The organism is Pseudomonas sp. TH41 (genome assembly GCF_016650695.1).
Taxonomy (GTDB): Bacteria; Pseudomonadota; Gammaproteobacteria; order Pseudomonadales; family Pseudomonadaceae; genus Aquipseudomonas.
On record NZ_JAEKFH010000003.1, the window covers coordinates 1,019,540 to 1,133,800 of the forward strand.

Annotated in this window: 105 protein-coding genes, 1 tRNA gene and 4 pseudogenes (1 of these 110 running past the window's edge); 35 read left to right on the top strand and 75 right to left on the bottom strand. The window is 57.7% G+C overall.

What is annotated here, in order from left to right:
• Window positions 1-597 carry the 3' portion of an HlyD family secretion protein gene (locus JFU37_RS07395; protein ID WP_201114620.1) on the top strand. 543 nt of this gene lie to the left of the window's left edge, so 597 of the gene's 1,140 nt are visible here — the last part of the coding sequence; its start codon lies off the left edge, out of view; it ends in the stop codon at window positions 595-597.
• A complete protein-coding gene (locus tag JFU37_RS07400) occupies window positions 587-1,621 on the top strand; it encodes a DUF2955 domain-containing protein (RefSeq protein WP_201114622.1) in 1,035 nt (344 codons plus the stop codon). The genes JFU37_RS07395 and JFU37_RS07400 overlap by 11 nt, the downstream gene beginning before the upstream one ends.
• Here JFU37_RS07400 and JFU37_RS07405 read toward each other — a convergent pair.
• Together JFU37_RS07405 and JFU37_RS30610 are read right to left on the bottom strand one after the other, a co-directional pair.
• Window positions 1,611-2,285: a DUF3313 domain-containing protein gene (locus tag JFU37_RS07405; RefSeq protein WP_201114624.1), complete on the bottom strand. Its 675-nt coding sequence runs from the start codon at window positions 2,283-2,285 to the stop codon at window positions 1,611-1,613. The genes JFU37_RS07400 and JFU37_RS07405 overlap by 11 nt on opposite strands.
• An 893-nt stretch (window positions 2,286-3,178) precedes the next feature.
• A pseudogene (locus JFU37_RS30610) lies at window positions 3,179-3,298 on the bottom strand (LysR family transcriptional regulator); the annotation flags it as partial.
• Between the two features lie 605 nt (window positions 3,299-3,903).
• Here JFU37_RS30610 and JFU37_RS07415 point away from each other — a divergent pair.
• Together JFU37_RS07415 and JFU37_RS07420 are read left to right on the top strand one after the other, a co-directional pair.
• Window positions 3,904-4,248, top strand: a complete 345-nt coding sequence (locus tag JFU37_RS07415; protein WP_201114627.1) for a hypothetical protein — start codon at window positions 3,904-3,906, stop codon at window positions 4,246-4,248.
• A 254-nt stretch (window positions 4,249-4,502) separates the two neighbouring features.
• Window positions 4,503-5,177 (top strand): DUF3313 domain-containing protein, encoded by a 675-nt coding sequence (locus JFU37_RS07420; RefSeq protein ID WP_201114629.1) that lies wholly within the window; start codon window positions 4,503-4,505, stop codon window positions 5,175-5,177.
• A gap of 318 nt (window positions 5,178-5,495) precedes the next feature.
• Here the strand turns inward: JFU37_RS07420 and JFU37_RS07425 are convergent.
• Window positions 5,496-5,824, bottom strand: a pseudogene (locus JFU37_RS07425) (transposase); the annotation flags it as partial.
• A gap of 341 nt (window positions 5,825-6,165) precedes the next feature.
• Between JFU37_RS07425 and JFU37_RS07430 the strand changes: the two are divergent.
• Window positions 6,166-6,423, top strand: a complete 258-nt coding sequence (locus JFU37_RS07430) for a hypothetical protein (protein ID WP_201114631.1) — start codon at window positions 6,166-6,168, stop codon at window positions 6,421-6,423.
• A 214-nt stretch (window positions 6,424-6,637) separates the two neighbouring features.
• A complete protein-coding gene (locus JFU37_RS07435) occupies window positions 6,638-8,014 on the top strand; it encodes a hypothetical protein (RefSeq protein ID WP_201114633.1) in 1,377 nt (458 codons plus the stop codon).
• Between the two features lie 463 nt (window positions 8,015-8,477).
• On the opposite strand, the gene JFU37_RS07440 is transcribed toward JFU37_RS07435, so the two are convergent.
• The 5 genes from JFU37_RS07440 to JFU37_RS07460 form a co-directional block, all read right to left on the bottom strand.
• Entirely contained in the window at window positions 8,478-8,642 is a 165-nt protein-coding gene (locus tag JFU37_RS07440) for an Arm DNA-binding domain-containing protein (protein ID WP_274609928.1), read from the bottom strand.
• Window positions 8,643-8,950: 308 nt separating this feature from the next.
• Window positions 8,951-10,528 (bottom strand): glutamine-hydrolyzing GMP synthase, encoded by a 1,578-nt coding sequence (gene guaA / locus JFU37_RS07445; protein WP_201114635.1) that lies wholly within the window; start codon window positions 10,526-10,528, stop codon window positions 8,951-8,953.
• 97 nt (window positions 10,529-10,625) lie between these two features.
• Window positions 10,626-12,095 (bottom strand): IMP dehydrogenase, encoded by a 1,470-nt coding sequence (gene guaB, locus JFU37_RS07450; RefSeq protein ID WP_201114639.1) that lies wholly within the window; start codon window positions 12,093-12,095, stop codon window positions 10,626-10,628.
• Window positions 12,096-12,339: 244 nt separating this feature from the next.
• Complete coding sequence (locus tag JFU37_RS07455; RefSeq protein ID WP_201114641.1) at window positions 12,340-12,888, bottom strand: sugar ABC transporter ATPase; 549 nt, start codon at window positions 12,886-12,888, stop codon at window positions 12,340-12,342.
• Window positions 12,889-13,128: 240 nt separating this feature from the next.
• The gene (locus JFU37_RS07460) at window positions 13,129-13,893 is read right to left on the bottom strand and encodes a sulfite exporter TauE/SafE family protein (RefSeq protein WP_201114643.1); all 765 of its coding nucleotides are present in this window, start codon (window positions 13,891-13,893) and stop codon (window positions 13,129-13,131) included.
• Between the two features lie 161 nt (window positions 13,894-14,054).
• Between JFU37_RS07460 and xseA the strand changes: the two genes are divergently transcribed.
• Window positions 14,055-15,434, top strand: a complete 1,380-nt coding sequence (gene xseA, locus JFU37_RS07465) for an exodeoxyribonuclease VII large subunit (RefSeq protein WP_201116443.1) — start codon at window positions 14,055-14,057, stop codon at window positions 15,432-15,434.
• Window positions 15,435-15,437: 3 nt separating this feature from the next.
• Complete coding sequence (locus tag JFU37_RS07470; RefSeq protein WP_201114645.1) at window positions 15,438-16,259, top strand: M23 family metallopeptidase; 822 nt, start codon at window positions 15,438-15,440, stop codon at window positions 16,257-16,259.
• 141 nt (window positions 16,260-16,400) lie between these two features.
• Here JFU37_RS07470 and JFU37_RS07475 read toward each other — a convergent pair whose 3' ends face one another.
• Window positions 16,401-16,757, bottom strand: a complete 357-nt coding sequence (locus tag JFU37_RS07475) for a hypothetical protein (RefSeq protein ID WP_201114647.1) — start codon at window positions 16,755-16,757, stop codon at window positions 16,401-16,403.
• 398 nt (window positions 16,758-17,155) lie between these two features.
• Between JFU37_RS07475 and leuA the strand changes: the two genes are divergently transcribed.
• Window positions 17,156-18,835, top strand: coding sequence for a 2-isopropylmalate synthase (leuA, locus tag JFU37_RS07480; protein ID WP_201114649.1), 1,680 nt, complete (start codon window positions 17,156-17,158; stop codon window positions 18,833-18,835).
• 258 nt (window positions 18,836-19,093) lie between these two features.
• Here leuA and JFU37_RS07485 read toward each other — a convergent pair whose 3' ends face one another.
• The 21 genes from JFU37_RS07485 to trmJ form a co-directional block, all read right to left on the bottom strand.
• The gene (locus JFU37_RS07485) at window positions 19,094-19,885 is read right to left on the bottom strand and encodes an amidohydrolase (RefSeq protein WP_201114651.1); all 792 of its coding nucleotides are present in this window, start codon (window positions 19,883-19,885) and stop codon (window positions 19,094-19,096) included.
• Window positions 19,873-21,021 carry a pyridoxal phosphate-dependent aminotransferase gene (locus JFU37_RS07490; protein ID WP_201114653.1) on the bottom strand — a complete coding sequence of 383 codons (1,149 nt, stop codon included), beginning with the start codon at window positions 21,019-21,021 and terminating at the stop codon, window positions 19,873-19,875. Before JFU37_RS07490 ends, JFU37_RS07485 begins: the two co-directional genes overlap by 13 nt.
• A 237-nt stretch (window positions 21,022-21,258) precedes the next feature.
• Window positions 21,259-22,728 carry a ribosome biogenesis GTPase Der gene (gene der / locus JFU37_RS07495; RefSeq protein ID WP_201114655.1) on the bottom strand — a complete coding sequence of 490 codons (1,470 nt, stop codon included), beginning with the start codon at window positions 22,726-22,728 and terminating at the stop codon, window positions 21,259-21,261.
• Between the two features lie 250 nt (window positions 22,729-22,978).
• On the bottom strand, window positions 22,979-24,130 hold the full coding sequence (gene bamB / locus JFU37_RS07500; protein ID WP_201114657.1) for an outer membrane protein assembly factor BamB: 1,152 nt from the start codon (window positions 24,128-24,130) through the stop codon (window positions 22,979-22,981).
• A complete protein-coding gene (locus tag JFU37_RS07505; RefSeq protein ID WP_201114659.1) occupies window positions 24,123-24,764 on the bottom strand; it encodes a tetratricopeptide repeat protein in 642 nt (213 codons plus the stop codon). The genes bamB and JFU37_RS07505 overlap by 8 nt, the downstream gene beginning before the upstream one ends.
• Window positions 24,765-24,805: 41 nt before the next feature.
• Window positions 24,806-26,095 (bottom strand): histidine--tRNA ligase, encoded by a 1,290-nt coding sequence (gene hisS, locus JFU37_RS07510; RefSeq protein ID WP_201114661.1) that lies wholly within the window; start codon window positions 26,093-26,095, stop codon window positions 24,806-24,808.
• A 23-nt stretch (window positions 26,096-26,118) separates the two neighbouring features.
• A complete protein-coding gene (gene ispG / locus JFU37_RS07515) occupies window positions 26,119-27,228 on the bottom strand; it encodes a flavodoxin-dependent (E)-4-hydroxy-3-methylbut-2-enyl-diphosphate synthase (protein ID WP_007944259.1) in 1,110 nt (369 codons plus the stop codon).
• A gap of 3 nt (window positions 27,229-27,231) precedes the next feature.
• On the bottom strand, window positions 27,232-28,257 hold the full coding sequence (locus JFU37_RS07520; RefSeq protein ID WP_201114663.1) for a RodZ domain-containing protein: 1,026 nt from the start codon (window positions 28,255-28,257) through the stop codon (window positions 27,232-27,234).
• Window positions 28,257-29,015 carry a type IV pilus biogenesis/stability protein PilW gene (gene pilW / locus JFU37_RS07525; RefSeq protein WP_201114664.1) on the bottom strand — a complete coding sequence of 253 codons (759 nt, stop codon included), beginning with the start codon at window positions 29,013-29,015 and terminating at the stop codon, window positions 28,257-28,259. Before pilW ends, JFU37_RS07520 begins: the two co-directional genes overlap by 1 nt.
• A gap of 12 nt (window positions 29,016-29,027) precedes the next feature.
• Window positions 29,028-30,176, bottom strand: coding sequence for a 23S rRNA (adenine(2503)-C(2))-methyltransferase RlmN (rlmN, locus tag JFU37_RS07530; RefSeq protein ID WP_033061468.1), 1,149 nt, complete (start codon window positions 30,174-30,176; stop codon window positions 29,028-29,030).
• A 28-nt stretch (window positions 30,177-30,204) separates the two neighbouring features.
• Window positions 30,205-30,630 (bottom strand): nucleoside-diphosphate kinase, encoded by a 426-nt coding sequence (gene ndk / locus JFU37_RS07535; RefSeq protein WP_007903599.1) that lies wholly within the window; start codon window positions 30,628-30,630, stop codon window positions 30,205-30,207.
• A gap of 196 nt (window positions 30,631-30,826) precedes the next feature.
• Complete coding sequence (iscX, locus tag JFU37_RS07540; protein ID WP_201114666.1) at window positions 30,827-31,024, bottom strand: Fe-S cluster assembly protein IscX; 198 nt, start codon at window positions 31,022-31,024, stop codon at window positions 30,827-30,829.
• 16 nt (window positions 31,025-31,040) lie between these two features.
• Complete coding sequence (gene fdx, locus JFU37_RS07545) at window positions 31,041-31,382, bottom strand: ISC system 2Fe-2S type ferredoxin (RefSeq protein WP_201114668.1); 342 nt, start codon at window positions 31,380-31,382, stop codon at window positions 31,041-31,043.
• Window positions 31,382-33,247, bottom strand: coding sequence for a Fe-S protein assembly chaperone HscA (gene hscA / locus JFU37_RS07550; RefSeq protein WP_201114676.1), 1,866 nt, complete (start codon window positions 33,245-33,247; stop codon window positions 31,382-31,384). Before hscA ends, fdx begins: the two co-directional genes overlap by 1 nt.
• 51 nt (window positions 33,248-33,298) lie before the next feature.
• The gene (gene hscB, locus JFU37_RS07555) at window positions 33,299-33,820 is read right to left on the bottom strand and encodes a co-chaperone HscB (RefSeq protein WP_201116444.1); all 522 of its coding nucleotides are present in this window, start codon (window positions 33,818-33,820) and stop codon (window positions 33,299-33,301) included.
• A gap of 8 nt (window positions 33,821-33,828) precedes the next feature.
• The gene (gene iscA / locus JFU37_RS07560; RefSeq protein ID WP_007903589.1) at window positions 33,829-34,152 is read right to left on the bottom strand and encodes an iron-sulfur cluster assembly protein IscA; all 324 of its coding nucleotides are present in this window, start codon (window positions 34,150-34,152) and stop codon (window positions 33,829-33,831) included.
• Window positions 34,153-34,186: 34 nt separating this feature from the next.
• The gene (gene iscU, locus JFU37_RS07565) at window positions 34,187-34,573 is read right to left on the bottom strand and encodes a Fe-S cluster assembly scaffold IscU (protein WP_003443374.1); all 387 of its coding nucleotides are present in this window, start codon (window positions 34,571-34,573) and stop codon (window positions 34,187-34,189) included.
• 85 nt (window positions 34,574-34,658) lie between these two features.
• Entirely contained in the window at window positions 34,659-35,873 is a 1,215-nt protein-coding gene (locus JFU37_RS07570; RefSeq protein WP_201114678.1) for an IscS subfamily cysteine desulfurase, read from the bottom strand.
• Between the two features lie 50 nt (window positions 35,874-35,923).
• A complete protein-coding gene (iscR, locus tag JFU37_RS07575) occupies window positions 35,924-36,415 on the bottom strand; it encodes a Fe-S cluster assembly transcriptional regulator IscR (RefSeq protein ID WP_007903581.1) in 492 nt (163 codons plus the stop codon).
• 297 nt (window positions 36,416-36,712) lie between these two features.
• On the bottom strand, window positions 36,713-37,489 hold the full coding sequence (cysE, locus tag JFU37_RS07580; protein ID WP_201114680.1) for a serine O-acetyltransferase: 777 nt from the start codon (window positions 37,487-37,489) through the stop codon (window positions 36,713-36,715).
• Window positions 37,490-37,491: 2 nt separating this feature from the next.
• Window positions 37,492-38,262: a tRNA (cytosine(32)/uridine(32)-2'-O)-methyltransferase TrmJ gene (gene trmJ / locus JFU37_RS07585; RefSeq protein ID WP_201114682.1), complete on the bottom strand. Its 771-nt coding sequence runs from the start codon at window positions 38,260-38,262 to the stop codon at window positions 37,492-37,494.
• A 146-nt stretch (window positions 38,263-38,408) separates the two neighbouring features.
• Here trmJ and suhB point away from each other — a divergent pair, with 146 nt between their 5' ends.
• Window positions 38,409-39,227, top strand: a complete 819-nt coding sequence (gene suhB / locus JFU37_RS07590) for a type III secretion system regulator SuhB (RefSeq protein WP_007982736.1) — start codon at window positions 38,409-38,411, stop codon at window positions 39,225-39,227.
• 576 nt (window positions 39,228-39,803) lie between these two features.
• Here the strand turns inward: suhB and JFU37_RS07595 are convergent.
• The 6 genes from JFU37_RS07595 to queA form a co-directional block, all read right to left on the bottom strand.
• Window positions 39,804-40,355 (bottom strand): glycine zipper 2TM domain-containing protein, encoded by a 552-nt coding sequence (locus JFU37_RS07595; protein WP_201114684.1) that lies wholly within the window; start codon window positions 40,353-40,355, stop codon window positions 39,804-39,806.
• A gap of 119 nt (window positions 40,356-40,474) precedes the next feature.
• Window positions 40,475-41,389, bottom strand: a complete 915-nt coding sequence (gene secF / locus JFU37_RS07600; protein WP_201114686.1) for a protein translocase subunit SecF — start codon at window positions 41,387-41,389, stop codon at window positions 40,475-40,477.
• A gap of 9 nt (window positions 41,390-41,398) precedes the next feature.
• Window positions 41,399-43,267 carry a protein translocase subunit SecD gene (gene secD / locus JFU37_RS07605; protein ID WP_201114688.1) on the bottom strand — a complete coding sequence of 623 codons (1,869 nt, stop codon included), beginning with the start codon at window positions 43,265-43,267 and terminating at the stop codon, window positions 41,399-41,401.
• A 63-nt stretch (window positions 43,268-43,330) separates the two neighbouring features.
• Window positions 43,331-43,666: a preprotein translocase subunit YajC gene (gene yajC / locus JFU37_RS07610; protein WP_053214538.1), complete on the bottom strand. Its 336-nt coding sequence runs from the start codon at window positions 43,664-43,666 to the stop codon at window positions 43,331-43,333.
• Between the two features lie 43 nt (window positions 43,667-43,709).
• Complete coding sequence (tgt, locus tag JFU37_RS07615) at window positions 43,710-44,825, bottom strand: tRNA guanosine(34) transglycosylase Tgt (protein WP_162130630.1); 1,116 nt, start codon at window positions 44,823-44,825, stop codon at window positions 43,710-43,712.
• 14 nt (window positions 44,826-44,839) lie between these two features.
• Window positions 44,840-45,889, bottom strand: coding sequence for a tRNA preQ1(34) S-adenosylmethionine ribosyltransferase-isomerase QueA (queA, locus tag JFU37_RS07620; protein ID WP_201114690.1), 1,050 nt, complete (start codon window positions 45,887-45,889; stop codon window positions 44,840-44,842).
• A 107-nt stretch (window positions 45,890-45,996) separates the two neighbouring features.
• Here queA and JFU37_RS07625 point away from each other — a divergent pair.
• Window positions 45,997-46,081, top strand: a tRNA-Leu gene (locus tag JFU37_RS07625).
• Window positions 46,082-46,084: 3 nt separating this feature from the next.
• Here the strand turns inward: JFU37_RS07625 and JFU37_RS07630 are convergent.
• On the bottom strand, window positions 46,085-46,240 hold the full coding sequence (locus JFU37_RS07630; protein WP_201114691.1) for a hypothetical protein: 156 nt from the start codon (window positions 46,238-46,240) through the stop codon (window positions 46,085-46,087).
• 13 nt (window positions 46,241-46,253) lie between these two features.
• Here JFU37_RS07630 and JFU37_RS07635 point away from each other — a divergent pair, with 13 nt between their 5' ends.
• Both JFU37_RS07635 and JFU37_RS07640 read left to right on the top strand, forming a co-directional pair.
• A complete protein-coding gene (locus tag JFU37_RS07635; protein ID WP_201114692.1) occupies window positions 46,254-46,583 on the top strand; it encodes a hypothetical protein in 330 nt (109 codons plus the stop codon).
• Window positions 46,584-47,247: 664 nt separating this feature from the next.
• Window positions 47,248-48,072 carry a hypothetical protein gene (locus JFU37_RS07640; RefSeq protein ID WP_207201395.1) on the top strand — a complete coding sequence of 275 codons (825 nt, stop codon included), beginning with the start codon at window positions 47,248-47,250 and terminating at the stop codon, window positions 48,070-48,072.
• 460 nt (window positions 48,073-48,532) lie between these two features.
• Here JFU37_RS07640 and JFU37_RS07645 read toward each other — a convergent pair whose 3' ends face one another.
• The 4 genes from JFU37_RS07645 to JFU37_RS07660 form a co-directional block, all read right to left on the bottom strand.
• Window positions 48,533-49,897, bottom strand: coding sequence for a hypothetical protein (locus JFU37_RS07645; RefSeq protein ID WP_201114693.1), 1,365 nt, complete (start codon window positions 49,895-49,897; stop codon window positions 48,533-48,535).
• 121 nt (window positions 49,898-50,018) lie between these two features.
• Window positions 50,019-52,748: a hypothetical protein gene (locus tag JFU37_RS07650; RefSeq protein WP_201114694.1), complete on the bottom strand. Its 2,730-nt coding sequence runs from the start codon at window positions 52,746-52,748 to the stop codon at window positions 50,019-50,021.
• Window positions 52,745-53,947, bottom strand: coding sequence for an SIR2 family protein (locus tag JFU37_RS07655; protein ID WP_201114695.1), 1,203 nt, complete (start codon window positions 53,945-53,947; stop codon window positions 52,745-52,747). Before JFU37_RS07655 ends, JFU37_RS07650 begins: the two co-directional genes overlap by 4 nt.
• 75 nt (window positions 53,948-54,022) lie before the next feature.
• Complete coding sequence (locus tag JFU37_RS07660; protein WP_201114696.1) at window positions 54,023-54,361, bottom strand: hypothetical protein; 339 nt, start codon at window positions 54,359-54,361, stop codon at window positions 54,023-54,025.
• A gap of 160 nt (window positions 54,362-54,521) precedes the next feature.
• Here JFU37_RS07660 and JFU37_RS07665 point away from each other — a divergent pair, with 160 nt between their 5' ends.
• On the top strand, window positions 54,522-54,833 hold the full coding sequence (locus JFU37_RS07665) for a DUF3077 domain-containing protein (protein ID WP_201114697.1): 312 nt from the start codon (window positions 54,522-54,524) through the stop codon (window positions 54,831-54,833).
• Between the two features lie 158 nt (window positions 54,834-54,991).
• On the opposite strand, the pseudogene JFU37_RS07670 reads toward JFU37_RS07665, so the two are convergent.
• A pseudogene (locus JFU37_RS07670) lies at window positions 54,992-55,285 on the bottom strand (PH domain-containing protein); the annotation flags it as partial.
• A gap of 68 nt (window positions 55,286-55,353) precedes the next feature.
• Here JFU37_RS07670 and JFU37_RS07675 point away from each other — a divergent pair.
• Window positions 55,354-55,539, top strand: a pseudogene (locus JFU37_RS07675) (magnesium chelatase subunit ChlI family protein); the annotation flags it as partial.
• 6 nt (window positions 55,540-55,545) lie between these two features.
• On the opposite strand, the gene JFU37_RS07680 reads toward JFU37_RS07675, so the two are convergent.
• Both JFU37_RS07680 and JFU37_RS31120 read right to left on the bottom strand, forming a co-directional pair.
• Complete coding sequence (locus JFU37_RS07680; protein WP_201114698.1) at window positions 55,546-56,760, bottom strand: aldose 1-epimerase family protein; 1,215 nt, start codon at window positions 56,758-56,760, stop codon at window positions 55,546-55,548.
• A 61-nt stretch (window positions 56,761-56,821) separates the two neighbouring features.
• A complete protein-coding gene (locus JFU37_RS31120; protein ID WP_342214921.1) occupies window positions 56,822-57,241 on the bottom strand; it encodes a PH domain-containing protein in 420 nt (139 codons plus the stop codon).
• A gap of 330 nt (window positions 57,242-57,571) precedes the next feature.
• Here JFU37_RS31120 and JFU37_RS07690 point away from each other — a divergent pair, with 330 nt between their 5' ends.
• The 6 genes from JFU37_RS07690 (at window position 57,572) to JFU37_RS07715 (ending at window position 64,219) form a co-directional block, all read left to right on the top strand.
• Complete coding sequence (locus JFU37_RS07690) at window positions 57,572-58,048, top strand: formate dehydrogenase subunit gamma (RefSeq protein WP_201114699.1); 477 nt, start codon at window positions 57,572-57,574, stop codon at window positions 58,046-58,048.
• Window positions 58,045-59,601: a formate dehydrogenase beta subunit gene (locus JFU37_RS07695; protein ID WP_201114701.1), complete on the top strand. Its 1,557-nt coding sequence runs from the start codon at window positions 58,045-58,047 to the stop codon at window positions 59,599-59,601. Before JFU37_RS07690 ends, JFU37_RS07695 begins: the two co-directional genes overlap by 4 nt.
• Complete coding sequence (gene fdhF / locus JFU37_RS07700) at window positions 59,598-62,480, top strand: formate dehydrogenase subunit alpha (RefSeq protein ID WP_201114703.1); 2,883 nt, start codon at window positions 59,598-59,600, stop codon at window positions 62,478-62,480. The genes JFU37_RS07695 and fdhF overlap by 4 nt, the downstream gene beginning before the upstream one ends.
• The gene (locus JFU37_RS07705; RefSeq protein WP_201114705.1) at window positions 62,477-62,695 is read left to right on the top strand and encodes a formate dehydrogenase subunit delta; all 219 of its coding nucleotides are present in this window, start codon (window positions 62,477-62,479) and stop codon (window positions 62,693-62,695) included. The genes fdhF and JFU37_RS07705 overlap by 4 nt, the downstream gene beginning before the upstream one ends.
• A 420-nt stretch (window positions 62,696-63,115) precedes the next feature.
• Window positions 63,116-63,616 carry a shikimate kinase gene (locus JFU37_RS07710; protein ID WP_201116447.1) on the top strand — a complete coding sequence of 167 codons (501 nt, stop codon included), beginning with the start codon at window positions 63,116-63,118 and terminating at the stop codon, window positions 63,614-63,616.
• 21 nt (window positions 63,617-63,637) lie between these two features.
• The gene (locus JFU37_RS07715; RefSeq protein WP_201114707.1) at window positions 63,638-64,219 is read left to right on the top strand and encodes a DedA family protein; all 582 of its coding nucleotides are present in this window, start codon (window positions 63,638-63,640) and stop codon (window positions 64,217-64,219) included.
• Window positions 64,220-64,414: 195 nt separating this feature from the next.
• Here the strand turns inward: JFU37_RS07715 and JFU37_RS07720 are convergent, their stop codons facing one another.
• Window positions 64,415-65,590, bottom strand: a complete 1,176-nt coding sequence (locus tag JFU37_RS07720) for an aspartate aminotransferase family protein (RefSeq protein ID WP_201114709.1) — start codon at window positions 65,588-65,590, stop codon at window positions 64,415-64,417.
• Window positions 65,591-65,692: 102 nt separating this feature from the next.
• Between JFU37_RS07720 and JFU37_RS07725 the strand changes: the two genes are divergently transcribed.
• A complete protein-coding gene (locus tag JFU37_RS07725; RefSeq protein WP_201114711.1) occupies window positions 65,693-66,598 on the top strand; it encodes a LysR family transcriptional regulator in 906 nt (301 codons plus the stop codon).
• 74 nt (window positions 66,599-66,672) lie between these two features.
• Window positions 66,673-67,686 carry a sensor domain-containing diguanylate cyclase gene (locus JFU37_RS07730; RefSeq protein ID WP_201114719.1) on the top strand — a complete coding sequence of 338 codons (1,014 nt, stop codon included), beginning with the start codon at window positions 66,673-66,675 and terminating at the stop codon, window positions 67,684-67,686.
• A 23-nt stretch (window positions 67,687-67,709) separates the two neighbouring features.
• Here JFU37_RS07730 and msrA read toward each other — a convergent pair whose 3' ends face one another.
• From msrA to msrB, 3 genes are read right to left on the bottom strand one after another with little or no spacing between them, the layout of a single operon-like run.
• Window positions 67,710-68,414, bottom strand: coding sequence for a peptide-methionine (S)-S-oxide reductase MsrA (gene msrA / locus JFU37_RS07735; RefSeq protein WP_201114720.1), 705 nt, complete (start codon window positions 68,412-68,414; stop codon window positions 67,710-67,712).
• Window positions 68,415-68,445: 31 nt separating this feature from the next.
• Window positions 68,446-70,221 carry a cytochrome c biogenesis protein DipZ gene (locus JFU37_RS07740; protein WP_201114721.1) on the bottom strand — a complete coding sequence of 592 codons (1,776 nt, stop codon included), beginning with the start codon at window positions 70,219-70,221 and terminating at the stop codon, window positions 68,446-68,448.
• 31 nt (window positions 70,222-70,252) lie between these two features.
• On the bottom strand, window positions 70,253-70,771 hold the full coding sequence (msrB, locus tag JFU37_RS07745) for a peptide-methionine (R)-S-oxide reductase MsrB (protein ID WP_201114722.1): 519 nt from the start codon (window positions 70,769-70,771) through the stop codon (window positions 70,253-70,255).
• Between the two features lie 151 nt (window positions 70,772-70,922).
• On the opposite strand from msrB, the gene JFU37_RS07750 reads away from it, so the two are divergent.
• Together JFU37_RS07750 and JFU37_RS07755 are read left to right on the top strand one after the other, a co-directional pair.
• Window positions 70,923-71,639 carry a response regulator transcription factor gene (locus tag JFU37_RS07750; protein WP_201114723.1) on the top strand — a complete coding sequence of 239 codons (717 nt, stop codon included), beginning with the start codon at window positions 70,923-70,925 and terminating at the stop codon, window positions 71,637-71,639.
• On the top strand, window positions 71,636-73,156 hold the full coding sequence (locus JFU37_RS07755) for a sensor histidine kinase (protein WP_201114724.1): 1,521 nt from the start codon (window positions 71,636-71,638) through the stop codon (window positions 73,154-73,156). Before JFU37_RS07750 ends, JFU37_RS07755 begins: the two co-directional genes overlap by 4 nt.
• 123 nt (window positions 73,157-73,279) lie before the next feature.
• Here the strand turns inward: JFU37_RS07755 and JFU37_RS07760 are convergent, their stop codons facing one another.
• The 4 genes from JFU37_RS07760 to JFU37_RS07775 all read right to left on the bottom strand — a co-directional run bounded on the left by JFU37_RS07760 (window position 73,280) and on the right by JFU37_RS07775 (window position 78,432).
• The gene (locus JFU37_RS07760; RefSeq protein ID WP_201114725.1) at window positions 73,280-74,035 is read right to left on the bottom strand and encodes a class II aldolase/adducin family protein; all 756 of its coding nucleotides are present in this window, start codon (window positions 74,033-74,035) and stop codon (window positions 73,280-73,282) included.
• Window positions 74,032-74,982, bottom strand: a complete 951-nt coding sequence (locus JFU37_RS07765) for a CobW family GTP-binding protein (protein WP_201114726.1) — start codon at window positions 74,980-74,982, stop codon at window positions 74,032-74,034. Before JFU37_RS07765 ends, JFU37_RS07760 begins: the two co-directional genes overlap by 4 nt.
• The gene (locus JFU37_RS07770) at window positions 74,979-76,727 is read right to left on the bottom strand and encodes an amidohydrolase (RefSeq protein ID WP_201114728.1); all 1,749 of its coding nucleotides are present in this window, start codon (window positions 76,725-76,727) and stop codon (window positions 74,979-74,981) included. Before JFU37_RS07770 ends, JFU37_RS07765 begins: the two co-directional genes overlap by 4 nt.
• Before the next feature lie 100 nt (window positions 76,728-76,827).
• On the bottom strand, window positions 76,828-78,432 hold the full coding sequence (locus tag JFU37_RS07775; protein ID WP_201114730.1) for a 5-guanidino-2-oxopentanoate decarboxylase: 1,605 nt from the start codon (window positions 78,430-78,432) through the stop codon (window positions 76,828-76,830).
• A 340-nt stretch (window positions 78,433-78,772) separates the two neighbouring features.
• On the opposite strand from JFU37_RS07775, the gene JFU37_RS07780 reads away from it, so the two are divergent.
• The 7 genes from JFU37_RS07780 (at window position 78,773) to JFU37_RS07810 (ending at window position 85,484) form a co-directional block, all read left to right on the top strand.
• The gene (locus tag JFU37_RS07780) at window positions 78,773-79,678 is read left to right on the top strand and encodes a LysR substrate-binding domain-containing protein (protein ID WP_201114732.1); all 906 of its coding nucleotides are present in this window, start codon (window positions 78,773-78,775) and stop codon (window positions 79,676-79,678) included.
• 261 nt (window positions 79,679-79,939) lie between these two features.
• The gene (locus tag JFU37_RS07785) at window positions 79,940-81,031 is read left to right on the top strand and encodes an ATP-binding cassette domain-containing protein (RefSeq protein ID WP_201114734.1); all 1,092 of its coding nucleotides are present in this window, start codon (window positions 79,940-79,942) and stop codon (window positions 81,029-81,031) included.
• 90 nt (window positions 81,032-81,121) lie between these two features.
• Window positions 81,122-82,234 carry an ABC transporter substrate-binding protein gene (locus tag JFU37_RS07790; protein WP_201114735.1) on the top strand — a complete coding sequence of 371 codons (1,113 nt, stop codon included), beginning with the start codon at window positions 81,122-81,124 and terminating at the stop codon, window positions 82,232-82,234.
• A 10-nt stretch (window positions 82,235-82,244) separates the two neighbouring features.
• Window positions 82,245-83,117 (top strand): ABC transporter permease, encoded by an 873-nt coding sequence (locus tag JFU37_RS07795; RefSeq protein ID WP_201114736.1) that lies wholly within the window; start codon window positions 82,245-82,247, stop codon window positions 83,115-83,117.
• Window positions 83,118-83,125: 8 nt separating this feature from the next.
• Complete coding sequence (locus tag JFU37_RS07800) at window positions 83,126-83,953, top strand: ABC transporter permease (protein ID WP_201114737.1); 828 nt, start codon at window positions 83,126-83,128, stop codon at window positions 83,951-83,953.
• Between the two features lie 80 nt (window positions 83,954-84,033).
• A complete protein-coding gene (locus JFU37_RS07805) occupies window positions 84,034-84,534 on the top strand; it encodes a hypothetical protein (RefSeq protein ID WP_201114738.1) in 501 nt (166 codons plus the stop codon).
• 245 nt (window positions 84,535-84,779) lie between these two features.
• A complete protein-coding gene (locus tag JFU37_RS07810; RefSeq protein WP_201114739.1) occupies window positions 84,780-85,484 on the top strand; it encodes a hypothetical protein in 705 nt (234 codons plus the stop codon).
• Between the two features lie 788 nt (window positions 85,485-86,272).
• On the opposite strand, the gene JFU37_RS07815 is transcribed toward JFU37_RS07810, so the two are convergent.
• Window positions 86,273-87,703, bottom strand: a complete 1,431-nt coding sequence (locus JFU37_RS07815) for an IS1182 family transposase (RefSeq protein WP_201111875.1) — start codon at window positions 87,701-87,703, stop codon at window positions 86,273-86,275.
• Between the two features lie 570 nt (window positions 87,704-88,273).
• Between JFU37_RS07815 and JFU37_RS07820 the strand changes: the two genes are divergently transcribed.
• Window positions 88,274-89,704 carry an aminotransferase-like domain-containing protein gene (locus JFU37_RS07820; RefSeq protein ID WP_201114740.1) on the top strand — a complete coding sequence of 477 codons (1,431 nt, stop codon included), beginning with the start codon at window positions 88,274-88,276 and terminating at the stop codon, window positions 89,702-89,704.
• 123 nt (window positions 89,705-89,827) lie between these two features.
• Here JFU37_RS07820 and JFU37_RS07825 read toward each other — a convergent pair whose 3' ends face one another.
• The 10 genes from JFU37_RS07825 to JFU37_RS07870 all read right to left on the bottom strand — a co-directional run bounded on the left by JFU37_RS07825 (window position 89,828) and on the right by JFU37_RS07870 (window position 99,104).
• Window positions 89,828-90,628: an N-acyl homoserine lactonase family protein gene (locus tag JFU37_RS07825; protein WP_201114741.1), complete on the bottom strand. Its 801-nt coding sequence runs from the start codon at window positions 90,626-90,628 to the stop codon at window positions 89,828-89,830.
• 13 nt (window positions 90,629-90,641) lie between these two features.
• Window positions 90,642-91,601, bottom strand: a complete 960-nt coding sequence (locus tag JFU37_RS07830; RefSeq protein ID WP_201114743.1) for a diiron oxygenase — start codon at window positions 91,599-91,601, stop codon at window positions 90,642-90,644.
• Between the two features lie 67 nt (window positions 91,602-91,668).
• Window positions 91,669-92,427 carry a TauD/TfdA family dioxygenase gene (locus JFU37_RS07835; RefSeq protein WP_201114747.1) on the bottom strand — a complete coding sequence of 253 codons (759 nt, stop codon included), beginning with the start codon at window positions 92,425-92,427 and terminating at the stop codon, window positions 91,669-91,671.
• Between the two features lie 21 nt (window positions 92,428-92,448).
• On the bottom strand, window positions 92,449-93,321 hold the full coding sequence (locus JFU37_RS07840) for a branched-chain amino acid aminotransferase (RefSeq protein ID WP_201114748.1): 873 nt from the start codon (window positions 93,319-93,321) through the stop codon (window positions 92,449-92,451).
• Window positions 93,322-93,345: 24 nt separating this feature from the next.
• Complete coding sequence (locus JFU37_RS07845) at window positions 93,346-94,686, bottom strand: KamA family radical SAM protein (RefSeq protein WP_201114750.1); 1,341 nt, start codon at window positions 94,684-94,686, stop codon at window positions 93,346-93,348.
• Window positions 94,687-94,716: 30 nt separating this feature from the next.
• A complete protein-coding gene (gene yfcF / locus JFU37_RS07850; RefSeq protein WP_201114752.1) occupies window positions 94,717-95,361 on the bottom strand; it encodes a glutathione transferase in 645 nt (214 codons plus the stop codon).
• 210 nt (window positions 95,362-95,571) lie between these two features.
• The gene (locus tag JFU37_RS07855) at window positions 95,572-96,054 is read right to left on the bottom strand and encodes a cupin domain-containing protein (protein WP_201114754.1); all 483 of its coding nucleotides are present in this window, start codon (window positions 96,052-96,054) and stop codon (window positions 95,572-95,574) included.
• 82 nt (window positions 96,055-96,136) lie between these two features.
• Window positions 96,137-96,631 carry a RidA family protein gene (locus JFU37_RS07860; RefSeq protein ID WP_201114756.1) on the bottom strand — a complete coding sequence of 165 codons (495 nt, stop codon included), beginning with the start codon at window positions 96,629-96,631 and terminating at the stop codon, window positions 96,137-96,139.
• A 49-nt stretch (window positions 96,632-96,680) separates the two neighbouring features.
• Window positions 96,681-97,961: a biotin carboxylase gene (locus JFU37_RS07865; RefSeq protein ID WP_201114758.1), complete on the bottom strand. Its 1,281-nt coding sequence runs from the start codon at window positions 97,959-97,961 to the stop codon at window positions 96,681-96,683.
• Between the two features lie 42 nt (window positions 97,962-98,003).
• The gene (locus tag JFU37_RS07870; RefSeq protein WP_201114760.1) at window positions 98,004-99,104 is read right to left on the bottom strand and encodes a hypothetical protein; all 1,101 of its coding nucleotides are present in this window, start codon (window positions 99,102-99,104) and stop codon (window positions 98,004-98,006) included.
• A 149-nt stretch (window positions 99,105-99,253) separates the two neighbouring features.
• Here JFU37_RS07870 and JFU37_RS07875 point away from each other — a divergent pair, with 149 nt between their 5' ends.
• On the top strand, window positions 99,254-100,672 hold the full coding sequence (locus tag JFU37_RS07875; protein WP_201114762.1) for an aminotransferase-like domain-containing protein: 1,419 nt from the start codon (window positions 99,254-99,256) through the stop codon (window positions 100,670-100,672).
• A gap of 287 nt (window positions 100,673-100,959) precedes the next feature.
• On the opposite strand, the gene cyoE is transcribed toward JFU37_RS07875, so the two are convergent.
• The 12 genes from cyoE to JFU37_RS07935 form a co-directional block, all read right to left on the bottom strand.
• Entirely contained in the window at window positions 100,960-101,847 is an 888-nt protein-coding gene (gene cyoE / locus JFU37_RS07880) for a heme o synthase (protein ID WP_201114764.1), read from the bottom strand.
• An 11-nt stretch (window positions 101,848-101,858) separates the two neighbouring features.
• Entirely contained in the window at window positions 101,859-102,206 is a 348-nt protein-coding gene (gene cyoD, locus JFU37_RS07885) for a cytochrome o ubiquinol oxidase subunit IV (protein ID WP_201114769.1), read from the bottom strand.
• On the bottom strand, window positions 102,206-102,832 hold the full coding sequence (locus tag JFU37_RS07890; RefSeq protein ID WP_201114770.1) for a cytochrome o ubiquinol oxidase subunit III: 627 nt from the start codon (window positions 102,830-102,832) through the stop codon (window positions 102,206-102,208). Before JFU37_RS07890 ends, cyoD begins: the two co-directional genes overlap by 1 nt.
• Window positions 102,833-102,835: 3 nt before the next feature.
• Complete coding sequence (gene cyoB / locus JFU37_RS07895; protein WP_201114771.1) at window positions 102,836-104,866, bottom strand: cytochrome o ubiquinol oxidase subunit I; 2,031 nt, start codon at window positions 104,864-104,866, stop codon at window positions 102,836-102,838.
• 3 nt (window positions 104,867-104,869) lie between these two features.
• A complete protein-coding gene (cyoA, locus tag JFU37_RS07900; RefSeq protein WP_201114772.1) occupies window positions 104,870-105,814 on the bottom strand; it encodes a ubiquinol oxidase subunit II in 945 nt (314 codons plus the stop codon).
• A gap of 828 nt (window positions 105,815-106,642) precedes the next feature.
• The gene (locus tag JFU37_RS07905) at window positions 106,643-107,152 is read right to left on the bottom strand and encodes a disulfide bond formation protein B (protein ID WP_201114773.1); all 510 of its coding nucleotides are present in this window, start codon (window positions 107,150-107,152) and stop codon (window positions 106,643-106,645) included.
• 249 nt (window positions 107,153-107,401) lie between these two features.
• On the bottom strand, window positions 107,402-108,178 hold the full coding sequence (locus JFU37_RS07910; RefSeq protein ID WP_201114774.1) for an ABC transporter substrate-binding protein: 777 nt from the start codon (window positions 108,176-108,178) through the stop codon (window positions 107,402-107,404).
• 309 nt (window positions 108,179-108,487) lie between these two features.
• Window positions 108,488-108,940: a molybdopterin synthase catalytic subunit MoaE gene (moaE, locus tag JFU37_RS07915; protein ID WP_201114775.1), complete on the bottom strand. Its 453-nt coding sequence runs from the start codon at window positions 108,938-108,940 to the stop codon at window positions 108,488-108,490.
• A 3-nt stretch (window positions 108,941-108,943) separates the two neighbouring features.
• Complete coding sequence (locus tag JFU37_RS07920) at window positions 108,944-109,186, bottom strand: MoaD/ThiS family protein (RefSeq protein ID WP_201114776.1); 243 nt, start codon at window positions 109,184-109,186, stop codon at window positions 108,944-108,946.
• A complete protein-coding gene (gene moaC / locus JFU37_RS07925) occupies window positions 109,183-109,656 on the bottom strand; it encodes a cyclic pyranopterin monophosphate synthase MoaC (protein ID WP_201114777.1) in 474 nt (157 codons plus the stop codon). Before moaC ends, JFU37_RS07920 begins: the two co-directional genes overlap by 4 nt.
• A 232-nt stretch (window positions 109,657-109,888) precedes the next feature.
• Complete coding sequence (locus tag JFU37_RS07930) at window positions 109,889-111,283, bottom strand: PhoH family protein (RefSeq protein WP_201114778.1); 1,395 nt, start codon at window positions 111,281-111,283, stop codon at window positions 109,889-109,891.
• A gap of 336 nt (window positions 111,284-111,619) precedes the next feature.
• Window positions 111,620-112,744, bottom strand: a complete 1,125-nt coding sequence (locus JFU37_RS07935) for a polysaccharide deacetylase family protein (protein WP_201114779.1) — start codon at window positions 112,742-112,744, stop codon at window positions 111,620-111,622.
• A 265-nt stretch (window positions 112,745-113,009) separates the two neighbouring features.
• On the opposite strand from JFU37_RS07935, the gene yaaA reads away from it, so the two are divergent.
• Window positions 113,010-113,789 (top strand): peroxide stress protein YaaA, encoded by a 780-nt coding sequence (yaaA, locus tag JFU37_RS07940; RefSeq protein WP_201114780.1) that lies wholly within the window; start codon window positions 113,010-113,012, stop codon window positions 113,787-113,789.
• Window positions 113,790-114,261 lie beyond the last annotated feature (472 nt).

Below are 114,261 nucleotides of genomic sequence, written 5' to 3' on the forward strand. Positions count from 1 at the left end.
GAAGTTCAGCGTGCGCGCGAGCAGGAGGGAGGCAGCGACGAAGAGAACGCCAAACTGCGTAGCGCCGCCACCGCACTGTCAAAAGCCGAACTGGACCTGGCCAATACCCAAGTACGCGCGCGCTCGGCCGGACTGATCACCGACCTGCGTACCGATGCCGGACAATTTGCCGCTGCCGGTAGCCCGGTCATGACCCTGATTGCCATTCACGACGTATGGATCAGTGCGGATATGACCGAAAACAACCTCGGTCTGGTCAAGCCCGACACCCCGGTTGCCATCGTACTGGACGCTCTGCCGGGCGAGATCTTCGAGGGACATGTGCGCAGTGTCGGCTACGGTGTTAGCGCCGGCCAGGCGACGGCACCCGGCACCCTGCCCAGTGTAGAGAACAGCCGCGACTGGTTGCGTCCGGCCCAACGCTTTCCTGTGATTATCGAGTTTTCTACTGAGTCAGTGACGAAGCTGCGTGACAGTCGCGCCATCCGCGCCGGCGGGCAGGCCGAAATCATGGCGTTTCCTAGCCAAGGAAATCCGTTGAACCCGCTCGGCCGTTTGTTTGTGGCGCTGATGAGTTGGTTGTCGTATGCCTACTAAGCGCCCTCCGCGTGTTCAGCGAGTACTGCGCTTGGCCATGGGGACGGCGCTGTGCCTGGCCGTTAGTTTCGGCCTGGGATTGCCAATCCCATTCATCGCGCCGGTACTTTCTTTGCTACTCCTCGCGACACTCGATCGTCCATTACCGCTCAAGGCGGGATTGATACTCGCGTTGGTCGCAATGCTGACAACCGGCGTCGGTCTGCTGTTGATCCCCATCCTGCGTTATTACCCGCTCAGTGGTGTCCTGCTGATCGGTGCGGGGCTGTTTCTGGTTTTTCGCGCAGGTTTGCGCGGAGCCAACAACCTAATCGTCACGTTTCTGATCATCGGCCTTACCATGATTTCCTCGGCCGGCGTTGCCGATTTCGGATTGGCGATGATGGTCATCAGTGCGCTGGTCAAGGGTTTGATCCTGGCCGTCATCGTGGTGTCTTTCAGCCACTGGCTATTTCCTGAACCTGCCAATGCGCAGTCGCCACCGGCCGCCCCAGCCTTGCCGGTCGAGGAAGTCGGCAGGGTGGCGCTACGCGCAACCCTGATTGTGTTGCCGACATTCCTCTTGGCCTTAATTGATCCCGCCGGCTATTTGCCGATCATTCTCAAGGCTGTCAGTCTCGGTCAGCAGAGTTCCACAACGACCACCCGCAATGCCGGTCGTGAACTGGTCGGTTCGACCTTGCTTGGTGGTCTGCTGGCAGTCCTGTTCTGGTGCGCCCTCAGTCTGTTTGTCCATCTCTGGATGTTCTTTTTGTGGATGCTGCTTTTTGGCCTGGTGTTGGCGCGCAAGCTGTATGCCCTGAGCCCCACGCAACTAAGCCCTGGGTTCTGGCTCAATAGCATGATTACGATGATTATTCTGCTGGGTCAGTCGGTCCAGGACAGCGCGGCGGGCAAGGACGTGTACACGGCTTTCGCCGTGCGCATGGGACTGTTCATAATGGTCACCCTTTATGCTTGCCTGATGGTTCAATTGCTCGACCAACGCCGCGCGCCGCAGACTTTACTGACTATTAACGAATGAACGCACTCAGATCGGCGCCCAATTCGTTGATTGCTTGCGTAAAATCTTCAGTCCTGATTTGCGTAGAAGCGTTTTCCAGTTTTTTTCCAAACACCTTGCGCACAGCTCTCGCTACCGGCTCATTGGTGGCAGGGTCGAGCAAGACAGCTTCTACATACAATTCGGTATTTTGATCGCGGTGTCCGGTGACGGTACTGACTCCCCCCACCACTGCCGCTACAGGAATGATCTCATACCACTTCATGCCTTCGTTGGAGGCATTCACGCCGGTAATCGCAGCTTTCATGACCAGAGGATGCGCATTGGGAGGCAAGGGCTGTAAGGTATTGGATACCCTGTATTGCTTGGACAGTGCTGCAATGACAGCTTGATTGGCCGTCTGCTGAAGTTGCATGAATGTCTGCATGTTCACGCGATCCGTCGCCTTGGGTGCGGGAAATAGTTCCAACCCGTCGAAGTCAACCGTATCAAATGCCGCAGGACTAAACGTTGGGGAAACCCAGCGAAGTGTCGGCGCGCCTGTGGCAGAAACCGACGGCTGCAATAAGTCATAACGATCCAGGTAACCAGAGTACTGGTCTACTTCAGTGACCTTGGAAACGCAGCCGCTGAGCATCATTGCGCTCAGTACTACCCCAGAAAGCCAATAGCGTGATGTATCCATGGTGAGTCCTGTATTGGTAAGGAGTATCGATCCTTGAAGTCGGGTCAACAAACGCTCGTCCTTGATTTTGTAGTTTGCCGGAACACCAAATTGACCGCTGTACAGCATAGTCGTGTAAGGATGGGTAGCAATCGATCCAAATTGACCATAAGAGAACTGTTCTTCAGGACATTAGGAGCGTCGCCTCTCATGCCGGGCATCCCGCTCATCGATAGAACCGACCAGCGACCAGTCCAACTGTTGAAAGAAGCCGTTCGCCCTGATGTCCTCATGACCTTCTGTTACCAGTCAGATGGTCTCGTGGTCATGGAAAAGAACCTTCTGCGCCGCCGCCATTAATAACCGACCTAGTCCAAAGTCTTTAAAGCTCTGGACGGACGAAGAGAGCGAAACCTCCCCCTCGTCACCGTAAATCAAGGTGAGTCCGGCCGATACCTCTCTACTTTTGCGATCCATGCACAAGGCCCACACTCAATGGGTTCGGTCAGCGTGGCAGCGGTTATGCCCAGCGCAGTCTGCTGCTCGCATGAGAGGTGATTCTGGACTACGTATGTTCGGATGTCGAAGGAACCTTCGATACCTGAGTATCAAGAAATCGATGCATTACGGCCAAAGTGAGCTGTGCAATGCTTTACTCAAGTGCATTAGGACGCAACGATGAAAGGCAACATTTCCTCGGCGATCTTGCCGACGAATCTATAGGGATGGCTGATTCTTGATGGCTCTAGCCGCGACCTGGGGACTCGTTTGAATTGATCAATCACGTGATCATCCCAGCCTGGGCGACGACCTCGTCGATTGCGGGGTGCGATCAACCACGCCGACGTCATTGCGGTTGCCTCGTCGCGATCAATGCACGAAGTCCTGCCGACAGTTGCCGGTGACCTGAGTAGTAGAGGCGTGCTGCGGGTTGTCCGATTGAACAGGCGAACGCCCAGTCGTTGCTCTAGTGTCTTCACCGAATGACTGATAGCCGATTGAGTTATGTCGAGTTCCGTTGCTGCTGCGCGAAAGTGGTGCGGTGTTGCTGCTGGACTATTTCTCCGAGCAACGCGGACACAACTAACTGAAGTGGTTACAGACGCTGTGAGTCAGCTCGAATAGCCTTCAGCCTCACTCTCTTTGATAAGTGCATCAATAAGCGCTAGCTCTAGTGAAGCTTTCGGCAAAACCGGATTGATCATGGAGAGTCTGCACGGGATGCAATGCATGCAACGTCCATAGCTATGAATTTCCGTTTATGGCCCCCTCCTCGTTGCAAGCCCCCTTCGCTTAGGCGCCCATGACGACTACACACATATATATTCAGCCTCTAACTGCGGCATCGACTCGATGCTGGGCTATTCGCGAGTCGGCTCCCAATCTCGTTTACGTGCTTTACGCACCTGGCCATTAAAGGGTTTTGCCAAAGCCGGTTCGACCGGCTTGCCAGTGCTCGGCGTAGCGCCGATCGAGTACCGTGGGTCATCGGTGTTCGCAGATAAACATCGACACTTTTACAGATACTTCCGCTTGGGGCTTGTGTGATGGGCTTGTCGCTCTATAGTCTGCAGGCGTCCTTTGCTGCTCGTGGACTTTTGCGAGGTCTTACTTCCAATACCGCTGGATAAAACGGGTTATGCACAAGATGTGGAAAAGGTACGTGAAATTGTTGAGCAATGACCTCAATGCTCAGATTTTCGACAACATCAAAAACCTACTGGTCTGCGCGTTCCTGTTTGCGGTGGGCACGGCTGCCTTGCATGGCGATCATCACGTATTCATGGGGTTGTTTGCGTCAAACCTAGCAGGTTGGGGATTGATTGCGGTGTCGGTGCTGTTGACGTTGCTTAATGTCAGCGATGGATTGAACAAGCTGGCCGGACTTCGCTATCACGCCACTTTGCAAGTCATAGTGTGTCTGGTTTATGTCATTTTTGCATTGCGTGTTGTTGAGGTTGTCTGGGATTTTCGGCTCGATTGAAATTTCGATGCTCCCCCCGATATTTACAATTTTTCAAGCGAGACTAGGGTGGTGGTATTTTCGGGTATTTGGCTTAGGCAGTGATTTAGATGACTCGCCGTTCGGATGAACAGCGCGTGAGGATGAGAGGTTGAGCCGGATGCCCAAATGGCGCTTGATCGACGAAGGCGAGCCCAAAGAACCTATTGCAGGGCACTACCAACAGTAACTCTGTCATTTATGCAACACTTTCAAACCACAGGAGTAAAAGCGGCATGAGTATTTCGTGTAAGACGTTGATTGGTGTTGCATTGGGTAGCCTGTTACTGGGTGGCTGCGTTTCAAAAGTTACGGAAAAGGAGCAGTTCTCCGGCTTTCTGCCTGATTACCAAGGGTTGCAGGAGACTACTTCTGCGTCGGGCGAGCCAGTGTTGCGTTGGGTGGCGAAAGGCTTCAAGCCTAGTGCGTACTCCACGGTTGTGTTCAAACAGTTAGAGTTGTACCCGACACCCAAACCTACCGAACGGGTCAACCAGAAAACATTGCAAGAGTTACGCTCACTGACCAGTAGCGGTGTCGAGAGCGTGTTGAAGCAGAAGTATCAGGTTGTATCGAGTCGGAGTGCGGTCCCCGCCGATTCTCGTACCTTGATCTTGAGTGCGGCGATCACCGGGGTGTCGGCGTCTACTCAAGGGATGCGTTGGTATGAAGTGCTTCCAGTGACGGCAGCGGTCGGGGCGGTCTCGGCGGCGACGGGTAAGCGTGATCAGGATACGGTGTTGTATATCGAGGCTGATCTGGTAGATGCACAGACTGGATTGCCAGTGGTGAAAGTTGTGCGCAAGGTTTTCGGTGCATCGCTGGATGACGACCAGCAAATGATTACCACCAACGACTTCAAAGCCGCCATCAAAGGACTGACGAACGATATGACCAAGTTCATCCAGTAAGTCCAAAGACGTCTGATAACACCACTGCACCCTGTGAGGCTCGGTCTCACAGGGTGTTTTTGTGTGGACACATAGTTGGGTGCGTGATGTAGAAGGAGTCCCAGTGGTAAATAGGGGGGTCTATGTTTTCCCCGGCTAATGGCTGGCATTTTATGCGGCTGATTGCAGTCTTGAGGAAGGTCTGAAGTGGTCACCGATGTTTTGATGTCCATTCATTGGGCGCTCAAAAAATCGGTGACCTGCCAAAAATCAGGCTTTGGCGCTTTTTAATTCATGTCTTTTCCTTAAATCGCGCCTTTTCTCGGCGCATTTCAAGCATCACAGGCACACCTCTCCTACATTCAACAACGCTTTCGCACCATCCACAGATTCGACAACACGAACAACGTCGTCTTCTGATCGATGTTTTTCGTCAGACCATGGAAGCGCACTTTCGTATAATCGAACGGGCGCTTGATGACCCGAAACGGGTGCTCAACCTTGGCTCTGAGCTGGGCTCTGGTGTATTCAATTTTGCGACGCAGACGACCGATCAAACTCTCCTTATCGTGCTTTTTATGGGTGTTGGGCCGCGCCGTAATCGACCAGATCATCTTATTACGGTTTTGGTGCTCTGGAAGCTTGTCCACGCCCGTGTAACCTGCATCACCAGACTAAGTTCGTCCAAACGTCTGCTATGGGTCCAGGCTGTGTGAAAACGCATGCGTCGTTTTGAAGTCTGCGTAGCTACGTAAAATCTGTCGCTGTTTGGCTAGTCCGCAGACCTGAAGTTTACGTAGGAACGCGATTTTCGCTCCGATTCTGACTGTCAAACTTGCTCTAAAACGTTTTCACACAGCCTGGGTCGTTTTCAGCCGGTCGCGACAGGCAGAAATCGGCCAGAAGCGGACGCTCGCCAAGGGACAGCTTCGGGCCACAAGCAGCCTTGCCTTAAAAATTCCTGATAGGCATATTTACTTGATATCAGTAAAAATTTAGGCGAGATGACATGACACTGTCTAAAGGCAATATCATAAAGCTAATCAGCGCTGACCAAGCAAAGGTAGTACTCTCTGATTGGCTGAACTCTCGAGAGGCGGCACCGGGAGATATCGCTTTGGTGGAAGAAGTCTCTATCGCAGAAGATGGGCGCTTCGTTCGCCTACTATGTGAGAACCCTCCAGGTTTTCTAGAGTGGCGAACGTGTTTTTATGAGGCAGGGCTGACCTATGAGCTGCTTCTTGACCGCACTGACATCGCCTCTTGATTCTTTGCATTAAAACAAAGGAAAACAAAGGGGACTGATTTATTTTCGGACAAACAAAGGGGCTGATTTATTTTCAATAAACAAACAAAGAAAATAAATCAGCCCCCTTTGAATTCACAGCCAAGGCTGATTTCGTGGAGACTGGGCGCCTGCCGCATCGGCAAGCTGAAAGTTAACTATTCGTTGGATCTTATTTCAGGAAGTAGCAGGCTTTATGGAGACATCATTTGCTGATCTTTTGAGCTCTTCGACTCAGGGGGCTTATAGGGTTAACACTTTGCTAACCCGCATTGGTACCGACGGTGACCTTGAGCCTGAGCATGGTGAACCCTTCACAGCTGCGATAGCACTTCACGTCCATGAGTATATTCATTCGTTACACAATATAAGTACCGATGTTGGCTTCGAGTTGCTCTATTCAAGCCTTGTGCTCCTCCCTTCGTTCGTGACCAAGACCGATGAACATGGACATTTTCATGCAGAAGCGGAAGCCCTAGGCATGAAAGAGCAGTTCGACTTTTGGGCCACCATCACCCAAGCCCTCCGTGGTACAAGCGTCAAGGCTGCGTCCTTACCGAAGACCGTAGACTCTTGGTGCTTTTCGCCTATCCGTTCCAAAGTTTTTAACTTGGGATTGGATACTAAGAAAGCATTTGAGACCAAAGGTTTGAGTATAACCTTAACAAGCGCAGGCTGCGTGCATGATGTAGATATAAGTAATATCGGTTTTGATTTTCTTACCGAAGGAGTTGCATACGAGGTAGATCGTGAGGTGAGGCGAAATAGCGGAGTTCCTGATTTTCAGTTGGACTTGAATATGCCTCTGCATCCTTATCTTTCGTACAGGAAGGTTGTTGATCACCTTATCGGTAGAGAAAGTTCTGCAGTAGAGCGTATCAAGGTTGGTGTCTGCGCACTCCTGACGCCTGTGCCATCAAATGGTTTTTTTGAAGCATGCGAGGCAGTAAGCTCAGACGCATTCGAGGCTTTCGAGAAGCTGACTTTGAAGAGATTTAGGGAGTCCGCTGACAGAAAAATCGAAAGGGTCGAACAACTTATGAAGTTTTTCCCCGGCGAAGATGTGATGGCGAAAGGCTTTTCAATAGTGCTGCACTTAATTTGGTCAGGTCTTAACGTGCGAAGGGTAAGACCATACTTAGAATTAGAGTTTCTGAAAGAACCTCTCAGTGGTGACGGGTTTAAATCAATCGTGGCGCGAATGCAGGATCATTGTGTACTTCAGCAAAAGCCGGAGGGCAAAATTGATTTGTACTGGGGAGGGAGGGATGTCGTCGGAGTTGACGACAGTACTCTGCAATGTTTGGGAGCATTTCAAGCGTCGCTTTATTTCACTCAGCTACATCTCGACGCGGAAGCACGACACCACTCCACCAGCTCTTTGCCCGAGTCGAAATGTCCGTTCAAAGGGGCTTGTGCTGCCGAGGAGAATCAGGCCAACCCAGAGCTTTGTGAGATCGCTCCATGGAAACAGTACATGATTGGTGTCAATGCACAGCCCGGTGAGCAGGGTTGCTGGTATGGCGTTGGGGTCAGAGCATTGGCTAGGAAACCTATCCGAGGCCAAGCTTGATGCGAAGGATCGTGTGATCGGGGTTTGCAGGGTTATCGATGAAGGGAGAAGGGCCAACAGTGGCTAAACGGGCTGCGGTGCAATGACAAGACTGCTCTTTGCTAGGCAGCTCAATTGCTGATGGGCTGTCCTTACTGGCGGGGTTGCTTATACCGGCTGTGGTAGGTTACTTCAGACTGCGCCAGACATCAGGCCCGAGGCTTCGCCATTAGTAATACGCACGGACTTGTCTCACTGTGTTTCACCCTCAGCGCCCCCTTTCAGCAGCGTGACCACCAACTGTGCAGCGGCTTGCGGCGGTACAGCCGGAATCCTTCCCCCTTTCGGCGGCGTGTGCGCCAACCGTGCAGCGGCTTGCGGCGGTACAGCCGGAATCCTTCCCCCTTTCGGCGGCGTGAGCGCCAACCGTGCAGCGGCTTGCGGCGGTACAGCCGGAATCCTTCCCCCTATTTCATCACGGAGGCTATTTCAGACTGTGCCGGACATAAGGCCCGGAGGCTTCGCCATAGTTGTAGCGAAACGAGATTGACCCCGCAGTCGTGACGGCCACGTAGAGGCCATCGCGGTCGTTCACTTTGTAGAGTTTTTCTTTAGGTTTCAGATTTCGCAGCTTGGTATCGGTCAGCATGGGGCGTGCAGATTCCGTTCAAAAAATACCATGCTCAGAAAGCAATCCCAAAACCGTATGAAAGCCCAATGAAACCTGGCGGATGATGAGATTTGATACCATGCCGCTGCCTACAGAGGCGACATGGTATCGACCACCGAGCATGGCATTAGGCTCAGTCAGTACCCCATACCATGCCACACAAACACGGTGCTTGGCGATGCGCAAAGCTGCCAGTATTTGCCAGACCCAAAAAGCCAAAAGCCCGCAATTACGCGGGCTTCAGGGAATTTCTTGCTAGGTGGTGCCGGACAATGCCGGACGCCCAATCACTCCCACTCAATCGTCGCTGGCGGCTTGCTCGACACGTCGTAAGTAACGCGGGAGATGCCTTCGATTTCATTGATGATGCGGCCGCTGACGGTTTCCAGCAGCTCGTAAGGTAGGTGTGCCCAACGCGCGGTCATGAAGTCGATGGTTTCCACGGCACGCAGGGCAACCACCCAAGCGTAACGACGGCCATCGCCGACCACGCCAACCGATTTCACCGGCTGGAACACCACGAACGCCTGGCTGACCTTGTGGTACCAGTCGGCCTTGCGCAGTTCTTCGATGAAGATGTGGTCGGCGCGACGCAGCAGGTCGGCGTATTCCTTCTTCACTTCACCGAGGATCCGCACGCCCAGGCCCGGGCCCGGGAACGGGTGACGGTAGACCATGTCGTACGGCAGGCCGAGTTCCAGGCCCAGACGACGGACTTCGTCCTTGAACAGCTCGCGCAGGGGTTCAACCAGCTTGAGGTTCATTTCTTCCGGCAGGCCACCCACGTTGTGGTGCGACTTGATGACGTGAGCCTTGCCGCTTTTGGCGCCAGCCGACTCGATCACGTCCGGGTAGATGGTGCCCTGGGCGAGGTACTTGATGTTGTCGAGCTTGCAGGATTCGGCATCGAATACGTCGATGAAGGTACGGCCGATGATCTTGCGCTTCTTCTCCGGGTCGGACTCGCCGGCCAGATTATCGAGGAACTGGTCGGCAGCATTGGCGCGGATCACCTTGACGCCCATGTTCTCGGCGAACATGGCCATCACTTGCTCGCCTTCGTGCAGACGCAGCAGACCGTTGTCGACGAAGACGCAGGTCAGCTGGTCGCCGATGGCTTTGTGCAGCAGCGCGGCAACGACCGAGGAGTCCACACCGCCGGACAGGCCGAGCAGTACGTTGTCGGTGCCGACCTGGGCGCGAATGTTGGCGATGGCGTCTTCAGCGATTTTCGAAGGCGTCCACAGGGCTTCACAGCCGCAGATGTCGAGGATGAAGCGCGAGAGGATGCGACCGCCCTGCTTGGTGTGGGTCACTTCCGGGTGGAACTGCACGCCGTAGTAGCCGCGAGCGTCGTCGAACATGCCGGCAATCGGGCAGCTCGGGGTGCTGGCCAGGATATGGAATTCCTGCGGCATCTTGGTGACTTTGTCACCGTGGCTCATCCAAACGTCGAGGCCGAACAGGCCATCGGCGTCGATGTGGTCTTCGATACCGTCGAGCAGACGGCTTTTGCCGACCACGTCAACGCGGGCATAGCCGAACTCACGCAGCTCGGAACCTTCAACCTTGCCGCCCAGCTGTTCAGCCATGGTCTGCATGCCGTAGCAGATACCGAAAACCGGTACGCCCAGGTCGAACACAGCTTGCGGTGCGCGCGGGCTGTCGGCGACGTGCACGGACTCGGGGCCGCCGGCGAGGATGATCCCTTTCGGTGCGAATTCGCGAATCGCTTCGTCGTCCATGTCGAACGGATGCAGTTCGCAGTACACGCCGATTTCACGCACACGGCGGGCAATCAGCTGGGTGTACTGGGAACCGAAGTCGAGGATCAGGATGCGGTGAGCGTGAATGTCGAGGGCCATGGGGTCAGTCTCGTCTATGCAATTCGGGTGAAGAGAATCAGAAACAACTCGGGGCTGAATAAAACAGCCCCGGTTACTTAACTTTTTGCTGGAAGGCTCAACCTACGCGGTAGTTTGGCGCTTCTTTGGTGATCTGTACGTCGTGGACGTGGGACTCGGCCATGCCAGCACCGGTGATCCGCACGAACTCAGGCTTGGTGCGCATTTCTTCGATGTCGGCACTGCCGGTGTAACCCATCGAGGAACGCAGGCCGCCCATCAGTTGATGGATGATGGCGCTCAGGGTGCCCTTGTAAGGCACACGCCCTTCGATCCCTTCAGGTACAAGCTTCTCGGCGCCTGCCGAGGAGTCCTGGAAGTAACGGTCGGAGGAACCTTGAGCCTGGGACATGGCGCCCAGCGAACCCATGCCACGGTAAGCCTTGTACGAACGACCCTGGAACAGTTCGATTTCGCCTGGTGCTTCTTCAGTACCGGCGAACATCGAGCCCATCATCACGCAGGAAGCACCGGCCACGATGGCCTTGGACAGGTCACCGGAGAAACGGATGCCGCCGTCGGCGATCAACGGAACACCGGTGCCTTCAAGGGCAGCGGCGACGTTGGCGATGGCACTGATTTGCGGGACGCCGACACCGGCGACGATGCGAGTGGTGCAGATCGAGCCAGGGCCGATACCGACCTTGACGGCGTCAGCGCCCGCTTCGGCCAAAGCCTTGGCGGCAGCGCCGGTGGCGATGTTGCCGCCGATGACCTGCACTTCAGGGAAATTCTGTTTGACCCAGCGAACGCGGTCGATCACACCTTTGGAGTGACCATGAGCGGTATCGACGACCACCACATCAACACCGGCATTGACCAGAGCGGCTACTCGGTCACCGGTGTCTTTACCGGTACCGACAGCAGCGCCCACACGCAGACGACCTTGATCGTCCTTGCTGGCGAGTGGGTAAGCCTTGGCTTTTTCGATGTCGTTGACGGTCATCATGCCTTTGAGGGCAAACTTGTCGTCGACGATCAGCACGCGTTCGATGCGGTGTTTGTGCAACAGTTCGCGAACGTCGTTCTTGTCGGCGCCTTCCTTGACCGTGACCAGACGCTCTTTAGGCGTCATCACTTCACGGACGGAGACGTCCATACGATTCTCGAAACGCACGTCACGGGAAGTGACGATGCCGACGAGGTCGCCATCGTGCAGCACCGGAACGCCGGAAATGTTGTGCATGCGGGTCAGTTCGAACAGTTCACGAACCGTGGCGTCAGCCTCGATGGTGATCGGGTCCTTGACCACGCCGGCTTCGTAACGCTTGACCTTGCGAACTTCGGCAGCTTGCTGCTCGATGGTCATGTTCTTGTGGATAATGCCGATGCCACCTTCCTGAGCCATGGCAATTGCCAGTCGGGCTTCAGTGACGGTGTCCATGGCGGCAGAAACCAGAGGAATATTCAGCTCGATGCCACGGGTTAGGCGGGTCTTGAGACTGACTTCGTTAGGAAGTACCTCGGAATAACCAGGCACTAAGAGAATGTCGTCGAATGTCAGAGCTTCTTGGCTGATACGCAGCATCGCGGGGGCTCCCGAGCGGGAAAATGGAAGCGCGCCATTATAGTCAGACACCCCCTCGGGTTCAATGTAAAACTCTGTCTATTATTGGCATTACTGATATACGGGAATTACAGCTATGGGTGGATTACTGTTTTTTGTAGGAGCGAGCTTGCTCCGGGCGGCGTTCCGACGATGAATTTGAAGGTGGCATTTGTTCGCAGACTGCCCGCGTCATCGTTCACGTCCATCGCGAGCAAGCTCGCTCCTACAATTCAACCTTGACCCAACTCACGGGCTGATCGAGCCAATCGGCAAACTCATCGATAAAGCTCTGCTTGAACCCGGCCTCGGCCCAGTTGTTGAAGATGAATCCCAGGTTGGAAAAGCCGCATTCCTGCAAGAAAAGAAACCCGTTGATGTCATCTTCATGCCCGCATTCCGGGCAGGTGAAGTTGTCGGTGCGCCCCGGCATCCACTCTTCCAGGCTTTCGAACAGCGCTTCGCCGATTTCCTTGCGGCATTCGGCACAACCCGCTTCGCCCAGAAAGCCCTTGGCCGGGGTGTAGATGCAGCGTTTGGTGATGATCTCCAGGCCATTGACCGATTCACCGAACGGCAGCGCCTCTGGGTGCAGGACCACGGCGCGCGCACCGTCGGCGAGTGCGTGGCCCATGCGATTACCTGTGCGGCCGCAGGTGGTCAGTTCTTCCTTGATGATGTTCTTGCGCACCAGCCACCGCACGACCGCCCGGGCCCGGGGTTCGTGCACCGGTAATGTGGAGATTTTCGGGACGATGATGCTTTGGGAATTCATGGGTACAGGCCTACCAATACTGAATAATCCACCCTTGTGGGAGCGAGCCTTTGTGGTGAGGGGATTTAGCGAAACGTCGCACCGCCCCGTTGGGTCGCGAAGCGGCCCCAGCACTTCAAAGTCCAATCGCATTAATGAGCTGACGTCTGCTTCGCAGCCGAACGGGGATAAATCCCCTCGCCACAAAGGCTCGCTCCCACAGGATTTGCGGCCGGCAGCTTAATCCCTGAGACACTCAGGTCAAGTACTCAAATACCGCCCGATCAAGGCAATCCCGCTGGCCAGCACCAACCAGGTCACCAGCCGCACGAATGCCTCCCGGGACAGTTTCAGGGTCAACCGCCGGCCAATCCACAACCCCAGCGCCATGGCGGGCAGCAAACACACCGCCAGTACCAACAAGGGTAGCTCGGCATACACACCTGCGACGGCGAACAAACTCAAACGCACCACGGTGCTGCAACTGATCAGCGCGCTTTGGGTCGCTCGGGCCGCCTCTTTGGGCAATCGGCTGTTCAAATAGATCGCATATAAAAAGCCGCCGCTGCCAAACAACGCCCCGAACATCCCGCCCACCGTGCCCATTGGCACCGCCCAACCGGCCGACAATTGCTTCGGACGCGTTTTGATCCACAAGCTGTAAATCGCGTAGGCACTGATAAACAGCCCCATCAATAGCAGCAACAGATCGGATTTCAGGTTCAGCAGAAAAATCACCCCCAGCGTACAGCCCACCGCCATGCACGGCAGTAGCCGCAGCAACTCAGGTTTAGCCACATCCTTGCGCGAGGGCAACAGATTGCCGAAGGCCGCCACAAAATCCAGCAACACCAGCAGCGGCACGATCTTCGACAGTGGCATGAACAGAATCAGAATCGGCCCGGCCACCAGCGCAGTACCGAACCCGGCGATGCCGAACACGATGTAGGCCAGGGCGATGCCCAACCCGATCACCAGCCAATCCGTCGCGCCGAATGGCCATTGATTCAATAAATCACCCAACATTTCACCCAATCCCTGTAGGAGCTGCCGCAGGCTGCGATCTTTTGATCTTTCGATCTTGATTTTCGGAAGCCGGAACTCCTGAAGATCAAAAGATCGCAGCCTACGGCAGCTCCTACAAGGGATCGTGCATTCATCTGGAGATTGCCTTTATCATGCGCCCCATGATTAAAGATCCCTTTGCAAGACTCGGCCTGGACCGTGAAGTCCTGACTGTCAGCCAGCTCAACGGCCGCGCGCGGGTGTTGCTTGAAGACGTATTCAGCAACATCTGGGTCGAAGGCGAAATCTCCAACCTCGCCCGTCCGGCGTCCGGCCATGTGTATTTCACCCTCAAGGACAGTGGCGCCCAGGTCCGTTGCGCGCTGTTTCGGCAGAACGCCGCACGGGTTCGTCAAGCGCTTAAGGATGGGTTGGCGGTCAAGGTTCGCGGCAAGGTTTCGCTGTTCGAGGGCCGTGGCGACTATCAGCTGATACTCGACACCGTGGAACCGGCCGGTGATGGCGCATTGCGCCTGGCCTTCGATGCGCTGAAGGAAAAACTCAGCGCCGAAGGGCTGTTCAGCGCCGACCGTAAAGTGCCATTGCCGGCGCACCCGCAACGCATCGGCATCATCAGTTCGCCCACCGGCGCAGTAATTCGCGACATCATCAGCGTGTTCCGCCGCCGTGCGCCGCAAGTCCAACTGACGTTGATCCCCACGGCCGTGCAGGGCCGCGAAGCCACCGCGCAGATTGTCCGCGCACTGAAACTGGCGGATGCCCGTGGTTTCGATGCGCTGATCCTGGCCCGTGGCGGTGGCTCGCTGGAAGACCTCTGGTGCTTCAACGAAGAAGCCGTAGCCCGCGCCGTCGATGCCTGCGTAACGCCGATTGTCAGCGCCGTCGGCCATGAAACCGACGTGTCGATCAGTGACTTCGTGGCCGACGTTCGTGCCCCGACACCTTCCGCCGCCGCCGAACTGCTGGCGCCGGACTCCAGCGATCTGGTGCGTCGGGTCGAAAGCCTGCATCGACGACTGGTGATGCGTATCCGCGACCGAATAATGCGTGATCGCCTGCGCCTGGAAGGCGTGTCCCGCCGCCTGCGTCATCCAGGCGAACGTCTGCGTCAGCAAGCGCAACGCCTGGATGATCTGGACATGCGCATGCGCCGCGCGTTCGAACGCAACCTTAATACCCGTCGCGAACGGCTGATTCGCCTGGAAACCCGTCTCGCCGGGCAACACCCGGGACGGCAACTGGCATTGCTCCGTCAGCGCCTCGACAGCCTCGCCGAACGCCTGCCACGCTCAATGCGCGAAGGCCTCAAGGCCCGCCGCCTGCAACTGCAAACCCAGGTGCAGACGCTGCATGTGGTCAGCCCCTTGGCGACCCTCGGCCGTGGCTACAGCATTCTGCTGGACGAGCGCGGCAACGCGATCCGCAGTGCCGAGCAGACCCACACGGGCCAACGCCTCAAAGCCAAACTCGGGGACGGCGAGCTTCAAGTTCGAGTCGAAGACAATCACCTGACGCCTGTCACCCTTTCTTTACTGGATTGATCCATGCCGCGTTTTTTAATTCCGCTGTTATTGCTCTGCCTGACGTTCAACGCCCACGCCGACAGCTACATCACGCGCCTGTTGAACAAACCGGTGCCGGGCGGCGTGGCCGTGGTGGACTTGGGCACCGCCGCCCAGGCGCCGAAAGCCAGCTATCAGGGCAAACCCGTATTGGTGGTCAAGGAACAGAACAATTGGCTGGCCATTGTCGGCGTGCCATTGACGGTTAAGCCGGGCATACAGCAGGTCAGCAGTGGCGGTCGTAATCTGAAATTTACGGTCGGTAACAAGCAGTACCCGGAGCAGCACATCACCCTGAAGAATACCCAGCAGGTCAATCCGAACCCGGAGAATCTCAAGCGCATCGAGGGCGAGCTGGCCGAGCAGATCCAGGCTTACCGCAGCTTCAGCCCGATCACCCCGAGCAACCTCTTGCTAGACAAACCAGTTAACGGGCCACTGTCGAGCAAGTTTGGCGTGCGCCGATTCTTCAACGGTGAAGAGCGCAATCCTCACGCCGGCCTGGACTTCGCCGTGCCTGCCGGAACGCCAATCAAGACCCCGGCGGCGGGCAAAGTGATCCTGATCGGTAACTATTTCTTCAATGGCAACACGGTATTTGTCGACCATGGCCAGGGCTTTATCAGCATGTTTTGCCATATGTCGAAAATCGACGTGCAGGTTGGACAGCAACTGGCTCGTGGTGGTGTGGTTGGGAAAGTCGGCTCGACTGGGCGCGCGACCGGGCCGCATATGCATTGGAACGTCAGCCTGAATGATGCGCGGGTGGATCCGGCGATTTTTATTGGGGCGTTTCAACCTTGAATAAACAGTGAGGCGACTGATCTCTTCGCGAGCAAGCCCGCTCCCACACTGGTTTTGCGGCGTACACACTGTCTGTGTTCACACCAGCCTAATGTGGGAGCGGGCTTGCTCGCGAAGGCGGCATCACTGGCACCGCTAATTCTATTCCGCCTCAAGGTCCTCAATCCCATGGACTTCCCGATCCGCCAGGCAATGTTTGATCCAGGCCTGGGTTTCCTCTGAAAATCCGGTCAACTCGTCAGGCGTAATCAACTCCCGGGCACACAGCCCGAGCAAGTGAGAGCGGGCCTCATGTCGTGAGAACCGGAAAACCCCGAACGCCCAATACAGTTCCTTTTGTCCGGCCTTGAGCAACTCTTCGCTGGCGTCTATCCGCTCATAAGGCGTCAGGCTCTTATCCAGCACCGTGCGCTCGACCTCTTCCATGATCCGCACACACATCCGTTCGTGGGCCAATGGACGCAACGCGCTGTAACGCTTCCAATCCGACTCGTTCATTACCGACTCCTGCCTGTCAGTCGTCTTGCTGAGGCTTTAAGAATAGCCGCGCTGGAACGGCCCAACGCGCAAAGCCTTCAATTGCGCATCGCTCAAACCTTGCGCAAACATCAAGACAATCACTGAGCATCAGAGCAATAAAATCTCGATAAATAAGACTTTTCGGGTATTCCTCTCAATTTTTTTCGACTGCTTGCCATCCTTCCCCCTCGCGGTTAGGGTTGAAGGCATGAAAACCTCTCACACCCTCATTCAGCTTCGCCAGCACCGCAGCCTGTGCCTCGTCAGCGCACGACTGCCGGGCTGAATTGCGATGCCTCGCCCCACGCTTTTCCCCAAGAACATTTGATCCACCGGCAGGCCGCCTCTTTTCGGCCCATACAAATAAGGATTTCCCGATGAGCATGCTCAAAGACCCGTCTTCGAAATACCGCGCCTTCCCGACCATTGATATTCCTGATCGCACCTGGCCGTCGAAGACCATCACCACCGCGCCAATCTGGTGCAGCTCGGACCTTCGTGACGGCAACCAGTCGCTGATCGAGCCAATGGACGCGGTCAAGAAGCTGCGTTTCTGGAAAACCCTGGTGTCGGTGGGCGTGAAAGAAATCGAAGCGTCGTTCCCGGCCGCTTCGCAAACCGACTTCGACTTCGTGCGCAGCTTGATCGAAGGCAACCACATCCCGGACGACACCACGATTCAGGTGCTGACCCAGGGCCGTGAAGACCTGATCGAGCGTACCTTCGAATCCCTGCGTGGGGCGAAGAAAGCCATCGTTCACCTGTACAACGCGACCTCGCCTTCGTTCCGCCGCATCGTCTTCAACCAGGACAAGGACGGGATCAAGGAAATCGCCGTGAGCGCGGCCAAGCTGTTCGTCAAATACGCCGCCCAGCAGCCGGACACCGAGTGGACCTTCGAATACTCGCCGGAAACCTTCAGCGCCACCGAACTGGAATTCGCCAAAGAAGTCTGCGACGCGGTGATCGAAGTCTGGAACCCGACGCCTGAGCACAAGATGATCCTCAACCTGCCAGCGACCGTCGAATGCGCCACACCGAACATCTATGCAGACCAGATCGAATGGTTCGGCCGTCACATCAACCGTCGTGACAGCGTGATCATCAGCCTGCACACCCACAACGACCGTGGCACGGGTGTTGCCGCCACCGAGCTGGGCCTGATGGCCGGCGCCGACCGTGTCGAAGGGTGCCTGTTCGGCAACGGCGAACGCACCGGTAACGTCGATCTGGTGACCGTGGCCTTGAACCTCTACACCCAGGGTGTGAACCCTGAGCTGGACTTCTCCGACATCGACGGCGTGCGCAAAGTCGTCGAAGAGTGCAACCAGCTTCCGGTGCACCCACGTCATCCGTACGTCGGCGACCTGGTTCACACGGCGTTCTCCGGCTCCCACCAGGACGCCATCCGCAAGGGCTTCGCCCAGCAGAAACCGGACGCATTGTGGGAAGTGCCGTACTTGCCGATCGACCCGGCCGACATCGGTCGCAGCTACGAGGCGGTGATCCGCGTCAACAGCCAGTCGGGCAAGGGCGGTATCGCTTACCTGCTGGAACAGGAATACGGCATCAACTTGCCACGTCGCATGCAAATCGAATTCAGCCAGGTCGTGCAGCGTGAAACCGATCGCCTGGGCCTTGAGATGACAGCCCAACAGATCCACGCGCTGCTGCACAGCGAATACTTGCAGGCCAACGCTCCGTACGCGCTGGTCAGCCATCGCCTGCAGGAAGAGAACGGTCACAGCGCCGTGGAAGTGGAAGTCTCCAGCCAGGGTCAGGGCGAAACCAACCTGCACTGGCGCGGCAAGGGCAACGGCGCCCTGGAAGCACTGGTGGCCGGTCTGCCGATCCCGGTGGAAATCATGGACTACAACGAGCACGCCATCGGCGCGGGCACCAATGCCAAGGCCGCGGCCTACATTGAACTGCGAGTGAATGGTGAGCGTGCAGTGCACGGCGTTGGTATCGATGAAAACATCACCACCGCAAGCTTCAAGGCACTGTTCAGCGCGCTGAACCGCTCCCTGAGCCAGCCGGAAGCGAAAGCGGCGTAAGCGTTCGCTGAAATACAAAAGGCCCCGAGGTGAGAACCTTGGGGCCTTTTTGTTTGCCTGCCATTTTTGTGTTGTCAGTGAGGGGCCCTTCGCGAGCAGGCTCGCTCCCACAGTGGATTTTTGGTGTACACAAAATCTGTGTTCACATCGATCAAATGTGGGAGATCAAAAGATCGCAGGCTTCGCCAGCTCCTACATAGGAATGCGATCCCTGTAGGAGCTGCCGAAGGCTGCGATCTTTTGGCGGTCACGCTGATATCAGGTGAACTCGAACGTATCAGCATCCAGATTCGCCGGAAAACGAGTGCGGTAAGCCGCCAGTTCCGCAGCGTCCAGAACCACCTGAAACACCCCATCGGCTTCGCCGGCGCCGAGCAATGTTTCACCCTGAAAATCCAGCACCTGACTGTCGCCGGTGTAGGCAAAACCTTTGCCGTCGGTGCCGATGCGATTCACCGCCGCCACGTAGCAGAGGTTCTCGATCGCCCGCGCAGGCAGCAAACGGTTCCAGTGCTGACGCCGTGCGCCTGGCCAGTTGGCGGTGTACAGCAACAGGTCGGTGTCCTGCGCGTCGCGACTCCACACCGGGAAACGCAGGTCGTAGCAAATCAGCGGCCGTACTCGCCAGCCCTTGAGCTCGAACTGCACCTGGCGCTCGCCCGGTGTGTAGTGGTTATGCTCGCCAGCCATGCGGAACAAATGACGCTTGTCGTAGTGCCAGACCTCCCCGTCCGGTCGCGCCCACAACAGACGATTGCGATGGCTGCCGTCGGCCGCCTGGACGATCACGCTGCCAGTGATCACCGCCTCCAGTTTCGCCGCCTGAACCCGCAACCATTTACTGGTCGGACCGTTTTCCGGCTCGGCAAGGGTCTCGGATTCCATGGAGAAACCGGTGGTGAACATCTCCGGCAGGATAATCAGGTCCGCCCCGCGCGCCTGTTCCAGCAACTGTTCGAAATGCTCAAGGTTGGCCTGTCGATCATGCCAGGCCAGCGTGGTCTGGATCAGCGCAATGGTCAGATTGGGCAATGCACTCAAATCACGCATAGTTTTTCCGCTGCTTCACGCAGGGTCTCCTCGCGCTTGGCGAAGCACAGTCGCACCAGGCGCTGGCCTTCGGGCGGCGTCTGGTAGAACACCGAGATTGGAATACTCGCGACGCCGTGTTCGCGGGTCATCCACAGCGCCATCTCGACGTCATTGAGGTCCGGGCGGATCTGCGAGTAATCGACCAGCTGGAAATAAGTACCGGTGACGCGGGTAAAACTAAAGCGCGACGGCATCAACAAATCGCAGAACAAGTCACGCTTGGCCTGATAGAACGCCGGCAGCTCTTCAACATGTTCCGGATGCTCGGCCATGTAGTCGGCCAGGGCGTATTGCAATGGCGTCACGCCGCAGAAACTGACGTATTGATGAACCTTGCGCAGTTCCGCCGTGAGGGCCGGTGGTGCAACCACGTAGCCGGTTTTCCAGCCGGTGACGTGATAGGTCTTGCCGAAGGAGCTGACCACGAAGGCGCGTTGATACAACTCTTCATGGGCCAATACGCTGACGTGAGGCACGCCATCGAATACCAGGTGTTCGTAGACCTCGTCGCTGATCACATAGATATCGCGATCACGAATCAAAGCCGCCAACTGATCCAGCTCGGCACGACTGATCAGTGCACCACTGGGGTTGTGCGGGCTATTGAGAATGATCATTCGCGTGCGCGGGCTCAGGGCTTCGCCGAGCTTCTGGAAGTCGATACTGAAATCATTCAGGCCCAATGGCACATGCACGCAACGACCACCGGCCAGCTCCACCGAAGGTTCGTAACTGTCATAGGCCGGGTCGAACACAATCACTTCGTCGCCGCTGTGGATAACGGCCTGGATGGCGCAGAAAATCGCCTGGGTTGCGCCGGGGGTGACGGTCACTTCGCTGTCGGCATCCACGGTGACGCCATAGCTGCGAGCAATCTTCGCCGATATTTGCTGACGCAACGCCGGCAAACCGGTCATCGGCGAATACTGGTTATGACCTTTGGCAATGTGGCGACCGACCGCATCGCACAGCGCCTGCGGGGCATCGAAATCGGGAAAACCCTGGGACAGATTCAGCGCGCCGGTTTGCGCCGCGAGCTGCGACATCTGAGTGAAGATGGTGATGCCGACATTCGGCAGCTTACTGGTGATCATCGGTGATTCCCTGCTCTACACCCGGCTCTAACGTCGGCGCGGGAGAGCCCGAGGATAGCCCAAACGGCGCCCATAAAAAAAGGGCGCTCTGGTAAGCACCCTCTTTATGACCGGGCCGTGTAGGAGCTGCCGAAGGCTGCGATCTTTTGATCTTGATCTTGAAAAGCAAGATCAAAAGATCGCAGCCTGCGGCAGCTCCTACAAGGTTGATCAATTACCCACGGTGATCACCTTGAATCAGCGCTTGTCGCGGCGCTTTTTGTCGGCTTTCTTGTGGTGCGACATCATGCGACGCTTCTTGTTGACCTGACGGTCGGTGAGCGAGTTCTTTTTGCTTTCGTACGGGTTCTCGCCGCCCTTGAACTCGATGCGGATCGGCGTACCGACCAGCTTCAAGACACGACGGTAAGTGTTTTCCAGATACCGCACGTAAGACTTCGGCACTTTCTCGATCTGGTTACCGTGAATCACGATAATCGGCGGGTTGGCACCACCCAAGTGGGCATAGCGCAGCTTGATCCGGCGGTTGTTGACCATCGGTGGCGCATGCTCGCCAACCGCATCTTCCAGGATCTGGGTCAGGCGGTTGGTTGGCCAGCGGGTAACCGCGGACTTGAACGAGTTCTGTACGGAAGCGTAGAGGTTGCCCACGCCAGTGCCGTGCAGTGCCGAGATGAAGTGGATGTCGGCGAAGTCAACGAAGAACAGGCGACGTTGCAGCTCGACTTTCACGAAGTCGCGCTCGCTCGGCGTCATGCCGTCCCACTTGTTGATCGCGATTACCAGTGCACGACCCGCTTCCAGGGCAAAGCCCAGCAAGTTGAGGTCGTGATCCACCACGCCTTCGCGGGCGTCCATCACGAAGATCACCACGTTGGCGTCTTTGATCGCTTGCAGGGTTTTGACCACGGAGAATTTTTCAACTTCTTCGTGGATCTTGCCGCGCTTGCGCACACCGGCGGTGTCGATCAGCGTGTACTTCTCGTCGTTACGCTCGAACGGGATGTAGATACTGTCGCGAGTGGTGCCGGGTTCGTCGTACACGATGACCCGGTCTTCACCGAGCATGCGGTTGACCAGGGTCGACTTGCCGACGTTCGGGCGGCCGATGATGGCGATCTTGATCCCGTCTTTTTCGCTTGGGCCAGGAATGCGCTTGGCTTCCTCGCCTTCGGCAACGATCTCTTCATCGCCTTCTTCCGGCTCTTCTTCGTCTTTCGGGAAGGTGCTCAGGGCGATTTCGAGCATTTGGGTGATGCCACGACCATGGGCGCCAGCGATCGGAATCGCGTGGCCCATGCCCAACGGGGCGAACTCGGCGCGGGCCATTTCAGGGTCGATGTTGTCGACCTTGTTGGCAACCACGTAAGAACGCTTGTTACGTTTGCGCAAATGCTCGGCGATCATCTGGTCGGCGGCGGTGAAACCGGCCTTGGCATCTACCAGGAACAGAACGACATCGGCTTCTTCAATGGCCAGCAGCGACTGCTCGGCCATTTTTTCGTCCATACCGTGCTCGTCACCGGAGATACCGCCGGTGTCGACCAGAATGTAGGAACGCCCTTGCCACTTGGCCTCACCGTATTGGCGATCACGGGTCAGACCGGACAAGTCGCCAACGATGGCGTCGCGAGTCCTGGTCAGGCGGTTGAACAAGGTGGATTTGCCGACGTTCGGTCGGCCCACCAGGGCGATTACGGGAACCATGCGGCTCTCCACTTCGTTATTTCAGAAAATACAAAAGCCGCTGCGAGGCAGCGGCTGGTGCTCGGGGCAATCACCGCGTGTATTTTTGTAGGAGCAGCCGGTCGACGCTCGATTGCTCGCGAAAAACGCCAAGACACCGCGTTTATCCAGGTCGCCAACGTAATCGTTGACGTCCATCGCGAGCAAGCTCGCTCCTACAGTCATACAAACGGTGAAGCCGCTTGGGATTAACCCAAGCATAGTCAAACCTTTACTTAATGGTCAGGGCTTCCAGCTTGCCACTGTTGCCATACACATAAATCGTGTCACCCACCACCAGCGGACGGGCACGCAGGCCGTCGCTGTCGATGCGTTCGCGGCCGACGAAACGACCGTCCACTTGACTCAGCAGGTGCAGGTAACCTTCCAGGTCACCGACTGCAACGTAGCTGGAGAACACTTCCGGAGCCGACAGTTGACGACGGGCCAGCGAATCGTTGCTCCACAAGGCTGTGGTGGAACGCTCGTCGACGCCTTCAACGGTGCCCGAAGACAGGCTCACGTAAACGTTACCGAAACCTTGGGCGACGCCGGCATAACTGGAAGCATCACGCTGCCACAGCTGACGACCGCTTTCCAGATCCAGTGCCGCAACGCGTCCCTGATAGCTGGCGACATACAGCGTGCCGCCGGACAGCAGCAAGCCACCGTCGATATCGACAACGCGCTCCAGTTCCGAACGACCTTGTGGAATCGCTACACGTTGTTCCCACACCGGCACGCCGTTGGAAATATCGAGAGCGACCACTTTACCGGTCGACAGGCCAGCCACCGCGAGGCGGTTGGTCACGATCGGCGCGCTGGTGCCGCGCAAGGTCAGGACCGCAGGCGTGCTGTCATACAACCAGCGCTGGCTGCCGGTGGCGGCATCCAGACCGATCAGACGGTCATCCTGAGTCTGGACCACCACAACGTCACCGTTGTTGGCCGGTGGAGCGAGCACTTCGCTCGACACGCGAGCGCGCCATTTCTGTTCACCATTGATCGCGTCCAGAGCAACGACTTCGCCTTTCAGCGTGCCGAACGTGACCAGACCGTAACCCACGCCCACGGCGCCGGAAACAGGCAGGTCAAGCTTCTTCTTCCATTTAACGTCGCCATTGCTGCGATCCATCGCCATCACCACACCGGTGACGTCGGCGGCATAAATGGTATCGCCATCGATCGCCGGGACCAGCATGTTGTAGGTTTCGCCCTGGCCATCACCGATCGAACGACTCCACTGCTTTTTCAGAACCACTTCTTCCTTGAAGTCGGTCAACTCGGCCGGTGGCAATTCTTTTTTTGCGTTGCTGCTGCAACCCGCGGCCAATATGACCAGAGCCAGCAATGCTGCATGTTTCCAACGAATCACGTCACGCATCCCCTTTAGCCAGGTCATCCAGCTTGATTTGTAGGCCACCGACTGCCGCTTCATCCGACAGTGCCGCCTTGGCTTTTTGGTACGCCGCGTTCGCTTCGTCAGTACGCCCCAGTTGCACCAGCAAATCGCCTTTGAGTTCTTCGCGAGTGGCCAGGAACGCCTTGTCTGCATCACCTTCGAGCAGTTTCAGGGCCTCGTCGGCCTTGTTCTGCGCGGCCAATACCTGCGCCAGGCGCTGACGGGCGATTTCACCCAGTGCCGGGTTAGCCGGTTTGGCAACGATCGCTTTCAGCTCGCTGACAGCGTCGTCCAGCTTGCCGCTGTCGACCGCGACTTTCGCCACGAACAGGCTGCCGTATTGCGCGTAAGCGGTGCCGCCGAACTCGCTGTTGAGCTTGGCGGCCAGGTCCGAAACCCGGGCTGCGTCAGGCTTACCGTCGGGCGTCAGCGTGGTTTCGAGCAATTGCTGATAGAGCATCGAAGCGCCTTGCGCCTGATTGTTCTGATACTTGTGAAAGGCCTGCCAGCCGAACACGATGACCAGCGCCAACAGGCCGCCAGTGACCAGGGGCTTGCCGTTGCGTGTCCACCAGTCCTTCAAATCCGCCAGCTGTTCGTCTTCGGTACTCGACACCCCAATACTCCTTAATCGCTAATTCGGCTGTTTTGACAGCTTCAACCCTGCACGACGCAGGTGGCCAGGTGTGCAGCAAGCGCATCCCAGGCAATGCTTTGTTGTTCGCCCTGGCCACGCAGGGGTTTGAAACCTACCACTTGCTGGGCCATTTCGTCGTCACCGAGGATCAGCGCGTACAGCGCACCGCTCTTGTCGGCCTTTTTGAACTGGCTTTTGAAGCTGCCGGCACCGGCATTGACTTGCAGGCGCAGGTTGGGCAATTGATCACGAACACGCTCACTCAAGGCCAGACCGGCAAGCTCTGCAGCTTCACCAAAGGCGCAGAGGTAGACGTCGACCTGACGGGAGATCTCTTCGGGGATTTGCTCCAGGGTTTCAAGCAGCAGCACCAAGCGCTCGATGCCCATGGCGAAACCAACGCCCGGGGTCGGCTTGCCGCCCATCTGCTCGACCAGACCGTCGTAACGACCACCGGCACACACAGTGCCTTGGGCGCCCAACTTGTCGGTGACCCATTCGAAAACGGTCTTGCTGTAGTAATCCAGCCCGCGAACCAGCTTCGGGTTGATCACATAAGGAATACCGGCGGCGTCCAGGCGAGCCTTGAGGCCTTCGAAGTGCACGCGGGACTCTTCGTCGAGGTAGTCGGCCATTTTTGGCGCGTCGACCAGCACGGCTTGAGTTTCAGCGTTCTTGGTGTCCAGAACCCGCAAAGGGTTTGTTTTCAGACGGCGCTGGCTGTCTTCGTCCAGCTTGTCCAGGTGGCCAGACAGGAACTCGACCAGGGCCTCGCGATAGCGACCGCGAGACTCGCTGGTGCCCAGGCTGTTGAGTTCGAGCTTGACCGCATCGCGGATACCCAGCTCGCCCCACAGGCGCCAGGTCAGCACAATCAGCTCGGCATCGATGTCCGGGCCATCCAGGTTGAAGACTTCGCAACCGATCTGGTGGAACTGGCGATAACGACCTTTCTGCGGACGCTCATGGCGGAACATCGGACCGATGTACCAGAGTTTCTGCACCTGCCCACCACCGGTGATCCCATGCTCAAGCACCGCACGCACGCAGGCGGCTGTGCCTTCAGGGCGCAGGGTCAGCGAATCGCCGTTGCGGTCGTCGAAGGTGTACATCTCTTTTTCGACGATGTCGGTCACTTCACCGATGGAACGCTTGAACAGCTCGGTGAATTCAACGATTGGCATGCGGATCTGCTTATAACCGTAGTTATCCAGCAGACGCGAGACGGTGCCCTCGAAATGACGCCACAGGGGGGTCTGCTCGGGCAGGATGTCGTTCATGCCACGAATGGCTTGCAGAGACTTGCTCACTATAAATCCTTAAATATGTTCGATCAGCCGCGAGCGATTACTGCTGCGTCGGCTTCGACCTTTTCGGCCGCTTTCTGGCGGATCAAGCGTTCAAGCTCATCCACCAGATTGTCATTCGTCAGTTTCTGCGACGGCTTGCCGTCGATGTAAATCAGGTTTGGCGTGCCGCCGGTCAAGCCGATATGGGCTTCCTTGGCTTCGCCCGGCCCGTTGACCACGCAACCGATGACCGCGACATCCAGCGGCACCAGCAGGTCTTCGAGGCGCCCTTCCAGCTCGTTCATGGTTTTGACCACATCGAAGTTCTGCCGCGAGCAGCTCGGGCAGGCGATGAAGTTGATACCACGGGAACGCAGGTGCAGGGATTTGAGAATGTCGTAGCCGACTTTCACTTCCTCGACCGGGTCGGCCGCCAACGAGATGCGAATAGTATCGCCAATCCCTTCGGCGAGCAGCATACCGAGGCCCACGGCGGATTTCACCGTGCCTGAACGCAAACCACCGGCTTCGGTGATGCCCAGGTGCAGCGGCTGGACGATTTCCTTGGCCAGCAAACGATAGGCTTCGACGGCCATGAACACGTCGGAAGCTTTCACGCTGACCTTGAAGTCCTGGAAGTTCAGGCGCTCAAGGTGCTCGACGTGACGCAGGGCAGACTCGACCAGCGCGGCCGGGGTCGGCTCGCCGTATTTCTTTTGCAGGTCTTTTTCCAGGGAACCGGCGTTGACGCCGATACGGATGGGGATCCCGCGATCACGGGCAGCATCGACCACCGCACGCACGCGGTCTTCACGACCGATATTGCCCGGGTTGATCCGCAGGCAATCAACACCCAGCTCGGCCACGCGCAAAGCGATCCGGTAGTCGAAGTGAATGTCGGCCACCAAGGGGACTTTGACCAGTTGCTTGATCTTGCCGAAGGCTTCGGCGGCGTCCATGTCCGGCACGGAAATGCGCACGATATCAACGCCAGCCGCTTCCAGGCGATTGATCTGGGCCACGGTGGCCGCCACGTCATTGGTGTCGCTGTTGGTCATGCTCTGCACAGCGATGGGCGCATCGCCGCCAACCGGGACGTTACCGACCCAGATCTTGCGGGATTCGCGACGTTTGATTGGAGATTCGCCGTGCATGACTTATTGACCCAACTTCAGGCGAGCGGTCTCGCCACTGGTGAACGGAGCGACATCGACCACCTGCCCGTTGTAGCGGACTTGCGCGCCACGGGCAAAGCCCAGACGCACGGAAAACGGTGGCTTGCCGCTGACGGAAACGTTTTCGCCTTTACGCTTGAGACCACTCAACAGCACCTTGCCAGCGCCATCGGTCACTTGCGTCCAGCAATCAGCGGTGAATTGCAGTTGAACCTGACCCTGGCCGGCCACTGGAGCCGCCGCTGGGGAAGCAGGAACGTTCGAAGCGGCCGGAGCGGTCACGACCGGGGCCGGTACCGCAGGAGCAGCCGGAGCCGGATTCGCTGGCGCCGGGACTACCGGAACAGCGCTGTGAACCGGCGCTGTGGGTGCAGGCGTAGTCGGTGCGGCAGCAGGCGGAGTTGCTTCAGCAGCGGCCGGTGCTGCGGTTGAAGTCTCGGCTTGCGGCAACGCGAGCGCAGTAGCGCCTTCGGCCTGACCTTCCGCGACGGCCTGGTCTTCCGGCTCGTCCAGCGGATGGATCTGCGTGGTGCCGTCGGCACCTTCAACTTCAACGTGTTCCGGGCTCAGGCTGGTCAAATCCTTGGTGCGCGACGAGGTTTGATCCTGCCACCAGACAAAACCACCGCCAATCACCGCGATCAGTAACAGCAGGCTGACAATTCGTAAAATGGTGTGGGACACCCGAACAGGTTCTTCGATACGACCCAGGCTGTGAACACTGCTGCCCTTGGAATCGGTTCCGGTGGATTGATCGAACTGCTGCACCAGCACGGTTTGATCCATGCCCAGCAACTTGGCGTACGCACGAATATAACCGCGAGCAAAGGTATGCCCAGGCAGCTTGTCGAATGCGCCGTTTTCCAGATTGCTCAGGGAATTGACGGTGAGGTTGAGCTTGAGGGCCACTTCGGCCAGCGACCAGCCATTGCTTTCGCGGGCCTGGCGCAGGGTCTCACCGGGGTTAACGCGATTCGCTGCTACAACTTCGGGATGCGCCGCTTTCATCATTGCTCCGACAGGTATTGCTGATATTCCGGCGTACCGGGATAGAGTCGTTTTAATTGCAGGCCAAAACTGGCGGCCTTGTCGCGATCTTCAAACACTTTTGCCAGCCGAACGCCGAGCAATAGACTACGTGCATTTTGTTCGGTGAGCAGGCTAAAACGGTCGTAATAGTCACGCGCGGGCACATAATGCCTGTCTTCGAAGGACAACTCAGCCATTTCCAGCAAAGCTCGTGGCTGTTGACGATTCAAACGCAGGGCTTTCTCCAGTTGCTGCTGGGCCAGATCACGCTGGCCAAGCTTCGAAGCGGTCATGCCAAGGTTCTCGAACACCCGTGAACGCTCAGGATACAGCGTATCGGCAGCGGCCTGTTCAAAGCGCTCGTAGGCCTCTTTGTAACGTTTTTCTTCGAAAAGAAAACTACCGTAGTTGTTGAGGATTCGCGCATCGGACGGACGGGAAGACAGCGCCTTGCGAAAATGCTGGTCCGCCAGCTCCGGCTCCATCTCGGCCTGGAACACCAGGCCCAGCGCCGCATTGGCGTCCGGATCCGAATCATCCAGATCCAGCGCTTTCTTCAACGGAACCTTGGCGCGCTCGGTCATGCCTTGCTGCAAGTACCCCAAGCCCAACTGCACATAGGCAGTACGCGCTTCATCACGGCCCTTGCTGGTCTTCATCGGGTTGAAATCGCCCGACAGGACACAACCAGCACAGAGGCTGGCCAACAGCAACAGCAGCGCAAAGCGCAGGGACATTGAGATCCTCTCTTAATTATTGTTCGCAGCGTTCTGTGCGATATCGTTTTCGGCGCTTAACTCGCGCACGGCGATATAACGCTCGCTGCGACGGGTGCGATCCAGCACCTGTCCTACCAATTGGCCACACGCGGCATCGATGTCTTCACCGCGAGTGGTGCGGACAGTGACATTGAAGCCTGCATGGTGAAGCTGATCCTGGAAACGGCGAATCGCATTGTTGCTCGGGCGCTCGTAACCGGAATGCGGGAACGGGTTAAACGGAATCAGGTTGATCTTGCACGGAATGTTCTTGAGCAACTCGATCATTTCGACCGCGTGTTCGACCTTGTCGTTAATGTCCTTGAGCAAGGTGTACTCGATGGTCAGCACGCGCTTCTCGCCCAGGGACGACATGTAACGCTGGCACGACTCGAGCAGCATCTTAAGCGGGTATTTCTTGTTGATCGGCACCAATTGGTTACGCAATGCGTCATTAGGTGCGTGCAGCGACAACGCCAGGGAGACGTCGATGTGCTTGGACAGCTCATCGATCATCGGCACCACGCCCGAAGTGGACAGGGTCACGCGGCGCTTGGAAATCCCGTAGCCCAGGTCATCCATCATCAGATGCATGGCGGCCACGACGTTGTCGAAGTTCAGCAGCGGCTCGCCCATGCCCATCATCACCACGTTGGTGATGGCACGGTCGGCGGTCGCCGGGATGCTGCCGAACGATTTATTGGCAATCCACACCTGGCCGATGACTTCGGCGGCGGTGAGGTTGCTGTTGAAACCTTGCTTGCCGGTGGAGCAGAAACTGCAATCCAGGGCACAGCCTGCCTGGGACGAAACGCACAAAGTGCCGCGTTTGCCCTGGGGAATGTAGACGGTCTCGACGCAGCTGCCGGACGCCACGCGCACCACCCACTTACGGGTGCCGTCGGTGGAGATGTCCTCGCTGACAACTTCGGGGCCGCGAACTTCGGCAATAACCTTGAGCTTGTCGCGCAAGGCCTTGCTGACGTTCGTCATGGCGTCGAAATCATCGACACCAAGGTGGTGAATCCATTTCATTACCTGACCGGCACGGAAACGCTTCTCCCCGATTGAGTCGAAGAATTTTTCCATTTCCAGCTGAGTCAGACCCAGCAGGTTGGTTTTTACAGTCGATGTAGTCATGGATTCACCTTCACTCTTAAGCCAATGCTTAGCGAGTGGTTACTTCAGTAGCTGCGAAGAAGTACGAGATTTCGCGAGCAGCAGCGGCTTCGGAGTCCGAACCGTGTACAGCGTTGGCGTCGATCGAGTCAGCGAAGTCAGCGCGGATGGTGCCGGCAGCAGCTTCTTTAGGGTTGGTAGCGCCCATCAGCTCACGGTTCAGAGCGATGGCGTTTTCGCCTTCCAGAACCTGAACAACAACCGGACCGGAGATCATGAAAGCAACCAGGTCGTTGAAGAAACCACGAGCGCTGTGCTCAGCGTAGAAGCCTTCAGCTTCGGCTTTGGACAGCTGCTTCAGTTTCGAAGCTACAACGCGCAGGCCAGCTTTTTCGAAACGAGTGGTGATCTCGCCGATAACGTTTTTTGCAACAGCGTCAGGCTTGATGATGGAGAAAGTACGTTGAACAGCCATGGTGTAACTCCAGAAACGGTAATTTGTGAAAAATTAAACCCGCGAATTATACGCGGGTTCTTGGGTATTGCCTAACGGCGTGAAGGTCGCGACCTCTGCCTTCTGTAGGAGCTGCCGAAGGCTGCGATCTTTTGATCTGCGCTTGGGACTCAAGCGGCATTGGAAAAGATCGCAGCCTCGCTTCGCTTGTCAGCTCCTACGCTTCGTCGATCCAGGCGGCCTGAATGGCTTCAAGCACCTTCTCGCCACCGCGGGTCGGATCATCGCTGAACTCCGGCAATGCCAGCACCCATTGGTGCAGATCGACGAAGTTCACGTAATGCGGATCCACATCCGGCTTGGATTCAGCCAGCTGGATCGCGATTTCCAGCACATCAACCCATTTCAGACTCATGTCAGTTCCCCGGAAATCAGTGCGGCGCTTCGGCTGCGTGGTTGAGCGAGTATTTCGGAATTTCGACGGTCAGGTCTTCAGTCCCGACGATCGCCTGACAGCCTAGACGCGATTGCGCTTCCAGCCCCCAGGCCCGATCAAGAAAATCTTCTTCCAGCTCATCCGCTTCTTCCAGCGAGTCAAAACCTTCACGAATGATGCAGTGACACGTGGTACAGGCGCAGACGCCGCCACAGGCGCTTTCCATCTCGATATGGTGCTCATGGGCCAACTCGAGAATGGATATACCGGGCTCAGCCTCCACAACCATGCCGTCCGGGCAAAACTTATCGTGTGGCAGAAAAATGACCTGCGGCATCAGTTATCCTCGATTTCATTCAGGTTGCGCCCCGCCAGGGCGGCTTTCACCGTCGAGTCCAGGCGGCGGGCAGCAAAGGCATCGGTCACCTGCGACAGACGCTTGGTCTGCTGCTCGATGGCGTAACCATCGGTGCCTTTCATCAATTCAGTCAGTTCCTGCATCTGCAGCTCGATGACCATGCGTTCTTCGGCGTCAAGCAAGCGCTCGCCATCGACATCGAGGGCACCCTGCACCGCTTCGATCAGGCGCTGGGCATCGACCTGCTGCTCACGCAGTACACGGGCGACCTTGTCATCATTGGCGTGCTGGAACGATTCCTTGAGCATCTTGGCGATTTCGCCGTCGGTCAGACCGTAGGACGGCTTGACCTGGATGCTGGCTTCGACGCCCGAACCCAACTCGCGGGCCGAGACACTGAGCAGGCCGTCGGCATCGACCTGGAAGGTCACACGAATCTTCGCCGCACCGGCCACCATCGCTGGAATGCCGCGCAATTCAAAGCGTGCCAGGGAGCGGCAGTCGCTGATCAGCTCGCGCTCACCTTGCAAGACCTGGATCGCCATGGCCGACTGGCCATCTTTGTATGTTGTGAAATCCTGGGCGCGGGCAACAGGGATGGTGGTGTTGCGCGGAATCACCTTCTCCATCAGGCCGCCCATGGTTTCCAGCCCCAGGGACAACGGAATCACGTCGAGCAGCAGCAATTCGCCGCCGTCACGCTTGTTGCCAGCCAATGTATCGGCCTGGATCGCAGCACCAATGGCCACCACTTGATCCGGATCGATTTCGGTCAGCGGTTCGCGACCGAAGGCTTCAGCCACCGCTTCACGAACGCGAGGTACGCGAGTCGAGCCGCCAACCATGACCACCGCGTGCACGTCTTCCAGTTCGACACCGGAATCGCGCACTGCACGGCGACAGGCTTTCAGACTACGGGCGACCATCGGCTCGATCAGCGCATTAAAGGCTTCGCGGGTCAGCTCGGCCTTCCAGTCGCCATGAGCAACCTCGACGACCGCGACATGAGTCAGGGCTTCTTTGGCCGCGCAGGCGATTTGCAACAGATTGCGTTGCGCCCCCGGATCGAGGTCAGCAGAAAGACCGGCGCTCTCGATGATCCAGCCGGCAATCGCATGGTCAAAGTCATCGCCGCCCAGGGCGCTGTCGCCACCGGTTGCCAGAACCTCAAACACACCGCCGGTCAGGCGCAGAATTGAAATATCGAACGTACCACCGCCCAGGTCATAAATGGCGACCAGGCCTTCAGCGTGCTGATCGAGACCGTAAGCCACGGCGGCGGCGGTCGGCTCATTGAGCAAACGCAGCACGTTCAGACCCGCCAGCTTGGCCGCATCCTTGGTTGCTTGGCGCTGAGCATCGTCGAAATACGCCGGGACGGTGATCACTGCACCGACCAGCTCGCCGCCCAACGTCGCTTCGGCGCGCTGACGCAACACCTTGAGGATATCGGCGGAGACTTCGACCGGACTTTTCGGCCCCTGGATCGTGTCGATGAACGGCATGTGCGATTCGCCACCGACAAAGCGGTACGGCAGTTGATCGCCCAATTGCTTGACGTCGGACAGACCACGACCCATCAAGCGCTTGACCGACAGCACAGTGTTCAAAGGATCGGTAGCGGCAGCCAGCTTGGCCGACTCGCCCACTTCGACACGATCGGCGTGATAGCGCACGGCAGACGGCAGGATGACCTGCCCGTCAGCGTCGGCCAGAGGCTCGGAAAGACCACTGCGCAATGCAGCGACCAGCGAATTGGTAGTGCCCAAGTCGATCCCCACAGCCAGACGACGCTGGTGCGGTTGAGGACTTTGGCCGGGTTCGGCGATCTGCAGTAGGGCCATCGTTATCAGGACTTATCTGTATATCAAGCGTGCGACCGGAGCGGCACTGGGTTAATCGTCGAGGCGCTCTTCTAACTGGCGCACTTCGTAGGTGAGCTTGTCGAGGAACTGCATGCGACGCATCAGGCGTTCGGCCTGCTCACGTTGCACTGCATCATCCCAACAGGCTGCGAAGCTTTCGTTCAGCTCATCCTGAGCAGCCTTCAGGCGGCGCTTGAACGTGGCGATACCCGCCATGTCGGCGCTGTCTTGCAGGTCTTCGAGCTCTTCACGCAACTCCATTTGCTGCAGAAGAAACTCCGGATCATGCACCGTGACCTCCAGCGGCAGCTCATGACCGCCCAGGGCGAGCAGGTATCGCGCGCGCTTTGGGGGACTTTTGAGCGTCTGATAGGCCTCGTTGAGGCTCGCGGATTGCTCTAGCGCCAGCCGCTGCTCGCGCTCGGAAGCGTCTGCAAAGCGGTCCGGATGAACACCGCGCGCCAACTCACGGTAGCGCGTGGCCAACTGTTCGAGATCCAGACGGAAACTCGGCTGCAGTTCAAATAAAGCGAAATGACAAGGAGTACCCACGAGCAGCCTCAGATATTGAAGCTTTCGCCGCAGCCACATTCACCGCGCACGTTGGGATTGTTGAACTTGAAGCCTTCGTTCAACCCTTCCTTGACGAAATCGAGTTCAGTGCCGTCCAGGTAGGCCAGGCTTTTCGGGTCGATGATCACTTTCTCGCCGTGACTTTCGAACACCTGATCCTCTGCAACCACCTCGTCGACGAACTCCAGCACGTAGGCAAGGCCGGAACAGCCTGTGGTGCGAACACCCAGGCGAATCCCTTCACCTTTGCCGCGCCCGTTGAGGGAGCGCCGCACGTGTTGAGCAGCCGCTTCTGTCATGCTGATAGCCATCGGTGACTCCTTACTCGTCGCCAAATCTTGAAATTCAGATCAAGCCTTTCTTCTGCTTGTAGTCGCGAACGGCCGCTTTGATAGCGTCTTCAGCGAGTACGGAGCAGTGAATTTTTACTGGCGGCAGGGCCAGTTCTTCGGCCAGCTGAGTGTTTTTGATGGTCTCTGCTTCATCCAGAGTCTTGCCTTTCATCCACTCGGTCGCCAGGGAGCTGGAAGCGATAGCCGAACCGCAACCGTAGGTCTTGAACTTGGCATCTTCGATGATGCCTTGCTCGTTGACCTTGATTTGCAGGCGCATCACGTCGCCGCACGCCGGCGCGCCGACCATGCCGGTGCCGACATCCGGGTCTTCCGCGTCCATCTTGCCGACGTTACGCGGGTTTTCGTAGTGGTCGATGACCTTTTCGCTGTAAGCCATGATTCTTAATCCTCACTCATCAGAGAGTCGCTCTTTGAGCCCTGCAAACCGCAGTTTTACAGGGCCGGTTCGCGGCGACTTGAAATCAGTGTGCCGCCCATTCGATTTTCGAAATGTCGACACCGTCTTTGTACATGTCCCACAGCGGCGACAGAGTGCGCAGCTTGGTAACAGCCTCGCAGACTTTCTGCGCGGCGTAGTCGATTTCTTCTTCGGTGGTGAAACGGCCGAAGGTGAAACGAATAGAGCTATGTGCCAGTTCGTCGTTGCGGCCCAGGGCGCGCAGTACGTACGAAGGCTCAAGCGAAGCCGAGGTGCAGGCCGAACCGGACGAAACCGCCAGATCCTTGAGCGCCATGATCAGCGACTCGCCTTCAACATAGTTGAAGCTCAGGTTCAGGTTGTGCGGTACACGGGCGGTCATGCTGCCGTTGACGTACAGCTCTTCCAGGCCTTCGACCTGCTTGAAGAAACGGTCGCTCAAGGCTTTGATGCGCACGTTCTCGGCAGCCATGTCTTCCTTGGCTACGCGGAAGGCTTCGCCCATGCCGACGATCTGGTGGGTCGCCAGGGTACCGGAACGCATGCCACGTTCGTGACCACCGCCATGCATGGTCGCTTCGATGCGCACACGCGGCTTGCGGCTGACGTACAGTGCGCCGATGCCTTTAGGGCCGTAGGTTTTGTGGGCAGAGAACGACATCATGTCGACTTTCAGCTTCGACAGATCGATGTCGACCTTGCCGGTGGACTGAGCCGCATCGACGTGGAACAGGATGCCCTTGGAACGGGTCAGTTCGCCGATGGCTGCGATGTCGTTGATGGTGCCGATTTCGTTGTTCACGTGCATGACCGACACCAGGATGGTGTCGTCACGCAGGGCTGCTTCGATCATCTCTGGCGTGACCAGACCGTCAGTGCGAGGCTCGAGGTAGGTCACTTCGAAACCTTCGCGCTCCAGTTGGCGCATGGTGTCGAGGACAGCCTTGTGCTCAATCTTGGTGGTGATCAGGTGCTTGCCTTTGGTGGCATAGAAATGCGCCGCACCCTTGATTGCCAGGTTGTCGGATTCGGTGGCGCCGGAGGTCCAGACGATTTCACGCGGATCGGCGTTAACCAGGTCAGCGACCTGACGACGAGCGTTTTCGACGGACTCTTCAGCTTTCCAGCCGAACACGTGGGAACGGGACGCCGGGTTACCGAAGTTTCCGTCAACCAGCAGGCACTCACTCATTTTTTGCGCGACACGCGGATCAACCGGGGTGGTCGCAGAGTAATCAAGGTAAATCGGCAATTTCATGGACTATCTCCTAAATCAGGCTGGCTGGCGTGCCGCTAGCTCTTTGGCTGTCATTCGACGGCGGACGCTTCAATCTTGTCCAGGCGTGGCGCCTTGCTGTTGCAACGGCGCTGATCCTGACGCTGGGCTACTTCTTGCACCTCACGGCGAGTGACAAGGTCAGCCAAGCTGATACCGCTCAGAAATTCGTGAATCTGCAGGCTCAGATCGCACCACAAGTGGTGAGTCAGACAGGTGTCGCCTTGATGGCAATCACCTTGGCCCTGGCATTTGGTTGCATCGACCGATTCGTTCACCGCATCGATCACCTGGGCGACCTGGATGCCCTGCATGTCGCGGGACAGTTGGTAGCCGCCGCCCGGACCACGGACGCTGGACACCAGATTGCTGCGGCGCAATTTGGCGAAAAGCTGCTCGAGGTAGGACAGGGAGATGCCTTGGCGCTCGGAGATATCGGCCAGGGACACCGGCCCGTGCTGCGCGTGCAACGCCAGGTCAAGCATGGCGGTTACGGCGTATCGGCCTTTTGTAGTCAGTCGCATGGACAATTACCACGGAGTTCGGAATGAGGCGAGTATGCAATTCCCGAGTATTTAAGTCAACTATAAGACCTAGTACTTTAGTCAGGATTAGCCGCAAAAGAGCGCGCGCATCATAGCAGGGACTGCGGCTTAATGGCACACCGCTGAGCGCAGTGCCATTGTCTGAATGCGACGCGCTGCTGCCTGCGACGTCCGGATGCGACCTGTGCAGGAGCTGCCGCAGGCTGCGATCTTTTGATCTTGTTTTTTAAAATCAAAGTCAAAAGATCGCAGCCTGCGGCAGCTCCTACATGAGCATCATCCGGCCTTGGTTTCGTCTTTGTCTTTTACGCAGGCGAAGTCTTCTTCGCGCAGTTCAGGCAGATCCTTGGCGCAGTAGTTGCTGCCCAGGTCCTTCAAGGCACCGCACATTCCTTCCAGGCGACCATCCACGGCCTGCAGGTGGTCAAGCAATTGGTTGATGGCGCGAGCCACCGGGTCAGGCATATCTTCGCCGACACCGTAGGCATCAAAACCGATCTTCTCGGCCATCGCCTTGCGCTTGGCATCCACCTCATCATCGGACTTGACGATAATCCGCCCCGGAATCCCGACCACCGTCGCCCCTGCCGGAACAGCCTTGGTCACCACGGCATTGGAACCGACCTTGGCTCCCGCACCCACGGTAAACGGGCCGAGCACCTTGGCGCCCGCCCCCACTACCACGCCATCTTCAAGTGTCGGGTGACGTTTGCCCTTGTTCCAACTGGTCCCGCCCAACGTCACGCCCTGATAAAGGGTGACATCGTTGCCGATCTCCGCCGTTTCACCGATGACGATGCCCATGCCATGGTCAATAAAGAAGCGACGACCGACTTTGGCGCCCGGATGAATCTCGATCCCGGTCAACCAGCGACCGAAGTTCGACACCAGTCGCGCCAGCCATTTCAACTCTGCGCGCCACAAGGCCGACGACAGGCGATGGATCCAGATGGCGTGCATGCCCGGATAGCAAGTCAGGACTTCAAAAGCGTTACGCGCCGCCGGGTCTCGATGGAATACGCTCTGGATATCTTCACGCAAACGCTCAAACATCATTAATCCTTCCGCTTTAGAAGCTCGCCACGGGCCGCTTTTTGGGTTTCCGTGAGGATGCCACGCAATATATTCATTTCCGCCCGGCTGACCGAGCTACGTCCGTACAACCGGCGCAGGCGCGCCATCAAATGCCGTGGCTTTTCCGGATCGAGGAATTCAATGGCCACCAGGGTTTGCTCCAGGTGCTCATAGAATCGCTCCAGCTCATCCATGGTCGCCAGTTCACCACTCTTGGTGGACGCCACTTCATCCTTCTCGACTTTGCTTGGCTGGCCTTGAGCTGCCAGCCAGGACATGCGCACTTCATAACTCAACACCTGCACCGCTGCCCCAAGGTTCAGCGAACTGAACTCAGGGTCTGATGGGATGTGCACGTGATAATGACATCGCTGCAGCTCTTCATTGGTCAGGCCGGAATCTTCACGACCGAACACCAAGGCAATCTCGGCGCCCTGCGCGGCCTCCTCGACGACCTTCACACCGCATTCGCGGGGGTCGAGCAACGGCCACGGAATGCGACGATCACGGGCGCTGGTACCCAGCACCAGATTGCAGCCGACCAAGGCATCTTCCAAGGTGGCGACGACTTGCGCGTTTTCAAGGATGTCACCGGCACCAGAAGCGCGAGCATCGGCCTCGTGATGCGGGAACAACCGCGGTTCGACCAGCACCAGCCGCGACAGGCCCATGTTCTTCATGGCACGCGCAGCCCCGCCGATATTCCCGGGATGGCTGGTATTGACCAGGACGACACGAATGTTATGCAGCAAGGGAGGCGCTCTCGAACACAGTTAAGGGGAGCAGAATCTTACAGCTCAACCTACCGTTAAGCTATGAAAGCGAACACCGACCTTCACCTGTAGAAACTTTCTGATAGAATGCCCGGCTTTCTTTAACAACCTTAGGTGACACATCCATGCAGCCCATGCTGAATATCGCGCTGCGCGCCGCCCGCAGCGCCAGTGAATTGATCTTCCGCTCCATCGAGCGCCTGGATACCATCAAGGTCGACGAAAAAGACGCCAAGGATTACGTATCCGAGGTGGATCGCGCCGCCGAGCAGAAAATCATCGACGCGCTGCGCAAGGCCTACCCGAATCACTCGATCATGGGTGAAGAAACCGGCATGCACGCCGGTACCGGTATCGAAGGCGAAGAATACCTGTGGATCATCGATCCGCTGGACGGCACCACCAACTTCCTGCGTGGCATTCCTCACTTCGCTGTCAGCATCGCCTGCAAATACCGCGGTCGCCTGGAACACGCCGTTGTTCTGGACCCGGTTCGCCAGGAAGAATTCACCGCCAGCCGTGGTCGCGGCGCCCAACTGAACGGTCGTCGCCTGCGCGTCAGCGGTCGCACCAGCCTGGACGGCGCACTGCTGGGTACCGGCTTCCCGTTCCGTGACGACCAAATGGACAACCTCGACAACTACCTGGGCATGTTCCGCGCCCTGGTTGGCCAGACTGCCGGTATCCGCCGTGCTGGCTCGGCGAGCCTGGACCTGGCCTACGTGGCCGCCGGCCGCTTCGACGCCTTCTGGGAGTCGGGCCTGTCCGAGTGGGACATGGCTGCAGGCGCCCTGCTGATCCAGGAAGCTGGCGGTTTGGTTAGCGACTTCACCGGCGGTCACGACTTCCTTGAGAAAGGCCACGTCGTTGCCGGCAACACCAAGTGCTTCAAAGCAGTCCTGACGGCCATCCAGCCGCACCTGCCAGCCTCGCTGAAACGCTAAGCGACCGGCCACAAAAAAGCACCCCGCGGGGTGCTTTTTTTATGCCTGGAATTTGATCCCGAAAACACCACAGATCCCTGTGGGAGCGAGCTTGCTCGCTCCCACAGGGGGTGGTGGTGGCAGGGCATAATTTTCAGGTACAAAAGGTAATACCAGTCAATTAAGCCGCAACGCTATTTGTAGCAGCTGGCGAAGCCTGCGTTCGGCTGCGCAGCAGTCGTGAAATCAGGCGGCGCGATGTTTCAGGAATACCTCGCGCTCAGGTTTTACGACTGCTACGCAGCCGAACGCAGGCTTCGCCAGCTGCTACCAAGAGCGTGTTTCGCCTGAGATCTCTTAACTGACAGGCATTACCCCGCAGGGTGCTTTTTTTATGCGTGCCCCCAAGGACGCCATCGAACAAATGTGGGAGCGAGCCTGCTCGCGAATGCGGTGTATCAGCCACCATCATTGCTGGATGTGATGACGCTTTCGCGAGCAGGCTCGCTCCCACAGGGGATCGCTGGTGGGGCATATATTCTAGGCACTAAAAAAGCACCCCGCGGGGTGCTTTTTTCGAATATTAACCTGAGCCGCTTACTGATTCTGCCCGTTCTGGGACAAGATCAGCTTACCTTCCTTGTCGACCGGAATCTGGTTGCCCGGATCGCGATCCATCCGCACTTTGCCTTCCTTGCCGTCCAGCGAGTAACGGACGTCGTAGCCAACAACCTTGTCGCTGATGTCATTCACGGTGTTACAGCGAGTTTGCATCGTGGTGGTGGTATCACGATTCTGCATGCCTTCCTGGACCTTGTTACCGGCATAACCGCCGCCAACTGCGCCCGCTACGGTGGCAATCTTCTTGCCATTGCCGCCACCGATCATGTTACCCAGCAAACCACCACCAACCGCACCGACGACGGTACCGAGGATCTGGTGCTCATCTTTGACCGGCGCTTGCCGAGTCACTGCTACATCCTTGCAAACTTCACGTGGCGTCTTGATCTGTGTCTTGACCGGTTCAACGGCCAGAACTTGCGCATACTCAGGGCCGCTTTTTTTAACCAGGCTGTAGGTGGCAACAGCACCGCCGGCCGTCACACCAACAGCACCCAATACCGCACCAACCAGCATCGACTTGTTCACATGAACCTCCTTACCATCACATGCGGGACATGCCCGCGCTTCTCCCAGCCTTGGAGCACAAAAAAAGGCGCGAGTTCAACTCGCGCCTTTTTTGGCTGACAACTGGAAAGCGATGGCCGTTATGGACGGTCGTCGACTTCCTTCTCGGTAGCCGCAGGAGGAATCAGATCCTCGCTGTTCAGGTTCAGCCAGATCAACACCACGTTCGCGATGTAGATCGACGAGTAGGTACCCGCCAAAACACCGATAAACAGGGCGATCGAGAAGCCGAACAGGTTGTCGCCACCAAAGAACAGCAGTGCCGAGATCGCCAGCAAGGTGGAGATCGACGTCGCCATGGTCCGCAGCAGGGTTTGCGTGGTCGAGATGTTGATGTTCTCGATCAGGCTCGCCTTGCGCAGAACACGGAAGTTCTCACGAACCCGGTCAAATACCACGATGGTGTCGTTGAGCGAGTAACCGATGATCGCCAGTACCGCCGCCAGCACTGTCAGGTCGAAAGTGATCTGGAAGAACGACAGGATACCGACGGTCACGACCACATCGTGGATCAGCGAAACGATGGCGCCGACCGCAAACTTCCACTGAAAGCGGAAAGCCAGGTAGATCAGGATGCCACCCAGCGCCATCAGCATGCCGAGGCCGCCCTGGTCGCGAAGTTCTTCACCGACCTGCGGGCCGACGAACTCGACACGCTTGACCACCGCCGGGTTATCGCCGCCGACTTTCTTCAACGCATCGGCCACCTGGTGACCCAGTTGCGGATCTGCACCCGGCATACGCACCAGCAGGTCGGTGGTTGCACCGAAGCTCTGCACGATGGCTTCGTGATAGCCCGCTGTAACCAGTTGCTCACGCACCTTGGTGACGTCGGCCGGACGCTCGTAGGTCAGCTCAATGAGCGTACCGCCGGTGAAGTCCAGGCCCCAGTTCATGCCCTTGTGGAAGCAGCTGAACAACGCCAGTGCGGTAAGGAACAATGTGACGCCGAACGCAAAGTTGCGAACGCCCATGAAGTTGATTGTACGTAACATGGCAGCCCCTTAAATCCACAACTTCTTGAAGTCACGACCGCCGAAGATCAGGTTGACCATCGCGCGGGTCACCATGATGGCCGTGAACATCGAGGTAAAGATCCCGAGGGACATGGTCACTGCGAAGCCTTTGACCGGGCCTGTGCCCATCGCAAAGAGAATCCCGCCGACCAACAGTGTTGTCAGGTTGGCGTCGAGAATCGCGGTGAATGCCCGGCCGAAGCCTTCGTTGATTGCCCGCTGTACGGTCATGCCCGCAGCGATCTCTTCACGTATCCGCGAGAAGATCAGTACGTTGGCGTCGACCGCCATACCCATGGTCAATACGATACCGGCGATACCCGGCAGGGTCAGCGTTGCACCCAACAGCGACATCAGGGCCAGCAGCAACACCATGTTCACGGCCAGAGCGACAGTGGCGATGATGCCGAAGAAGCGGTAGATGGCGATGATGAACAGCGAGACAAACAGCATGCCCCACAGCGATGCATCGATACCTTTGGTGATGTTGTCGGCACCCAGGCTCGGGCCAATGGTGCGCTCTTCAGCGAAGTACATCGGTGCGGCCAGACCACCGGCACGCAGCAGCAGCGCCAGTTCGGACGATTCGCCCTGACCGTTCAGGCCAGTGATGCGGAACTGGGCACCCAGTGGCGACTGGATAGTCGCCAGACTGATGATCTTCTTCTCTTCTTTAAACGTTTGAACCGCGACGTCTTTCTCGACACCATCGACCAATTGCTTGGTGTAAGTGGTGATCGGACGCTGTTCGATGAAGATCACCGCCATGCTGCGACCGACGTTGCTGCGAGTCGCACGACTCATCAGCTCGCCACCATGACCATCCAGACGGATGTTCACTTCTGGCGTGCCGTGCTCGCCGAAGCCAGCCTTGGCGTCAGTCACCTGGTCACCGGTGATGATCAGGCCACGCTCGATCTGTGCAGGCGGACGCTTGCCTTCACGGAACTCGAAGGTTTCGGAAGTGGCTTTCGACGCACCCGGCTCAGCGGCCAGACGGAACTCAAGGTTGGCCGTCTTGCCGAGGATACGCTTGGCTTCTGCGGTGTCCTGCACGCCCGGCAGCTCAACCACGATGCGGTTGGCGCCCTGACGCTGAACAATCGGTTCGGCAACACCCAGCTCGTTGACGCGGTTACGGACCGTGGTCAAGTTCTGCTTGATGGAGTATTCACGGATTTCCGCCAGCTTGGCCGGGGTCATCGCCAGACGCAGCACCGGTTGACCATTCAGATCGGCCGGAACAATGTCGAAATCGTTGAAGTTCTTGCGGACCACCGCACGGGCCTGTTCGCGGGCATCTTCATCAGTGAAGCCCAACTGAATGGCGCCATTGAGTTGCGGCAGGCTGCGATAGCGCAGTTTCTCTTTACGCAACAGACTCTTGACGTCGCCTTCGTAGACTTTCAGGCGTGCGTCGAGGGCTTTGTCCATGTCCACTTCCAGCAGGAAGTGCACACCACCGGACAAGTCCAGGCCCAGCTTCATCGGGTGCGCGCCAAGGCTGCGCAGCCATTGCGGGGTGGTTTGTGCCAGGTTCAGTGCAACGACGTAGTCATCACCCAATGCCTTGCGCACGACGTCTTTGGCAGGCAGCTGGTCTTCAGCCTTGGTCAGACGAATCAGACCGCCCTTGCCATTTGCGGCCAGAGTGGCAGCCTTGACGTTGATCCCGGATTCCTTGAGCGCTGTGCTCACACGATCCAGATCAGCCTGATTGACCAACAGCGCAGTACTTGCACCGCTGACCTGAATGGCCGGGTCATCAGGATATAAATTGGGAGCGGAATAAATCAGACCGACCGCCAGCACCGCCAGGATCAGAATGTATTTCCACAGAGGGTATTTGTTCAGCATCACGCCGCCCGCTTATGACGCGGGGCGCCTTGCGCGCCCCGTCGATTGAGTAGAAGTTGGAACTTAGATCGCTTTCAGCGTGCCTTTTGGCAGCGTGGCGGCAATGGCGCCCTTCTGGAACTTCATTTCGACAGTGTCGGAAACTTCCAGAACAACGAAATCGTCAGCCACTTTAGTGATCTTGCCGGCGATACCACCGGTGGTCACAACTTCGTCACCTTTTTGCAGGCTGCCCAGCAGGTTCTTCTGCTCTTTGGCGCGCTTGGCCTGTGGACGCCAGATCATCAGGTAGAAGATGACCAGGAAGCCGACCAGGAAAATCCACTCAAAGCCGCCGCCCATAGGGCCTGCCGCAGGTGCAGCAGCATCAGCCATGGCATTAGAGATAAAAAAGCTCATTTAGCACTCCAGTTGCAAATGTTGAATCTTGGGGTCAGAAAACTCAGTCCAAAGGCGGAACAGGTAACCCGCGTTTGGCGTAGAAGGCATCGACAAAGGCGGCCAATGTACCCTGTTGAATAGCCTCGCGCAAACCAGCCATAAGCACCTGGTAATGGCGCAAATTGTGGATGGTATTCAACATGCTACCCAGCATTTCGCCGCACTTGTCCAGATGGTGCAGATAAGCACGGGAGAAGTTCTGGCAGGTGTAGCAATCGCAGGTCGGATCGAGCGGCGAATCATCATGGCGATGGAACGCGTTTCGGATCTTGAGCACGCCGGTATCGATGAACAGATGCCCATTGCGGGCATTACGGGTTGGCATCACGCAATCGAACATGTCCACACCGCGGCGCACACCCTCAACCAGATCTTCCGGTTTGCCAACGCCCATAAGGTAACGAGGTTTGTCAGCCGGCATCTGACCCGGTAGGTAATCCAGCACCTTGATCATTTCGTGCTTGGGCTCGCCCACCGACAGACCGCCGATGGCCAAGCCGTCGAAGCCAATCTTGTCGAGGCCTTCCAGGGAGCGCATGCGCAAATCCTGGTGCATACCGCCCTGAACGATGCCGAACAGCGCCGCCGTATTGTCGCCATGAGCATTTTTCGAACGCTGCGCCCAACGCAACGACAGCTCCATGGACACCCGCGCGACGTCTTCGTCGGCCGGGTACGGGGTGCACTCATCGAAAATCATCACGATGTCCGAGCCCAGGTCACGCTGGACCTGCATCGATTCTTCCGGCCCCATGAACACTTTGGCACCATCAACCGGAGAGGCGAAAGTCACGCCCTCCTCCTTGATCTTGCGCATCGCGCCCAGGCTGAACACCTGGAAACCGCCTGAGTCTGTAAGAATCGGGCCTTTCCACTGCATGAAATCGTGCAGGTCGCCGTGCTTCTTGATCACTTCGGTGCCAGGACGCAGCCACAAGTGGAAGGTGTTACCCAGAATGATTTCCGCGCCGGTGGCGGTGATGTCCCGCGGCAGCATGCCCTTCACGGTGCCGTACGTGCCCACCGGCATGAAGGCCGGGGTCTCGACGGTACCGCGCGGGAAGGTCAAACGACCGCGACGAGCCTTGCCGTCAGTAGCAAGTAACTCAAACGACATACGACTTTGGCGACTCATTCTGTTTCCTCAGGGCCACGTGGTGCAGGGTTACGGGTGATAAACATCGCATCACCGTAGCTGAAAAATCGGTATTCATGCTCCACGGCGGCTTTATAAGCGGCCATGGCTTCGGGATAACCGGCGAACGCCGAAACCAGCATCAACAGCGTGGATTCGGGCAAATGGAAGTTAGTGACCAGGGCATCGACCACATGAAACGGCCGGCCCGGGTAGATAAAGATGTCAGTGTCGCCACTGAACGGCTTGAGCACGCCATCGCGCGCGGCACTCTCCAGCGAACGCACGCTGGTGGTCCCCACGGCCACCACCCGACCACCGCGAGCGCGACAAGCGGCAACCGCATCCACCACGTCCTGGCCGACTTCCAGCCATTCGCTGTGCATGTGGTGATCTTCAATCTTCTCGACGCGCACCGGCTGGAACGTACCCGCACCCACGTGCAAGGTCACGAACGCGGTCTCGACGCCCTTGGCGGCAATCGCCTCCATCAGCGGCTGATCGAAATGCAGCCCCGCCGTCGGCGCCGCCACTGCGCCCAAGCGCTCGGCGTACACCGTCTGATAACGCTCGCGGTCCGAGCCTTCATCCGGGCGGTCTATATAAGGAGGCAACGGCATGTGCCCGACGCGATCAAGCAGTGGCAACACCTCTTCGGCGAACCCCAGTTCGAACAACGCATCGTGACGCGCCAGCATTTCAGCTTCGCCACCGCCATCGATGAGGATCTTGGAACCCGGTTTCGGCGATTTGCTGGAGCGCACATGGGCCAGCACGCGGTGACTGTCCAGCACCCGCTCCACCAGGATTTCCAGCTTGCCGCCGGAAGCTTTCTGGCCAAACAGCCGCGCCGGAATCACCCGGGTATTGTTGAACACCATCAAATCGCCTGGGCGCAAATGCTCAAGCAAATCAGTGAATTGACGGTGTGCCAGGGCGCCGCTGACCCCATCAAGGGTCAACAGGCGACTATTGCGACGCTCGGCCAAAGGATGGCGGGCGATCAGCGAATCAGGGAGCTCGAAGGTAAAGTCAGCAACGCGCATGATGGGGTTCGTCTAGCAGGGCCGGGAAGTCTAGCGGAAATATCAAAAATTCTCCATGTACCTGATTGACCAACGGTTATCTCATCTCTATACTCCGCGGCCATTGAGCCCTGATGGCGGAATTGGTAGACGCGGCGGATTCAAAATCCGTTTTCGAAAGGAGTGGGAGTTCGAGTCTCCCTCGGGGCACCAAAATTAAGAAAGGTCTTGCTTAGCAAGGCCTTTTTTTTCGCCTGCAATAAAGCCACCACGCCCCGCCGCTATCCCCGCGATCCGGTAGGAGCTGCCGAAGGCTGCGATCTTTTGATCTTGCTGTTCTTCTACGCCGCCCACATCGGCGGAACATTTCACAAGGATTCCCCCCATGGAATTGCTGCTTGAAACCGTCGCCCTCTTCTCCCTCAAGCTCGCTTACGAGACGGAAGATTCAAGTCCGATTCTGCGTGACGATCTGATGATGAGTGATTATGAGCGGGAGGTGTTTGGGTTGCTGGTGCGTAGGGGGAATGTTGAGGCGATCCAGCGAAAAGTGGGTGAATGCCTGAGATTGGCGCTGAACGCCATTGGCGGTGTGGATACAGTCCTGGGTCGCGAGCTACATAGGTTGGCAGCAGATTTCAGCGCTGCGCGGACCATGGAGCAGCTTGATGCCCCGCTCATCGCGCTCAAGGGTTACCTAAAAGACATTCAATGAATGAAGGCGGGCGACATAAAAAAGCGGAAGCGCCCGACAGCTAGACCAACCTTGGTCGCCACGTCTAATTAATCCGATAACAAAACTGTCCCCTTATCCATGGCTCCCTTTTCCACGTCCCCTTTCCCCAGTTTTTTTTTACCGCCTACCATCGTTAGCCAAGTCCGCCTCCAGCCCGGAGTGTGTAAAAACGCTAGATCCCGTTTCGATCTTCAAGGCTGAGTGACTGTCCGGCTTCGTAGTTTGATCAAGGCACGATGTCCCTTCCTGATGAGCTAAACCGCCCCAGCAACGCGCCAGATCATCGGGAGACGTAAAAACAGGCCGTTTTTTAGGCCGTTAGCGCCTTGGCCCCGGCGGATGTTTGGTAAGTACGGGGTCGGAAACCCGCGGGAGCGTGTTAGCGAGAAGATTCACAGTTTAGTGAACTGGTGAACTCGGTGAATTGCGGTTCATCTATGCATTTGCCCTACCGTTGGGATAAAAACTGATCACCGTTGCCGTAGCGGTAACGCACACCCCTTTCTCTTCAAAATCCTTTCAATTTCAACGATGAAATTTCAGTAGGCTGGGTGATCTGCCGCTAACGGAATGCCGCGGGTTTACGACCCCGTACCCGCTTCAATTCGCCAGGGGTCCCAGGCAAATCTGTCACGAAGTCCCATTGGCAACTGCCTCAACGATTGCGTATCGCCCCGTTTCCTTTACTGACATAGGATTTGCCGTGTTCTGGAGTAGAGACAAGACAATCAAGGTGGAATTGACAACGCCAATCAGCCTCACCTCGCCACCGGGGCATGCTTGCCCGCACGCCGCCGAAGCGGTGCCTGCCGATGATGTGAAGATCAATACTGAACTCGCCTTTAAACTACTGGTTTACGGTGCTGTAGCATCACAAGCAGCTCTCCTCATCACGGGATATTCGTTGCTCGTGGGTTACTACGAACAATTTGGGATAGATACCAACGAGCTGACCCTCAGCACGCCTACCCTGCTGCTTTACGGATACATAAACATTATGTCAGGCGCTTTAACCGTCACAGACCGCTTACCCATATTAGGGGCCGGCCTGCTTGCTGCTGGTTACTTTGGCTTAGCTGCGCTATTTCTTTTGGTCATCACAAAACGATTGAAGGAAGGAGTCATCGTCGGCCTATCGAGTTGGATAGGTTTCTCGCTGTTACTAATTTCCTTCGCTCCTGCAATAGGTGTTCAGCACGGCAGTAGGATGGGATTGAAAGACTTCAAAAAATATACCCAGCAGGATGCGCCTTATGGTTTGGATGACATCCATACTGTTTTGACCGACAAAGGTGACAGGCTAACCGGCCATTTGATCCTTGCAGACAGCAAATCCACTTTTCTCCTGGTGGGTAACAAAGTGCTCAAAATAGATGGGATCAAAGGTCGGATCATTCGTGAGACGGAGTTGCGTATCAAAGAACCAACTGCCAACCAAAACCCCGTATCCACAGTGGAATCTCAATGAGTTCAAATGCCCCACCTGCAAACTCACGACCAAAGCGATGACTGGGTTTCCTTAGAAAAAATACTTTGTAGCTGTCGACCATCAACAGAGTTGGAGCGGTTATGAGCGTTGAGGACGGAAGTGATCTTGAGAGTTCTGAAGGCTGCATTTTTCCAGCATTTTCGATATCTGCCGAGGAATTGTCTCGATACAGTGTCGAGAGTGACGTGCACTCCGGCAGGGACATCGCCAGCTATGTAAATGGCCAAGCTCCGGAGGAGGAAGTCCTTCACGTAGAGAAGCTGAAACGAGAAACGGTTGCTGGGGAAAACTTACGATATTTGGGACGTGACGACTGACAAAGACCGCTACTGAATAGAAAAAAGGGACAGATTTATTTGCAAGCGACTTAAACTTGCTTACAATATAAAAGTCCACCCCTTATCCTCACCTCGAGCGTACCACACTCCGAATACTGACTCTATTTCTGATTATTGCGCAAGACGAAATCCTTAATAATTTGCTGCACATCACTATTCCAACTAACTTTAGCTTTTTCAGAGTCCCACCACATAAACAAAACCACTAAACAGTACGCAGAACGCCGAGCCTCGTATGGACCAATAGGAACTCTTGACTTATGTGCAGCAGCATTCCTATATCGAATCAGATCATTTAGTAGATTCTGAATCCTAGCTGGAAATATAGAGTGCTTTTTCTCAGGTCTATTAACCTTATCAATTTTACCAAACAATAATTTATCTGCATTATGAAAATTACCAATCAATGCACGAATAATTTGCAGCGCAATCTCCCCCTTATCTCCACTGCCTTCCAACCCTTCCTTCACTTCTTTGTAAAGATTTGCCACATCGGAAATTTCGGGCTCGGGAGCTTTGAATAGCGTCCCAACCCTCCTTTGAATTTCGTCCAGCAATTGCCCAGTCGTCAACCCTTTATCTAACTGCTCTCGAAAAAGTGTTTCATATATCTGAGTTAGAATATCTTCCCCTGCAATCCCCATTGAGCCGACGCAATCGAGATAGTTGTGCTCATCATATCGCTCCAAGCCTTTTCGAATTATAGGAAGCAAATGTTGTTGCGTAAAAATTTTTGAATAAACAAATGCCAACACATCTGGATATGGTTCAAACAACTCCTCCTCTGGTGAGAACATAGGCAAGAGTGTTGAGTTTTCAAGCTTTCCTACCAACACCAGAAAATCCCTAATAGCCTTTAGTGGCTTTTCCTCCCACGCAAAGATTGTACAATTAGTCTCATCCAGAGGCCCACTAACTATAAAAAAATTTCCAGACTTATTGCGATGAATTTTTCCGCGAGGCAAATCCGTCCTAAACTTAGAATCCCATATATTCTCAAAAAAATAGATATACGCCTCATTATATTCATTCCGAAGAACATCATAATCAAGAAGATCGAGAACCATCTCTGTCACTTCATGATGACCAAATGACTCCCCCCTCTCATCCTCGCTAATATCTTCATCTCGGCGGACCATAAAATCAAAAAGCGATAGTAAAAAAGTAATCTTGTCCTCCACAAACTCAACAACACTTTTATTCCAATCCTCTGTAAGATTAATTTTTCTTTCGCGCTTTCCACTTACCAAAACTATATGATCTTTCCCTGCAACTTCCCTATGAACCATACTCATGACGCTTTTCGAAATTCCACCCTCCGATACCCACTCAAAAGACAATTTATGGAGACCACTGGAAAAAGGATCAGATAGATAGTTTGTTATTTTTTTAAGCGCACCACCGACTAGCACCTCATCAACATTCTGACCTCGCCCTACATCTCTGAAACTACTTGTATACTGCATCACACCCCTCCCATAAAAATCATAACTTCATTACTGTAACGACTGAAAAAGGGGGACAGATTTATTTTTAGTAAAAAATCTGCCTTTTTTTCGCCGCCCCCTTTTCGTCACCAAGACACAACTAGCGCCTAGCCGCAGTAAACAGTCGTCTATACACTGGATCTTTTGCAAGTTCAGCTGAGACCGATCGTATTTGATCTAATGCCTCTGTGAGATCGTAGGGAATAACCGCTGCCTCAGAATTTCCAATCGTCAGATCAAGCAAACGAAGCAAAGCTTTGGCTTTTTCTTCGCTATCAATAATGGCAAGCCTCCTTACCTCGCCAACCTCGCCATATAAGCCGTAATCTAGTAACGACCAGCACTTGAAAGGTACGAGGAACCGTTCAACAGCATCGACAGCCTCGCTAAAAGCTTCTTCTGATGTCGAAGGAAGAACAGCAAACGCAGCACTAACACCTTGTGTGGCCAACGAGCGCTCTTGTGGCCAGACTTGCTCGATAAATGGTGCCGCTGCAGATCTAAACAGTTCGGCGGCGCTGGTTGTGTCCACTTCTTTGGACCGATTAGCTGAAAGTTCTCGAACAAATTGTTGAATCGCACTTGCAGCAGATGCACGGATTTCGTCGTCTAGGGTCCGCAGCATTTGCTGAGTTTTTGGGTTGGGCACCGCTGGGGCATTCCCCTCTCTGAAGGCGTGCAAACTTTCTATAACGAGGCTGAACACTAAACTTTGTCGTGCCTCGCGCCCAAGACGCCGGTCATTAACCCTCTCCACCATTTCGTTACCGATGATTTTAAGGACGTCGCTATGACGAGTGCGGCGAGCAACAGCACGCCAGAGAGGAATAGAAGCTTCATCATCGTTAAGCAATGGCGATATCAGACTTTTTTCAGCCCATGTTGAATCGGCGCGTAAAAAGTACGGCAAGTGCTCGATGAAACGATGTTGCACAATCAAGCCGCTGCGACCGGTTGCGCTAATTGCTGTATCTCGCATCGCGCGGGATGTAGTGCCTTCTGCGAAGACGGACTTTTCGGATCCACAGGTCGCAAGAAACACACTTACAAGCTTCCCTGCAGCAGTGTTCAACGTATCGAGGTCCATGGGCGCGTGGTCATCGTCGGCACTACGGACCGTAACGCCGAGATTGGCATCATCCGCTAGGGCTGTTTCTGCATTGGTAGCATCGACAGCTATTGGCCAAATCTTCTCCCAAACAGAAAACCCCAGATTAGAAGCAATAATTTGGGTCCGCCAGGCGTCCATCCATGCGCTGATTCCTTGGATTGCAATCGAAATAGTACTCTCGGAGGTCAGACTCAGCATCCCGAGAACCCGCTCACATTCAGCTTGTAGGTCACGCGTAAGAATGGCACTACCATCTTTCTTCATCGGTGAGTGCGCCCAACCGAAACGGTTCCACACAAACGGGAAATCGTTCCCACCATCCCCGCTGGTTTCCAGGTCGCATAAAACCAGCTGTATATTTTCGGGCTCTTGGAGCCAGTCATTCGCGCGCTGAGCTGGTTCGTTATGCCTACCGTCACGACTAGTCAAAAAAGCCGCCTCTAATGCGCTCAAACGGGAAACACCCGCCATGGCGTCAAATTTCGAATCCGGATTAGGCTGAACCCAATGCGCCGTCGGACCTATCGGAAGGCCTTCATCCAAGTCCATCCCTATTAGGTCACTGTATTGATTGAGGTTGGCGTTCAGCCACTGGCGCTCATCCGATGGCAACGCTCCTCCCGCGACTTCAATACGCTTGAGCTCGCGGACAGTCTGGTAAGTTCGAGCCGATTTGATTTTTGCAGCCTCTATTTTCTTCGGCCAAAAATTACGCGGAGGGCCTTTACATATCCGCTTGGCTATCGCTATCTGGGCTTGGAGGTCGAGGTTTCCAAACCGTACAGCTCGAAGTTCAGCGATCTCCGGAAAGGCGTGCAAATTCCAAAAGTGGAGATCATCAAGGTCGGCAAGGAATGCTTGAACCTGCGAAGACTTAACAAGTTCGGGATCCCGAGCGGCGGCTGCCCACAGCCGGGTATGTACAGATGAGTGAGCAAACCTCCACCGCTCAACGAATTGCCGCGCATCAAGGGCGCTTAATTCCGCGATACGCCCGACAACGGCGAAAAGAAGCTTTACGGACGGTGCAATACCTGTGTGATAAGCATCAGGATCGCTGCCATGATCGTCATCGGATGTACCGGTGACATAATATGCTCGTCGTAAATCTCCAAGCTTCCAAAACTGGTCTTGCCCATTCCAGCCGAGCTGTCGACCAATTCGAAGGCCTAGGTTTACAGCTGACTCCAGCGCGACACCCAATTCTTTTAGAAAGGCTACTTCAGTAAGGCGCACAAGCTCGAGCACGTCTAAGTCTAAAAGTTTGCCACTGGTCAGCCTTGCAGAAAGTAGATGGTCGAACGTTCTGGGACGACTTGGTCGCTTCGAGAACCGCCAACGCCAGGAGTCGTGCGGCCCAACTTTCAGGCGCGGCATCACGCACCCTACGACCTTCGAAATGACTGCACCCGAGCGATCACCGGCACGTAGCCGATTTTGTATGTCATAAATCGCAATCGATGGTCCATCGTTGATATCTATAGATGACCAGCTTTCTTCGATCAATCGCCACGCAGAGACCCAAGGCTCATCGAGAGTGCGCCCCTGAGGACCACTTAGCAGATGTTCGATGGCGATGCGCTCTATACGTTGCTCTCGCTTTAAACGCAGAGCCCAGTCCATCGTTCCGGCGTCCGCTAATCGATTATTTAGAAACGCAATCGTTGCTTGAAGCGTTGCACGATCCTGTTCATCGAGAAATACCAGATCCGGAATCATAAATGGCGATCCTGCTCTTTTTCTGTGCAGATTTTAATGATCGCTTCGAGCCAACCTATGTCAGCCTTTCCACCAGATGCCATAGCAGACAATCTGATGCGCTCACTTGTGTTGCTCCGTCTGATCAAATGGTCGAACAAGTCGCGATCCGCTTCCTGCGATGATGCTCTGGGGGTTCTGACGATCCGGCGAATTTCGGCGTCAATACGGCGAGGACTTCCGTTATTAGCTGAAAGACTCGCCCAGCGTTCAAGTGTTTCACATAGTGCGGAATGACCGTTGTTGGCATCGTAGTGGATTGGCGTAATGCCGCGCGCCTTCCAGTCCTCAAGCGCCACAGGGTCAGGCGTATGAGATCCAAAAAATGTAAACCGCTCCTTCAAATCCCCAAAGCGAGATCCATCTGCCGCAACTGCATTTAACAGATATCGCATTGGTGGATCGTTAGCGCTGTAACCCACCAAGACCAAGTGGTACAAGCGGGCGGCGTCGTAAATTAGATCAGGAACAACACGACGACGTAGATAAAACTCGCCAAAGTCTTGGTCCGAAATAACTAGTTCGGATACGCGACTTGGCTGTGGGTCAAGCACACCATGGATATGAAGCACTCCTGCGAAATCTAACTGCCGGGTCGGCCTGGGAATAGCCCCAAGTGAATAGGTCTGAATGATAGAGCCGCGGCGCTTCCCTGCTCGCTGAAGAAGCTGATCAAAGTTTGTCGTAACGATGGTGACCGCTCCCCCACGATCCGCAAGGCGCATAAGCGCACGATGAATAGGCGCTGGCTGACTATTCCCTGCTCGCAAGCGTTCAGCTACTGCATGTCGAACTCGACTATCGCCGCGCGTGAGGCCGTCAAGCCGTCTCTCAAGCATGCCAAGGACTACGTCGAAGTCTCCGCTAATGAACCGCTTGACCTCCGCCTTCTGCGGATCAGTGAGGTGTGATATCTCTGCTTCCCATTGATTACATGCTCCACGCGGCAATTTGGAAAGCACCGAATGAACGCTAGGATCTAATTTTTGGTAAACATCGACTACGAGCTGACGGAAGTCTGGCAATTTAGCGGGCATCGAAATGCCAGCACCGCATATAAAAAGAACCTGGCCGCGTGCGTGAGCGAGAAGAAGTCGCTCTGGTATCGCTGCGAGTCCCTTGCCGAGTGTGATTACGCGGTCTTGAGCAGATGTATCCATTTTTTAATTTCAAGTCCGTTTTGTGGGTGGCTAATTTCCGCGAGCTGACCAGCGTAAAAGGGCACAGAATACCTCTCAGGCACTTAAATCGGCATCCTGAAAAACATCTGAATCTCGAGTTAATTCCTCGAATAAAAAAGGGAAGACCACATTTTCCGACTCGAGCGGTTTGGGAGATAAGCCTTCGACGGTTGCAGGAAAGAAATCTGCACGATACCCTCCCACCGTCGCTGCCAATTCAGCGACCGGGTGTGGAAACCCGTGTAATTCAAGGCGCAACAGCGCCCCCATCACGTCTGCCGGCGCTTTTTTTATGCCTGCGGCGTGAGTTATGGCGGCTGTGCGTGGGACGTCTTCGGGCGTACCGGTTTCCTTGATTCCCGGTTTTCCACCCTGCGCACAGCTGTCACCCATTCGTGTGGAAACGAACGTGGCAGCTCCTCATATCAAGGAGTCTGATAATGCGCAGCATGAATCCGTACAAAATTTGGCTTTTCCATCAACGCAATTCCCAATCGCGTAACGCCTCACCATCCACCCTCCCCCACAGCCTCTCCATCCCCGGAGATGCCCAATGACCGATCAACCAGAACTCAAAACCATCGGCCTAACCCCCGCCATCTACTGCTCAGACCAACCCCTGTTCCACGTCACTCGCGACGTCCCTCTCGGCGATGCGTTAGCCATGGCTTCTGATTTTCTGTTTCTGGCTAAGGCGCTTACTGAAGATGCGGCTTACGCCAGAGACACCGACCGCCACGCATGGGCCGCGCATTATTTGACGGCGATGAGTAAGGCGGTGGTTGATGATGCGGTGAAGGTGCTGACGCGTAATCGGGATACCACTGTCACACCTAAGCGGGCGGCGGCGAAGTCTGAAGGGTAGTGGTTGAAACGTGGGGAGCGGGCAGCTTGGGATGGTGGCAGTACATTGAGCATTGATGTGGCTGACCTGGCGCTTTCGCGAGCAGGCTCGCTCCCACATTATTGAATTGTGTTTGGCTGGCTGGAGCCCCGAGTTTTCGGGGCTTTTAATTGTTCAGTTCAGAGCAGGTGTTGGGAAATCAGCTTTGAGATTTCCACCATTGATGTCTTGCCGGTGAATTCAAACTTCACCTTTCCCAGCGACGAAAAGTAGATCTCCAATTCGGAGTCCAGGTCGAACGTGCCGGCCGTTTCCACCGAGTACGCGACGATGTTTTTGTAGGGCAACGAGGTGAAGTCTTTTTTGCTGCCGGTGAGGCCCTGCACGTTGACGGCGATGATGCGTTTGTTGGTGAACACCACACCGTCGCGCATGGATTTGTACGCGTCGATGACCTGCTCTCCTTCCAATAGTGAAGGAAAAAGGGGACGGATTTATTTTCCGAGTCGTCCAATAATAAATCTGTCCCATTTTCCGCAGGCATCACCTTCTATCCACGACCGATGAAAACAGGCTGGAATCCGTCTGCGAGCGTTTAACTCTGTCGTTGCAAGCAGCCCATCGACTGCTCAAGGTCGCGCGCACGCTGGCGGACCTTGAACAAACCGACGGGATCAGACGCGAGCATTTGGCCGAGGCGCTGCAATATCGGCCGACAATGCTCTAGCCGGTGTCACCCCTTGGTCAGATCAACCAACGGCGTCTGCCGCACCTCAGTCTCCCGCCCACCCTGAATCTCGCTCACCTGCTTCAAGGCCTTATCCACAGCCGCCTTATCCGCCAACAAGCTGTAGCTGATGCGGAACTGCTTGTGTTCCTTCGGCCCAATTGTCGGTACCAGGTTCAGTGGCCGCTGATAACGGCGGTTGTAGGAAAAACTTGTCCCCGGCTCCAGCCCCGTGACATAGCCCTGGCCTTGGGTATCGGTGTTTTTCCACAGAGAAAACACGGGCAGTGTCTGAGTATTGAAACCGACCGAAACACCCAGGCTGCCGGCCTTGTTATGCAACACGGTCAACGTATCGCCCTTGGCATCGGCATACGGCACCACGTTGTAAACCGTTTCGTCGTAGTCCTTGGTCGGTGCGCGGTAGGTTTGCCAGTCGGGCAGATCGCCCTTGGCCTTGTCGTTAAACGGCGACACCTGTTTCACCGGCGCGGCGAAACGAGCGCCCTGCTCCAGGAACGGGGTGCTGAAGTTACTGTGATACAGCGCCTGGTATTCCTTCGGATAGTCACCGTTGTTGGTCAGGGTGTCGTTGAGGGCGAATACTACGCTGCCGGGTTCGGTGACCAGTTCGGTCGCGACGGAGAAGTCGACCTTCTTGAACGCCTGCTCTTTCAGTTCGCCGCGCAGGGTGATGGCGTACGGTGGTTTTTCATCGATGTGCAGGGTGACTTTGTTCGCAGGAATGTTGGCGGCCCGACCGTGCAGGGTCAGCAGTTCGCCGTTGTCGACGCCGGGGTGGCCGACCCATTCGTATCCGCAGCGGGTGACCAGCTCATTGAAACCTTCCAGCCAGCCCAGACCACCGCGGCCATTGAGTTCGATGAAGGACGGATTGACCACTTCCTTGACCGGCGAATCCCAGCCCATGCGCACATTGCCGACCGAGGCCTGCAAGACGTTCATTCCGCGAGTCGGCACTACCGAGAGTTTCATCGTGCCGTTATCGATGTCGACAATGCTGACGCCCTCCTGCCGACCGCCGTGCAAGGTGCGCAGGGTGACGCTGAAGGGTTTGTCGGTTTTTACGCCGAGTTGCTGGCTGGTGATCTGCCAATTCTGGGCGGCATTGTCGGTGTCGAGCAGAACGTAATCCCAGGCCATGGCGTGGGAGGCAGCGGACAGTGCGCTGAGGGCAACAAAGAGTTTGAGCGGAGTCATGGCAGCAGCCTTTCTTGGAGTTGTGCCATTTTTATAGACTTGATGAAACGTTTCAGCAAGCTTAAAAAGCGACACACCGCCGGCAAATGCCAAGAAAGATTTGGGACAAATCGGAAAATTGAGTCGATGCCATCGCGAGCAGGCTCGCTCCCACATTAGATCGAAGGTGAACACAGGTTTTGTGAACATTCGAGATCAACTGTGGGAGCGATCCTGCTCGCGATGGCCATCTCGGCAATGACTCTTCCACCGAGTAGGCGATGATGTTTTTGTAGGGCAACGACATGAAGTCTTTTTTGCTGCCGGTAAGGCCCTGCACGTTGACGGCGATGATGCGTTTGTTGGTGAACACCACGCCGTCGCGCATGGATTTGTAGGAGTCGATGACTTGCTCCCCTTCCAACAGCAGTGCGCTGACGCGTTCTGCGTATTCTTCGTTTTGCTTGAGCTTGAAGAAGCCTTTGTTGTTGAAATCAATCATTTGCTATTCCCTGTTTTTTGAATGTGAATCCCGAGTGCCAGCTGCATCGGGCGCCTTCGGCTACGCCTCGTCTAGACTTAACGGGTGGTCGTAGAAAGAACCGAACACGTCGCTTTGGTGCTGATGAATCAAAAGCAGCGTGGCAAGCTGCCTTAATGCCCTTATGAGGTGCGGCCATGACCGCACCGGGACCTACAAGATGCCCATTCAGGGTGCCCTGGCCAACGGCCTGAAAATGCCACGATACCGTGACGTGGTGTGAATGCCGCAGCCGACACTTTCGGACGACCGACAACCGCCTGGTTTGTCCGTGACCGTGAGGATTGCTGAATGCCTGATGAGATGTTGCACCTGCCTATGGTCAACAGCCTGCTGGAGCGCCACAAACGCTCCCCCGGCGCACTGTTGCCCATCCTTCATGAGATTCAGGAGGGCATCGGTTACATCCCCGATGCTGCCATCCCCGAGATTGCCCACGCCCTCAATCAGAGTCAGGCCGAGATTCGCGGGGTGATTAGTTTTTACCATGACTTCCGCACCGCGCCGCCAGCCCGGCATATCCTGCGTCTGTGCCGGGCGGAGTCCTGCAAGAGTCGCGGCGCCGAGCAGCTCGCCGCGCAATTGCGTGAACGCCTGCAACTGGATGATCACGGCAGTAGCGCCGACGGCAGCATCAGTCTGCGTCCGGTGTATTGCCTCGGCGCCTGCGCTTGCTCGCCCGCCCTTGAGCTGGATGGCCAGGTGCATGCGCGGCTGAGTGCCGAGCGGCTGGATGCGCTGCTTGATGCTTGCCAGGAGGACGCATGATGTCGCGTCTCTATCTGTCCTGTGATTCCCTGGCCCGTGCCGTGGGTGCCGATGAGGTGGCAGTGGCCATCGCCAATCAGTCCCAGGAAAGCAATCTGGACCTGCAACGCACCAGCTCTCGCGGCCTGTACTGGCTGGAACCGCTGCTGGAAGTGGACACCCCGCAAGGCCGTATCGGTTTCGGCCCGCTGACTGCTGCCGATGTGCCGTCCGTGCTCGATGCGCTGAAAGGCGAGCCGTCCGCTCATCCGCTGGCCTTGGGTCTGGTGGAAGAGTTGCCCTATCTGAAGACTCAACAACGCCTGCTGTTTGCCCGCGCCGGTATTACCCGGCCGCTGTCGCTGGACGACTACCGAGCCCACGGCGGTTTCGAGGGTTTAAAAAGGGCCGTCGACATTGGCGGCGAGCACACCGCCACCGAGGTGTTCGATTCAGGCCTGCGTGGCCGTGGCGGCGCGGCTTTCCCGGCCGGGATCAAATGGCGCACGGTGCGCGCTACCCAGGCTACGCAGAAATACATTGTGTGCAACGCCGACGAAGGCGACTCCGGCACCTTTGCCGACCGTATGTTGATGGAAGGCGACCCTTTCCTGCTGATCGAAGGCATGGCCATTGCCGGCATCACCGTCGGGGCCAGCTACGGCTACATTTATGTGCGCTCGGAATATCCACAGTCCGTGGCCACCCTGCGCGAGGCGCTGGACATCGCTCGGACCGCCGGTTACCTCGGCGCCAATGTCGGTGGCAGCGGCCTGGCCTTCGATATGGAAGTGCGGGTCGGTGCCGGCGCTTATATCTGCGGTGAGGAAACCGCGCTGCTGGACTCTCTGGAAGGCAAGCGCGGGATCGTTCGCGCCAAGCCACCCATTCCGGCCTTGAAGGGGCTGTTCGGCCTGCCGACGCTGGTGCACAACGTGCTGACTCTGGCTTCGGTGCCGCTGATTCTGGCCAAGGGCGCGCAGTTCTACCGCGATTACGGCATGGGCCGTTCCTTGGGCACCATGCCCTTCCAGCTGGCGGGCAATATTCGTCACGGCGGCCTGGTGGAACGGGCCTTTGGCTTGACCCTGCGGGAACTGGTGGAAGACTACGGCGGCGGTACCGCCAGTGGCCGGCCGCTGAAGGCCGCACAGGTCGGCGGCCCGCTCGGCGCTTGGGTGCCACCTTCGCAATTCGACACGCCGCTGGATTACGAAGCGTTCGCCGGCATCGGCGCCATGCTCGGTCACGGTGGTGTGGTGGTGGCGGACGACAGCCTGGACATGGCCCACATGGCGCGCTTCGCCATGCAGTTCTGCGCCGAGGAATCCTGTGGCAAATGCACCCCATGTCGCATCGGCTCGACCCGGGGCGTGGAGGTGATCGACCGTCTGCTGGCCGCGCCGGACCAGAGTGGTCGCGATGAGCAGGTGATCATCCTCAAGGACCTGTGCGACACCCTGCAATACGGTTCGCTGTGCGCGTTGGGCGGCATGGTCTCGTTTCCTGTAGCCAGCGCCCTCAAGCACTTCCCCGCCGACTTCGGTCTGCAATCTTCGGAGGCCGAGCAATGATCACCCTCTTCGACCCGAACACCGACATCGATCTGGGCACCCCGGCCCGCGACAGCCAGATGCAAGTCACCCTGAACATCGACGGCCGCAGCATCAGCGTGCCCGAAGGCACCTCGGTGATGCGCGCCGCTGCGCTGCTCGGCACCACCATTCCGAAATTGTGCGCCACCGACAGCCTGGAAGCCTTTGGCTCCTGCCGCATGTGCCTGGTGGAGATCGACGGCATGCGCGGTTACCCAGCGTCCTGCACCACACCGGTCAGCGAAGGCATGAGCGTGCACACCCAGACGCCGAAGCTCGCCACCCTGCGCCGCAACGTGATGGAGCTGTACATCTCCGATCACCCGCTGGACTGCCTGACGTGCTCGGCCAACGGCAACTGCGAGCTACAAACCGTGGCCGGCCAGGTCGGCCTGCGGGAAGTGCGTTACGGTTATGAAGGCGACAACCATCTGGCCGACGTGAAGGACACGTCCAACCCCTACTTCGACTACGACCCGAGCAAGTGCATCGTCTGCAACCGCTGCGTGCGCGCCTGCGAAGAAACCCAAGGCACCTTTGCCCTGACCATTACCGGGCGCGGGTTTGAATCGCGGGTTGCGGCTGCCGGTGGCGAGAACTTCCTCGAATCGGAATGCGTATCTTGCGGCGCCTGTGTGCAAGCCTGCCCCACCGCGACCCTGATGGAGAAAAGTGTGGTCGAACTGGGTCAGCCCGAACGCAGCGTGATCACCACCTGCGCCTATTGCGGCGTGGGCTGTTCGTTCCGCGCCGAGATGAAAGGCGACCAGCTGGTGCGCATGGTTCCCGACAAGAACGGCCAGGCCAACCACGGCCACTCCTGCGTCAAAGGGCGCTTTGCCTGGGGCTACGCCACCCACCCGGATCGCATCACCAAACCGATGATCCGCAAGAACATCAACGACCCTTGGCAGGAAGTCAGCTGGGATGAAGCGGTGACCTACGCTGCCAGCGAATTCCGTCGGCTGCAGCAGAAATACGGCCGCGACTCCATTGGTGGCATCACTTCCAGCCGTTGCACCAACGAAGAAACCTACCTGGTGCAAAAACTGGTGCGCGCCGCGTTCGGCAACAACAACGTCGACACCTGTGCGCGGGTCTGCCACTCGCCGACCGGCTATGGCTTGAAACAAACCCTTGGCGAGTCCGCCGGCACCCAGAGTTTCGACTCGGTGATGCAGGCCGACGTGATCCTGGTGATGGGCGCCAACCCCAGCGATGCTCACCCGGTATTCGCCTCCCAGCTCAAACGCCGCCTGCGTGAAGGTGCGCGACTGATCGTCATCGACCCACGACGCATTGATCTGGTGGACTCGGTGCATGCCCGCGCCGAAGTGCACCTGGCCCTACGCCCGGGCACCAACGTCGCCATGCTCAACGCCTTGGCCCATGTCATCGTCACCGAAGGCTTGCTCAACCAGGCCTTTATCGACGCCCGTTGCGAGGACGTTGATTTCGCCCACTGGCGCGAGTTCGTCAGCCGCGCGGAAAACTCGCCGGAAGTCCTTGCCGACATCTGCGGCGTCGACCCTGCCGACATCCGCACCGCCGCCCGCCTGTATGCCACCGGTGGCAACGCGGCGATCTACTACGGCCTGGGCGTCACCGAGCACAGCCAGGGCAGCACCGCGGTCATGGGCATCGCCAACCTGGCCATGGCCACTGGCAACATCGGCCGCGAAGGCGTGGGCGTGAACCCGCTGCGCGGGCAGAACAACGTTCAGGGCTCCTGCGACATGGGCTCCTTCCCCCACGAGCTGCCCGGCTACCGCCACATCTCCAACGAGGTTGTTCGGGCGCAGTTCGAACAGGCGTGGAACGTCACCCTGCAACCCGATCCGGGCCTGCGCATTCCCAACATGTTCGAGGCCGCCCTCAGCGGCAGTTTCAAAGGCCTGTATTGCCAGGGCGAGGACATCGCCCAGAGCGACCCTAATACCCAGCACGTCACCGCGGCCCTGTCGGCCATGGAATGCATCGTGGTGCAGGACATTTTCCTCAACGAAACCGCCAAGTTCGCCCACGTGTTCCTGCCGGGCTGCTCGTTCCTGGAAAAAGACGGCACCTTCACCAACGCCGAGCGACGCATTTCCCGCGTGCGCAAAGTCATGGAGCCCTTGGGCGGCAAGGCCGACTGGGAAGGCACCGTGGCCCTGGCCAACGCCTTGGGTTACACCATGAACTACCGGCACCCGTCTGAAATCATGGATGAAATCGCCAGCCTGACGCCAACCTTCACCAACGTCAGCTACGCCGAACTGGATCGCCACGGCAGCCTGCAATGGCCGTGCAACGCCGCGGCACCGGACGGCACCCCGACCATGCACATCGACGAATTCGTGCGCGGCAAGGGGCGCTTCATGCTCACCGGTTATGTGCCCACCGAGGAAAAGGTCAACAATCGCTACCCGCTTCTGCTGACCACCGGGCGCATCCTCAGCCAGTACAACGTCGGCGCGCAGACCCGGCGTACCGAAAACGTCGCCTGGCACGATGAAGACCGTCTGGAAATCCACCCGACCGATGCCGAGAGCCGTGGCATCAACGAAGGTGACTGGGTCGGCATCGGCAGCCGCGCCGGGCAGACCGTACTGCGTGCGCGGGTCACCGAACGGGTTGCTCCGGGCGTGGTGTACACCACGTTCCACTTCCCTGAATCGGGGGCCAACGTGATCACCACCGACAACTCCGACTGGGCCACCAACTGTCCGGAGTACAAGGTCACCGCCGTGGAAGTCAGCCGTGTCTACCACCCTTCCGAGTGGCAAAAACGCTACCAGGAATTCAGCGACGAACAGCACCGTCTGCTCAACGAACGCCGTCAGGCGCGCGGCGCTAAAGCGGAGGTACGTCGATGAGCACTGCCAACCTGATCAAAATGGCCAACCAGATCGCCCAGTACTTCGCCAGCGAGCCGGACCAGCAACAGGCCGTGCTCGGCGTGCGTAATCACCTGAAGTTGTACTGGACGCCCGGCATGCGCAAGGAGTTGCTGGCCTGGCAGACGGAGCATCCGGCGGACTTGCACCCACTGGCGCAGGCGGCGGTCAGTGGGGCGGGCTGGGAGGCTTAGGTTGCGCGATCCCCCGAGATTGCCTCAGGCCTGTGGGCTGTAAAAAACTGTGGGAGCGAGCTTGCTCGCGATGAGGGCAGTACATTCAGCATAAATACTGACTGAACTGACGCTATCGCGAGCAAGCTCGCTCCCACAGGGGTTGCGTGTCGTGGCTCGCATTCGGGGCTACTCGATCTGAATCGGCCCCTTGGTCCCGGCAGCACTGTCCGTCCAGTAATCCTCCCCCATCAGCCGTCGATCACCTTGAATCGTGAAGGTGATCTTGCCTTGGTGAAATTGAAGCGTGCCATCGGTGCGCTTGGGAATCGCCTGCAAACGGTATGGCAAATTCACTGTAGTCGCCATACTGAACTCAGCGAGTGCAACAGTTTCAACCCAATGACGGACCGCAAGAACGGGACTAAATACGGCGCACCTATGAACCTCACCCGAACGCTGATTATTGGTAATTCCGGTTCTGGTAAAAGTTGGCTGGCCGAACGATTGGCCGAACATCTGCAAGTGCAATGGATCGATCTCGATTCGATCCACTGGCTATCCGACGAACACAGCATCGCCCGCCCTCGAGGAGAGTCCTTGGCAATGGCGCGCATCGCGGCCAGTGAAAAGCGCTGGGTGATCGAGGGTGTTTACGGCTGGATAGTCCGCGAACTTATCCATCGCGCTACCGCGTTGATCTGGCTGTGTGTTGATAACGAAAGCTGCATCGCCAATATTGGCCAGCGAGAAAACAGACCGGTCGATGACGAGTTACTGATAGCGTTGCTGGAATGGGCCGGCAGCTACCGATACCGTGAAGACTCCAGCGGATTTTCCGCGCACCAACAATTGTTCGAAGGCTTCAGCGGATCAAAAATCAAACTCATGGATCAAACCGACATCACGGTATTCGCGAAGAACCTGCTACAGGCCAACTAACTCACCCGCAGGGGAACGCCCTTGTTCGAACACATACACATCAATTATCTGCTCGCCACTTATGGTTATTGGGCGGTGTTCTTTGGCTGCTTGCTGGAAGGTGAAACCATACTGATTCTGGGCGGTATGGCCGCTCACCAGCACCTGTTGCGTTTATGGCCGGTGATTGCCTGGGCCAGTTTGGGAGGGATGCTGGGCGATCAATTGTTGTACTGGAGCGGACGGTATTTCGGCGGACGACTTTTGCCGCGTCTGAGTAAACAAAAAGCCGCCATAGACCGCGTGACGGGGCTGATAGCGCGCTACCCGTCGACCGCGATTTTCGCGGTGCGTTTTCTGTATGGCATGCGCTTGGTAGGACCGGTGGTGATTGGAGCCAGCGGCCTGTCGCCGCTGCGGTTCACGGTGTTGAATGCCTTGGGCGCGGTGGTTTGGGCGACACTGTTTGCTAGCGCCGGCTACTGGGTCGGCCAAGCGCTTGAAAGTTGGTTGGGTAACCTGAAACCTTATCGTTTGCCGATTGCACTCACGGTTTTAGCGTTAGGCGTGACGATTGCGTTAATCCGGCATTTGCGCGCCAAAGCCAAGGCACGTCGAGGGTAAGTAGATACCAGTCACAACCGCCCGGAGAACACGATGCGAGTCGGCAAGCCAAATACACTGACGGAGACACCGCCCCGTGTAGGAGCTGCCGAAGGCTGCGATCTTTTGATCTTCAGCGACTTCAGTTCTGGCAAAAATCAAAATCAAGATCAAAAGATCGCAGCCTTCGGCAGCTCCTACACGGGATAGCGTATGTCAGGCAGCACTCACCGCCCGACAAACCCCTCTCACAATCATCTCCACTTCCCGCTCATCGATGGTCAGCGGTGGCAGCAACCGGATGGTTTTGCCCCGGGTCACGTTGATCAGCAAGCCGTGATCCCTTGCAGCGATCAGGGTCAGGTCGCGAATCGCTTGCTTGAGTTCGATGCCGATCATTAACCCCTGCCCGCGGATCGCCAATACGTTCGGATGCTCCGCCAATTCCATGCGCAATCTGGCGAGCAGGCGTTCGCCCTGGCGCCTGGCGTTGTCCAGCAGGCCTTGTTCTTCGATGATTTCCAGCACGGTGCAACCGACCCGGCATGCCAGTGGATTACCGCCGAAGGTACTGCCGTGACTGCCGGGTGTGAACAGGCCCGCTGCTTTGCCCCGCGCCAGGCAGGCGCCGATGGGGATGCCGTTGCCCAAGCCTTTGGCCAGGGTCATGACGTCCGGGACGATGCCTTCGTGCTGGAACGCAAACCAGTGTCCGGTACGGCCAATGCCGGTCTGGATTTCGTCGAGCATCAGCAACCATGCGCGCCGGTTGCACAGTTCGCGGACGGCTTTGAGATAACCGGGCGGCGCCAGTTGTACGCCGCTTTCGCCCTGAATCGGTTCCATCAGGATCGCCACGACCCTTGGGCCGTGGGCCTGTTGGACCTTGTCCAGGGCCTTGAGGTCGCCGAACGGTACTTTGACGAAATCCCCCGGCAGCTGATTGAAACCCAGGCGTACCGCCGGGCCATCGCTGGCGGATAACGTGCCTAACGTCCGGCCATGGAAGGCGCCCTCCATGACCACCACCAGCGGTTGCTCAATGCCTTTGTGCCAGCCGTAAAGCCGCGCCAGTTTCAGTGCAGTCTCATTGGCCTCGGCGCCGGAGTTGTTGAAAAAGGCCCGTTCCATGCCTGCCAATCGCGTCAGTTTCTGCGCCAGCCTTTGCTGCCAGTCGATGCTGTAGAGGTTGGAGGTGTGCAACAGCAACCCGGCCTGTTCGCTGATGGCCGAGACGATTTTAGGGTGGGAGTGGCCGACGTTGGTCACGGCCACGCCCGCCACCGCATCCAGGTATTCGCGACCGTCCTGATCCCACAGGCGTGTGCCCAGGCCTTTGCTGAAACTCAGGGCCAGTGGTTGGTAAGTGCTCATCAGGCAGGCGGCGGTCATGACATCAAGCTCCATCAATTGTCGGTGTTTTTGCAGTATGGTTAGCCACCTGAGCTGGATAAACACGGCAACACTTCAATCATTTTAAAGCTGAGCTTGATAATGGACTTGTTCCAGGCAATGACTGTGTACGTCAAAGTGGTGGAAGCCGGCAGCATGACCGCGGCTGCTGTTCAATGCGAAATGTCCACCACCATGGTGGGCAATCACCTGAGGGCGCTGGAGCAACGTCTGGGGGTGCGCTTGCTCAACCGTACGACGCGGCGCCAGCGGTTGACGGAGTTCGGCACCGCGTACTATCAACGCTGCCTCGAAGTCCTGGGGTTGGTGGCCGATTCCGAGCGTTTGGCCGAGCAGGCACTCGACGAGCCGAGCGGCACCTTGCGCATCACTGCACCGCTGACGTTCGGCACGGAAAAACTGGCGCCGGCGCTGAGTGAATTTGCCCTGCTGTGTCCTCGAGTCAAACTGGACGTGGTCCTCACCAATCGGCGCCCGGACCTGCTCGAAAGCGGTTTCGACGTGGCGTTTCGCTTGGGCAATACCGAGGAGCCCAACCTGATCGCCCGTCCCCTTGTCGACTACACCCTGACCATGTGTGCATCGCGTGAGTATTTGCTTCGCCGCGGCACCCCGCAGATACCGGCGGATCTGCAACACCACGACTGCCTGTCTTTTGCCTATCCGGCCGGTGATGACTGGCAGTCGGTGGAAAAGGAATGGCGCCTGACCGGGCCCGACGGCGAAGTGGCTGTGGCGGTGAGTGGACCGATGTTGATCAACAGCTCTGCGGCGTTGCATCAAGCGGCACGAACCGGCATGGGCATTGTTTTGTTGCCCGACGCGTTGGTGGAGCAAGACCTCAAGGACGGAAAACTGGTGGCCTTGATGCCGGATTACCTACCGCCGAGCCGGCCGATGAACCTGATGTACGCCCAGGATCGCTACCGCCTGCCAAAATTACGCAGTTTCGTCGACTTCGCCCTGCAGATGTGGGGCAAGCACTAGCCGGCTCAATACGCCATGGACTAATCTGCGCGACAAGCAGGTCACTTTGATTCAGGGCGACAGGGAGTGCGACGATGGGGGAAGCATCGAATATCGAGCCGTTGAAGTTCAATCTGTCGGATTTGAACGAAGACATGCTGCACACCATTCTGGAACTGGTCAGCGACGGTATCTGGGACTGGAACGCCAACACCGGGTTCGTCTACCGCAACCCCGGGTGGTACGAAATGCTTGGCTACGCACCTCATTCCCTGGACAACAGTGTGCTGACTTGGGAAAACGTGATCCACCCAGACGACTACCTGCAGGTCATGGCGCAGTTTGATGACTACCTGAATCACCGTGCTCCCGGCTATAAGGCCGAGTTCCGCTGCCGCATGCAGGATGGCCGTTACACCTGGATCGAAGACCGCGGTTATGTGCTGGCGCGCAACGCCGACGGCTCGGTGGCGCGGATGGTCGGCGCGCACCGCAGTATCGAAGACAAGAAGCGCTTGCTCGAAGCGCTGGAACGGCGCAATCACTCCCTCGAAGCCATAGTCGAGGAGCGCACCCGTGAGCTGTCCCGGGTCAATCAGCAGTTGCACATTCAACTTGAAGAAAACCGCAAACTGGCGGAAACCGACGTACTGACATCGGTCGCCAATCGCTACCGCCTGGAAAAAGCCCTGCCCCTGGCCTGCGAGCGAGCCCAACGCTTTCGTCAGCCGCTCTCGCTGATTGCCATGGACATCGACGACTTCAAGAACATCAACGATCACTATGGCCATGCCTTGGGGGACGCGGCATTGGTGCAGGTGGTCGAGAGCGTGAAGCGCTGGGTGCGCGAAGGTGATGTGCTGGCGCGTTGGGGCGGTGACGAGTTCATCATGATTCTACCCAACACCCCGCTGGGCGACGCCCGAACCCTCGCCGGGAATATCCGCGATGGCCTCGCCAGCTTGCTGCCGGTAGGGGACTTTCAAGTGACCATGAGTTTTGGCGTGGTTCAGCGCTTCGACGAAGAACAGCAGACCGGACTGCTGGCCAGGGCCGACCAAGCGCTGTATCGGTCGAAGATCGCGGGCAAGAATGTGATTTCAGGATAAGGGCTATGCCCTCCCCCGTTGGCTCACATCCCCGCCTTCACCAATACCGGTTTCTCCTGATACCGATCCGGATACAGCTGTTTCAACTGCGCGACTTTCGGTAGATCGTTGATCACGATGTACGGATACGTCGGATGCTCGGTCAGAAAGTCCTGATGTTCCTCCTCCGCCGGGTAGAAGCCGTTGTAGGTTTCCAGCTTGGTTACAATCGGTTTTTTGAACGAATGGGCAGCGTCGAGCTGGGCAATGTAGGCCTGAGCGACGCGTTTCTGTTCGCTGTTTTCCGGGAAAATCGCCGAGCGATACTGGGTGCCGCTGTCAGGGCCCTGGCGATTGAGTTCCGTGGGGTTGTGGGCCACCGAGAAGTAGATTTGCAGCAACGTGCCGTAGCTGACTTGAGTGGGGTCGAACGTGACTTCGACGGACTCGGCATGCCCGGTATCGCCATCGCTGACCCGTTCATATTGAGCGGTGTTGGCCGCGCCACCGGCATAACCGGAAACCGCTTTCTTCACGCCTTTCACATGTTGGAACACCCCTTGGACGCCCCAGAAACAACCACCGGCAAAGACGGCGGTTTCGCTGTGGGCCTGGGTGGTTTCGTCGAGGGCGGGCGGGGCGATCACAACCGAGTCTTCGGCCCCGAAAGAGAACGCCGAACAATGGCCGATGACGCTGGCGGCAGCCAGGCCCAGCAGGGTACGGCGCCAGGTGAATGGGGTTTTCATGGGGCTGACTCCTTGGAAAATGAGATCGCTTTCAACCAAAGGTAAAGGCATACGCCGACACACCCGGATCGAGAAATTCGATGCTGAATGTGCGGTCCGTTACGCCGCCGGACTGGCGCACCAACTGGTACAACCGCTGTTCGGTCACCCGGCCACTGCCATCGGGTGCCACGTCAGTACCGTGGTCATCGCCGGGGGCTTTTCCGTCGATCAGCACTTTGAAACGCACCGGTTTGCCATCAGCCCCCGGTCCCAGGACCAGGTGCAGATCACGAGCGTGGAAGCGGTAGACGATACGACTGGCGGGGGCACTGGCCGTCGCCCGCTCCGAGCCGACCTTCCACTGCCCGCCGAGGCTCCAGTCGTTGAGCGCCAATTGCGCCGGTGAGGTGTACGCCGACTCCTTGTCTGGCACCAGACTCGTTTCAGGGACGAAATGCTCCGCACGCTGGTAGCCAACGTAGGTTTCCGGCGATTGCACCTCGTTCATGTCCGGCGCGAGTTGAACGCCCTCGGCGCTGGCATTGATCAAACCGTCCGCAACCTTCGCGGCACCCGCTTCACGCAACAGTTGCTGAATCACCCGTTCCGATTCGGCGTACTCACCCTCGCCAAAGTGGTGATAGCGAATCCGACCCTGAGCGTCGGCAAAATAGTGAGCCGGCCAGTATTCGTTGTTGAAGGCACGCCAGATCTTGAAGTCGTTATCGATGGCCACCGGGTAATTGATGCCCAGGTCTTTCATGGCTTTGGTGACATTGCCGACGTTTCGTTCGAAGGCAAACTCGGGCGCATGGACGCCGATCACCACCAACCCTTGTTCGCGATACTTCTCGGACCAGGCTTTTACATACGGCAGCGTGCGCAGGCAGTTGATGCAGGAGTAGGTCCAGAAATCCACCAGCACGACTTTGCCTTTCAACGCCTGGGCATCGAGCGGTGGCGAGTTAAGCCATTGCAGGGCGCCGTCCAGCGGTGGAAGGTTGCCCTCGACCGGCAATGTGCCCGGTGTTTTGTCAGCAACTTTCATCGCACTGTTGGAGGCTGGGTTCTGCGCCATCATCGTTGCGCTATCGATCGGTGATTTGCCCGCCAGTCGCCCCACCAGGGCTTGCTCGATCCCGCCGGTAGACGCCGTCGAAAACCGCGCCAGAATCCCGGTGTCCAGCCCCAGGGCAATCGCTGCCACACCGGCCAGCATCGCCGCGCCCAGGCCGCGACGGACCCACTCGCCGGCACCGATGGAACGCTTCATCGCCGCAAAGACTTTTCCGCCCAGCAGCAGCGCCACGGCGAGTGACGTGGCGGCACCCGCCGCGTAGGCCAGCAGCAGCAACGTGGTGGCGATACTCGCCCCTTGCAACGCCGCGCCGGTCAGCAACAGCCCCAAAATCGGCCCGGCGCACGGCGCCCAGAGCAGGCCCGTGGCAACACCGATCAGAAAGGAGGCGCCGGGACGCGGCCGGGCATCGGCACCCGCAGCTTCCGACAACCGACTGCCAGCCGCCACCAGTGGGCGGGTCAGGCGCTCGGCCAATCGCGGCAACAACAGCGTCAGCCCGAACAGTGCGACAAACACCAACGCGAGCCAGCGACCGTACTGATTGAGTTGCACCACCCAACCGCCACCGACGGCCGCCAATGTGGCGACTAGCGCGAAGGTCATCGCCATGCCCACCAGCAGCGGCAAGCCGCTCTTGATGAACGGCTGGCCGGTGCGGGCGAAGACAAAGGGCAGTACCGGCAGAATGCACGGGCTGACAATCGTCAGCACACCACCGAGATAAGCGAGTACCAGAAGCCACATAAGGTCGACCTGCAAAAGTGAGTGAAAGGGATCAGGCCGCCAGAGGCTTGAATGTCATTGCCAGACCATTCATGCAGTAGCGCAGACCGGTGGGTTTGGGACCATCGTCGAAGACATGGCCCAAATGACCACCACAGCGTCGACAATGAACCTCTTCGCGCACCACCCCGAAAGACCGGTCCTGACGTGTGGCCACCGCCTTATCCAGCGGAGCCCAGAAGCTCGGCCAACCGGTACGGCTATCGAACTTGGTGGCGGACGAAAACAACGGCAGGGCGCAACCAGCACAGGCAAACGTGCCCTCGCGGTGCTCGTCGTTCAGCGCGCTGCTGTAGGCCCGTTCGGTGCCCTCTTCACGGAGGATGTCGTACTGCTCGTCGCTGAGCAGGGCATGCCATTCGCTGTCGCTGTGCGTCACCTCGAACACCTCCGCCGCGCTGGCCTCACTGACCAGTGCAGCACTCGTCGAAAATTTTGGCAATACACCGATCACCAGGGCTGCAGCCCCCAGCCCACCGCTTGCGAAAAGAAATTGTCGCCGTGAAAACATGGCCGTCTCCAAAAATCCAGGGTGCCTTTCATGGAACACAGCCTAGGCTTGGGTTGATCGCCAAATCCTCACGGAGAATTAAACAATTCGTGATAACTCGAGCCCCGGAAAACCCGCACAATGCGCTCATTGCACTGAAGGATTGAGCTTGATGGAACAGACCAAACGCGTCCTCGTGGTCGAAGACGACCTGCATATCGCCGACCTTATCTGCCTGCATCTGCGCGACGAGCAGTTCGAGGTGGTGCATTGCGCCGATGGCGATGAAGGCATGCGCCTGCTGCAGCAAGGCACCTGGGACGCGCTGATCCTCGACCTGATGCTGCCGGGCGTCGACGGCCTGGAAATCTGCCGTCGCGCCCGTGCCATGGCTCGCTATACGCCGATCATCATCACCAGTGCGCGCTCCAGCGAAATGCACCGGATTGTCGGGCTCGAACTCGGCGCCGACGATTACCTGGCCAAACCGTTTTCCATGCTCGAGCTCGTGGCCCGGGTCAAAGCGCTGCTGCGCCGGGTCGACGCCATGGCCCGCAACCTGAAAATGGATGCCGGCAGCCTGCTCTCGGACGGTCTCTCCATCGACCCGATCACCCGCGACGTGTCCCTCGACGGTCGCCGCCTGGACCTCACGCCCCGGGAGTTCGACCTGTTGTATTTCTTCGCCCGCCAGCCCGGCAAAGTGTTCTCGCGCATGGACCTGCTCAACGCCGTGTGGGGCTACAGCCACGAAGGCTACGAACACACGGTCAACACCCACATCAACCGTCTGCGGGCGAAGATCGAGACCGACCCGGCACAACCGGTGCGCATCCTCACGGTGTGGGGGCGAGGCTACAAATTCGCGGCCAAGGAGGAGCAGCCATGAGGTTAACCCTGACCCAGCGCCTGTCCCTGGTTTTCGCCGTGCTGCTGCTGGTGTGCTGCGGCACCTCGGCATGGCTGCAGGTGCGCTCCAACCAGATGCATGAACAGGAAGTGGTGCAAGGGTTATCGCGGGATCTGGCGCAACACATCGCCCGCGACACGGTGCTGATGGACAACAAAGGCCTGATGCCCAATGCGGTGCGCGATCTGTTCAGCCAACTGATGCTGGTAAACCCCAGCGTCGAGGTCTACCTGCTCGACATCGAGGGCAAGATTGTCGGCAGCGCTGCGCCTGAGGGGCGGATTCACCGGGAACGGGTCGACCTGGCGCCGATCCAGCGCCTGCTCAAGGGCGATGCGCTGCCGATTCTCGGCGACGACCCACGCAGCCTCGATGCCCGCAAAGTCTTCAGCGCCGCGCCGTTGAAGGTCGACGGCAAACCGGCCGGTTATCTCTATGTGGTCTTGCTCGGTGAAGAGCACGACCGCTTCGCCGAACGCGGGGCCACCAGCGCCGCCCTCAATACCGCCCTGTGGTCCATCGGCCTGGTAGCGCTGCTGTGCCTGATTGCCGGTCTCACGGCGTTTGCCCTGATCACCCGTCCGTTGCGCCGCTTGACCGAAACCGTCAGCCAGTTCGACATTGACGGCGTCCCGGTCACGCCGCCGACACCGGCGCCGGCAGAAACAACCACCAGCCACGATGAAATAGCCATACTCGACGCCACCTTCCGGCAGATGCAGGCGCGCCTCGGTGAACAGTGGCGCACCTTGACCCGCCAGGATCAGGAACGCCGTGAGCTGGTGGCCAACATTTCCCACGACCTGCGCACCCCGCTGGCTTCGCTGCACGGGTATCTGGAAACCCTGTCGCTGAAGGACGCTACGCTGTCCCCCGCCGACCGTCGCCGCTACCTGGGCATCGCGCTGGATCAAAGCCGCAAGGTCGGCGGCCTGGCGCAATCACTGCTGGAACTGGTGCGGCTGGAACACGGCTTCGTGCAACCGGTGCTGGAGCGCTTCTCGCTGACCGATCTGGTGCAGGACATCTTTCAGAAATTCGAACTGACGGCCGAGGCACGGCAAGTGCAACTCCGGGCCAACTTCGCGCCCACCGTATCCGCTGTGTGCGCCGACCTTGGCCTGATCGAGCGCGTGCTGACCAACCTTTTTGACAACGCCCTGCGCCACACACCGCAGGGTGGAGCCATCGATATCAGCCTCGTGCCGCAAGGCCGGTTCGTCGAGATCACCGTCAGTGACAGCGGCCCGGGTATCGCCACCGAACTGCGTGAAGGCTTGTTCCTGCGTCCGTTCAACATTGGCGGCGCACGGCGCGACGGCGGACTGGGGCTGCGCATCGTGCATCGAATCCTGCAGTTGCATGGCCGCGAGATCCGTCTGATGGATGTGCCGGGGCAAGGTGCAACGTTCAGCTTTTCGCTGCCCGTGGATGAGGGTACTGCGACGGCCCTGGCTGAGCGTTCGATGAACCTGAATACACCGGGCCAAGCCTGATAGACCGCGGCGCCTCCTTCGCGAGCAAGCCCGCTCCCACATTGGATCTGCGACTCACCGCAAATCACCTGTGGGAGCTGGCTTGCCTGCGAAGAGGCCAGCCCATTCAACAAAGGGCCTGGATCAATCCCGATAACCCGGAGCAACACGGTCGAGCAATCGCAACAACGCCGCCCACGCCAACTGCAGACCATCCGGGTCGCTCAACTGGCCTTCGTCCAGCGGTCGTCCAGGGTCGTTGAACTGGCGCTCGGTGTGTTCGCACACCTCGACAGGCGGCAAAACCAGCTCACCGGCAGCTTGCGCGGCCAGCTGGATTTCACAGGCCTTCTCCAGGTAATACATGCGCAAAAACGCCTGGCTCACCGATTCACCGACGGTCAGCAAACCGTGGTTGCGCAGCATCAGCACCGACTTGTCGCCCAGGTCCTGCACCAGGCGTTGCTGTTCGCTCATGTCCAGCGCCACGCCTTCATAGTCGTGGTAGGCAACCCGACCATAGAACTCCATGGAAATCTGGTTCACCGGCAACAACCCGCCTTTCAACGCCGCCACCGCACAACCGGCTTTGGTGTGCGTATGCAGCACGCATTGCGCGTCGTCACGAGCCCCGTGAATGGCGCTGTGAATCACAAAACCTGCCGGATTCACCGGGTACGGCGACGGCTCCACCGCGCGACCATCGAGGTCGATCTTCACCAGATTGGAGGCAGTGATTTCTTCGAACATCAGCCCATACGGATTGATCAGGAAGTGATGCTCGGGCCCCGGCAAACGTACCGAGATGTGGGTAAAGATCAAATCGGTCATGCGAAAGTGCGCGATCAATCGATAACAGGCCGCCAGCTCCTCACGTAAACGTTGTTCGGTCGGATTCATGTCCGGGCGTCCTCGCTCACCTTGCAGGCGTCCAGCCCTCGCCCCAATGCTTCCCAGCCGTCGAAGCCACGACCCGCAATAAACACCAGCCGTGTCGCGTTAGCCTCTGCTTCATCCGTGGCGGGCAGAAACTGACTGCGAGTGCCGACGTGTTGCAGCCAGTGCGCCTTGCCGCCCTGCGCCAGCACCACCAAGCCCTTGACCCGGAAGACCTCGCTGGGCAGTGCCTGCAGCCACCCACGCAAACGTTCGACGTCAAGCGCGGCAGTGTCCTGCCACAGCCAACTGCTGAACATTTCGCTGTGATCGTCGGTCGACACCCGAGTCATTGGTTTCAGTGCGCGTGGTTCAAGGTCCAGCTCCGAATCCAGCCAAAGGGCATCCGGCAGCTGCGCCTGCACACTGGCGTGAACGCGAGTCCTGGCGCCCAACGCCTCGCGCAGCGTCTGCAACTGCTGGTCGTCGACCAGATCGGTTTTGTTCAACAGCAGTAAATCAGCCGCGGCCACCTGGGCCCTTGCCAGTCGAGCGTATTCACCCTCGAGTTGCAGATGCCGGGTGGCATCGACCACCGTGATCACCATGTCCAATTGCATCTGGCTGCGCAGTTGCGGGTACGCCAGGGTTTGCACGATACGCTGCGGATCGGACACACCACTGCATTCAATGACGATACGCTCAAGCCTGGGTTGCAGCTGCGCCATGCTGGTCAGTTGCGCCAACAGGTCTTCTTGCACCGTGCAGCAAATACAACCGTTTTGCAGGCTGACCACCGCATCCGTGACTTCGGAAACGATGGCCGCATCGATGTTCAACTCGCCGAAATCGTTGACGATCACTGCCAGCCGCCGGCCTTCCGCACGTCGCACCATGCGGTTGAGCAAGGTGGTTTTACCGGCACCGAGAAACCCCGAAACAACGGTCACTGCAATCCGTGATGTGGTCATTTCGCCTTACCCTCCAGCACCGGTGGTTCACCCTGCCAAACCGCTTTCAATCCAGCCGCCGCCAGCGTTGAATGGCGGTCGTAGACCAACTGCCCTTCGACAAAGGTCAGCAGCACGTTGGTGCGATGGATGTAGTTGCGCGCAGGTTCGGCAAACAGGTCGCGGTCGATGACGATCAAGTCCGCCGACTTGCCGACTTCCAGGCTGCCGGTGCTCTGTTCCAGGCCCATGGCCACGGCACCGTTGCGCGTGACCACGTTCAGCGCCTGTTCGAGGCTGATCGGATCGCCGAAGCAGGCCGGGTCGTCGTTCCATGGATTCTGGCGAGTGACCATGGTTTCCAGTGCCAGCCACGGGTCAATCGATGCCACCGGCCAGTCAGTGCCCATGACCGCGGTGCCACCGGCTTCGAGCACGCCCTTGAAATCGTAGATGCGCTTGAGTCGTTCCTGACCGTAGCCCGAACGTGCACCACTGGCGAACGGCGTCGGGTACCAGGCGGCCGGGGAAAATTCGGCGATGACGTTCAGTTCCTTGAAGCGCGGCAGGTTGCCCGGATGCAGCAACGTGCTGTGGGCGCACTGGTGGCGTACACCACTGAAACCGTTACGACGACGGGCTTCGGCCACAGCATCGAGAAACACGTCGGACGCGCCATCACCGGTGCAATGAGCGATCACCCGGATGCCTTTGCTGTCCATGTCCACCACCATGTCGGTGATGTGCTCGGGCGTCAGGTTGAGCTTGCCGCGCCAGCTCGACTCTTGCGGCCATGGCGTCAGCAAGTACGAAGACTTGGGCTCGACCGTGCCGTCGAAGTGGAACTTCACCGCGTTGGCACTCAGGCGTGCGCTGCGGTAGTAGTGACGTTCACCACTGAGCAATTCCCAGCGGCGACGTACCGGGAAAATATCGTCCTGCCAACTGATGGCGGCTTCGATTCGAACGGTCAGCTCACCGCTGTCGTCGAGTTCTTTCAACGCCTGCAAGCGTTGTTCGCAGACGTGCACGTATTTACTGGCGGTCACGCCACGGGAGCTCTGAAAGTGCACGCCATCGCGGTAGGCGCGACGCAGTACGCTGACCGGGGTGGGTGGCATGGCGGCATGGATCATCGCGTAGGCGCCGTCGATCATCAGGCCGTTGGGCTCGCCCGTCAGTTCGTCACGCTCCAGATAGCCGTTGCGCGGGTCTGCGGTGTGACGATCGATGCCGGCCAGTTCCAATGCCTTGGAGTTGACCATCATCGTGCCCCACATCCGGTCGAGCAGCGCCACGGGGCGGTCCGGCATGACGCTGTCGAGCCACGCCCGACCCGGCGTCAATCCGGCCTCGCGAAAGGTGTAACGCACCCAATACTGCCCATAAATCCAGCCGTCGCCCGGATGGGAGTCGGCATAGGCGAGGATGCTTTCACGCAGTTGCTCGGGCGTCGGGTCTTCGATGCCGACATCCAGGTCATCGCTGTAGCGTGGCGCCAGTGCCAGGTCGGGGTGCGTGTGCATATCGTGCAGGCCCGGCATGCAGAACGCGCCTTGCAGATCATGCAACACGGTGTTCGGGCCCTTGAACGCTTGAAGCTCGCTCAGGCTGGCGACACCGATCAACTTGCCGTCGCGGATCGCCACGGCCTCGGCCCACGGGTTCAAAGGATCCTGGGTGTAGATGCGACCGTTACCGAGGATCAGATCGGCGTATGTTCCATGCGCGGAATGGGTCGAGGAAAAGTTGTCGGACTCAGCCATGTAAGCCACCTTTTGAGTTCAGTGCGATAGGAAGGTCCACCGCGCGTCGTGCGCTTCGGCGACCTGTAGATTTTTATTTTTGTCACCCGCAGTGCGGTGCTTACTCCGCCAGAAAAGCCGCGGCGTCCAGTTCGAGCATCACCGGTGTCTGCGTGCTGCCGAGCTGTCCCAGCCGCTCGCGCAAGTGGTGCAGATTGCTCACCCGGTGATGAGGCACGTGGCAGCTTTGCGCCAACGCGGCGAAGTCCGGTGTGAGGATATCGACGCCCAGCAACGGCACCGCTTTGGCATTCATGTAGTCGCGAATTTCGGCGTAGCTTGAGTTGTTCCAGAGCAGCAGAATCACCCCGGCACCGGCCTCTTTGGCGGCGATCAGTTCGGCGCTGGAAAACTGCAAGCCACCGTCCCCCACCAACGCCACCACGGGTCGCAGCGGCAGCGCGAGTTTGGCGCCGATGGCCGCCGGCAATGCGTAGCCGAGGGTCCCGTATCCGGTGCCGGCGTTGAACCAACTGTTGGGTGCAGGCGCCCGATAACCCAAGGCGCCCTGGTACACCGGTTGGGTCGAATCACCGACGATCAGCGGCTGCGGCAAGGCGTCACGAACCGTATCGAGCACCTCCTGCAAGCGACACTGTTTCGGGTTCCAGCCGGCGTGTTCGAGTGCATTCACCTGCGTCACCCGGACACTCGCCCAGGTTTGATCGGCCTGGCGTTGCGGCAGTTGCGCCAACAGCGCACGCATCCCCTGCTCGGCGTCACCGAGCAAACCGACCGTGGCCGGTTGAGCGCCCAGCACCTGCATTGGATCGATGTCCAGACGAATCAGCGGCGCGGTGAACGCCAAAGGCCCCAAACCGAAAAAGTCGTAATCGGTTTCTCCCAACTCGGTGCCGATGGCCAGCACTACATCGGCCTCGGCAAACAGCTCACGACCGTGCGCCGACGACTGCACGCCATCGAGCAACAGGGGGTGTTCGGGAGGGAGCAAGCCTCGGGCATTGGTAGTCAGTGCGACCGGTGCCTGCAAACGTTCAGCGAGTAAGGTCAGGGCCTCACTGGCTCGACGCGCGCCGCCACCGGCCAGGATCAATGGGCGCTGCGCGTTGTTGATCAAGGTCACAGCGGCTTCTATTGCAACGGCCGCCGGTACAGGTGCCACCGGCAAGGCGCGCGGGCGCACATCGAGATTGGCCGCTGACATCTCCAGCACATCCAGCGGAATCTCGATGTGCACCGGTCGCGGCCGCATACAGCCAAACACGGCAAAGGCTCGCGCCAGCACTTCCGGCAATTGATCCGGGTGCTGCACGGTATGGCTGAACGCACAGACGCCGGCGACCATGGCGCGCTGGTCGGGCAGTTCATGCAGATGACCATGGCCCAGGCGCAGGTGCTCGCGGCGGTTGCAGGTGGAGATCACCAGCATCGGCACCGAGTCCGCATAGGCCTGGCCCATCGCGGTGAGAATATTGGTCATGCCGGGGCCGGAAATGATGAAACAGACGCCGGGCTTGCCGCTGGCGCGGGCATAGCCGTCCGCCATGAACCCGGCCCCCTGCTCATGGCGCGGGCTGATGTGTTTCAGGCGACTGCCATGCAAGCCCCGATAAAGCTCCACGGTGTGCACGCCGGGAATGCCGAAGACGGTTTCAACGCCATAGCCTTCCAGCAACTGAACGAGCGCCTGGGCACAACGGGTCATGCAGCACCTCTTTGATGATGGACCAGCCTGGCCCGATGACGAGTTACGCTAGTATTGTTGAACCAACCGATACAACAATCGATTTTTTTTGGCCTGACTGTTCAATTTACGTCACCATATGCAGCCAGTCATGCACGGAATGTGTGGCGAGGGAGCTTGCTCCCGCCGGGTCGCGTAGCGGCCCCAAAACAATGACCTCGTCACACAAGGTACACCTCGGACACAGCGTGCGACTGCTACGCAGCCGAGCGGGACGGTGCGGCGTTCCGACTAGCTCCCTCGCCACAGGATTAGCGTTCGCGCGCGGTCCTGTTCTTCCAACTTTTCAGCGGGATGATTTATGCGTTTTCCATCGATGACCGCCCTTCGTGCCCTCGACGCCGTCGCCCGCCTTGGCAGCGTGTCGGTCGCCGCCCGTGAACTGAACCTGACCCGCAGCGCCATCAGCCACCAGATCAGCAAACTGGAGGAATGCGTCGGCTTCGCACTCACCGAGCGAATTGGTCGGGGCATCGGCCTGACGTATCAAGGCGAACGCTATGCACGTGAGGTGCGCGGGATTCTGTTGAACCTGCTGGACGCTGGTCAGTTGGTCGACGACCAGGAGATCTCTGGCCGGCTGTGCGTCAGTTGCGCGCCGGGGTTTGCCACGTATTGGTTGTGCCACCACATCGGGGCGTTCTTGCGTCAGTACCCGCAAGTGCAATTGCAGCTGATTTCCCCCAGGACACCGGACGACGTCAATAACCCGAGCGTCGACCTGTCCATCGCCTACGGCATTGGCGACTGGCCGGAGATGGTGGTCGAAGAAATCGTTGCACTGCGCTTTTTCCCGGTGTGCAGCCCGCGCCTGATCAACGCGTTGGGCGGTCTGAAAAGCCCGCAGGAACTTGCTGGCTATCCGTTGCTGCACATGACTGATTACTCGGACTGGCGCGTCTGGCTGACCACCGCCGGTGCGTCGGGCGTCAATGCAACGAGCGGCATTCTGTTCTCCGATGCGCACTGCGCGCAGTCGGCATGCATTGCCGGCCAGGGCATCGCCATCGGCGACAACCTGATCAGCGGCGATGCCTTGTCCAAGGGCTTATTGGTGCGCCCCTTCGACATCACCATCGACCTGCACCGCGGCTATTACCTGGCTTGCGACCCGCAAAAAGCCGAACGCGCAGTGGTCCAGGCCTTCAGCAACTGGGTCAAGACCCAACTCCAGTCGTCCCATCAAACCTGGCAAGACCCCCTCTGACAATCCACTAACTGTAGGAGCGAGCTTGCTCGCGAAAACCAGAGAGCGCCGTTGGGCACCGGAATTTACGCGTCATCGTTCGCGACCATCGCGAGCAAGCTCGCTCCTACAGTGTTGCTTATTGAGTAATAAAACTAACCAATACCGGCAAAATAATTCCATTGATGTAGCGATATTTTTAACAATAATGAGCCCAAAGCCCCTGCCGGATTTGCATCCGTCCTCGCACGCCTTGGGGCAATAAAAAGAGGAATGTCCATCGTGTCCAGTGGTTCAGCGATTCAGCTCAGCGCACAAGGTATCAGCCAGTATTACGGTCGTTTTGCGGCGCTGGATAATGTCGATCTTGACGTTCGCCAAGGCGAATTCCTGACCCTGCTGGGCCCTTCCGGTTCGGGCAAGACCACCTTGCTGATGATCCTGGCCGGCTTCCTCAGCCCGACCTCGGGCAAGTTGATGGAACAAGGCGTCGATATCATCAAGCGCTCTGCCGAGAAGCGAAATTACGGCATGGTGTTCCAGGGCTATGCGCTGTTCCCGCACATGAGCGTCGCCGATAACGTGGCGTATCCGTTGCGCATCCGCAAAGTCGCTGCTGAAGAGTGTCAGCGCCGGGTCAAACACATCCTGGAAGTGGTCGGGCTTGGCGCGCACATGCACAAGAAACCGGCCGAACTGTCGGGTGGCCAGCAACAGCGTGTGGCGATTGCCCGGGCGCTGGTGTTCGAGCCGGAACTGCTGCTGCTCGATGAGCCGCTGTCGGCACTGGATAAAAACCTTCGCGAACAGCTGCAAACCGAACTGCAGCGCATCCATCGCCAGGTCGGCACGAGCTTTGTTTTTGTGACCCACGACCAAAACGAGGCCCTGGCGCTGTCGTCGCGCATCGCGATCTTCAACCATGGCCGACTGACGCAAGTCGATACCCCGGAAAATATCTATAACCGGCCCGAGAGCCGCTTTGTCGCCGAATTCCTCGGCAAGATGAACCTGTTCCCGCTGGTGGACATGACTCGCAACGGCCCGACCGCCAGTGGTCGCTGCGGCACTAGCGTGCTGCACGCCCTCGCCCCCAAAGCATTAAGCGGTCAACCGACGGTGTTGGCCGTGCGCCCCGAACACATGGAACTGCACAGGGACTGCCCGACCCGGGACGGTTACAACGTGGTGCCCGCGCAACTCACCGACAAGGTCTACCAAGGTGCCAGCACCCACCTGGCCCTCAAGGTCGGTGGTGATGCGTTGCCCGTCAACCTGTCGGTACCCGGCAACCACCCAGGCGCGCTGATGCCCGGTGGTGCGCCGGTGTGGCTGAGCTGGCCGGTGCAACACAGCTTCCTGCTACAGGCCTGAAGCCGCAAAAAACATGCTTCACAAAGCTCTCTCCTAATGACAACAAAAAGGCCACTGTCCGTAGGGACACCCGCCGACTGAGGACTTGCAATGAGCCAGGATCATCAACGCGACTGTATTGAAGTGCTGATCGAAAAAGCCCGTGGCGGGCAGATCAACCGTCGTACCTTCATGCAGGCCATGGGGCTGCTGGCGGCGGTGCCGCTGGCCCTTCGCAGTGGCATCAGCTGGTCGGCCGACAAGCCGCTGGTGGTGGTCAACTGGGGTGGCGACGCACTGAACGCGTTCCGCTCGGCGTGGACCGACACCTTCACCAAGAGCACCGGTATTCAGGTGCGTATCGACGGTGCAGGCCCGACCGAAGGCGCTGTACGCTCGCAACTGGCCAGCGGTCAGCCAAGCTGGGATGTGGTCGACGTCGAGAGCTACAGCGCCATCGTGCTGGGCCGCGAAAAGATCCTGCAACCGCTGGATTACAACGTGATTCAGCGCGACCACGTGGCCCCGGCGCTGGCCTCCGACTTCGGCATCGCCAGCTATCAGTTCAGCTATGTCATGGCCTGGGACAGCGCAAAATTCGGCGACAACGGACCGAAGACCTGGGCCGATTTCTGGGACGTCAAGAAATTCCCTGGCAAGCGCACGCTGTACAAATGGATGAACGGGATGCTCGAAGCGGCGTTGCTGGCCGACGGCGTACCGGCTGACCAGCTCTACCCGCTGGATGTTGCCCGGGCGATGGCCAAGATCGACGAGATCAAACCCCATGTGCTGTCGTTCTGGAGTTCGGGTGCCGAAAGCCAGCAACTGATGGTCGACGGCGAAGTGTCGGTCGGTGCCATCTGGCATACCCGCGCCAAGTTGCTGAGCGAGGACACCGACAACCGCGTGCGTTGGAGCTTCGACAATGGACTGATCAACTCCAGCAGTTGGGCCGTGCTTTCGGGCAACCCGGCAGGCACTCAACCGGCCATGCAGTTCATTCAGCAAGCGTTGCAACCCCAAGGCCAGCTCAAGCTCTTCGAACTGCTGGGTAACGGTCCTTCCAACAGTGCCACCGAAAAACTGATGTCGGCACAGCAGCTCGAAGCCAACTGCGGGTCCGAAGCGAACCTGAAAAAACAGATCGCCCTGAACGCCCAGTGGTACGCCGATAACTACTCGAAGGCCTTGGAAACGTACCTGACACGGCTGTCCAAGTGAGCCATCGATCATGACTATCACCCTGACCGCTACCCTGACCAAACCCAAGCCCCGGTTCAGCTCGCCGGGCCTGGAGCGTGGTTTGCTGCTGTTTCCACTGCCGGTGTTGCTGCTGATTTTCTACGTGCTGCCGTTTCTGGGCGTGGTGGGTTGGAGCTTCTCGCTACCGACACCGGGCATCGAGCAATACCAGCGGATCGCCACAGACCCGGCGATCCACGACATGCTCTGGCGCACCTTGCGCCTGTGCATGACCGTCAGTTGCCTGGCGTTGCTCATCGGCTATCTGCTGGCCTATTGCTGGATATTCAGCCCACCGTTCTGGCAACGCGTGGTCGAGATCTGCATTTTCATTCCGTTCTGGATTTCGGTACTGGTGCGGGCGTTCGGCTGGCTGATCGCGCTGCGCAGCAATGGTGTGCTCAATGAAGGTTTGTTGGGCATGGGACTGATTGATCAACCGCTGCAATTGAGCCGCAATGAAATCGGCGTGGTCATCGGCATGCTCCACGTGATGATTCCGTATGCCGTATTCCCGTTGCTGTCGAGCATGCGCCAATTGGATCAACGCATTCTCATGGCATCGCGCGGACTGGGTGCCGGTGCGTTGCGCACCTTTTGGCAAGTGCTGCTGCCACAAACGCTGCCGGGCATGTTGGGCGCGTTCATCATGGTCTTCGTGTTCTGCCTCGGCTTCTTTATCACCCCGGTACTGTTGGGGGGTGGGCAAACAGTGATGATCGCCGAATACGTGTTCCTGCAAATGTTCCAGACCAGTAACTGGGGCTTGGGGGCTGCGCTCAGCGTGGTGTTGCTGGCTCTGGTCAGCGCATTGATCTGGGTGCTGCTGAAAATCACCCGCCTGAATCGACTGGTCGGCTGAGGTTACTTATGAACACCCATCGCACAAGCCTGAGTACCCGGTTGCTGGCCGTGATTGCCATGGCCTTTATGTTGTTCCCGTTGCTGACGGTCATTCCGGTGTCCTTCACCAGCAAACGCTTCCTGTCGATGCCGGAAGGCAACTGGTCGTTGCGTCATTACGAAGCCCTGATCAGCAACCCTGACTGGTTCCATGCCATCAGCCAAAGCCTGACCATCGCGCTCGCCACCAGCGTGATCGCCACCTTGCTGGCCGCCAGTTTCAGCCTCGGCATCTGGTACATGCGCTCGAAACTGGCCACGGCGCTGATCGGCCTGGTGCTGCTGCCGATGGCCATTCCACCGGTTATTTCGGCGCTGGTGCTGTACTTCATGGAAACCAAACTCGGGCGCTACGCACCGGGAATCGGCTACGACACGTTGACCGGCGTGGTGATTGCTCACGTGATCATGGTGGTGCCGTACGGTGTCGTCACCATGTTGGTTGCCCTCAGCCAGATTGACCGGCGTATCGAACTGGCGTCACGCAACCTCGGCGCCAGCCTGATGCAGACCACGTTCATGGTGATCCTGCCGAACCTGAAACTGGGCATCGCTTCCACTGCGCTGCTGGCGTTTGCCCTGTCGTGGGAAGAAGTCGCGGTGACGCTGTTCATCACCAGCGTCAACGTCGATACCCTGCCGAAACGGATCTGGAGCGGTTTACGCGATAACGTCGACCCGAGTGTTGCCGCCATCTCCGTACTGTTGATCTCGCTGACGTTGCTGGTGTTGATCGGTCGCCTGGTGGTCCAGCACCTGGCCGATAAACGCGCACAGAAACTGCTCCACCCGTGAATCGTTCGGGGAAATAGTCGCCTGCTGATAAAGCAGTGCGGCTATTATCCCCGCACCCTTTTCGGCACGGACGCTGCGCGATGCTCAACATTCTGCAAAATACCCCGCTGTGGGTTTACGCGGTCTTTCTGCTGCTCTGCTACTTCGGCGTCAAAGCCCTCTCCCCTACCCGCGAAAGCAAAACCTCATTGCTGGTCACGCCGCCCATTTTGCTGGGCTGGTCGCTGTACTCGCTGAACCTGACGCTCAACCCACCGCTGTCCATCAGTTGCTGGCTGGCCGCCGTGATGTTCGGCGGCGTCGTCGCGCTGATGATTTTTTCGAGCAAGGGTGTGGAACGGGATGAGGCAGGAACCGGGCTGATCGTGCCGGGGACGAACAAGACGTTGGCGCTCTATCTGCTGTTTTTTGCCGTTAGTTACTACTTTGGGTATCAGGCCGAGGTTGCTCCGGAGCACTCGGCGGGGTTGCCGATGGTATTACTCAAAGCGTGTGCCTCAGGCTTTGCCAGTGGATTGTTTTGCGGACGTTCGCTCAGGTTTTATCAAATGTTCCGCTCCCTGAAGACCGCCCCCCTGTAGGAGCGAGCTTGCTCCGGGCGGCGTTCCGACGATGGTCTTGAAAGCAACGCGTTCATTCAGGACGAACGCGTTATCGTTAACGTCCTTCGCGAGCAAGCTCGCTCCTACAAGGGATCGGGGTAGATCTTTTGCCCGTTGGCCTGTTGGGCCGTGACAACGCTGCCTCGGTCCAATAGATTAGGCGGCCTGAAAAAGCCCTGTGCTTTCTCGCCTCAATTCAAGTTAAAAGAAGTAGTGAAATTTCAATGTCCGATTCCAATACCGCTGAATCCGTAGTCACCTTGTCGTCCAAAGCGGAATACGAAAACTCCATCAATCTTTCACAGCACGTGCCACAGGCCAAGACCATCAGCGAGATGGTCCTGGACGCTTTTCAATCCACCCGGGAAAGCGACCAGCTCCGCGAGCTGCGCGCCGCGATTCGCCAGGCTCACGACAGCTTCGATGACGATAAAGCCTACGAACTGATGGGCGAACTCAAGCAACTCAAGGACGCCGAGGCTGCCGACATTGCGGCCCTCGAAGACCTGAGCGGCAAATTCCCGATCAGCCGCATTCTCTCCAGTTTCAAGGACGATCCGGCCTTTCAGGAATTGGTTTACGGGCTGGCGTTGAAGGTGCTGAACCAGACGCATCAGGCCATCAGCAACCCGAGCAGTGGCAAGAGCAAGGCTGCACGCGCCAAGAAAGACGTTGAAGTGTTCACCATTAGCAAAGATGGCATGAGTGTCACGCTGCCTCTGCGTACTCCGCGTTCGCGCCTGAATGTTGACCGTGATGCGCTGGAGTTTCTGGGCTTTACCTTTGTTGGTGAAGGCGAAGAAGCTGAGCTGGACGGTGAGACGTTCCTGGACAATGCCGGGGTTGAGCAGGCGATCAATCGTAAGAACATCATTACTGCGCTTCAGCAGCAGACTGCGTTTGATGGCTATAGCATTGCGGCTCAATAACACGGCCTTACAGCGGGGCTCGCTGGGGCTTTGATTCGGTGCATATCCATTTTTTAGGCTAGGGCCACTTAGGGTTCCGCCCTTACGGCGGGTCACTTTCGAAAAGCGCGAAAGTAACCAAAGCGCTTCTGCCCCTTTCGTTCGGTGCCTCGCCTAGGCTCGGCATGCCCTCGCTCCGGTCCTGCTCCGTGGGCCCGCCGCCATCGGCCATCCATGGCCGGGGGCGGCTAACCCGGCATCCATGCCGGGTTGCCCACTGCGCAGAACCTCCACTCGGCCTCTCGAGGGGGCGGTGCATCCAGATCAAAAGCTGCAGGCGAGCTAACGCTCGGCCTGTTGAGTGGTAAAAATCAAAAGCTCCACGCCGACCTGCTTTCTGTAGGAGCGAGCTTGCTCGCGATGGACTTGAGAGCAACGCGTTTACTCAGGAAGAACGCGTTATCGTTAACGTCCTTCGCGAGCAGGCTCGCTCCTACCCCGCTCCACATATAAGAAGCCGATCTTGCCGTCGCCGTTGCCGTTGCCGTTGCTTTGCTTCGGCTTCAGATCTGCCGCCCCTTTCCCAGAGGCCGAACGCAGGCGTTGCGTAGGGGGCAACCCGGCATGGATGCCGGGTTAGCCGCCCCCGGCCCAGAGTGTGTAAAAACGGGCTCAAACATCGTCGGCGCGTGCGCCGACGAGTGTTGGCTGGCTCATTAAACCAAAAGCGTTTTTCGTAGCTCCAGCCCGTTATCAAGGGGCCTCTGGCGGCGCATCACAGCTCGTCTACCAGACAAAACGGGGGCTTTTCAGGCCGCCAGCGCTTTCATCAGATTCTGCGCACCGAGGATTTTCATCACCCTTTTCAAGTTGTAAGCGAGCACATTCAAGCTCATTTCGGTGCTCACCCCGGCAAGTCGTCGGGTCAAAAAGTGCGTCGCACCCATCCATTGTTTGAGCGTCCCGAAAGGATGTTCAACTGTCCGTTTGCGGATCTTCATCATCTCCGGCGCTTCGTCCAGGCGGACCTGCATCTCCTCCAGCACCGCTTCATGTTCCCAGCGACGAACCTTTCGCTCTCTGGCCGGTGTGCATTGCGCCTTTATCGAGCAGGACCGACAGTTCGAGCTCCAGTAACTGTTCAGCGTCTTGCCATTATCGACGCAAGCGTTGCGCCAGGTCAGCACTTCCTTGGCGGGGCAGACGTACACGTCTTTGTCCGCGTCGTAGATGAAAGCATCATTGTTAAAGCGGCCATCGAATTTGGCCCGCGAGCTCTGCGTCTTCGGCACATACGCGGTAATCGCTGCTTCATGGCAGGCAAGGATCTCCCCGCTTTTGTAATACCCGCGGTCAGCCACCACCGACAACGATTCGAGTTTCATCGCCTCACGGGCCTGCACCGCCATCGAACTGAGCTGATCACGGTCGTGGCCCACATTGGTCACTTCGTGCGCAACGATCAGGTGGTGCTTGGTATCGACCGCGGTCTGTACGTTGTAACCCACGATGCCTTTACCGCTCGTCATCATCGAGCGGGCGTCCGGGTCGGTCAGCGAGACCTGCTTATCCGGCGATGTCTCAACTTGAATTTCTATCTCCTGAAGCGCTTTCATTTGCTCCTTGAGTTTGGCGATTTTCTCTTCCAGGCCGCCGCTTTTTGGGTCCGAGGGCTTGGGCTCTTCACGATCAGCGGCATCCAGTGCCTTCAGATAACGGGCAATGCTCGATTCGATTTCTTCCATCCGCTTCTTCAGCTTGGCGCTGGTAAAGTTGCGGTCGCGGTGGTTCACCGCCTTGAACTTGCTGCCGTCGATGGCAATCAGGTTTTCCGAGAAAAGCCCTAGTTGCTGGCACAGCACAACAAACTGGCGGCAAACGCCTCGAATGGCCTTGCCGTTGTCCTTGCGGAAGTTGGCGATGGTCTTGAAGTCCGGCATCAGGCGACCGGTCAGCCACATCAGCTCGACGTTGCGCTGCGCCTCGCGCTCAAGGCGTCGGCTCGACTGAATACGGTTGAGATAGCCGTAGATGTAGATCTTCAGCATGACGGCGGGGTGGTAGCCCGGTCGGCCCGTTTCAGCTGGGACCGCGCTTTCAAAACCCAGGGTGATCAGGTCGAGCTCATCCACGAAGACATCGACAACGCGCACCGGATTGGTGTCGCTGACGTAATCGTCCAGGCTCTCGGGGAGCAAGGTACTTTGACCTCGGTGTTCACCTTGAATGAAGCGTTTCATGGCTAACCCTTACGATGAAATCCCGGGAAATCATAGCAAGGGTTGGCTTGGATTTTTACACACTCTGGGCCATGGATGGCCGATGGCGGCGGGCCCCCGGAGCAATGCCGGAGTGAGGGCATGCCGAGCCTTAGCGAGGCACCGAATGGAGGGGCAAGCGTTTTTGGTTACTTTTTAGGCGTTTGTAAAAAGTGACTCGCTGTAAGAGCGAAACCGCCAGCAGCCGCTACCGCAAAAACGGATATGCCCCCCATCCCATCCCATCCCATCCCATCCCATCCCATCCCATCCCATCCCATCCCATCCCATCCCAACAAAACGCCCCCGCAACCCAAGAGCCCCCTCACCAAAAACTACAGCCCCCTCAAACATTTCCCCTCTGTGAACAGCATCACACCCCGGACCGGGGCTTTTTATTGCCCGCAGCTCCAGCAAAAGCACGATTACTCTCTCTGTATCGACACTAGAACAAACACATCCCTTACCCCTTGAGCACCACGGGTCCGCCTGCAGGGATCGTCAACTCACTTTCCAGCCCAAGACCTCAGTGGTGCGATTGCTGAGGTCATCATGCACACGACGCCCCTTTACCGTCAGTTAGCCAACCACTACCTCGACGCAATCCGTAGCGGCACCCTGAAAACCGGTGAACGGTTTCCCTCCATTCGGCTGATGATGGAAAAGCACGCCGTCAGTCTGTCGACCGCGGTGCAGGTCTGCCGGGAACTGGAGGACTATGGCGTGTTGGAGGCCCGTCCGCGCTCCGGCAACTACATTCGCCAGCCCGACACATTGCCCAAACCCACCCCGATCGCCCCGCCCACACCGTTGGATACCGGCGTTTACGTCGGCATTCACGAACAGGTTTCGTCGGTGCTCAAGGCCAGTCAGCGCGCGATGATCAAGGTCAATTTCGCCAGCGCCTACTGCGCTCCGGAACTCTATCCGCTGAAAACCCTGCAGGATCATATGATCAAGGCGTTGCGCCAGGATCAACACTTGCTGGGTGCGCCAGGGTCGACCTGCGGCAACCTTGCATTGCGCAATATCCTCGCCCGACGAGCACTGACGGCCAAAACCAATGTGGCAGCCGAGCGAATTGTGATCACCAACGGCGCAACCGAAGCGATTAACCTCGCCTTGCGCGCGGTCACTCAACCCGGCGACACCGTGGCCGTGGAGTCGCCAACCTTTTACGGTCTGCTGCAAACGCTCGAAAGCCTGAACCTGCGCGTGCTCGAAGTCCCGGCGACGGCCCACTCGGGGATCAACCTGTTCGCGCTCGAACAGCTATTGCGGGGTCCCGAACGGATTCAGGCGCTGATCGTCATCCCCAATCTGCAAAATCCGCTGGGCAGCATCATGCCCGACGTCAACAAGGCGCGACTGGTGCAACTGTGCGCCGAACACAACACCGTACTGATCGAAGACGACACCTACGGCGATCTGGTCGACACGGAACAGCCGCTGTCCACGCTGAAACATTGGGACCGCGCCGATAACCTGATCTATTGCGCCTCGCTGAACAAAACCCTCGCACCGGGCATGCGCCTGGGCTGGATCAGCGCGGGGAAATGGCACGACCGCGTGGAGATGCTCAAACACACTCAGTCCCGTGGCTGCGAAGCGTTGTCGCAACTGGCGGTCAGTGCGTTCATGAAGACACCGTCCTACGAACGCTACCTGCGCCGCTTGAGAAAAATCCTCACGCAACAACGCCAACAAATGAGCGCGGCGATTACCCGCTATTTTCCCGAGGGCACCCGCGTGACCAACCCTCAGGGCGGTACGTTGTTATGGGTCGAACTGCCGCGCCACCATTCGTCCATGGTGTTTTTCCATGAGGCGTTGAAGGTCGGCATCCAGATTTCGCCGGGGGATATCTTTTCAAACGCCAAACGCTTCAATCACTTTGTGCGCATCGGTTGTGGTGCGCCGTACTCACCGCGGATTGATGAAGCCATGGCGACCCTCGGACAACTCCTCAAACACCAGCGATAAACACAAATCCTGTAGGAGCGAGCTTGCTCGCGAAGAACGTTAACGATAACGCGTTCTTCCTGAATGAATATGTTGTCATCAAGTCCTTCGCGAGCAAGCTCGCTCCTACAGGGGCCAGGGGGTTTAGAGAGGGTTCTGATGCAGGCAGATGATGTGCGGATCATCATTCCAATGGGGGAATCGTTCAGCAATCAGCGGGTCATGGCCGGGGATCACATGGTCTTCGCCGTCGGCCAGGCTATCGATCAAGCTGAACGCCTCAAGCGTCTGCGCCAAGTCATCAAGGATCGGAAACGGGCTGCGCTGCCGAATGTTCGCCCACAAATGTGCCGCATCCGAGGCCAGCACAATCCACCCGCGCGCGGTTGCCACCCGCACCACCTGGCTGCCCGGCGTATGCCCCCCCACCGGGTGCAAGGTTACGCCGGGCATCACTTCGACAGTGCCGGTGTGCAAACGCATCCGACCTTCGAACAGCGGCGGTAGCGCCGACATCACGTCATCGACCTCGTAGGTTTTGTTCACCGTGCGATGGGCCATTTTCGGCCCGGTGCAGAAGCGCAGTTCCGCTTCCTGCAAATGCACCGTGGCCTTCGGAAACAGCCCCAGGTTGCCGGCATGATCCCAGTGCAAATGCGTGAGGATCAGGTTCTCGACGTGTACCGGATCGATATCCAGTTGGCGCAGGGATTCTTCGGGCAAGCGATACATCTGACGGTTGCGTCGATCCGCCGTGGCCGGTTGAAAGCAGGTGTCGACCACGATCACCTGCTGTTCATTGCGGATGACCCAGAAGTAGTAGTCCAACGGCATCGCCGCATTCGGATCACCACAGCAGGCGTCGTAAAGAAAGTTCTCCCGGGCGGTGCGCTGGGCATTGGCGCCGACACGGATGGCGAACACTTCGTACACAGGAACGGACATATTCACCTCCTGATCAGGCCACGGCGGCGGCGTTGAGGGTCGGGCGGAAGTCGAAATCGATCTCGTCGCAAATGCCCAGATCCTGCGCCAGACGATGCAGGCCGCTGTAATCGCGCATGATCGTCGCGTTCTTGTTGCGCTCCTGAGTGTCGGCGATGATCAGGGCCGCGTCCTCGACCCCCAGCTGCGTCAGGATCGCCTCCCACATCGAGTAGTCCTGGGCGATAAAGGCACTCAGTGCCACCGACAATGTACGTGCGAAAAACGTTCGCTGAGTCGGCTCCATGTTCGCGTACATGACCTTCGCCACTTCGGCGAGCACCTTGCTGTGGGCATACTCGTCGCGGTTATGCAGCTCGGCCACGCGACGGTTTTGCGGTTGAATCGTCTGATCGTCAGCCAACAAATCCAGATAGGCGTTGACGCTGATCTCCGCCACCACCGCAAAGGTGATGGCCGCCAGGTCTCGCTGCCACTGCTCGGGCAGTTCTTCGCGCAGCGCAGCCAGGCGCAGATACGTGACCGATGGCGGCAAATCCAGATCCTGATCCAGTGCCCGCTCGACCTTGGTGCGTTCGATAGCCCGCAGGTGCATGAGCGTGTGGTAATGCTCGTCGATCAAGGTTTGCTGCATCGCCTCGCGGAAATGCCAGTCGTCCTTGCCCAGGTACTGATTGGCAATAACGCTCAGCGCCGGGTTCACCACGTGTTCTTCAGCGGTCACCGTGCGCAGGTTGTAGCCGATCCAGCCCCAGGTCACCACGGTGCTTTTGAGTTCATCGCTCAGGGCCTGGAATTTCGGGTGATGGAAAAACGGCACCATGCACTCGGGATAATCCGGGCGTGCCGGGTCAAACGCTTCGCTGATTTCAGCCTTGTCCGGCGCACAGACCGTGGCTCGTTTAGTCCACGCCTGATTCAGACGTATCACCAGTTGATGATCGACCTTGGCGATCTCGATTGCTGTTTGCATGACGCGTTACCTGTAAGACGCGTACCCGCTACGGGGTACGCCGATGGAAAATTGGGCGACGGATAAATCAGGCCAGCCAGTAGCGGGTCAGGTTTCGCGCCGGGTCAGTGTATCGACTGCGGGCGTGAATCATTCGCCAGTTGTCCCAAATCAGCATGCAGTCGTCGGGAATTAGCACCGGAGTGTTGTGTCGCACGAAATATTCCTCACCCAACACCGCAAACCGGGCCAATGGCAACGAGCTGTTGGCGACCAGCGATTGCTGCAGATCTTCCTTGGACGGGTTCACATCGCCGTAGTGAAACTGGTTGTAGCTGAAGCGGAAAATGTCCCCCGCTTCGGTAGGCGTCAGGATGTATTCCTTGACCCGGCGCTGCGCGGCTTCCCCAGGTTTGGCGGTGGCAACGAATTCCACGGGGGTTTCGTCGATCCACGTGCGCAACTCGGGCTCGGTGCGTTCGAGAAACGCCAGGAACTCGTAACCGTCCACCAGTCCTGTATGCCCTCCGCCGCAGGTTGCCTGTTGATGACAATGCAACGCCAGGTAGCGCGGTGGCGGTCCGTAAACCGGCGCTTCGGTGTGCGGGCCAATACCGTTCATGCTCTGGGAATAAGGCAAATCTTCGTATCCCGGCTTGCGGGTGATGGCGAAGGCCATTTGCCCGTTGAACTGCGGAATGATCGGGCCGAAGTCATGCAACGTGCCTACGACGTCATTGGCGAATTCGTCCGGTGTCAGCACCGTCCAGCCTCGCGCCGACAATTCTTCATGGCGATGGCCCAGCACTACGTAAGGTTTAGACGCAACAATCCCTTGATCTGACATGGTGATGTTCCTGGCTGATGATCAGGCGTTGACGGTTGAGGTGTAAGCGGCAATGAGTTCACTGCAGGCAGTGCCCGGTTGATAGCGTTGTTCATCGATGCTCTGCACGGGCGTGATTTCGGCGGCGGTGCCCGTCAGAAAACACTCGTCGAAGTCGCCAAGTTCTGTAGGAACAATGGTTCTTTCGACCACCTGGTAATCCAGTGCCTTGGCCAGCTCGATGACGGTCTGGCGGGTAATACCATTAAGAAAACAATCCGGCACGGGGGTGTGCAATGTCCGGCCTTTGACGAAGAACACGTTGGCGCTGGTGGATTCGGCGATGTTGCCGCGCCAGTCGAGCATCAACGCATCGTGATAGCCGGTGTTTTCAGCATCGTGCTTGCTGAGTGTGGCGATCTGATAATGGCCAGACGCCTTGGCTTCGAAGGGGCTGCTGCTCGGCGGCGGACGGCGCCACTGGGCAGTCTTCAAACGGATCCCGGCCATGCGCGCCGCCGGGTCGAAATAGCTCGGCCATTGCCAGCAGGCGATCGCCATATGCACGCTGTTGAAGCGGGCCGAGGTGGAAATCATTTCACTGCCGCGCCAGGCCACCGGCCGCAGATAACCGTCGACCACGTTGTTGCGGCGCAGCAGTTCATGACTGGCGGCTTCCAGTTCGGCAAGTTCATAGGGAATGACGAAATCCATCAACGTCGCCGAGCGATACAGACGCTTGCTGTGTTCGCGCAGTTTGAAGATCTTGCCGTTGTAGACGCGCTCCCCTTCGTACACCGTGCTTGCGTAATGCAGGCCATGCGTCAGCACATGCAGTTGCGCCCGGGACCACTCGACGAACTCGCCGTCGAGCCAGATAAAGCCTTCTCGCTGATCAAACGGAATACTGCTCATGTCCTTATCTCCTGATGAATCGTCCTACGCCGTTTCCAGCAGGACCGGTATTAATTCGGGGGCGGCCACCGGCTCGGTCTGAAAGAAGAACGAGCGCTCACCAAACGCCGGCCGCAGCTCATCGAACCAGGTCGCCTGCGGATCGAATCGCGCATAGAACGTTCGCAGTACCCATTGCGGATCGCGGGCCTGGAGAAACTGCAGCACAAAGACTTTTTCCCCGGCGACGGTCTCGATACCGTTGATCAACACCTTGCCGTAGAAGGTGCTCATGGAAGGCCCGCGAACCGTGCGTGCCAGCCCCGACACTGTTCGATAGGCCGCCTGAAAGATCTCGAACGCGCGAGCCAGTGGCATCGCGAAGTAGTGGCTGGGGCCGGTATCGCGCTCGACGAACAGGTAATAAGGCACTGCGCCGAGTCGAACGCCTTCGGTCCAGAGCGCAGCCCAATCGGCGGGGTTTTCGTTGATGTGCCGTATCAGGGGGGCCTGCATGCGCAAGGTCGCACCGGTGGAACGGATGCGTTCGACGGCCTGGCGAGCGATGTCCTGGCGGATCTCCACCGGGTGGTTGTAGTGGCCCATGATCGAGAGGTTTTTCCCCGCCGCAACAATCCGTTGAAACAGTTCAAGCAGCTCGGGCGCGTCTTTATCGCTGACAAACCGTTGCGGCCAATACGCCACGGATTTGGTGCCGATACGGATGCTTTTCAGGTGGGGCAGTTCCAGCAGCGGCTCGATGTACCCGGCCAGTGAGCGGGTGTTCATGATCATCGGATCGCCGCCGGTGATCAGCACATCGGTCACTTCGGTGTGTACCCACAGGTAACTCACCAATTCCTGGGATTCGCGCGCGTTGAACTTGAGTTCTTCCTCACCAATGAACTGCGCCCAGCGGAAACAGAACGTGCAGTAGGCGTGACAGGTCTGACCGGCACCGGGGAAAAACAGCACGGTTTCGCGGTACTTGTGCTGAATGCCCGGAAGGACTTTTCCGTTGAGTGTCACGCCGTTGTGCGTCAACTGGCCGGCTGGATGTGGGTTCATGCGTAGCCAGATCGCCTCGATCTGACGCTTGATGGCGACGGCATCGTCCCGTTCGATCAGGTGCTTGAGCGAGGCATACTCGTCCGGCAACAACATGTCCTTGTGGGGAAAGGTCATGCGGAAAATCGGATCGTCCGGAATGTTGTTCCAGTCGATCAGCGTCCCCAGTACATATTCATTGGTGCGAAATGGCATGACCCTAGCGACGACAGTCATGGCTTCCTGCAACGCTGGCGTCAGTTGGTGCCAGTACGGCGTGTCGCGAATGGTGCGTGAGTTATAGGGTTTGTATCTTTCCTGCTCCGACATTCCCTGCATGGCAGCGCTCCTGGTAATTTCCTGGCGTGGTTACTGGATGGCAGGCGCTGCGCGCTCTATGTCCATCCATGCCCGAACGCTGTCGCGATCCCACTGCCGGCGCACGTAAGCGGTCAGTCGCGCGGGAACTTGATCGCCATTGGCGACCAGGCGGTTGAGCATGATTGCCAGGTCCGTGTCGGCAATGCTCCAATCACCGAACAGATGCTCCGCTCCCCCTTCCAGCAACCGATCGGCGACAAAAAACAGCCTGTCCGCGGCCGCCAGGGCTTCATCGGACAGTGGGTTATCTTTTTTGCCGAAATAAATAAGGTCCGCTGGACGCTCTTTGCGAATGACCAACAGATCGCTGCGCAACCAGGCTTGCAGTTGACGGGCGCGGGCGCGCTGCTTGATGTCCAGCGGGAATAGTTTTTTGTGGCCAGGAGAGAGTTCATCCAGATACTCAGCAATGGCCGACGATTCCGACAATGCAAAGCCCTCATGAACTAACGTTGGAATTTTGCACGTTAACGATACATCGTGATAAGGCTTGAGATAGTTCTCACGACCTTTCAAATCCACAGTAACCAGATCAAACGAAAGTTGTTTTTCTTTCAACGCGACAAATGCCGACATCGCAAATGCACTGACAAAATCCGCACCGACATAGAGTTTAAGTTTCGTGCTTTCCATAGACCACTCCATTTCATTAACTGCGCTGGTTAATAGGCATTGGAAGTGATCGTAATTAGTTGACTGGACGCTGAATAGATACAGAAATTGCCTGTTTCTATCGATACAGAAAGTACTCACAGGCAAACCGACAGCCAGGTCGGGAGCGCTCGACAGAAACGAAAAAAGGGAGTCTGCGGACGCCGACTCCCTTGGGCAAAACGAAGGACATTACGCTTGAGTGATCAGCCCGTGGCTGTCGGCAAAATTCGAAAGCAGCGCCATTTGCGGCATGTTGCTCATGTTCAACATCGCCAGCGGCTCAACGGCGCTGGTGTTGACGAACCCGTGTTTCGTCCAGGCCGGCACCAACAGCACGTCGCCAATGCTGACGGTCACTTCATCAGCGTCGCCCAACGTCAATGCACCGCGGCCGGACTGAATAACGAACAGGTGCCACCAGGAATGGGCGTGCCCGTTCAGTACAGCGCCTGGTTTCAACCATTGCATGGCCATGGCCATACCCGGTGTCACTTCGCATCCCTTGATGCTTTTGTCGTGGGCCAGGGCGACGATATCCACCTCACTGGCCTCTAGGGATTTACGCATATCCGCTAGTTCAGCACCTTTCCACACCCGAGGACTGAGCGTTTGATGGTGCAAACTTTGACGAAAGTCTTTATATGAAAAAAACGCACCCTGAAAGTTATCCATCCGCACGCTCCGCGTTGTTCTTACCACTTAAGCGCCGAACTTTAGGTTAACCATTCTGCACTGTAAAGCCGCGCGGATTTATTTATAACACCGAAGGCCGCAACGCCACGATCATATCCACTTCTACCGCAGCGTTTTTTGGCAGCTGATAAACCCCCACCGTTGTTCGCGTGTGTTTACCGGCGTCGCCCAGTACATGACTGAATACATCCGAAACCCCATTCGCCACGTCACTGAGGTCCACAAAGTCTGCCGTTGATTTCACATACACAGTGACCCGTAACAACGATTTGATTTTATCCAGTGAGCCGATGGCATCCACGATCAATGCAAGCCCGCGCATGGCGCTGATACTGGCCGCCGCTTGCGCATCGCTCAGGCTGAGCTCCTGCCCCACTCGGCCAGGGTACTGGATTTTGCCGTTCATGCGCGGCACCAGCCCACTGACGTATAGCTCATCGTGATGCCGAATCAGCGGCGCGTAATGCCCGCCCGCCGTGTTCTCGCCGTAGATGTCGTAGCCAAGTTCTTTAGCCAGCATGAGGAAGCGCTCATCACAGCTCATTTGCTCAATCATCTATCCAACCCTCTTAATCAATACTGCAAAAAACATTGATCCCGGCGACTCACCCCACGGCTCTCGCCGGGGCGGCCAGGCAGGTCACTTCGACGCGGGACTCAATCGCCTCGGCCAGACGCAGCAGGTTGTCGCTGAGCTGCTCGTAGTCCTCGCAGAACAGCACGATGTGACCGATGAACGAGGTGTTGTCTTGCACCAATGCCGTGACCGAATCACCGACGCGCTTGGCGTACACCGCTTCTACCAGTTCGATGTTCAGTTCCCGGGCCAGCAACTCGATGTCCGGTGCGCCGCGCAATAGACCGCCTGCCGGGGCCCTGAGCAGACGGATGCCGCAATAGCCCCGGGCGACAGGGTCGAGATGTTCGGTCTTGCCTTCCACCGCCCACCTCACCCAGCGCTCCCACGGGTCGAAATCGATGAACGCCAGACGGGCCAAATCCCAGATGTGCATGCCCCCAGGGCGCATGTTGGTTTCCACCGCCGAGGTCCGGCCGTCGCTGCGCAGGAAAATTTCGTTGTGATAGGCGCCGTTATCCAGCGAGACCAACCCGGACATGTGCCGACCGGCAGCCGCCAATCGAACCTGGACGTCCGCGGGCAATGGCGCCGGCACCACTTGCTGGATTTCCGCGCGATAGGCGCCTTCAGTGGTGGTCTTCTCGGTGACCCACGTGCTGCCGGCGACGTAGTCCCAGCTGTATTCCCGTGCATTCTGGATCAGTTCCTCAAGGACGATGCCGCCTTCGCGATACGGCTTGAGCGCCTGCCAGGCTTCATCGCACTCCGACGGATGATGGATCACCCGGCAGCCTCTGCTCGCGCCTTCGCAGGCCGGTTTGATGAAGGCTCTGCCGCCCAGTTCGACGACTCGCTGGCGCAGTTCGGGCAGGCTCTCGATGCGTGTGGAAAAGACCGGGCGATAGTCTTCCGGCGAGGTGCCGGCAGCCGCCTCCAGCCGGCGAAAAATCTGTTTGTCCAGCCCCGCCCGCGCCTCGCCCGGCGTGATACCCGGCAGGCCGTAATGCGTGGCAAGCGCCGCGCCGAGCAGCACGCCACGGTCGGAAAACGGCAGCACCCCGATCAGCTTCCAGCTGTCGGCATTCAGACAACCCGCCACCAGTTCCAGGGAGGCCGCAACGTCTTGCGCTGCCAGCGAGGTGCTGCACACGTGGTCCGCTACCTGATCGTCACCGGGCTGAATTTTCTCGACCAGCAGGATCAGCCGGGCGTTGTAGAGCTTCTTACAGAGGTCGCGCAACTTATGGATATCGTGCACCCGATTGCCGTTGTACCCGACCACTACTACGCAAGATGTCGTATTCATAAAGCACCCGACCTATGAAGGGAAAAACCGAAAAGCGATGGTTCAGTCGTGCAGCGAGGCGTTGGATTTACGGTTGAGCCAGTACCAGGCCAGAATCCCGCCCGCGCCAATGGCGGCCAGCACCAGAGCGTTATAGGGCGGTGGCGCGACCCGCATGATCAACACCGTCATCCCGGCGCCGACGCCGAGGGAGACTTCCTTGACGAACATGTTGTTTTGTTTGACCGAGAAGTAATCGAGGTAGCTGAACGCGCATTCGGCGAGGGACAGCAGCGCCACCCAGATCAGCGCGCCGGCGAGGGTTTCGACGTGGAAAGCAGCCGGGGACGAGAGCACCGCAAAACCGCCAATGATGATCCCGATCACGGCGACCACCTTGAAGCGCCCGGTGCACTCGATCAGTTTCATCACCGGCACCTGGGCGAACACCACCACGGCGCTGTTGAGGATCAGCATCAGGCCATACCAGGCCGGCAGTTCACCGGTTTCGAGGAGGATGGCTTGCGGCAGGATCGAGAACACGCCAAACAACTTGATACCCATGATGATGCCGGCGATCACCCACGGCAGTTTGTTGCGCCAGCCACTGCCGTCCCGGGTTGCCGGGCTGGCAACCACCGGTTGTGTGGTGAATGTCGCCCCCATGGCGATAGGCAGGCACAGCAGGATGAAACTGGCGGCACCGAGGAAGAACATCGTTGGGGTCAGCAGCGGCGATAGCAGGATCAAACCGGCCACCAGGCTGCCCATGTTCATCGCCACCCGGTTGTAGGCCGCGCCCTCTTTGGTCTGGGCCGCTTCGCTCTTGATCAGGTAGCCGGCAATCGCAATGCCGTAGGCAAACAACGCGGCGGCGAACATCACCAGGCCCTGGTTGCTGGTGACCGCGAGCAATACCAGCCCGAGTGCCGCGCACAGCAGCGTGACGCTCAGGGAACGGCGGCCCAGCACCAACAAGGTCAGCGGCAACAGCAATAACAAGGCCCGGTAGCCGAGGGCGAGGATGCTGTTGGTGGCGGTATCGAGCCAGACGTTGGCCTTGCCCAGTACCGCGAACAGCGACACGGCGGTAATGATCCGGATCGTGAACAGGCGGATGTTGATCACCGGCTTGGCGATGGCGACCGTTGTTTGAACACTCATGCAACACCTCTGCAACCGAATAATTGTCAGGGCCACAGGCACCGGCAATCAGGAAAGTCCTTAAGGCGATGGTAGAGAGAGAGGCTTGTTCTGATCAGAGCAAGTTCGTATAGAATCAAACGAACTTTACTGCTGGAGAGACCAGTAAAATGCAGGTTCAGCGAGCAGTGATCGCCGCCATCGAGTTCCAGCCCGGAGTACCGCTGGTCCAGCAGATCGTCGATCAGTTGTCTGTAGCGATCAGCCAGGGCGGCTTGCCTCACGGGGCCAAGCTGCCACCGATTCGCGAACTCTCCGACCTGATGAACGTGGGCAAGTCGACGGTGGTCGACGCCTTGGACCGCTTGCGGGCCAAGGGCCTGGTGGTTTCACGCCAGGGTTCGGGGCATTACGTGCACCGCACCGGCACCACGAGCCCGACGAATGCAGCTCCGGACCTGCAGCCTCAAGACACCCTCAGCGTGGTCCGCCGCGCCCTGTTGCTGGACAACGGCGCGCTGCGTCCCGGCTGCGGATTCCTGCCGACCTCGTGGCTGCCTGCTGACGAATTGCTCAAAGCCGTGCGTGGCACCCTGCGTGCCACGAGTCTTCGGATGGGCGAATACGGTGTCGCGGGCGGTTATCTGCCACTGCGTCAAGCATTGCGGGTCAAGCTGTCGACCTTCGGCATTGAAGTCCCGGTGGACCAGATCATCACCACCGCCAACACCATGCAGGCCATCGACCTGCTGATGCGACTGTTGATCAAACCCGGCGACACGGTGCTGCTCGATGATCCGTGTTACTTCAACATGCACGCCAACCTGGCGCTACACGGCGCGAAGGTCATAACCATCGCCCGGGACTGCGACGGCATGGATCTGGAGGCCCTCGAGCAGTTGTTGATTGCTCATAAGCCCGTGCTCTACATGACCAACAGCACCCTGCACAACCCGACTGGCCACTCGTTCTCCCCGGCTCAGGTGTATCGCTTGCTGGAGCTGAGCCACCGGTACGGTTTCCATATCCTCGAAGACGACTTGTACTGCGACATTCAACAACGCCGCACGCCGCGTCTGGCGGCCAGCGGGTTGGACAACGTCAGCTACATCTCTGGTTTCTCCAAGACACTGACTGCCAACAGTCGCGTCAGTTATGCGGTGCTGTCACCGCAACTGGCGGCACGGCTGGTCGCCCTGAAAATGGCCTGCGGCGGTGTGACTTCGGAACTGGCTGAGCAGATTACTTGCACGATGCTCAGTGACGGCAGCTACACCAAGCATGCGCGGCGCACGGTGGATCGGCTTTATGAGTCGAGTAGTCGGGTGGCGGCCTGGCTGGTCGAGGCAGGTTGCTCGATGTCTTCCCTGCCGGGTGAAGGGCTGTTTATCTGGACTCGCTTGCCCGAGGGATTGCACGCTGAAACCCTGGCCAGAAAAGGCCTGGAAAACAACCTGGTGCTGGCTCCTGGCACCTTACTCAGCAAAGCGCCCGATGCCAGCCACTTCCTGCGTTTCAACGTGGCGCACAGCGACAGCCTGCAGGTGCGCGAACGGTTCTTCCGCTTGCTCGACACACCCCACAAATAACTGATCGACACCAGTCCTGTGGGAGCGGGCTTGCTCGCGAAAGCGGTGTGTCAGCCGACACTCATCATGAATGTGTCATTGCGGTCCCTGTAGGAGCTGCCGAAGGCTGCGATCTTTTGATTTTGATTCTCCGCGGAGCTGACATTCCTAAAGATCAAAAGATCGCAGCCTTCGGCAGCTCCTACAAGGTTATGCGCGAACGCGGCAACCCAATCCCCCGGAAAAGCCCCAACAAAAAGCCCCGCACTTCTCTCGAAGGCGGGGCTTTTCTTTACAGCATCGGACGCTTAAGGCGCGTACGTCAGCAACAACTCGGTCGGCACTTTGAAGTCCAGGGACATCATCACGCTCAACGCGGTAATGGTGAAGATCGAGAACACGAACAGTTTGCGTGCCCAGACCGTGTCATCCACTGCCTTGTAGCCGGTCCAGGCCATGTACAACCAGTACATGCCCATGGCCGCGGCGACGGCGAGGTAGCTCATGCCGGCGTAGCCACTGAAGGTCAGCATCAAGGTCGCCACGAGGAACGCCAGGATGTAGATCAGGATGTGCTTCTTGGCCACTTCGATTCCGCGCTTCACGGGCAACACCGGGATCGATGCGGCCAGGTAATCGTTGAAGCGGAAAATCGCGATGGCGTAGGAATGCGGCATCTGCCACAGGCTGAACATCACCAGCAACGTCAGTGCGGCCATGTCGAAGCTGTTGGTGACCGCCACGTAACCGATCACCGGCGGCATCGCGCCCGACAGACTGCCCACCAGCGTGCCGTGAACCGACTTGCGCTTGAGGTACAGGCTGTAGAAGCCGACGTAGATGACAAAACCGATCACCGCGAACAGTGCGGCCAGCGGGTTAGCGACCTTGTACAACAAGGCAACGCCGGCAACACCCAGAACGGTCGCGAAAACCAGCGCCAGTTTCAGGGAGATCAAACCCTGGACCAGCACCCGGTTTTTTGTGCGTTCCATCTTCAGGTCGATGTCGCGGTCGATGCAATTGTTGAACACGCAACCAGAGGCTACGACCAGGGACGTGCCGATCATCGCAGCCAGGAAAATGGCCAGATCGACATGCCCTTTCGAGGCCAGGAAAAATCCGCCTGCCACAGAAAGCACGTTACCGAAAATGATCCCCGGTTTGGTGATTTGGATAAAGTGCTTAAAGGACATCCGGACTTTCCTCAGTGCGCCATCATGACGGTGTGGATGCTGAACATGATCCACAGCGACAAGCCAACCAACAGGACGATGACCATTGCCGCGAAGATAAACGCGATCACGTTGTTACGCTGGGCAGCGGAACGGTCCAGGTGGAGGAAGTACACCAGGTGAACAAGCACCTGGATGACTGCGAAGGCCAATACGATCCACAGCGTCCAGACTTTCGGCAGCGACGGGTACATCACCAGGCCGAAAGGAATGATCGTCAGGATCACCGACAGGATGAAGCCGATGGCATAGGACTTGACGCTGCCGTGGCTGTCGTCATGACTATCGTGGCCATGGTGTGAGTGAGCTGCATTAGCCATTACAGGGTCCCCATCAGGTAAACAACGGTGAATACGCAGATCCACACCACGTCCAGGAAGTGCCAGAACAGGCTCAGGCAGCTCAGGCGAGTCTTGTTGGTCGACGTCAGGCCATGTTTGTTGACCTGATACATCATGATCGCCATCCAGATCAGACCGCTGGTTACGTGCACACCGTGGGTACCGACCAGGGTGAAGAACCCGGACAGGAAGCCGCTGCGGTTAGGACCGTAGCCTTCGGAAATCAATGCGTGGAACTCGTTGATTTCCATGCCGATGAAGCCCAGGCCAAACAGGAAGGTAATCGCCAACCAGCCCAACACAGCCTTCTTGTTGCCCTTGAACAACGCCAGCATGGCGAAGCCGTAGGTAATCGAGCTGAGCAACAGGCAGGCGGTTTCGCCCAACACGTAAGGCAGTTCGAAGATGTCGTGGCCCGACGGGCCACCCGCTACGTTGTTAACCAGTACCGCGTACACCGCGAAGATCGACGCAAACAAAATGCAGTCGGTCATCAGGTAGAGCCAGAAACCGAATACGGTCATCTCGCCCGAGTCGTGGTGATGGTCATCATGCCCATGTCCATCGACATGGGTGTGTCCAGCATTGGTCACTAAGTTCGACATGGTTTAAGCCTGTTCCAACGAGGTTTCAACACGGGTGGCGGTGGCCGGAATTGCTTTGGCCGCTACCAGACGCTTGTGCTGCTCGGCTTCGATGCGCTCGATCACGTCGACCGGCACCATATAGCCCTGGTCATCACGGGCAGCATGGATAACGAAGTAGATCACGGTACCGGCGAGGCCGAAGATGGCCATCCACCAGATGTGCCAGATCATCGCGAAACCGAACACGGTCAACAGAGCACCCATGACCAGACCGGTCGCGGTGTTGTTTGGCATGTGGATCGGCTCGTACCTGGCTGGAGCCCGGTACGCAGTACCGTTTTCCTTGGCTTCGGTGAACGGGTCGATACCTTCGGCTTTCGGCAGTACGGCAAAGTTGTAGAACGGTGGCGGCGACGAGGTCGACCACTCCAGCGTGTGGGCATTCCACGGGTCGCCGGCTTCGCACATGTTCTCTGGCTTTTTGCGGTCACGCACACTGACGTACAGCTGGATCAACTGGCAGGCAATACCGACGGCGATCAAGATCGCGCCGAACATTGCAACGTGCAGGTACGGTGTCCACTCAGGGTTGGTGGTGCTGTTCAGACGACGGGTCATGCCCATGAAGCCCAGGACATAGAGCGGCATGAACGCGACGAAGAAACCGGTGATCCAGAACCAGAACGCTGCCTTGCCCCAACCTTCATGCAGCTTGAAGCCGAACGCTTTAGGGAAGTAGAAGCTGAAGCCTGCGATGTAGCCGAAGACCGCGCCGCCGATGATCACGTTGTGGAAGTGAGCGATCACGAACAGGCTGTTGTGCAGAACGAAGTCCGCACCCGGAATGGCCAGCAATACGCCGGTCATGCCGCCGATAGCGAAGGTCACCATGAAGCCCAGGGTCCACAGAACCTGGCTGGTCATGCGCAGACGGCCCTGGTAGATGGTGAACAGCCAGTTGAATAGCTTCACCCCTGTCGGAATCGAGATCAGCATCGTCGCCAGGCCGAAGAAGGCGTTGACGTTGGCACCCGACCCCATGGTGAAGAAGTGGTGCAGCCAGACCATGAAGCCCAGGATCGAGATCGCGCCGCTGGCGTAGATCATCGAGTGGTGGCCGAACAGACGCTTGCCGGAGAACGTCGAGATGACTTCGGAGAAGATCCCGAACGCCGGCAGAATCAGGATGTAAACCTCGGGGTGACCCCAGGCCCAGAACATGTTGACGTACATCATCGGATTGCCACCAAGTTCATTGGTGAAAATGTGGAAATCCATGTAACGGTCAAGTGTCAGCAGCGCCAGGGTAGCGGTCAGGATCGGGAAGGAAGCGACGATCAGAACGTTGGCCCAGGTGCAGGTCCAGGTGAAGATCGGCATGTCCATCAGTTTCATGCCCGGGGTACGCATTTTCAGCACGGTGGCGAGGAAGTTGACCCCCGTCAGCGTTGTCCCTAGACCCGATAGCTGTAGTGCCCAGATGTAGTAGTCCACACCCACGCCCGGGCTGTAGCCCAGTTCCGACAGCGGTGGATACGCAACCCAACCGGTACGGGCGAATTCGCCGACACCCAGGGACACGTTGACCAACACAACGCCGGACACCAGCAGCCAGAAGCTCAGGGAGTTCAGGAACGGGTAGGCAACGTCACGGGCGCCGATCTGCAGCGGCACTGCAAGGTTCATCAGGCCGGTGAAGAATGGCATCGCCATGAAGATGATCATGATCACACCGTGAGCGGTGAAGATCTGGTCATAGTGTTCAGGTGGCAGGTAGCCAGGCGAACCTTCGGTGGCCAGGGCCAACTGGGAACGCATCATGATGGCGTCGGCAAAACCACGCAGCAGCATGACCATGGCAACGATGATGTACATCACGCCAATTTTCTTGTGGTCGACCGACGTCAGCCACTCGGTCCACAAGTAGGTCCACTTCTTGAAATAGGTGATTGCAGCGAACACCGCCAGACCACCGAGCGCGATCATGGCGATGGTAATCATCACAATCGGCTCGTGGAACGGAATCGCTTCCCAACTTAATTTACCAAACATCGTTTACTCCTCTGCCCCGGCAGCTGAATGCGAACTCATGTCCATCCCTTCCATGGCGGCCATTTCGTGCTCTTTCTTCTCGTGGTGCATTGGCTTGCCCGGTTGCATGCCTTCGTACTTGTCGACGATGGTCTGGAACAGGTTTGGCGTGAACGAGGAGTAGAGCTCTACTGGATTGTTCTGGCTTGGTTTGGAAAGGGCTTCGTATTCAGCTTTTTCAAGCTGTTTAGGTGCCTTCTTGACATCACTGACCCAGGCATCGAAATCCGCCTGAGAAGTGGAGATAGCTTTGAACTTCATGCCGGTGAAACCTGCGCCGCTGTAGTTGGCGGAGATACCGTCCATCTCAGCGTTCTTGTTGGCAATCAGGTGCAGCTTGGTTTCCATGCCGGCCATTGCGTAGATCTGGCCGCCCAGCCCCGGGATGAAGAACGAGTTCATCACGGTGTCGGAAGTGATTTTGAAGTTGATTGGCGTGTTGGCCGGGAACACGATCTTGTTGACCGTGGCGATGCCTTGTTCCGGGTAGATGAACAGCCACTTCCAGTCCATCGCGACCACTTCAATGGTGATCGGCTTGACGTCGGACTCCAGCGGCTTGTAAGGATCCAAAGCGTGGGTCGACTTGTAGGTGACATAACCCAGGGCAATGATGATCAGAACTGGAACAGCCCACACCGCGACTTCGATCTTGGTGGAGTGGGACCACTTCGGCGTGTAGGTGGCGCTCGTGTTGGATGCGCGATACTTCCACGCAAACAGGAAGGTCATGACGATGACTGGCACGACGACCAACAGCATCAGCAGCGTTGCGGTGATGATCAGGTTTCGTTCATCCAGGCCCACCTGGCCCGTGGGATCAAGCAAGGTCATGTTGCAGCCTCCCAGCAACAATGTGCCGAGCAGCGGCAATAAGCCTAGTAATCTGGGGTACCTGTTTTTACTCATCTCACGACCTCTAAAGCAGCTTGCGCAATGCAGTTGGGTTTTGATCGCCAACACTTCACCCTGCCAAGGGTTGGCATTTTTCTTGGATTGAATAAGGGCTGCCCGTCGCGCGTCAGACGCTGTTCGACAAATCCTGGGCCAGCGTTAAGTTCTTATTCGATTCGTGGTCAAAGGCCTTGTTACAGACCAATTCCATTTGGTGCGGATAGTCGGAAGGCTCCGACACCTGGGCGTCGCATGAAGCCAACCGGCCTCTCGACACCCAATTGCTGCTCATGCACCTGAATAAGGGTGAGCAGTGCCGGGAATTCAGTGCGGGCGATTGTAGATATGTAACGATTCATAAACCATGTCTCATCCCGAAATAATTTTTATCCATTCCAGCAACAATCATTAACGGTTTTCGCAAAAGTGCGGCATCTTATCGAAATTGATTCGCAACAAAAACACCAAAATAAGTAGGTCTACCACACCCAGTTCAGACAGTATCGAAGGCCCTTCGCCATCGCTCGACCCTGGCCAAGCCCCCATATGACAAGGGCTCTGGCAATTCGCCAAGGCCTGTTAAAACTGCCTGTTCCGGTTTTCCAGGGCTGAAGGACTCAGTCGCTTGAAAAGGCCAATTTCATTGCGTAATCGGGTACCAATCCAGCACCTCGAAATGCCTTGCGACACTCCTGCTGTGACAACGTGTCGCACATGCGCCACACCCCTGGTTGCCGCACACCACGGTCTATTGACTCGGCCTCTGAAATGCAAAAACGCCCCGGCCCTCTCATCGAGGACCGGGGCGTTTTTTTGGGTAACGCAACGGTGCGGCGGATAGCCTCAGCGCAGCGCTTTACGGTTACGCGAAATGAGCAGCGGCACTAGCACCACGACCAGTACAAAGGCGACCAGCGCCCACTGAGCGAGGGACAAGCCGAGAATTGGCGGATACGGTGTGGAGCAGAAGCCATCAACCTGGAACCCCAGCGGGAAGATCTTCGCCAGTGGCAAACCATCGACAATCGGTTGCAGCACATCGATGCCGCAGCTAACCGCAGGATAGAACTGCGTGAAGACGTGATGCCCGGCCACCGCAACACCGGCCAGGGCGCAGACCACCACCAGGGTTTCAAAGATTGTGATGCTGCGACGGGTACGCATGGCCGCCCCGATGAAGGCAAAGAGCGCGATCAGCAACAACGCATAACGCTGCAGGATGCACAGCGGGCATGGCGCCTCGCCCAGAACCACTTGCATGTACAGCGCGCCGCCGATCAGCGCCAGGCAAATGATGCCCAGCAATACCAGGTAGCGTCGCTCACGTCCCAACCGCATTGTTTCCTCGCTCATCGCGTTTCCCTTCTAGATATCGATTGCCTGGAAGTCTACACGCTGCCCCCGAGCTTTGAGAGCCCGGAGCACGTGGATAGATTGCGGGGGAATAAACGACAGGCCGGTTAAGAAGGGATTAACTTTTGAACGCTTTTCAGGAGGGTGCACGCAAAACCCTGTAGGAGCTGCCGCAGGCTGCGATCTTTTGATGTTGATCTCTAAGATCAAAAGATCGCAGCCTGCGGCAGCTCCTACAGATGCTAACCCTCAATCGCCGTAGATATCAGACTTGAAGTACTTGTCCGAGATCTTCTGGTATTCGCCATTGGCGCGAATGCCGTCGATGGCGGTGTTCAGCTCGGTGACCAACTCGGCGTTGCCCTTGCGCACTGCAATCCCGGCGCCGTCGCCCACGTATTTCGGATCCTTGAGCTCTGGCCCGACAAACGCGTAGCCCTTGCCACGAGGCATCGACAAGAAGTCATTCAGCGGGATGGTATCGGCAAAAATGGCATCGAGGCGACCGGCCGCCAGGTCCATGTAGATCTCTTCGTTGTTGCCGTAACGCTTGACGTTAATACCTTTTGGTTCGAAAACCTCAGTGGCGTAGCGGTCAGTGGTGGTTGCACGCTGCACGCCGACAGTCTTGCCCTTGAGGCTGGCGTACTGGTCATCCACCACTGCGCCGTCCTTCATCACCAGACGCGATGAGGTGAAGTAGTACTTGTGGGTGAAGTCCACCGACTTCTTGCGGTCTTCGTTGATGGTCATGGACGACAGCGCCATGTCGATTTTCTTCACTTTCAGGGAAGGAATCAGACCGTCGAACTCACCTTCGACCCAGACGCACTTGACCTTCATCTGCGCGCACAGGGCATTGCCGATGTCGTAGTCGAAACCGACAATCTCGCCTTGATCGGTTTTGGACGCGAACGGCGGATAAGCCGCTTCGATCCCGATGCGCAGGGTTTTGTCGGCGGCGAACAGGCTACTGCACGCCAACAGGCTCAGGGCCAGACCGGTGATGAGGGGGAATTTCTTCATGTTCGTTTTCTCGCGGTTTGTTGTTGGTTTGGCAAGACAGAAGAAGAAGCTGAAACGGAGAAGATATTTTTTGTACTTATAATTCCATACTGGACTTTTATGTATTGATCGTCAATTGGGACGAACGAAGTTATGCCGGCCGATGGTCGGGAGGGAATCAGTGGGATTTTTGGTGTTGCGGATGGCCCCATCGTTCCCTGTAGGAGCTGCCGCAGGCTGCGATCTTTTGATCTTGCTTTGAAACGAAGATCAAAAGATCGCAGCCTGCGGCAGCTCCTACAGGGAGCGTACCTGAGAGCGCTAAAGAACTTACTGCTTCCAGCGATCCGCCGCCGCATGATCGCTGTCACGCCCTTCAACCCAGCGCGGTCCGTCACGGGTGTTCTCTTTCTTCCAGAACGGCGCACGGGTTTTCAGGTAATCCATGACAAAGGCACAGGCCTCGAATGCCGCCTGGCGGTGGGCGCTGGCGGCACCGACGAAGACGATCGGCTCGCCCGGTTCGAGGGCACCAATACGATGCAGCACTTCAAGCTTGAGCAGCGGCCAGCGCTGCTCGGCCTCGGTGGCAATCTTGCCAAGGGCTTTTTCAGTCATGCCCGGATAGTGTTCCAGGAACATTCCGGCAACGTCGAGACCGTCATTGAAGTCGCGCACGTAGCCAACAAAACTCACCACAGCGCCGACGCCCACATTGGCAGCGTGCATGGCGTTGACTTCAGCACCCGGATCGAACGCCATGGACTGCACGCGAATCGCCATGGCTCAGCCCCCGGTGACGGTCGGAAAAAACGCCACTTCATCGCCATCGACCACTGGCTCGTCGAGCTGGCAGAGGTCTTCGTTGCGTGCGCACATCAGGTTCTGCTCACACAGCACCTCACTACCGTCGCGTTGCGCCAGGAGCGCACGCACGTCGTCGACAGTGGCGAAGTCACCTTCGACCTTCACCGAGTCCACGCCCAGCGCTTCACGGTAACGAGCAAAAAATTTCACGGTGACGTTCATGGCTGATCCGCCTGGAAGTGGCCGCTCTTGCCGCCAACCTTCTCCAACAGTCGTACGCTTTCAATGATCATGCCGCGATCAACCGCCTTGCACATGTCATAGATAGTCAGCGCTGCGACACTGGCGGCGGTCAACGCTTCCATCTCGACGCCGGTCTGTCCGGACAACTTGCAACGCGCAACGATGCGCACGGTGTCGTCGCCTTCGGCACTCAGTTCGACTTTGACGCCGGTGAGCATCAGCGGATGGCACAGAGGAATCAGGTCACTGGTTTTCTTCGCCGCCTGGATGCCGGCAATCCGCGCCACGGCGAACACATCACCCTTCGGGTGGCCGCCGCTGACGATCATCTGCAGGGTTTCGGGCAGCATGCGCACTAACGCTTGGGCCGTCGCCTCACGGAACGTCACGGCTTTTTCGGTGACGTCGACCATGTTGGCGCGACCTTGGGAATCGAGATGAGTCAGCACAGGGTTACTCCTGATCAGGAGCCTGGATTGTAAACCCGCGGGTCAGATTTCCGCACGCAAGATTATGCGTTCACCGACGACCCCCTGTAGGAGCGAGCTTGCTCGCGAAGGTGGATCAGGCACCGTTGTGTCGACTGACACACCTTCGCGAGCAAGCTCGCTCCTACAGGGGGTTTTGTGTCGGGCACAAAAAACCGGGCGGCTTTCAGGCCGCCCGGTTTGGGTGAGATTGTTACAAATGCGACTCGGCGTATTCGGCCAGAATCGAACGTGGCACCCCTTGCAGGGTGATGTGGACACCGTTCGGGAAGTCTTTGAAGCGTTCGGTCAGGTACGTCAGCCCGGAGCTGGTCGCGGACAGGTAAGGGGTGTCGATTTGCGCCAGGTTGCCCAGGCACACCACTTTGGAACCGGCGCCGGCACGGGTGATGATGGTTTTCATCTGGTGCGGCGTAAGGTTCTGGCATTCATCGATCAGGATCAGACTCTGCTGGAAGCTGCGACCCCTGATGTAGTTGAGGGATTTGAACTGCAACGGCACTTTGCTGAGGATGTAATCGACGCTGCCATGGGTGTTTTCGTCATCCATGTGCAAGGCTTCGAGGTTGTCGGTGATGGCGCCCAGCCAAGGCTCCATTTTTTCGGCCTCGGTGCCGGGCAGGAAACCGATCTCCTGGTCCAGGCCCTGCACGCTACGGGTGGCGATAATCCGGCGGTAGCGCTTACTGACCATGGTCTGCTCGATCGCCGCCGCCAGCGCCAGGATGGTTTTACCCGAGCCTGCAGCACCCGACAGGTTGACCAGGTGAATGTCCGGATCGAGCAAGGCGTACAGCGCCAGGCTCTGATAGATGTCACGCGGTTTCAGGCCCCAGGCTTCCTGGTGCAACAGGGGTTCCTGATGCAGGTCGAGAATCAGCAGCCGGTCTTCCTCGATCTCCTTGATCCAGCCGACGAAACCCTGCTCATCGATGATGAACTCGTTGATGTGCACCGCCGGCAGGTTGTCAATCAGCTGCACCTGATGCCAGGTGCGACCGTGGTCCTGACGGGTATCGACATTCCTTACCCGGTCCCAGAAGGAGCCGGTCATGTTGTGATAACCATTGGGCAGCAACGAAACGTCATCAACCAGTTGGTCGGTGCTGTAGTCCTCGGCCGCGATCCCGCACGCCCGGGCCTTGAGGCGCATGTTGATGTCTTTGGTGACCAGCACGACGGGCAGATTCGGTTCGCGCGCGTGCAGGTCAATCAACTGGTTGATGATGATGTTGTCGTTCAGGTGTTCGGGAAGAATGATGTTCGGCTCGGCACGCTTGCTCATCAGAATTGACAGCAAACCCTTGGGCCCACTTTTTCCACGCTGGATCGGCACACCCAGTTCAACGTCTTCGGGGCTGGCATCGCCCAGCGTCTTGTCGATCAGGCGAATCGCCTGACGGCATTCCGCAGCCACGCTGTGATGCCCGCTCTTGAGCTTGTCCAGCTCTTCAAGCACGGTCATCGGGATCGCGACGTGGTGTTCTTCGAAGTTAAGCAGGGCGTTTGGATCGTGAATCAATACGTTGGTATCGAGTACATAAAGGATTGGCTGGTTGGAGGAAGAACTACGTCCGTGATCATCCATACTCGGTCACCTTTGTGGGAGCCAGTCGACGCAATACCGTGACAGTGCTGCGCCTCGAAGTGACTACCGAATTCACCTGTGGAGGATCAAGTGAACTGCATCCATAGCTGGGTCTTGGGAGACGCCACCTGTGTTGCAGGTTTCGGCGGTCTGTCTTCGTAATACTCCAAAACCCATGACAGAAAAAAGTACTTTGACGTTTTTTTGAAGTTTATTTTTCAGAGTGACCAATAGCACTAGGCGGATTGCCATCACCCCGTTAAAGTCGGAAGTCCGCCTGCATCGAAATCCCTCCTGAATTTGCCCCATCCCCAACGTTTGTTGGCTTTCGCCGTTTCAGCGAAACGCGTCCTGACAATCTTCCCATCCGATCCCGCTTGGCGCCGTTTGCGTGATAAGCCAGGGCATCGCCGTTTTCACCGCATCCTGCTTCGCATTGAAGTTGATCACCCCATGGCGCCACAGCAACATCAGGGTCAGCACCCGCTGTCCACTCTGATTGCCTTTGAGCTTGCCCGCACCGTCCTGTGCATCGATATCCCACAGCGCCACTCGCAATCCCTGGGACGTGAAGAAGCCTTCGGCGTCCGAACGGCGCTGGCCATCGGGCGGACGAAACAGCGGGACGAAGTTCTCCGGCAGTTTGCCTTTAACCAGTTCAACGCTGCGTCGCACCGAATCCTGCCAGTCCTGCCAGTGGCTGTGGGAGCGAAACTCCCAACCCTGCACGCCGATGCACTGTTGCGAGTACGTCGCTTGCAGATTGGCCACCGAGTGCTCACCCAATCGGGCCTGGATGTCCTTGCCCAGGACAAAGAACGTGCCGCTCATGTTCGACTTGCGCAGGGACTCCGCAATCCAGGCCGTGTTGTCCGGCAAGGCATTCGCGGCGCTGTCGAAGGTCAGCAGAAACAACCGGTCATTCATCTCATCGCCGTTGCGCTCGTAGTCGCCAAAACGATCGATTTCACTGCTGGTTTGCGGAAACAGCGCCGCTTTGCGCAATTGCTCGTCCAGGTACCGGGCGTGGAACAACCGGCTCGGCTCGGCCCACTTTATGTAATAGCTATCGTCGCTGACCTGAAACTTGGCGGCCTGCCCGCGCAGGGTCTCCATGTCCTCGACCAGGAAACAAAACGAAGCATCCTGATCGCAGCTCTGCTGCGCGAAGTTGTAATTGGCCAACAGGCGCTGCCACATGCGCTGGCGCAGGTGGTTGATCGACTCCAGATTGATCCTGCGCAAGCCTAATCGCTGGGCCAGGCTCGCTTCGTCCAGGGATTCACTGGCCAGCAGGACACGGGCGAACATGAGTATCTCGGCCCGCGATGCAACGTCGAACAGGGTCGGGCTGCTGAGCTGTTCAGGCCAGGCAGCGCGATCAAACGTCGCCACATCGCCTGGCGCCGCCAGGGCACCGAAACTCAACAGCCACGCCGACAATAGAAAAACGATACGCAATGGGATGTCTCCATAACAAAACCCGCGCGGCACTATATCGCGGGAAGATCAAAAGATCGCAGCCTCGCGCTGCTCGACAGCTCCTACAGGGATTGGCGCGTCCGGGTTATCCCAATTTCACGTCAACTCGGTCCTGTAGGAGCTGTCGAGCGAAGCGAAGGCTGCGATCTTGTTCCATGACACCACCGATCACCTATGACACCCATAGCTGGAGTCAACACGGACAACCCCCTAGAATCGCCCCACGATTAAAGGAGACGACTTCATGCTGATGGTGATTTCCCCCGCCAAGACCCTCGATTACGAAACACCGCCGGCGACCCAGCGCTTTACCCAACCGCAATACCTCGATCATTCCCAAGAGCTGATCATGCAATTGCGCGATCTGGCACCTGCGCAAATCAGTGAATTGATGCACGTCTCCGACAAGATCGGCGGGCTCAATGCCGCGCGTTTCGGTAGCTGGACGCCAGCGTTCACGCCAGAAAACGCCAAGCAGGCGCTGTTGGCGTTCAAGGGTGACGTGTACACCGGGTTGAACGCTCAAACGTTCAGCGAAGCCGATTTCGACTATGCCCAACAGCACCTGCGCATGCTGTCCGGCCTCTACGGCCTGTTGCGTCCACTGGACCTGATGCAGCCGTATCGGTTGGAGATGGGCACCAAACTGGCGAATGCCCGCGGCAAGGACCTGTATGCCTTCTGGGGCACGCGGATCAGCGAATGGCTGAACGAAGCCTTGGTTGATCAAGGGGATGACGTGCTGTTGAACCTGGCGTCCAACGAGTACTTCTCAGCGGTCAAGCGCAGCGCCTTGAACGCCCGCATCATTAACACCGAGTTCAAGGATCTGAAGAACGGCCAGTACAAAATCATCAGTTTCTACGCGAAAAAAGCGCGCGGCATGATGAGCCGCTTCGTCATCGAAGAGCGTATCAACGACCCGGCAAGCCTCAAGCAATTCGATGTACAAGGCTATCGCTACAGCGCCGAACAGTCGAAACCGGACAATTTGGTTTTCCTGCGCGATCACACCCCCGAGTAACGCAATCGTCGGCGCACGACCTCATAAAATCGTCGTGCGCCATCGCCTGATCATCGAAGCAATCCCCGCCTTAATCGCCATTTTGTTGGCGTCAAAATTCAATCAGTCAGTTTTCTAACTTTTGTTTCACTCGACTTTGATGATTTTTTTCAGTAGTGGCACTGAAAATTTTTATCGGTAGTGGCACAAACCCATCTAATTCGATAATTCGCCTATATATAAAGGGCCAAACAGTAAGTGCTATCAATATGAAAGCAGTGCCATCTTTCTCAATATTTCAAGAAATTTCATAATTCGCGATGGGCGGACTGGAACTATGTCCAAATGCGTCGCTCATACCACCGGTAACGATTCTCTCCGTGCTCGTACGAGATAACTTACGCAGATAAGAGATTCACGCAGCGAAGTTGTCACATTAACTTCTGCTGATTTATCCCTGATTTGGGCAACACATGAAGGACAGGAGATAACG

Excerpts from the sequence above, each read along its gene's own strand:
- JFU37_RS07400 (WP_201114622.1), top strand. The coding sequence starts at position 587 with ATGCCTACTAAGCGCCCTCCGCGTGTTCAGCGAGTACTGCGCTTGGCC.
- JFU37_RS07405 (WP_201114624.1), bottom strand. The coding sequence starts at position 2,285 with ATGGATACATCACGCTATTGGCTTTCTGGGGTAGTACTGAGCGCAATG.
- JFU37_RS07415 (WP_201114627.1), top strand. The coding sequence starts at position 3,904 with ATGCACAAGATGTGGAAAAGGTACGTGAAATTGTTGAGCAATGACCTC.
- JFU37_RS07420 (WP_201114629.1), top strand. The coding sequence starts at position 4,503 with ATGAGTATTTCGTGTAAGACGTTGATTGGTGTTGCATTGGGTAGCCTG.
- JFU37_RS07430 (WP_201114631.1), top strand. The coding sequence starts at position 6,166 with ATGACACTGTCTAAAGGCAATATCATAAAGCTAATCAGCGCTGACCAA.
- JFU37_RS07435 (WP_201114633.1), top strand. The coding sequence starts at position 6,638 with ATGGAGACATCATTTGCTGATCTTTTGAGCTCTTCGACTCAGGGGGCT.
- JFU37_RS07440 (WP_274609928.1), bottom strand. The coding sequence starts at position 8,642 with ATGCTGACCGATACCAAGCTGCGAAATCTGAAACCTAAAGAAAAACTC.
- guaA (WP_201114635.1), bottom strand. The coding sequence starts at position 10,528 with ATGGCCCTCGACATTCACGCTCACCGCATCCTGATCCTCGACTTCGGT.
- guaB (WP_201114639.1), bottom strand. The coding sequence starts at position 12,095 with ATGCTGCGTATCAGCCAAGAAGCTCTGACATTCGACGACATTCTCTTA.
- JFU37_RS07455 (WP_201114641.1), bottom strand. The coding sequence starts at position 12,888 with ATGAATTCCCAAAGCATCATCGTCCCGAAAATCTCCACATTACCGGTG.
- JFU37_RS07460 (WP_201114643.1), bottom strand. The coding sequence starts at position 13,893 with ATGTTGGGTGATTTATTGAATCAATGGCCATTCGGCGCGACGGATTGG.
- xseA (WP_201116443.1), top strand. The coding sequence starts at position 14,055 with ATGATTAAAGATCCCTTTGCAAGACTCGGCCTGGACCGTGAAGTCCTG.
- JFU37_RS07470 (WP_201114645.1), top strand. The coding sequence starts at position 15,438 with ATGCCGCGTTTTTTAATTCCGCTGTTATTGCTCTGCCTGACGTTCAAC.
- JFU37_RS07475 (WP_201114647.1), bottom strand. The coding sequence starts at position 16,757 with ATGAACGAGTCGGATTGGAAGCGTTACAGCGCGTTGCGTCCATTGGCC.
- leuA (WP_201114649.1), top strand. The coding sequence starts at position 17,156 with ATGAGCATGCTCAAAGACCCGTCTTCGAAATACCGCGCCTTCCCGACC.
- JFU37_RS07485 (WP_201114651.1), bottom strand. The coding sequence starts at position 19,885 with ATGCGTGATTTGAGTGCATTGCCCAATCTGACCATTGCGCTGATCCAG.
- JFU37_RS07490 (WP_201114653.1), bottom strand. The coding sequence starts at position 21,021 with ATGATCACCAGTAAGCTGCCGAATGTCGGCATCACCATCTTCACTCAG.
- der (WP_201114655.1), bottom strand. The coding sequence starts at position 22,728 with ATGGTTCCCGTAATCGCCCTGGTGGGCCGACCGAACGTCGGCAAATCC.
- bamB (WP_201114657.1), bottom strand. The coding sequence starts at position 24,130 with ATGCGTGACGTGATTCGTTGGAAACATGCAGCATTGCTGGCTCTGGTC.
- ispG (WP_007944259.1), bottom strand. The coding sequence starts at position 27,228 with ATGCACGGCGAATCTCCAATCAAACGTCGCGAATCCCGCAAGATCTGG.
- JFU37_RS07520 (WP_201114663.1), bottom strand. The coding sequence starts at position 28,257 with ATGAAAGCGGCGCATCCCGAAGTTGTAGCAGCGAATCGCGTTAACCCC.
- pilW (WP_201114664.1), bottom strand. The coding sequence starts at position 29,015 with ATGTCCCTGCGCTTTGCGCTGCTGTTGCTGTTGGCCAGCCTCTGTGCT.
- rlmN (WP_033061468.1), bottom strand. The coding sequence starts at position 30,176 with ATGACTACATCGACTGTAAAAACCAACCTGCTGGGTCTGACTCAGCTG.
- ndk (WP_007903599.1), bottom strand. The coding sequence starts at position 30,630 with ATGGCTGTTCAACGTACTTTCTCCATCATCAAGCCTGACGCTGTTGCA.
- iscX (WP_201114666.1), bottom strand. The coding sequence starts at position 31,024 with ATGAGTCTGAAATGGGTTGATGTGCTGGAAATCGCGATCCAGCTGGCT.
- fdx (WP_201114668.1), bottom strand. The coding sequence starts at position 31,382 with ATGCCGCAGGTCATTTTTCTGCCACACGATAAGTTTTGCCCGGACGGC.
- hscA (WP_201114676.1), bottom strand. The coding sequence starts at position 33,247 with ATGGCCCTACTGCAGATCGCCGAACCCGGCCAAAGTCCTCAACCGCAC.
- iscA (WP_007903589.1), bottom strand. The coding sequence starts at position 34,152 with ATGGCTATCAGCATGACAGAAGCGGCTGCTCAACACGTGCGGCGCTCC.
- iscU (WP_003443374.1), bottom strand. The coding sequence starts at position 34,573 with ATGGCTTACAGCGAAAAGGTCATCGACCACTACGAAAACCCGCGTAAC.
- JFU37_RS07570 (WP_201114678.1), bottom strand. The coding sequence starts at position 35,873 with ATGAAATTGCCGATTTACCTTGATTACTCTGCGACCACCCCGGTTGAT.
- iscR (WP_007903581.1), bottom strand. The coding sequence starts at position 36,415 with ATGCGACTGACTACAAAAGGCCGATACGCCGTAACCGCCATGCTTGAC.
- cysE (WP_201114680.1), bottom strand. The coding sequence starts at position 37,489 with ATGTTTGAGCGTTTGCGTGAAGATATCCAGAGCGTATTCCATCGAGAC.
- suhB (WP_007982736.1), top strand. The coding sequence starts at position 38,409 with ATGCAGCCCATGCTGAATATCGCGCTGCGCGCCGCCCGCAGCGCCAGT.
- secF (WP_201114686.1), bottom strand. The coding sequence starts at position 41,389 with ATGTTACGTACAATCAACTTCATGGGCGTTCGCAACTTTGCGTTCGGC.
- secD (WP_201114688.1), bottom strand. The coding sequence starts at position 43,267 with ATGCTGAACAAATACCCTCTGTGGAAATACATTCTGATCCTGGCGGTG.
- yajC (WP_053214538.1), bottom strand. The coding sequence starts at position 43,666 with ATGAGCTTTTTTATCTCTAATGCCATGGCTGATGCTGCTGCACCTGCG.
- tgt (WP_162130630.1), bottom strand. The coding sequence starts at position 44,825 with ATGTCGTTTGAGTTACTTGCTACTGACGGCAAGGCTCGTCGCGGTCGT.
- queA (WP_201114690.1), bottom strand. The coding sequence starts at position 45,889 with ATGCGCGTTGCTGACTTTACCTTCGAGCTCCCTGATTCGCTGATCGCC.
- JFU37_RS07635 (WP_201114692.1), top strand. The coding sequence starts at position 46,254 with ATGGAATTGCTGCTTGAAACCGTCGCCCTCTTCTCCCTCAAGCTCGCT.
- JFU37_RS07645 (WP_201114693.1), bottom strand. The coding sequence starts at position 49,897 with ATGCAGTATACAAGTAGTTTCAGAGATGTAGGGCGAGGTCAGAATGTT.
- JFU37_RS07650 (WP_201114694.1), bottom strand. The coding sequence starts at position 52,748 with ATGATTCCGGATCTGGTATTTCTCGATGAACAGGATCGTGCAACGCTT.
- JFU37_RS07655 (WP_201114695.1), bottom strand. The coding sequence starts at position 53,947 with ATGGATACATCTGCTCAAGACCGCGTAATCACACTCGGCAAGGGACTC.
- JFU37_RS07660 (WP_201114696.1), bottom strand. The coding sequence starts at position 54,361 with ATGGGTGACAGCTGTGCGCAGGGTGGAAAACCGGGAATCAAGGAAACC.
- JFU37_RS07665 (WP_201114697.1), top strand. The coding sequence starts at position 54,522 with ATGACCGATCAACCAGAACTCAAAACCATCGGCCTAACCCCCGCCATC.
- JFU37_RS07680 (WP_201114698.1), bottom strand. The coding sequence starts at position 56,760 with ATGACTCCGCTCAAACTCTTTGTTGCCCTCAGCGCACTGTCCGCTGCC.
- JFU37_RS31120 (WP_342214921.1), bottom strand. The coding sequence starts at position 57,241 with ATGATTGATTTCAACAACAAAGGCTTCTTCAAGCTCAAGCAAAACGAA.
- JFU37_RS07690 (WP_201114699.1), top strand. The coding sequence starts at position 57,572 with ATGCCTGATGAGATGTTGCACCTGCCTATGGTCAACAGCCTGCTGGAG.
- JFU37_RS07695 (WP_201114701.1), top strand. The coding sequence starts at position 58,045 with ATGATGTCGCGTCTCTATCTGTCCTGTGATTCCCTGGCCCGTGCCGTG.
- fdhF (WP_201114703.1), top strand. The coding sequence starts at position 59,598 with ATGATCACCCTCTTCGACCCGAACACCGACATCGATCTGGGCACCCCG.
- JFU37_RS07705 (WP_201114705.1), top strand. The coding sequence starts at position 62,477 with ATGAGCACTGCCAACCTGATCAAAATGGCCAACCAGATCGCCCAGTAC.
- JFU37_RS07710 (WP_201116447.1), top strand. The coding sequence starts at position 63,116 with ATGAACCTCACCCGAACGCTGATTATTGGTAATTCCGGTTCTGGTAAA.
- JFU37_RS07720 (WP_201114709.1), bottom strand. The coding sequence starts at position 65,590 with ATGACCGCCGCCTGCCTGATGAGCACTTACCAACCACTGGCCCTGAGT.
- JFU37_RS07725 (WP_201114711.1), top strand. The coding sequence starts at position 65,693 with ATGGACTTGTTCCAGGCAATGACTGTGTACGTCAAAGTGGTGGAAGCC.
- JFU37_RS07730 (WP_201114719.1), top strand. The coding sequence starts at position 66,673 with ATGGGGGAAGCATCGAATATCGAGCCGTTGAAGTTCAATCTGTCGGAT.
- msrA (WP_201114720.1), bottom strand. The coding sequence starts at position 68,414 with ATGAAAACCCCATTCACCTGGCGCCGTACCCTGCTGGGCCTGGCTGCC.
- JFU37_RS07740 (WP_201114721.1), bottom strand. The coding sequence starts at position 70,221 with ATGTGGCTTCTGGTACTCGCTTATCTCGGTGGTGTGCTGACGATTGTC.
- msrB (WP_201114722.1), bottom strand. The coding sequence starts at position 70,771 with ATGTTTTCACGGCGACAATTTCTTTTCGCAAGCGGTGGGCTGGGGGCT.
- JFU37_RS07750 (WP_201114723.1), top strand. The coding sequence starts at position 70,923 with ATGGAACAGACCAAACGCGTCCTCGTGGTCGAAGACGACCTGCATATC.
- JFU37_RS07755 (WP_201114724.1), top strand. The coding sequence starts at position 71,636 with ATGAGGTTAACCCTGACCCAGCGCCTGTCCCTGGTTTTCGCCGTGCTG.
- JFU37_RS07760 (WP_201114725.1), bottom strand. The coding sequence starts at position 74,035 with ATGAATCCGACCGAACAACGTTTACGTGAGGAGCTGGCGGCCTGTTAT.
- JFU37_RS07765 (WP_201114726.1), bottom strand. The coding sequence starts at position 74,982 with ATGACCACATCACGGATTGCAGTGACCGTTGTTTCGGGGTTTCTCGGT.
- JFU37_RS07770 (WP_201114728.1), bottom strand. The coding sequence starts at position 76,727 with ATGGCTGAGTCCGACAACTTTTCCTCGACCCATTCCGCGCATGGAACA.
- JFU37_RS07775 (WP_201114730.1), bottom strand. The coding sequence starts at position 78,432 with ATGACCCGTTGTGCCCAGGCGCTCGTTCAGTTGCTGGAAGGCTATGGC.
- JFU37_RS07780 (WP_201114732.1), top strand. The coding sequence starts at position 78,773 with ATGCGTTTTCCATCGATGACCGCCCTTCGTGCCCTCGACGCCGTCGCC.
- JFU37_RS07790 (WP_201114735.1), top strand. The coding sequence starts at position 81,122 with ATGAGCCAGGATCATCAACGCGACTGTATTGAAGTGCTGATCGAAAAA.
- JFU37_RS07795 (WP_201114736.1), top strand. The coding sequence starts at position 82,245 with ATGACTATCACCCTGACCGCTACCCTGACCAAACCCAAGCCCCGGTTC.
- JFU37_RS07800 (WP_201114737.1), top strand. The coding sequence starts at position 83,126 with ATGAACACCCATCGCACAAGCCTGAGTACCCGGTTGCTGGCCGTGATT.
- JFU37_RS07805 (WP_201114738.1), top strand. The coding sequence starts at position 84,034 with ATGCTCAACATTCTGCAAAATACCCCGCTGTGGGTTTACGCGGTCTTT.
- JFU37_RS07810 (WP_201114739.1), top strand. The coding sequence starts at position 84,780 with ATGTCCGATTCCAATACCGCTGAATCCGTAGTCACCTTGTCGTCCAAA.
- JFU37_RS07815 (WP_201111875.1), bottom strand. The coding sequence starts at position 87,703 with ATGAAACGCTTCATTCAAGGTGAACACCGAGGTCAAAGTACCTTGCTC.
- JFU37_RS07820 (WP_201114740.1), top strand. The coding sequence starts at position 88,274 with ATGCACACGACGCCCCTTTACCGTCAGTTAGCCAACCACTACCTCGAC.
- JFU37_RS07825 (WP_201114741.1), bottom strand. The coding sequence starts at position 90,628 with ATGTCCGTTCCTGTGTACGAAGTGTTCGCCATCCGTGTCGGCGCCAAT.
- JFU37_RS07830 (WP_201114743.1), bottom strand. The coding sequence starts at position 91,601 with ATGCAAACAGCAATCGAGATCGCCAAGGTCGATCATCAACTGGTGATA.
- JFU37_RS07835 (WP_201114747.1), bottom strand. The coding sequence starts at position 92,427 with ATGTCAGATCAAGGGATTGTTGCGTCTAAACCTTACGTAGTGCTGGGC.
- JFU37_RS07840 (WP_201114748.1), bottom strand. The coding sequence starts at position 93,321 with ATGAGCAGTATTCCGTTTGATCAGCGAGAAGGCTTTATCTGGCTCGAC.
- JFU37_RS07845 (WP_201114750.1), bottom strand. The coding sequence starts at position 94,686 with ATGCAGGGAATGTCGGAGCAGGAAAGATACAAACCCTATAACTCACGC.
- yfcF (WP_201114752.1), bottom strand. The coding sequence starts at position 95,361 with ATGGAAAGCACGAAACTTAAACTCTATGTCGGTGCGGATTTTGTCAGT.
- JFU37_RS07855 (WP_201114754.1), bottom strand. The coding sequence starts at position 96,054 with ATGGATAACTTTCAGGGTGCGTTTTTTTCATATAAAGACTTTCGTCAA.
- JFU37_RS07860 (WP_201114756.1), bottom strand. The coding sequence starts at position 96,631 with ATGATTGAGCAAATGAGCTGTGATGAGCGCTTCCTCATGCTGGCTAAA.
- JFU37_RS07865 (WP_201114758.1), bottom strand. The coding sequence starts at position 97,961 with ATGAATACGACATCTTGCGTAGTAGTGGTCGGGTACAACGGCAATCGG.
- JFU37_RS07870 (WP_201114760.1), bottom strand. The coding sequence starts at position 99,104 with ATGAGTGTTCAAACAACGGTCGCCATCGCCAAGCCGGTGATCAACATC.
- JFU37_RS07875 (WP_201114762.1), top strand. The coding sequence starts at position 99,254 with ATGCAGGTTCAGCGAGCAGTGATCGCCGCCATCGAGTTCCAGCCCGGA.
- cyoE (WP_201114764.1), bottom strand. The coding sequence starts at position 101,847 with ATGTCCTTTAAGCACTTTATCCAAATCACCAAACCGGGGATCATTTTC.
- cyoD (WP_201114769.1), bottom strand. The coding sequence starts at position 102,206 with ATGGCTAATGCAGCTCACTCACACCATGGCCACGATAGTCATGACGAC.
- JFU37_RS07890 (WP_201114770.1), bottom strand. The coding sequence starts at position 102,832 with ATGTCGAACTTAGTGACCAATGCTGGACACACCCATGTCGATGGACAT.
- cyoB (WP_201114771.1), bottom strand. The coding sequence starts at position 104,866 with ATGTTTGGTAAATTAAGTTGGGAAGCGATTCCGTTCCACGAGCCGATT.
- cyoA (WP_201114772.1), bottom strand. The coding sequence starts at position 105,814 with ATGAGTAAAAACAGGTACCCCAGATTACTAGGCTTATTGCCGCTGCTC.
- JFU37_RS07905 (WP_201114773.1), bottom strand. The coding sequence starts at position 107,152 with ATGAGCGAGGAAACAATGCGGTTGGGACGTGAGCGACGCTACCTGGTA.
- JFU37_RS07910 (WP_201114774.1), bottom strand. The coding sequence starts at position 108,178 with ATGAAGAAATTCCCCCTCATCACCGGTCTGGCCCTGAGCCTGTTGGCG.
- moaE (WP_201114775.1), bottom strand. The coding sequence starts at position 108,940 with ATGGCGATTCGCGTGCAGTCCATGGCGTTCGATCCGGGTGCTGAAGTC.
- JFU37_RS07920 (WP_201114776.1), bottom strand. The coding sequence starts at position 109,186 with ATGAACGTCACCGTGAAATTTTTTGCTCGTTACCGTGAAGCGCTGGGC.
- JFU37_RS07930 (WP_201114778.1), bottom strand. The coding sequence starts at position 111,283 with ATGGATGATCACGGACGTAGTTCTTCCTCCAACCAGCCAATCCTTTAT.
- yaaA (WP_201114780.1), top strand. The coding sequence starts at position 113,010 with ATGCTGATGGTGATTTCCCCCGCCAAGACCCTCGATTACGAAACACCG.